At 68.9% G+C, this 112,227-nt stretch carries 101 protein-coding genes, 1 tRNA gene and 1 riboswitch (1 of these 103 only partly in view); of the genes, 63 read left to right on the forward strand and 39 right to left on the reverse strand.

What is annotated here, in order from left to right; translation table 11 throughout:
* The 6 genes from GGQ61_RS18625 to GGQ61_RS18650 form a co-directional block, all read left to right on the forward strand.
* Nucleotides 1-825, forward strand: an 825-nt coding sequence (locus tag GGQ61_RS18625) for a class I adenylate-forming enzyme family protein (protein WP_183776105.1), incomplete at its 5' end; no start/stop codon positions are given.
* Nucleotides 822-1,313 carry a ribonuclease E activity regulator RraA gene (gene rraA / locus GGQ61_RS18630; protein WP_183776107.1) on the forward strand — a complete coding sequence of 164 codons (492 nt, stop codon included), beginning with the start codon at nt 822-824 and terminating at the stop codon, nt 1,311-1,313. The genes GGQ61_RS18625 and rraA, both read left to right, overlap by 4 nt.
* Before the next feature lie 10 nt (nt 1,314-1,323).
* Nucleotides 1,324-1,764 (forward strand): PaaI family thioesterase, encoded by a 441-nt coding sequence (locus GGQ61_RS18635; protein WP_183776109.1) that lies wholly within the window; start codon nt 1,324-1,326, stop codon nt 1,762-1,764.
* A gap of 101 nt (nt 1,765-1,865) precedes the next feature.
* A tRNA-Ser gene (locus GGQ61_RS18640) sits at nt 1,866-1,955 on the forward strand.
* Nucleotides 1,956-2,088: 133 nt separating this feature from the next.
* Complete coding sequence (locus GGQ61_RS18645) at nt 2,089-2,727, forward strand: glutathione S-transferase family protein (protein ID WP_183776111.1); 639 nt, start codon at nt 2,089-2,091, stop codon at nt 2,725-2,727.
* A gap of 125 nt (nt 2,728-2,852) precedes the next feature.
* Nucleotides 2,853-3,479, forward strand: a complete 627-nt coding sequence (locus tag GGQ61_RS18650; RefSeq protein WP_183776113.1) for a YidH family protein — start codon at nt 2,853-2,855, stop codon at nt 3,477-3,479.
* On the opposite strand, the gene GGQ61_RS18655 is transcribed toward GGQ61_RS18650, so the two are convergent.
* Complete coding sequence (locus GGQ61_RS18655; RefSeq protein ID WP_183776115.1) at nt 3,480-3,656, reverse strand: hypothetical protein; 177 nt, start codon at nt 3,654-3,656, stop codon at nt 3,480-3,482. It lies immediately after the preceding gene.
* Nucleotides 3,657-3,734: 78 nt separating this feature from the next.
* On the opposite strand from GGQ61_RS18655, the gene pth2 reads away from it, so the two are divergent.
* From pth2 to GGQ61_RS18675, 4 genes are all read left to right on the forward strand, one after another.
* Nucleotides 3,735-4,076, forward strand: a complete 342-nt coding sequence (gene pth2, locus GGQ61_RS18660) for a peptidyl-tRNA hydrolase Pth2 (protein ID WP_183776117.1) — start codon at nt 3,735-3,737, stop codon at nt 4,074-4,076.
* A 4-nt stretch (nt 4,077-4,080) separates the two neighbouring features.
* The gene (locus tag GGQ61_RS18665) at nt 4,081-4,350 is read left to right on the forward strand and encodes a hypothetical protein (RefSeq protein WP_183776119.1); all 270 of its coding nucleotides are present in this window, start codon (nt 4,081-4,083) and stop codon (nt 4,348-4,350) included.
* Nucleotides 4,351-4,437: 87 nt separating this feature from the next.
* On the forward strand, nt 4,438-4,821 hold the full coding sequence (locus GGQ61_RS18670; protein WP_183776121.1) for a nuclear transport factor 2 family protein: 384 nt from the start codon (nt 4,438-4,440) through the stop codon (nt 4,819-4,821).
* Nucleotides 4,821-6,131: a serine hydrolase domain-containing protein gene (locus GGQ61_RS18675; protein ID WP_183776123.1), complete on the forward strand. Its 1,311-nt coding sequence runs from the start codon at nt 4,821-4,823 to the stop codon at nt 6,129-6,131. Before GGQ61_RS18670 ends, GGQ61_RS18675 begins: the two co-directional genes overlap by 1 nt.
* Nucleotides 6,132-6,154: 23 nt before the next feature.
* Here GGQ61_RS18675 and GGQ61_RS18680 read toward each other — a convergent pair whose 3' ends face one another.
* The 4 genes from GGQ61_RS18680 to GGQ61_RS18695 are packed head-to-tail and all read right to left on the reverse strand — an operon-like array spanning nt 6,155 to nt 12,125.
* Nucleotides 6,155-9,361: an efflux RND transporter permease subunit gene (locus GGQ61_RS18680; protein ID WP_183776125.1), complete on the reverse strand. Its 3,207-nt coding sequence runs from the start codon at nt 9,359-9,361 to the stop codon at nt 6,155-6,157.
* A gap of 10 nt (nt 9,362-9,371) precedes the next feature.
* On the reverse strand, nt 9,372-10,517 hold the full coding sequence (locus tag GGQ61_RS18685; RefSeq protein ID WP_246371092.1) for an efflux RND transporter periplasmic adaptor subunit: 1,146 nt from the start codon (nt 10,515-10,517) through the stop codon (nt 9,372-9,374).
* Nucleotides 10,518-10,519: 2 nt separating this feature from the next.
* Nucleotides 10,520-11,749 (reverse strand): TolC family protein, encoded by a 1,230-nt coding sequence (locus tag GGQ61_RS18690; RefSeq protein ID WP_183776129.1) that lies wholly within the window; start codon nt 11,747-11,749, stop codon nt 10,520-10,522.
* 52 nt (nt 11,750-11,801) lie between these two features.
* Nucleotides 11,802-12,125, reverse strand: a complete 324-nt coding sequence (locus GGQ61_RS18695; RefSeq protein WP_183776131.1) for a hypothetical protein — start codon at nt 12,123-12,125, stop codon at nt 11,802-11,804.
* 166 nt (nt 12,126-12,291) lie between these two features.
* Here GGQ61_RS18695 and GGQ61_RS18700 point away from each other — a divergent pair, with 166 nt between their 5' ends.
* Both GGQ61_RS18700 and GGQ61_RS18705 read left to right on the forward strand, forming a co-directional pair.
* Nucleotides 12,292-13,911 carry an amidohydrolase gene (locus GGQ61_RS18700; protein ID WP_183776133.1) on the forward strand — a complete coding sequence of 540 codons (1,620 nt, stop codon included), beginning with the start codon at nt 12,292-12,294 and terminating at the stop codon, nt 13,909-13,911.
* Nucleotides 13,912-13,980: 69 nt separating this feature from the next.
* A complete protein-coding gene (locus tag GGQ61_RS18705; RefSeq protein ID WP_183776135.1) occupies nt 13,981-14,235 on the forward strand; it encodes an EF-hand domain-containing protein in 255 nt (84 codons plus the stop codon).
* Here the strand turns inward: GGQ61_RS18705 and GGQ61_RS18710 are convergent.
* Nucleotides 14,232-15,410 (reverse strand): cystathionine gamma-synthase, encoded by a 1,179-nt coding sequence (locus GGQ61_RS18710; RefSeq protein ID WP_183776137.1) that lies wholly within the window; start codon nt 15,408-15,410, stop codon nt 14,232-14,234. The two genes, GGQ61_RS18705 and GGQ61_RS18710, sit on opposite strands and share 4 nt — an antisense overlap.
* Complete coding sequence (locus GGQ61_RS18715) at nt 15,407-16,801, reverse strand: pyridoxal-phosphate dependent enzyme (protein WP_183776139.1); 1,395 nt, start codon at nt 16,799-16,801, stop codon at nt 15,407-15,409. Before GGQ61_RS18715 ends, GGQ61_RS18710 begins: the two co-directional genes overlap by 4 nt.
* Nucleotides 16,802-17,004: 203 nt before the next feature.
* On the opposite strand from GGQ61_RS18715, the gene ybaK reads away from it, so the two are divergent.
* From ybaK to GGQ61_RS18735, 4 genes are all read left to right on the forward strand, one after another.
* Nucleotides 17,005-17,475 carry a Cys-tRNA(Pro) deacylase gene (ybaK, locus tag GGQ61_RS18720; RefSeq protein ID WP_183776147.1) on the forward strand — a complete coding sequence of 157 codons (471 nt, stop codon included), beginning with the start codon at nt 17,005-17,007 and terminating at the stop codon, nt 17,473-17,475.
* A gap of 120 nt (nt 17,476-17,595) precedes the next feature.
* The gene (locus GGQ61_RS18725) at nt 17,596-18,210 is read left to right on the forward strand and encodes a TetR/AcrR family transcriptional regulator (protein ID WP_183776149.1); all 615 of its coding nucleotides are present in this window, start codon (nt 17,596-17,598) and stop codon (nt 18,208-18,210) included.
* Between the two features lie 233 nt (nt 18,211-18,443).
* Entirely contained in the window at nt 18,444-20,975 is a 2,532-nt protein-coding gene (locus GGQ61_RS18730) for a TonB-dependent receptor (protein WP_183776152.1), read from the forward strand.
* A gap of 165 nt (nt 20,976-21,140) precedes the next feature.
* Nucleotides 21,141-21,860, forward strand: coding sequence for a GDSL-type esterase/lipase family protein (locus tag GGQ61_RS18735; protein ID WP_183776154.1), 720 nt, complete (start codon nt 21,141-21,143; stop codon nt 21,858-21,860).
* On the opposite strand, the gene GGQ61_RS18740 is transcribed toward GGQ61_RS18735, so the two are convergent.
* Both GGQ61_RS18740 and GGQ61_RS18745 read right to left on the reverse strand, forming a co-directional pair.
* On the reverse strand, nt 21,857-22,318 hold the full coding sequence (locus tag GGQ61_RS18740; protein WP_183776156.1) for a Dps family protein: 462 nt from the start codon (nt 22,316-22,318) through the stop codon (nt 21,857-21,859). The genes GGQ61_RS18735 and GGQ61_RS18740 overlap by 4 nt on opposite strands.
* Before the next feature lie 16 nt (nt 22,319-22,334).
* Nucleotides 22,335-22,538, reverse strand: coding sequence for a DUF2061 domain-containing protein (locus GGQ61_RS18745; protein ID WP_183776158.1), 204 nt, complete (start codon nt 22,536-22,538; stop codon nt 22,335-22,337).
* Nucleotides 22,539-22,710: 172 nt separating this feature from the next.
* Between GGQ61_RS18745 and GGQ61_RS18750 the strand changes: the two genes are divergently transcribed.
* Genes GGQ61_RS18750 through GGQ61_RS18760 form a run of 3 tightly spaced genes read left to right on the forward strand, consistent with a single transcriptional unit; the run spans nt 22,711 to nt 24,786 of the window.
* Complete coding sequence (locus tag GGQ61_RS18750; RefSeq protein ID WP_183776160.1) at nt 22,711-23,022, forward strand: GNAT family N-acetyltransferase; 312 nt, start codon at nt 22,711-22,713, stop codon at nt 23,020-23,022.
* A 22-nt stretch (nt 23,023-23,044) separates the two neighbouring features.
* Entirely contained in the window at nt 23,045-23,395 is a 351-nt protein-coding gene (locus tag GGQ61_RS18755) for a c-type cytochrome (protein WP_246371093.1), read from the forward strand.
* Nucleotides 23,392-24,786 carry a D-arabinono-1,4-lactone oxidase gene (locus GGQ61_RS18760; protein WP_183776162.1) on the forward strand — a complete coding sequence of 465 codons (1,395 nt, stop codon included), beginning with the start codon at nt 23,392-23,394 and terminating at the stop codon, nt 24,784-24,786. The genes GGQ61_RS18755 and GGQ61_RS18760 overlap by 4 nt, the downstream gene beginning before the upstream one ends.
* Here GGQ61_RS18760 and GGQ61_RS18765 read toward each other — a convergent pair.
* The 3 genes from GGQ61_RS18765 to GGQ61_RS18775 form a co-directional block, all read right to left on the reverse strand.
* On the reverse strand, nt 24,764-25,846 hold the full coding sequence (locus GGQ61_RS18765; protein ID WP_183776165.1) for a GDSL-type esterase/lipase family protein: 1,083 nt from the start codon (nt 25,844-25,846) through the stop codon (nt 24,764-24,766). The genes GGQ61_RS18760 and GGQ61_RS18765 overlap by 23 nt on opposite strands.
* 57 nt (nt 25,847-25,903) lie before the next feature.
* On the reverse strand, nt 25,904-26,932 hold the full coding sequence (locus GGQ61_RS22540; protein WP_183776169.1) for a hypothetical protein: 1,029 nt from the start codon (nt 26,930-26,932) through the stop codon (nt 25,904-25,906).
* Between the two features lie 74 nt (nt 26,933-27,006).
* Nucleotides 27,007-27,921, reverse strand: a complete 915-nt coding sequence (locus GGQ61_RS18775) for a hypothetical protein (protein ID WP_183776172.1) — start codon at nt 27,919-27,921, stop codon at nt 27,007-27,009.
* 170 nt (nt 27,922-28,091) lie between these two features.
* Here GGQ61_RS18775 and GGQ61_RS18780 point away from each other — a divergent pair, with 170 nt between their 5' ends.
* Nucleotides 28,092-29,477 carry an amidase family protein gene (locus GGQ61_RS18780; RefSeq protein ID WP_183776177.1) on the forward strand — a complete coding sequence of 462 codons (1,386 nt, stop codon included), beginning with the start codon at nt 28,092-28,094 and terminating at the stop codon, nt 29,475-29,477.
* On the opposite strand, the gene GGQ61_RS18785 is transcribed toward GGQ61_RS18780, so the two are convergent.
* From GGQ61_RS18785 to GGQ61_RS18795, 3 genes are all read right to left on the reverse strand, one after another.
* Nucleotides 29,474-30,802: a hemolysin family protein gene (locus GGQ61_RS18785; RefSeq protein WP_183776179.1), complete on the reverse strand. Its 1,329-nt coding sequence runs from the start codon at nt 30,800-30,802 to the stop codon at nt 29,474-29,476. The two genes, GGQ61_RS18780 and GGQ61_RS18785, sit on opposite strands and share 4 nt — an antisense overlap.
* Nucleotides 30,803-31,138: 336 nt before the next feature.
* On the reverse strand, nt 31,139-32,344 hold the full coding sequence (locus GGQ61_RS18790) for an acetyl-CoA C-acyltransferase (RefSeq protein WP_183776181.1): 1,206 nt from the start codon (nt 32,342-32,344) through the stop codon (nt 31,139-31,141).
* A gap of 82 nt (nt 32,345-32,426) precedes the next feature.
* Nucleotides 32,427-34,508, reverse strand: coding sequence for a 3-hydroxyacyl-CoA dehydrogenase NAD-binding domain-containing protein (locus tag GGQ61_RS18795; RefSeq protein ID WP_183776186.1), 2,082 nt, complete (start codon nt 34,506-34,508; stop codon nt 32,427-32,429).
* 173 nt (nt 34,509-34,681) lie between these two features.
* Between GGQ61_RS18795 and GGQ61_RS18800 the strand changes: the two genes are divergently transcribed.
* The 4 genes from GGQ61_RS18800 to GGQ61_RS18815 all read left to right on the forward strand — a co-directional run bounded on the left by GGQ61_RS18800 (nt 34,682) and on the right by GGQ61_RS18815 (nt 39,216).
* Nucleotides 34,682-35,461 (forward strand): SDR family oxidoreductase, encoded by a 780-nt coding sequence (locus GGQ61_RS18800; RefSeq protein WP_183776192.1) that lies wholly within the window; start codon nt 34,682-34,684, stop codon nt 35,459-35,461.
* A gap of 82 nt (nt 35,462-35,543) precedes the next feature.
* A complete protein-coding gene (locus tag GGQ61_RS18805) occupies nt 35,544-38,624 on the forward strand; it encodes an intermembrane phospholipid transport protein YdbH family protein (RefSeq protein ID WP_183776203.1) in 3,081 nt (1,026 codons plus the stop codon).
* Between the two features lie 32 nt (nt 38,625-38,656).
* Nucleotides 38,657-38,839, forward strand: a complete 183-nt coding sequence (locus GGQ61_RS18810; protein ID WP_183776208.1) for a YnbE family lipoprotein — start codon at nt 38,657-38,659, stop codon at nt 38,837-38,839.
* Nucleotides 38,840-38,850: 11 nt separating this feature from the next.
* The gene (locus GGQ61_RS18815) at nt 38,851-39,216 is read left to right on the forward strand and encodes a YdbL family probable chaperone protein (protein ID WP_183776211.1); all 366 of its coding nucleotides are present in this window, start codon (nt 38,851-38,853) and stop codon (nt 39,214-39,216) included.
* Between the two features lie 264 nt (nt 39,217-39,480).
* On the opposite strand, the gene GGQ61_RS18820 is transcribed toward GGQ61_RS18815, so the two are convergent.
* Nucleotides 39,481-39,687, reverse strand: a complete 207-nt coding sequence (locus GGQ61_RS18820; protein ID WP_183776214.1) for a DUF4170 domain-containing protein — start codon at nt 39,685-39,687, stop codon at nt 39,481-39,483.
* Nucleotides 39,688-39,880: 193 nt separating this feature from the next.
* Between GGQ61_RS18820 and GGQ61_RS18825 the strand changes: the two genes are divergently transcribed.
* Nucleotides 39,881-41,317, forward strand: a complete 1,437-nt coding sequence (locus GGQ61_RS18825) for a helix-turn-helix domain-containing protein (RefSeq protein WP_183776216.1) — start codon at nt 39,881-39,883, stop codon at nt 41,315-41,317.
* 67 nt (nt 41,318-41,384) lie between these two features.
* Entirely contained in the window at nt 41,385-42,614 is a 1,230-nt protein-coding gene (locus tag GGQ61_RS18830) for a TetR/AcrR family transcriptional regulator (RefSeq protein WP_183776220.1), read from the forward strand.
* Here GGQ61_RS18830 and GGQ61_RS18835 read toward each other — a convergent pair.
* On the reverse strand, nt 42,611-44,317 hold the full coding sequence (locus tag GGQ61_RS18835; protein WP_183776231.1) for a GAF domain-containing hybrid sensor histidine kinase/response regulator: 1,707 nt from the start codon (nt 44,315-44,317) through the stop codon (nt 42,611-42,613). The genes GGQ61_RS18830 and GGQ61_RS18835 overlap by 4 nt on opposite strands.
* Before the next feature lie 190 nt (nt 44,318-44,507).
* The gene (locus GGQ61_RS18840; RefSeq protein WP_183776236.1) at nt 44,508-45,443 is read right to left on the reverse strand and encodes an isopenicillin N synthase family oxygenase; all 936 of its coding nucleotides are present in this window, start codon (nt 45,441-45,443) and stop codon (nt 44,508-44,510) included.
* An 84-nt stretch (nt 45,444-45,527) separates the two neighbouring features.
* Here GGQ61_RS18840 and GGQ61_RS18845 point away from each other — a divergent pair, with 84 nt between their 5' ends.
* The 5 genes from GGQ61_RS18845 (at nt 45,528) to msrA (ending at nt 50,304) form a co-directional block, all read left to right on the forward strand.
* Nucleotides 45,528-46,202 (forward strand): YiaD family glycine zipper/OmpA-like lipoprotein, encoded by a 675-nt coding sequence (locus tag GGQ61_RS18845; protein ID WP_183776239.1) that lies wholly within the window; start codon nt 45,528-45,530, stop codon nt 46,200-46,202.
* A gap of 125 nt (nt 46,203-46,327) precedes the next feature.
* Nucleotides 46,328-48,196, forward strand: a complete 1,869-nt coding sequence (locus GGQ61_RS18850; protein WP_343056211.1) for a monovalent cation:proton antiporter-2 (CPA2) family protein — start codon at nt 46,328-46,330, stop codon at nt 48,194-48,196.
* A 72-nt stretch (nt 48,197-48,268) separates the two neighbouring features.
* A complete protein-coding gene (locus tag GGQ61_RS18855) occupies nt 48,269-49,003 on the forward strand; it encodes a CoA transferase subunit A (RefSeq protein ID WP_183776241.1) in 735 nt (244 codons plus the stop codon).
* Nucleotide 49,004: 1 nt separating this feature from the next.
* The gene (locus tag GGQ61_RS18860; protein ID WP_183776243.1) at nt 49,005-49,646 is read left to right on the forward strand and encodes a 3-oxoacid CoA-transferase subunit B; all 642 of its coding nucleotides are present in this window, start codon (nt 49,005-49,007) and stop codon (nt 49,644-49,646) included.
* 73 nt (nt 49,647-49,719) lie between these two features.
* Nucleotides 49,720-50,304 carry a peptide-methionine (S)-S-oxide reductase MsrA gene (gene msrA, locus GGQ61_RS18865; protein ID WP_183776245.1) on the forward strand — a complete coding sequence of 195 codons (585 nt, stop codon included), beginning with the start codon at nt 49,720-49,722 and terminating at the stop codon, nt 50,302-50,304.
* Here msrA and GGQ61_RS18870 read toward each other — a convergent pair.
* A complete protein-coding gene (locus GGQ61_RS18870) occupies nt 50,273-51,829 on the reverse strand; it encodes an ArnT family glycosyltransferase (RefSeq protein WP_246371095.1) in 1,557 nt (518 codons plus the stop codon). The two genes, msrA and GGQ61_RS18870, sit on opposite strands and share 32 nt — an antisense overlap.
* 221 nt (nt 51,830-52,050) lie before the next feature.
* Here GGQ61_RS18870 and GGQ61_RS18875 point away from each other — a divergent pair, with 221 nt between their 5' ends.
* The 5 genes from GGQ61_RS18875 to GGQ61_RS18895 all read left to right on the forward strand — a co-directional run bounded on the left by GGQ61_RS18875 (nt 52,051) and on the right by GGQ61_RS18895 (nt 58,459).
* Nucleotides 52,051-55,356, forward strand: coding sequence for a TonB-dependent receptor (locus GGQ61_RS18875; RefSeq protein WP_221221140.1), 3,306 nt, complete (start codon nt 52,051-52,053; stop codon nt 55,354-55,356).
* Nucleotides 55,357-55,478: 122 nt separating this feature from the next.
* A complete protein-coding gene (locus tag GGQ61_RS18880; protein WP_183776249.1) occupies nt 55,479-56,489 on the forward strand; it encodes an agmatine deiminase family protein in 1,011 nt (336 codons plus the stop codon).
* Nucleotides 56,489-57,364, forward strand: coding sequence for an N-carbamoylputrescine amidase (gene aguB, locus GGQ61_RS18885; protein WP_183776251.1), 876 nt, complete (start codon nt 56,489-56,491; stop codon nt 57,362-57,364). Before GGQ61_RS18880 ends, aguB begins: the two co-directional genes overlap by 1 nt.
* 34 nt (nt 57,365-57,398) lie before the next feature.
* The gene (locus tag GGQ61_RS18890) at nt 57,399-57,926 is read left to right on the forward strand and encodes a GNAT family N-acetyltransferase (RefSeq protein WP_183776252.1); all 528 of its coding nucleotides are present in this window, start codon (nt 57,399-57,401) and stop codon (nt 57,924-57,926) included.
* The gene (locus tag GGQ61_RS18895) at nt 57,923-58,459 is read left to right on the forward strand and encodes a GNAT family N-acetyltransferase (protein WP_183776254.1); all 537 of its coding nucleotides are present in this window, start codon (nt 57,923-57,925) and stop codon (nt 58,457-58,459) included. The genes GGQ61_RS18890 and GGQ61_RS18895 overlap by 4 nt, the downstream gene beginning before the upstream one ends.
* On the opposite strand, the gene GGQ61_RS18900 is transcribed toward GGQ61_RS18895, so the two are convergent.
* Both GGQ61_RS18900 and GGQ61_RS18905 read right to left on the reverse strand, forming a co-directional pair.
* Nucleotides 58,456-59,256, reverse strand: a complete 801-nt coding sequence (locus GGQ61_RS18900; protein WP_183776256.1) for an acid phosphatase — start codon at nt 59,254-59,256, stop codon at nt 58,456-58,458. The two genes, GGQ61_RS18895 and GGQ61_RS18900, sit on opposite strands and share 4 nt — an antisense overlap.
* A gap of 56 nt (nt 59,257-59,312) precedes the next feature.
* On the reverse strand, nt 59,313-60,194 hold the full coding sequence (locus GGQ61_RS18905; protein ID WP_183776258.1) for a MaoC/PaaZ C-terminal domain-containing protein: 882 nt from the start codon (nt 60,192-60,194) through the stop codon (nt 59,313-59,315).
* A gap of 206 nt (nt 60,195-60,400) precedes the next feature.
* On the opposite strand from GGQ61_RS18905, the gene GGQ61_RS18910 reads away from it, so the two are divergent.
* A complete protein-coding gene (locus GGQ61_RS18910; RefSeq protein WP_183776260.1) occupies nt 60,401-61,204 on the forward strand; it encodes a SapC family protein in 804 nt (267 codons plus the stop codon).
* Nucleotides 61,205-61,264: 60 nt separating this feature from the next.
* On the opposite strand, the gene GGQ61_RS18915 is transcribed toward GGQ61_RS18910, so the two are convergent.
* Complete coding sequence (locus tag GGQ61_RS18915; RefSeq protein ID WP_183776262.1) at nt 61,265-61,657, reverse strand: acyl dehydratase; 393 nt, start codon at nt 61,655-61,657, stop codon at nt 61,265-61,267.
* Nucleotides 61,658-61,760: 103 nt separating this feature from the next.
* On the opposite strand from GGQ61_RS18915, the gene GGQ61_RS18920 reads away from it, so the two are divergent.
* The 3 genes from GGQ61_RS18920 (at nt 61,761) to GGQ61_RS18930 (ending at nt 64,890) form a co-directional block, all read left to right on the forward strand.
* On the forward strand, nt 61,761-62,051 hold the full coding sequence (locus tag GGQ61_RS18920) for a hypothetical protein (protein WP_183776264.1): 291 nt from the start codon (nt 61,761-61,763) through the stop codon (nt 62,049-62,051).
* 80 nt (nt 62,052-62,131) lie between these two features.
* Nucleotides 62,132-64,264 carry a protein-disulfide reductase DsbD family protein gene (locus GGQ61_RS18925; RefSeq protein WP_183776271.1) on the forward strand — a complete coding sequence of 711 codons (2,133 nt, stop codon included), beginning with the start codon at nt 62,132-62,134 and terminating at the stop codon, nt 64,262-64,264.
* 17 nt (nt 64,265-64,281) lie between these two features.
* The gene (locus GGQ61_RS18930; protein WP_183776272.1) at nt 64,282-64,890 is read left to right on the forward strand and encodes a thioredoxin family protein; all 609 of its coding nucleotides are present in this window, start codon (nt 64,282-64,284) and stop codon (nt 64,888-64,890) included.
* 3 nt (nt 64,891-64,893) lie between these two features.
* On the opposite strand, the gene GGQ61_RS18935 is transcribed toward GGQ61_RS18930, so the two are convergent.
* The gene (locus tag GGQ61_RS18935; protein WP_183776273.1) at nt 64,894-65,331 is read right to left on the reverse strand and encodes a hypothetical protein; all 438 of its coding nucleotides are present in this window, start codon (nt 65,329-65,331) and stop codon (nt 64,894-64,896) included.
* A gap of 98 nt (nt 65,332-65,429) precedes the next feature.
* Between GGQ61_RS18935 and pgi the strand changes: the two genes are divergently transcribed.
* The 8 genes from pgi to hisG all read left to right on the forward strand — a co-directional run bounded on the left by pgi (nt 65,430) and on the right by hisG (nt 73,304).
* On the forward strand, nt 65,430-67,046 hold the full coding sequence (gene pgi / locus GGQ61_RS18940) for a glucose-6-phosphate isomerase (RefSeq protein ID WP_183776279.1): 1,617 nt from the start codon (nt 65,430-65,432) through the stop codon (nt 67,044-67,046).
* Between the two features lie 26 nt (nt 67,047-67,072).
* Nucleotides 67,073-67,927 (forward strand): SDR family NAD(P)-dependent oxidoreductase, encoded by an 855-nt coding sequence (locus GGQ61_RS18945; protein WP_183776286.1) that lies wholly within the window; start codon nt 67,073-67,075, stop codon nt 67,925-67,927.
* Between the two features lie 78 nt (nt 67,928-68,005).
* Complete coding sequence (locus GGQ61_RS18950) at nt 68,006-68,362, forward strand: ArsR/SmtB family transcription factor (RefSeq protein WP_183776288.1); 357 nt, start codon at nt 68,006-68,008, stop codon at nt 68,360-68,362.
* The gene (locus tag GGQ61_RS18955; RefSeq protein WP_183776290.1) at nt 68,349-68,819 is read left to right on the forward strand and encodes an SRPBCC family protein; all 471 of its coding nucleotides are present in this window, start codon (nt 68,349-68,351) and stop codon (nt 68,817-68,819) included. Before GGQ61_RS18950 ends, GGQ61_RS18955 begins: the two co-directional genes overlap by 14 nt.
* Nucleotides 68,816-69,466 (forward strand): glutathione S-transferase family protein, encoded by a 651-nt coding sequence (locus GGQ61_RS18960; protein ID WP_183776292.1) that lies wholly within the window; start codon nt 68,816-68,818, stop codon nt 69,464-69,466. The genes GGQ61_RS18955 and GGQ61_RS18960 overlap by 4 nt, the downstream gene beginning before the upstream one ends.
* Nucleotides 69,467-69,757: 291 nt before the next feature.
* A complete protein-coding gene (gene hisS / locus GGQ61_RS18965; RefSeq protein WP_183776294.1) occupies nt 69,758-71,227 on the forward strand; it encodes a histidine--tRNA ligase in 1,470 nt (489 codons plus the stop codon).
* Nucleotides 71,224-72,357 (forward strand): ATP phosphoribosyltransferase regulatory subunit, encoded by a 1,134-nt coding sequence (locus tag GGQ61_RS18970; RefSeq protein ID WP_183776296.1) that lies wholly within the window; start codon nt 71,224-71,226, stop codon nt 72,355-72,357. Before hisS ends, GGQ61_RS18970 begins: the two co-directional genes overlap by 4 nt.
* The gene (hisG, locus tag GGQ61_RS18975; protein WP_183776298.1) at nt 72,354-73,304 is read left to right on the forward strand and encodes an ATP phosphoribosyltransferase; all 951 of its coding nucleotides are present in this window, start codon (nt 72,354-72,356) and stop codon (nt 73,302-73,304) included. The genes GGQ61_RS18970 and hisG overlap by 4 nt, the downstream gene beginning before the upstream one ends.
* Before the next feature lie 357 nt (nt 73,305-73,661).
* Here hisG and GGQ61_RS18980 read toward each other — a convergent pair whose 3' ends face one another.
* The 6 genes from GGQ61_RS18980 to GGQ61_RS19005 all read right to left on the reverse strand — a co-directional run bounded on the left by GGQ61_RS18980 (nt 73,662) and on the right by GGQ61_RS19005 (nt 80,963).
* Nucleotides 73,662-75,707, reverse strand: a complete 2,046-nt coding sequence (locus GGQ61_RS18980; protein ID WP_183776300.1) for a M13 family metallopeptidase — start codon at nt 75,705-75,707, stop codon at nt 73,662-73,664.
* Between the two features lie 90 nt (nt 75,708-75,797).
* A complete protein-coding gene (locus GGQ61_RS18985; protein ID WP_183776302.1) occupies nt 75,798-77,429 on the reverse strand; it encodes an AMP-binding protein in 1,632 nt (543 codons plus the stop codon).
* A 102-nt stretch (nt 77,430-77,531) separates the two neighbouring features.
* A complete protein-coding gene (locus GGQ61_RS18990; RefSeq protein ID WP_183776304.1) occupies nt 77,532-78,029 on the reverse strand; it encodes a copper chaperone PCu(A)C in 498 nt (165 codons plus the stop codon).
* 10 nt (nt 78,030-78,039) lie between these two features.
* Nucleotides 78,040-78,525: a YcnI family copper-binding membrane protein gene (locus GGQ61_RS18995; protein ID WP_343056214.1), complete on the reverse strand. Its 486-nt coding sequence runs from the start codon at nt 78,523-78,525 to the stop codon at nt 78,040-78,042.
* Nucleotides 78,513-80,564 (reverse strand): TonB-dependent receptor family protein, encoded by a 2,052-nt coding sequence (locus tag GGQ61_RS19000; RefSeq protein ID WP_183776306.1) that lies wholly within the window; start codon nt 80,562-80,564, stop codon nt 78,513-78,515. The genes GGQ61_RS18995 and GGQ61_RS19000 overlap by 13 nt, the downstream gene beginning before the upstream one ends.
* 66 nt (nt 80,565-80,630) lie before the next feature.
* Nucleotides 80,631-80,963, reverse strand: a complete 333-nt coding sequence (locus GGQ61_RS19005) for a DUF2946 domain-containing protein (protein ID WP_343056215.1) — start codon at nt 80,961-80,963, stop codon at nt 80,631-80,633.
* Nucleotides 80,964-81,107: 144 nt separating this feature from the next.
* On the opposite strand from GGQ61_RS19005, the gene GGQ61_RS19010 reads away from it, so the two are divergent.
* The 3 genes from GGQ61_RS19010 (at nt 81,108) to GGQ61_RS19020 (ending at nt 86,509) form a co-directional block, all read left to right on the forward strand.
* Nucleotides 81,108-82,910: a cation:proton antiporter domain-containing protein gene (locus GGQ61_RS19010; protein ID WP_183776315.1), complete on the forward strand. Its 1,803-nt coding sequence runs from the start codon at nt 81,108-81,110 to the stop codon at nt 82,908-82,910.
* Between the two features lie 489 nt (nt 82,911-83,399).
* Nucleotides 83,400-84,590 (forward strand): OmpA family protein, encoded by a 1,191-nt coding sequence (locus tag GGQ61_RS19015; RefSeq protein WP_183776317.1) that lies wholly within the window; start codon nt 83,400-83,402, stop codon nt 84,588-84,590.
* Between the two features lie 134 nt (nt 84,591-84,724).
* Nucleotides 84,725-86,509, forward strand: coding sequence for an SLC13 family permease (locus tag GGQ61_RS19020; RefSeq protein WP_183776319.1), 1,785 nt, complete (start codon nt 84,725-84,727; stop codon nt 86,507-86,509).
* On the opposite strand, the gene GGQ61_RS19025 is transcribed toward GGQ61_RS19020, so the two are convergent.
* Entirely contained in the window at nt 86,506-87,063 is a 558-nt protein-coding gene (locus GGQ61_RS19025; protein ID WP_183776321.1) for a TMEM165/GDT1 family protein, read from the reverse strand. The genes GGQ61_RS19020 and GGQ61_RS19025 overlap by 4 nt on opposite strands.
* 17 nt (nt 87,064-87,080) lie before the next feature.
* Nucleotides 87,081-87,249: riboswitch (yybP-ykoY riboswitch) on the reverse strand.
* Nucleotides 87,250-87,573: 324 nt separating this feature from the next.
* On the opposite strand from GGQ61_RS19025, the gene GGQ61_RS19030 reads away from it, so the two are divergent.
* From GGQ61_RS19030 to GGQ61_RS19040, 3 genes are all read left to right on the forward strand, one after another.
* Nucleotides 87,574-89,439: a ribonucleoside-diphosphate reductase subunit alpha gene (locus GGQ61_RS19030; protein WP_183776323.1), complete on the forward strand. Its 1,866-nt coding sequence runs from the start codon at nt 87,574-87,576 to the stop codon at nt 89,437-89,439.
* Nucleotides 89,440-89,747: 308 nt separating this feature from the next.
* Nucleotides 89,748-90,584 carry a lipid A-modifier LpxR family protein gene (locus GGQ61_RS19035; protein ID WP_183776325.1) on the forward strand — a complete coding sequence of 279 codons (837 nt, stop codon included), beginning with the start codon at nt 89,748-89,750 and terminating at the stop codon, nt 90,582-90,584.
* A 149-nt stretch (nt 90,585-90,733) separates the two neighbouring features.
* Nucleotides 90,734-90,979: a DUF2798 domain-containing protein gene (locus tag GGQ61_RS19040; protein WP_183776327.1), complete on the forward strand. Its 246-nt coding sequence runs from the start codon at nt 90,734-90,736 to the stop codon at nt 90,977-90,979.
* Between the two features lie 16 nt (nt 90,980-90,995).
* Here GGQ61_RS19040 and GGQ61_RS19045 read toward each other — a convergent pair whose 3' ends face one another.
* Nucleotides 90,996-91,649, reverse strand: coding sequence for a glutathione S-transferase family protein (locus GGQ61_RS19045; RefSeq protein ID WP_183776543.1), 654 nt, complete (start codon nt 91,647-91,649; stop codon nt 90,996-90,998).
* A gap of 132 nt (nt 91,650-91,781) precedes the next feature.
* On the opposite strand from GGQ61_RS19045, the gene GGQ61_RS19050 reads away from it, so the two are divergent.
* Nucleotides 91,782-92,810, forward strand: coding sequence for a ribonucleotide-diphosphate reductase subunit beta (locus tag GGQ61_RS19050; protein ID WP_343056216.1), 1,029 nt, complete (start codon nt 91,782-91,784; stop codon nt 92,808-92,810).
* Nucleotides 92,811-92,929: 119 nt separating this feature from the next.
* On the opposite strand, the gene GGQ61_RS19055 is transcribed toward GGQ61_RS19050, so the two are convergent.
* Nucleotides 92,930-93,526 carry a class I SAM-dependent methyltransferase gene (locus GGQ61_RS19055; protein ID WP_183776328.1) on the reverse strand — a complete coding sequence of 199 codons (597 nt, stop codon included), beginning with the start codon at nt 93,524-93,526 and terminating at the stop codon, nt 92,930-92,932.
* A 79-nt stretch (nt 93,527-93,605) separates the two neighbouring features.
* On the opposite strand from GGQ61_RS19055, the gene GGQ61_RS19060 reads away from it, so the two are divergent.
* The gene (locus tag GGQ61_RS19060; RefSeq protein WP_183776329.1) at nt 93,606-94,400 is read left to right on the forward strand and encodes an enoyl-CoA hydratase/isomerase family protein; all 795 of its coding nucleotides are present in this window, start codon (nt 93,606-93,608) and stop codon (nt 94,398-94,400) included.
* 18 nt (nt 94,401-94,418) lie between these two features.
* Here GGQ61_RS19060 and htpX read toward each other — a convergent pair whose 3' ends face one another.
* The 4 genes from htpX to GGQ61_RS19080 all read right to left on the reverse strand — a co-directional run bounded on the left by htpX (nt 94,419) and on the right by GGQ61_RS19080 (nt 99,332).
* Nucleotides 94,419-95,393 carry a zinc metalloprotease HtpX gene (gene htpX, locus GGQ61_RS19065; RefSeq protein ID WP_183776330.1) on the reverse strand — a complete coding sequence of 325 codons (975 nt, stop codon included), beginning with the start codon at nt 95,391-95,393 and terminating at the stop codon, nt 94,419-94,421.
* 68 nt (nt 95,394-95,461) lie between these two features.
* Nucleotides 95,462-96,289 carry an alpha/beta fold hydrolase gene (locus GGQ61_RS19070; protein WP_183776331.1) on the reverse strand — a complete coding sequence of 276 codons (828 nt, stop codon included), beginning with the start codon at nt 96,287-96,289 and terminating at the stop codon, nt 95,462-95,464.
* 114 nt (nt 96,290-96,403) lie between these two features.
* Nucleotides 96,404-97,888 (reverse strand): EAL domain-containing protein, encoded by a 1,485-nt coding sequence (locus tag GGQ61_RS19075; RefSeq protein ID WP_183776332.1) that lies wholly within the window; start codon nt 97,886-97,888, stop codon nt 96,404-96,406.
* A gap of 193 nt (nt 97,889-98,081) precedes the next feature.
* Nucleotides 98,082-99,332, reverse strand: coding sequence for a dicarboxylate/amino acid:cation symporter (locus GGQ61_RS19080; RefSeq protein ID WP_183776334.1), 1,251 nt, complete (start codon nt 99,330-99,332; stop codon nt 98,082-98,084).
* Nucleotides 99,333-99,455: 123 nt separating this feature from the next.
* Here GGQ61_RS19080 and GGQ61_RS19085 point away from each other — a divergent pair, with 123 nt between their 5' ends.
* Complete coding sequence (locus GGQ61_RS19085; RefSeq protein WP_183776336.1) at nt 99,456-100,904, forward strand: AMP nucleosidase; 1,449 nt, start codon at nt 99,456-99,458, stop codon at nt 100,902-100,904.
* A 145-nt stretch (nt 100,905-101,049) separates the two neighbouring features.
* Here the strand turns inward: GGQ61_RS19085 and GGQ61_RS19090 are convergent, their stop codons facing one another.
* The gene (locus GGQ61_RS19090; RefSeq protein ID WP_183776338.1) at nt 101,050-103,080 is read right to left on the reverse strand and encodes a TonB-dependent receptor domain-containing protein; all 2,031 of its coding nucleotides are present in this window, start codon (nt 103,078-103,080) and stop codon (nt 101,050-101,052) included.
* Nucleotides 103,081-103,144: 64 nt separating this feature from the next.
* Between GGQ61_RS19090 and GGQ61_RS19095 the strand changes: the two genes are divergently transcribed.
* Complete coding sequence (locus GGQ61_RS19095) at nt 103,145-103,924, forward strand: class I SAM-dependent methyltransferase (protein ID WP_183776340.1); 780 nt, start codon at nt 103,145-103,147, stop codon at nt 103,922-103,924.
* A gap of 157 nt (nt 103,925-104,081) precedes the next feature.
* The gene (locus GGQ61_RS19100) at nt 104,082-104,753 is read left to right on the forward strand and encodes a CerR family C-terminal domain-containing protein (protein ID WP_183776342.1); all 672 of its coding nucleotides are present in this window, start codon (nt 104,082-104,084) and stop codon (nt 104,751-104,753) included.
* Here GGQ61_RS19100 and GGQ61_RS19105 read toward each other — a convergent pair.
* Nucleotides 104,750-105,622 (reverse strand): LysR substrate-binding domain-containing protein, encoded by an 873-nt coding sequence (locus GGQ61_RS19105; protein WP_183776344.1) that lies wholly within the window; start codon nt 105,620-105,622, stop codon nt 104,750-104,752. The genes GGQ61_RS19100 and GGQ61_RS19105 overlap by 4 nt on opposite strands.
* Nucleotides 105,623-105,701: 79 nt before the next feature.
* On the opposite strand from GGQ61_RS19105, the gene GGQ61_RS19110 reads away from it, so the two are divergent.
* The 3 genes from GGQ61_RS19110 to GGQ61_RS19120 all read left to right on the forward strand — a co-directional run bounded on the left by GGQ61_RS19110 (nt 105,702) and on the right by GGQ61_RS19120 (nt 108,786).
* Nucleotides 105,702-106,706, forward strand: a complete 1,005-nt coding sequence (locus tag GGQ61_RS19110; RefSeq protein WP_183776346.1) for a YeiH family protein — start codon at nt 105,702-105,704, stop codon at nt 106,704-106,706.
* Nucleotides 106,707-106,756: 50 nt separating this feature from the next.
* The gene (locus GGQ61_RS19115; RefSeq protein WP_183776348.1) at nt 106,757-107,530 is read left to right on the forward strand and encodes a tyrosine-protein phosphatase; all 774 of its coding nucleotides are present in this window, start codon (nt 106,757-106,759) and stop codon (nt 107,528-107,530) included.
* Between the two features lie 86 nt (nt 107,531-107,616).
* Nucleotides 107,617-108,786: a pyridoxal-phosphate-dependent aminotransferase family protein gene (locus tag GGQ61_RS19120; RefSeq protein WP_183776350.1), complete on the forward strand. Its 1,170-nt coding sequence runs from the start codon at nt 107,617-107,619 to the stop codon at nt 108,784-108,786.
* 124 nt (nt 108,787-108,910) lie between these two features.
* Here the strand turns inward: GGQ61_RS19120 and GGQ61_RS19125 are convergent, their stop codons facing one another.
* Entirely contained in the window at nt 108,911-110,734 is a 1,824-nt protein-coding gene (locus tag GGQ61_RS19125; RefSeq protein WP_183776352.1) for an ABC transporter ATP-binding protein, read from the reverse strand.
* Nucleotides 110,735-110,976: 242 nt separating this feature from the next.
* Here GGQ61_RS19125 and GGQ61_RS19130 point away from each other — a divergent pair, with 242 nt between their 5' ends.
* Nucleotides 110,977-112,227, forward strand: partial view of an MFS transporter gene (locus GGQ61_RS19130; protein ID WP_246371097.1) — the 5' portion only. 195 nt of this gene lie beyond the right edge of the window; the window shows 1,251 of its 1,446 coding nt (coding positions 1-1,251); it begins with the start codon at nt 110,977-110,979; its stop codon lies off the right edge, out of view.

A 112,227-nucleotide genomic window follows, 5' to 3' on the forward strand; every position in this document is an offset into this window, starting at 1 on the left:
CTGAAGCTGTCGGAAAAGCACCGCGCCACCCACGCCATGCTGGTGCCGGTGCAGTACCGCCGGCTGATGGAGCGGCCCGACTTCGACAGCTACGACCTGTCGTCCTACGTGATGAAGTTCTCGACCTCCGCGCCGTTCTCGCCGGAGATCAAGGCCGACGTGCTCAAGCGCTGGCCGGGCGGCTTGATAGAGTACTACGGCATGACCGAGGGCGGCGGCTCCTGCGGCCTGCTGGCCCATGAGCATCCGGACAAGCTGCACACGGTCGGCAAGCCGCTGCCGGGCCACGACATCCGGCTGATCGGCGAAGACGGGGTCGAGGTGCCGCAGGGCGAGATCGGCGAGGTCGTCGGCCGCTCGGGCGCGATGATGGTCGGCTACCACAACCAGCCAGGCAAGACGTCCGAGGCTGAGTGGTACAGCCCCGAGGGCCTGCGCTACATCCGCACCGGCGACGTCGGCCGGTTCGACGAGGACGGCTTCCTGACGCTCATGGACCGCAAGAAGGACATGATCATCTCGGGCGGCTTCAACATCTATCCCAGCGACCTCGAGGCCGAGATCGTCCAGCACGAGGCGGTGCTGGAAGCGGCCGTGGTCGGCGTGCTGTCGGACAAGTGGGGCGAAACCCCGGTGGCCTTCGTGGCCCTGAAGCCCGGCAAGAGCGTCGAGGCCGAGGCCCTGCGCGAGTGGGTCAACGCCAAGCTCGGCAAGACCCAGCGGCTGGCCGACCTGGTGTTCCTCGACAACCTGCCGCGCAGCCACATCGGCAAGGTGCTCAAGCGCGAACTGCGAGACGACTACAAGGGAAAGGCCACCGCATGAGCCAGATTTCGGTCGCCGACCTCTGCGACGAACATGAGGGGACCATCGAGGTCTGCGAGACCCAGTTCCGCGACCTCGGCGGCAAGACCGCCTTTTCCGGCCCGATCCGCACGGTGCGCTGCCACGAGGACAACTCGCTCGTGAAAGCCACACTCGCCGAGCCGGGCGAGGGCTGCGTGCTGGTGGTGGACGGCGGCGGCTCGCTGCACCGGGCGCTGGTCGGCGACATGCTGGCCGCCGACGGCGTGAAGAACGGCTGGGCCGGCGTGGTGGTGTTCGGCGCGGTGCGCGACGCCGTGGTGCTCGGCACGCTCGACATCGGCATCAAGGCGCTGGGGACCAACCCAATGCGCAGCGTCAAGCGCGGCGAGGGCGTCGTCGACACGCCGGTGGCGTTCGGCGGCGTTGTGTTCGTGCCTGGCGACATGCTCTACGCCGACGAAGACGGCGTCGCGGTGCTGCCGACCGCCGACGAGGACGACGAGTAGGGAGGTTTCCATGGCTGACGCCTTCACCCATCTTGGTGGGAATACGCCGGAAGACCTGAACGCCATGCAGCAGGGCTTCCTGCCGGGCGAACTGGGGCTGGAGGTGCTCGAGGCGCGGCAGGGCTATCTGCGCAGTCAGGTGGAGGTGGCGCAGAAGCACATGGCGCCGAACGGCTTCATGCATGCGGCCAGCGTCATCGCACTGCTGGATTCGGCCGCCGGTTACGGCTGCCGGATCTCGCTGCCGGAGGGCGCGGTCGGCTTCACGACCATTGAACTGCAAAGCAATTTCCTCGCCACGGCCCAGGCCGGCGAGGTGGTCGCCTGCGAGGCCAAGCTGGTCCACGGCGGGCGCATGACCCAGGTCTGGGACGCCACGGCGACCCATGCCGGGAGCGGCAAGGCGATCGCGCTTTTCCGCTGCACGCAGATGATTCTCTACCCGCGTTGAAAGATCGCAAAACGCCCGCTTGATCTCGCGGAGCCGGATGAGTAGGTTCCGCGCCTCGCGCTCAGCGGGTTCTCCTTATTCGAGGCCCGAACGACGTCTCCGGAGAGGTGGCTGAGTGGTCGAAAGCACCGCACTCGAAATGCGGCGTACCTTTACGGGTACCGTGGGTTCGAATCCCACCCTCTCCGCCATATCCATGAAAATCTGAGACGTCCGGCCTTCGCAGCGCGAAGGCTCACGCCGTTTTCGATGGCCGAAAGCTGCTGCTGACAAACCGCTGTCAGCAGCAGCGCGTTCTGTTGGCGCAAACCAATGGAGCCGACCATGTCCGACCTCGTTTTCTACACTAACCCCATGTCGCGCGGACGCATCATCCGCTGGATGCTAGAGGAGGTCGGCCAACCCTACGAGACCAAGGTCCTGCAGTGGGAGACCGGCGCGGCCAAGGGCGCCGACTATCTGGCGATCAATCCGATGGGCAAGGTGCCGGCCATCGTCCACGACGGGGTGGTGGTCACCGAGTGCGCCGCCATCTGCGCCTATCTCGCGGACGCGTTCCCGCAGGCCGGCCTGGCGCCGCCGCCGGGCAGCCGGCTGCGCGGTCCCTATTATCGCTGGCTGTTCTTCGGCGCAGGCCCGATCGAGCAGGCCGTGGCCGCCAAGATGATGAACCTGGAGCCGACGGTCGAGCAGCGCACCTCGCTGGGCTATGGCTGCATGGAGGACGTGTTGGCGGCCATCGAAGGCGCGGTCGAAGGCCGAACATATCTGGTGGGCGACAGTTTCACCGCCGCGGACCTCTATCTGGCCTCTCACCTGTCCTGGGGCATGAACTTCGGCACGCTCGAAAAGCGCCCGGCGTTCGAGACCTATGCCGAGCGTCACCTGCAGCGTCCGGCCGCCCTGCGGGCCGACGAGATCGACAACGCGCTGATCGCTGCGGCCGCGCAGCCGTCGGCCTGAACCGTGGCGGATGGCCCGGTTTCCGGGCCATCCGCCCATGCGCCCCCTGGGGATAACCCCGATAGACCGCTCAGGGGGCGGCCCGCACTCTCGCGTCTGACAGCCACCAGTCAGGGCGAACACAGATGGCGAAACTGCCGAACCCCGCGCCGAAGCGGCCCGACCGGGTGAAGAACCCGCCGCTGCCGCCGCTGCCGGACGTCAGCGGCCTGAACGCCGACGGCGTCTCGGTGACCTACTCCACCCATCGCACCAAGCTTTCGGCCCATCGGACCGATCTGTCGGAACACCGGACCGACCTGTCCGAGTTTCGAACCGACCTGTCGACCGAGCGCACCGAGATGTCGATGCGGCGGACCGGGATGTCGTTCCAGCGCACGCGGATGAGTGACGACCGTACGCTGATGTCGGTGATCCGCACGTCGCTGTCGCTGATCGGCTTTGGCTTTACGATCTACCAGGCGTTCCAGAAGCTGCGCGACGCCGGGGCCATCGCCAGCGCCGCCGCGCCGCGGAACTTCGGCATCGCGCTTGTGACGCTGGGCATTCTGATGCTGATCATCGGCATGGCGCGGCACGTGAAGTTCATGCGCGAACTTAACGCCACCCGCAGCGCCATGGCCAAGGAGGGGCTGATCTTCGCCGAGAGCACCTTCCCGGTGTCGTCGACCTTCTGGATCGCGGTGGCGCTGCTGGTGCTTGGCTTCGCCGCGATCATCAGCATGGTCTTCAGGATCGCGGTGTTCGGCTAGCTAGCGCGACATCCAGGGCTTGGACTTCGATGAGGAATGCGCGGCCGCGGCCTGCTCGCGCTGGAAGCGACCGCCCCGCGGCGGCTTGGGCCGCGCCTCGATGGCGGCGTTCTTCAGGCGCAGGGCCCGCTGGATCGGGGTCTCGTTCGGCGGCGGCTCGTCGGGCTTGTCGGTCATGATCCGATCCTAGCGGAACGCGCCTTTCAAGACCACGAACGCTTGCCTTCGTCGCCGTTCGGCGGGCACACACCGGCCATGAAGCAAGTCATCGTCGTCAACGAGGCGCTCGGCCTGCCGCCCGGCAAGATGGCCGCCCAGGTCGCCCACGCCGCGGTCGGGGGCCTGCTCAACGCCCCGCGCGAGCAGCAGACCAGCTGGCTGCAGGCGGGGATGCCCAAGGTGGTGCTGCGCTGCGGCTCGGAAGAGGAGCTGTTCGAGCTGGCGCGCCAGGCCGAGGAGGCCGGCTTGCCGGTGATGTTGATCCGCGACGCCGGCCGCACCGTCGTCGCCTCCGGCACGCCGACCTGCGTGGGCATCGGCCCCGACGAGATTTCCAAGATCGACGCCGTCACCGGCGCGCTCAAGCTGATGAGGTAGGACGATGGTCTATTCGACCAAGCAGGGCAGCGGGGTGCTGGGCACCCAGGAGCAGCCGCTGGAGGCGGTGACCTTCGAGGCCACCATCGAGCACGCCCAGAACTCGATCCTGTCGTTCATCGCCAAGATCCGCACCCGCAGCGGCCGCAGCCTGGCCGAACTGAAGGGCCAAAACCTGGTGCTGCAGATCGACGACGGCCCGGCCCTGGGCGTGATGATCGTCCACGTCGAGGGGAACGGCGACGAGGCGGTGCTCAACCTCTCTCCCAGATGATCTGAAGGCCGCAGGCGCGCCCTCTCCCTGACTGCGGCTTGATGACTTGCAAAAACGAACTTATGGTCCGGTCAGGGAGAGAAAATCATGCAGACCGAAGACGTCCTGGCCTTCGCTGATCGGTTCATCGGCGCCATCGAGCGCGGCGACGTGGAGGCGGTGCGGGCCTGCTATGCCCCTGACGCCAAGATCTGGCACAACAACGACCGGGTGGAGCAGACCGTCGAGCAGAACCTGAAGGTGCTGGGCTGGTTCATGCGCAAGATGAGCGACCGCAAGTACCGCGTCGTGCGGCGCGAGGCGCTCTCGGACGGCTTCCTGCAGCAGCACGTGCTGGAAGGGAAATTGCCGGACGGGCGGGACTTCTCGATGTCGGCCTGCTGCGTGATCCGGATGCGGGACGGGGTGATCACCCGGCTCGACGAGTACATCGACTCGGCCGAGGCCGCGGTGTTGAGCGAGGTCCGCTGATGACGTTCGTGCGGGGGGCGCTGGCCGGCATGGCGGCGCTGTTGCTGGGCGGGGCGGCGCAGGCCGCGCCGCCGTTTCCGGACGCCCAGGCCACCGATCCGGTGGCCCTGGGCTGGATGGTCGGATCGCCGCCGCCGGCCGAGCGGACCATCCGCTTCGAGGACGGCGGCTTCCTTAAGTTCCCGCAGCTGCGCTGGACGTTCTCGCACTGGCGCGAGCTGTTTCCGACCGCGGTGGTCTGGCGCGGGCCGGGTCCGGTCAGCGAACTGCCGCGGGCGCCGCGCGAGGATCTGGACGCGGTCAGCTTCACGCCGCTGGGCGGCGGCGCGGCGATGACCTGGGGCCAGTCGCTGGCCGCCAACTACACCGACGGCATCCTGGTGATGCACCGGGGCAAGGTGGTCTACGAGCGCTACTTCGGGGCGCTGAAGCCCGAGGGGACGCACATCGCCCACTCGGTGACCAAGTCGTTCGCCGGCACGATCGCGGCGATGCTGGTCGCCGAGGGCAAGCTCGATCCCGACGCCCTGGTGACCCGCTACATTCCCGAACTCGCCGGCAGCGCCTTCGGCGACGCCACCGTGCGCCAGGTCTTGGATATGACCACCGGGCTTGAGTACTCCGAGGTCTACACTGACCCGAAGTCGCCGGCCTGGGACTTCGTGCGGGCGGTGGGGCTGCTGCCGCGGCCGCCGGGCTACAGCGGTCCGACGGCCAGCTACGACTATTTGAAGACCCTGAAGAAGGCCGGCGAGCACGGCCAGGCCTTCTCCTACAAGTCGGTGAACACCGAGGTGGTCGGCTGGCTGGTGCAGCGCGCCGGCGGCAAGCCGCTGGCCCAGCAGCTCAGCGAGCGGTTCTGGACGCCGCTCGGCATGGAGCAGGACGCCTATCTGCAGGTCGATTCCGTGGGGTCGGGCTATGCGGCGGGAGGCCTGAATCTGTCGCTGCGCGACCTAGCGCGGTTCTGCGAGATGATGCGCCAGAACGGCCGCTTCAACGGCCGCCAAGTCGTGCCCGCGGCGGTGGTCGCCGAGATCTCCGGCGGGGCGAAGCGCGAGGACTTCGCCAAGGCCGGCTACGCGACCTTGCCGGGCTGGAGCTATCACGATCAGTGGTGGGTCTCGCACAACGACCACGGCGCCTACATGGCCCGCGGCGTCAACGGCCAGGCCTGCTACGTCGACCCAAAGGCCGAGATGGCGATCGTGCGGTTCGCCTCGCACCCGCAGTCGAGCAACGTCTATCTCGATCCGCTGTCGCTGCCGGCCTATCACGCGATCGCCCAGCACCTGATGCGGACGCCCTGAAACGGGCGTCCGCACCAAGCGAGCTAGATCAACGCTGGCTCGGCTTCGGTCGCGGGCTTGACGGACCTGCGGCCGATCACCCGGCTGGCGAAGGCCGGCAGCACCACCAGGGTCAGCAGGGTGGCGGTGATCAGGCCGCCGATCACCACGGTGGCCAGCGGCTTCTGCACCTCGGCCCCCGCCCCGCTGGCCAGCGCCATCGGCATGAAGCCGAGCACGGCGACCAGGGCGGTGGTCAGCACGGCGCGTAGGCGGGCCATGGAGCCCTCTACCGCCGCCACGCGCGGGTCCATGCCGGCCTCGATCCGCTCGCGGATCGCCTGGATCAGCACCAACCCGTTCAGGGTCGCGACCCCGGAGACGGCGATGAAGCCGACCGCGGCCGAGACCGAGAACGGCATGCCCCGCAGAAGCAGGGCCATCGCTCCGCCGACCAGGGCCAGCGGCACGCAGGCGAAGACCAGTCCCGCCTGAGCGGCCGAGCCGAACGCGAAGTAGAGCAGCACCGCGATGGTCGCGAAGACGATCGGTACGACGATCGCCAGCCGCGCCTCGGCACGCTGCAGGTTCTCGAACTGGCCGCCCCAGTCAATCCAGGCCCCGGCCGGCAGTTTGACTTCTTCGGCCACGGCGGCCCGGGCCTCAGTGACGAAGCCGCCCAGGTCGCGGCCGCGGACATTGGCCTGGACGACGATCCGCCGCTTGCCGTTCTCGCGGCTGATCTGGTTCGGACCCTCGCCCTCCTGGAACTGGATGACCGAGCCGAGCGGCGCCATCACTGCCCCGTCGTTCGCCGCCAGCGGCGTCTGGGCGACGACGGAGAGGTCGTTGCGCGCCTCCTCCGGCAGGCGGACCATCACGTCGAAGCGGCGGTCGCCCTCGTAGACCCGGCCGGCGGTGCGGCCGGCCAGGGCGATCTGGACCGCGTCGGCGGCGTCGGCGGCATGGACGCCGTGCAGGGCGGCGGCGGAGCGGTCGACCTGGGCGGTCATCATCGGCAGGCCGGACACCTGCTCGACCTTGACGTCGGCCGCGCCCTTTACGCCGCGCAGCACGGTGGCGATCTTCTCGGCCGTGGCCTCCATCTCGTTGAAGTCGTCGCCATAGACCTTGACCGCCACGTCCGAGCGGACGCCGGAGATCAGCTCGTTGAAGCGCATCTGGATCGGCTGGGTGAACTCGTAGGCGTTGCCGATCTGGCCGGCGGCGACCTTCTCGATCTTGGCGGCGACGTCGGCCTTGCTGAGGCTGCGGTCGGGCCAGTCCTTGCGGTCCTTGAGGATCACGAAGGTGTCGGAGATGCTTGGCGGCATCGGGTCGGTGGCGACCTCGGCGGTGCCGGTCTTGGAGAAGACGTTCTCGACCTCGGGGATCTTGATCAGCGCTTTCTCAAGCCGAGCCTGCATCTCCAGCGACTGTTCGAGCGAAGCGCTGGGTACGCGCAGGGCCTGGACCAGCACGTCCTTCTCGTCGAGCGTCGGGATGAACTCGCGGCCCAGCAGGCTGAACACCGCCAGCCCGACCAGCACCATCGCGCCGGCGCCGAGGGCGACCCGGCGCGGATAAGCGACGGCCTGGCGCACCAGCGGCTCCAGCCGGCCGCGGACGACCGCCTCGGCCCTGGACTGATGTTCGCGGTCGGGCGGCTTGATGAACAGCGCGGCCAGCGCCGGGACCAGGGTGAAGGTCAGGATGAAGGCCCCGGCCAGGGCCAGCATGACCGTCGCGGCCATTGGGTGGAACATCTTGCCCTCGATGCCTTCGAGCGCCAGCAGCGGGGCGTACACGAGCAGGATGATCGCCTGACCGTAGGCCGCAGGGCGGACCATCTGGCGGGCGGCGGCGACCGCTTCGCTCATCCGTTCGGACTTGGTCAGGTCGCGTCCCTCGGCCTGACGTCGCTCGGTCAACCGGCGAAGCGTGTTCTCGACCACGACGACCGCCCCGTCGACCAGCAGGCCGAAGTCGAGGGCGCCCAGGCTCATCAGGTTTCCGGAGACACCGAACCGGTTCATGCCGATGACGCCGAACAGGAAGGCCAGCGGGATGACCAGGGCGGTGATGATCGCCGCGCGCACGTTCCCGAGCAGCAGGAACAGCACGACGATGACCAGCAGCGCGCCCTCGGCCAGGCTGGTGCGGACGGTCGAGATCGTGCGGTCGACGAGCGCGGTGCGGTCGAGGACCGGCGTCGCCTCGACCCCCGGCGGCAGCGAGGCCTGGATCTGATCCAGCCGCTGGCCGACCGCGTGAGCGACGGTGCGGCTGTTCTCGCCGGCCAGCATCAGGGCGGTGCCGATCACCACCTCCTCGCCGTGCTGCTGGGCGGCGCCGAGGCGCGCGGCCTGACCGATCTCGACGGTGGCGACGTCGGAGACGCGGACCACCAAGCCGCCCCGGTTCTTGATCGGGGCGGCGGCCAGGTCCACGGCCGAGCGCACGCGGGCGTCGGCGCGGACCACGAAGGCCTCACCGCCGCGGGAAATGTAGCCCGCGCCGGCGACGGTGTTGGCGTGCTCGACCGCCTCGACCACTTCGTTGAGGCCGACGCCGTAGGCGGTCATGCGGGCGGGATCGGGCCGCACCGCGTACTTCTTGACGTAGCCGCCGATGACGTCGATCCCGGCGACGCCGGGAACGGTCTTCAGCTGTGGGGTGATGATCCAGTCCTGGACGGTGCGCAGGTAGGTCGCCTTGGCCATCTCGGTCGTCAGGCGCTCGCCCTCGGGAGTGAGATAGGACCCGTCCGGCTGTGGGCCCGGCTGGCCGGGCTTCACGCCCTTGGCCGGCGCCATCTTGACCGTCCACATCATCACTTCGCCCAGGCCCGTGGTGATCGGGGCCAGGGCCGGCTCGGCGCCCGGAGGCAGCTCGTCGCGCGCGCCCTGCAGGCGTTCGGTGACCTGGTTGCGGGCGAAGTAGACGTCGGTCTGGTCGGTGAAGACCGCGGTGATCTGCGAGAACCCGTTGCGGCTGATCGAGCGGGTCTCGACCAGGCCCGGGATGCCGGTCAGCGCGGTCTCCAGCGGATAGGTGACCCGCTGTTCGATCTCCTCGGGCGACAGGGCCGGAGCGACGGTGGTCACCTGCACCTGGCGGTTGGTGATGTCGGGCACCGCGTCGATCGGCAGCCGGAAGAGTTCGACCGCGCCGTAGGCGGCGATAGCCAGCGCGATCAGGATGACCGCGAAGCGGTGGCGCACGGACAGCGCCACGATCTTGTTCAGCATGGCGGCCCCCCTAGTGTCCGTGCTCTGCTTCGCCCTTGGCGAGCTCGGCCTTGAGGACGAAGGCGCCGCGGCCGGCGACGCGCTCGTCGCCTTTCAGCCCGGCGACGATCTGGGTCTGCCCGCCGCCGGAGCGGCCGGCGGTGACCGAGCGGGCGCGGAAGCCGTCCTTCTCGGCGACGAACACGACCTGGCGGCCCTCGACCGTCTGCACGGCCTCGGACGGCACGCTGGGCAGGCCCTTGCCGTCGGCGGGGACCTGGGCGCTGACCGCCGCGCCGGGCGTCAGTGCGCCGGAGGTGGGCCGGGCGCGGACGATGGCCGCGCCGGTCGCCAGCTGCGAGAGCGGGGCGATGCCGACGATCTGGGCGGAGGCCTCGCGGCCGTCTGGACCGATCAGCTTCAGCGGCGCGCCGACGGCGAGCTTGGCGGCCGAGTCGGCGGGCACGTTGAACACCACCTCCAGGCGCTCGGGGTTGGAGACCTCGGCGACCGTGGCCCCTTGGGCGACGAAGCCCCCCGGGGCGACCTGGACGCTGGTCACCAGTCCGGCGATGGGGCTGCGCAGGGTGGCCTGCCCGCCGGCGCCGGGCGAGCCGGAGGCGGCGGCGCGGGCCTGGGCGGCGGCGGCCTGAGCGCTGGCGCGGACCGATGCGGCGCGGACGGCCTCCCAGTCCTGCTGGGCGGTGACGCCGGCCTTCAGCAGCCGGTCCTCGCGGGCCAGGGCGGCGCGGGCGGCCTGCGCCTCGGCGGCTGCGGCGGCGGCTTCGGCGCGGACGCTGGCGCCGTCGGCGCTGCGGATCACCACCACCCCGCCGCCGGCGGCGACCTGGGCGCCGGGCGACAGCAGCACGCGCTCGACGACGCCGGAGACCGGGGCGGCGACCACGGCGCGGGCGTGGGGCGCGGCTTCGACCCGGCCGGTCAGGCGGATGTCGGAGCCTCCACCGCGGCCGACGGTGACGACGGCGACGCCGGCGGCGGCGGCCTGGTCGGCGGGCAGGGCGATGAAGCCTTCCTCGCCGTCCTTCTCTTCGTCATGGGTTTCCTCGCCGCGGGCGTCCGCCGGCGCGGCGCGGAACGTGGCCAGGCCGTAGCCGGCCGCCAGGGCGAGCGCGATCGCCCCGCCGGTGAGCAGGTTTCGTTTGTCGAGCAGCATCATTACGCTCCGAAGGGGGTCTTGCCGGCCAGGCGCGCGGCCTCGGCCAGGGCGCGGACGCGGGCCAGGCGGGCCTCCAGCGTCTGCAGGCGCGCGGCGGCCAGGGCGCGGCGCGCGGCGGTGAGTTCGAGCAGCGGCAGGCGGCCGGCCTCGTAGCCGATCCGCGCCAGCCGGTAGGCTTCGGCGGCGGCCGCTTCGCCGGCGGCTGCGGCGCTAGCCTGGGCGCTGGCGCTGCGCGCGTGGGAACGGGCGGCGGCCAGGTCGGCGACGGCGTCGAGCCTCGCTTGGGCCAGCCGCGCCTCGGCCGCGGCCAACTCGGCGCGGGCGGCGGCGGTGTTTCCGCGGTTGCGGTCGAACAGCGGCAACGGCAACGCGGCGCCGGCGACCATGGCGGTGGAGCCGTCCCCGGCGAAGCGGCGCACGCCGGCAGAGACGGTGAGGTCGGGGCGGGATTGAAGCTGCTCGACGCGAACCTTGGCCGCGGCGCTGTCGCGGTCGGCCTGGGCGGACAGCACCGCCGGAGTGTCCACGGGCTCGGCGTCGATGGCGGCGTCGGCCGACAGCAGGCTGGAGGTCAGGGAGTCGTAGGTGTCGCCCGATCCGGCCTGGGCTGACAGGCGGCCGAAGGCGGCGTCGCGGGCGGCCAGCGCCTGGTCGAGCCCGGCCTGGGCGGACTGGGCGTCGGCCTGCGCCTGCAGGCCGCGCAGGCGGGCTTCCTTGCCGGCCTCGACCAGAAGATCGGCGGCGCGGGCGTCGCTCTGGGCGGCCTCCAGCAGTTCGCGGGCCTGGTCGGCCCGCAGCTGCGCGGCCTCCGCCTCGGCGTAGCCGACCGCCAGGGCGGCGGCGTAGTCGGCCCTAGCCTGGGCGTCACGGGCGCGGGCCAGATCGACGTCCCTCCGCGCGCCGTCGATGCGCGCGCCGCGCTTGCCGCCCAGCTCGAGCGTCTGGCTGAGCGACAGCGTGGTCTCGGCGGAATCGAGGCCTTCCATCGGGCCCTTGCCCGCGAAGTTCTCGACGTCGAGCGACAGCTCGGGATTGCGCCAGGCGCCGGCCTGATCGAGGCGGCCTTGGGCGGCGGCGATCTGTGCCTGGCTTTCGGCGCGGCGAGGCGCCTGGGCGGACTGGGCCAGCAGGTCTTGGAATGAAGGGGCGGGCGCAGCCAGGACTGGATGGGCGCACGCCAGGCCGCCCGCGGCCAGCAAGGCCGCCAGACGGACGTGATGGGGAGGCATCGGGATCTCCGGAAACGGACAGGACGGGAGCGCGCGTCGGCGCGCGAAACCGTCAGGCCGCGGGAGGACGGGTCGGGGGCGCTGACCTCAGCGTCGCGTGGTCGGCGTCGTCCGCCGGGCGCTGGCGGCCGGCGGCGCCGGTGCGGGCGTCGATCTCGGTCATGGCCAGCAGCGGCGGGGCGTGGCCCGCGCAATGGGTGGCGCAGTGGGCGCCGGGCGCATGATGGGCCGCGTCGGGATCGCCGTCGCCGGCATGATGGGCGCTGGCCGCCGCCGGGGCGGCGAAGTCGATGAGCGGTTCGGCGTGGCTGGGCGCGGCCAGCATGACGAAGGTCGCGACGGCCAGCAGGGCGAGGATCGCCGCGATGCGCCGCATGCCGTCAATGAGCCCCTGCCCGACCATGCGGCAGGCTGTGCATCCTACAGCGGCTGTAGGAGCAAGTGCTATTTGCGAGGTGATCCATGACGCTTGGGGGGCTTCCCAGCGGGACCGTTCTGGCGCCTCTTTGTCCACGAACGGATGTGACGTTGGGGGGATATGTATGCGTGCGTTGATGACGGCGGCCGCCATGGCCGGCCTGCTGTGTTCGGTCGCGCCGGCGGCGCTGGCCCAGGGCGTTCCGGCCGGCAAGATCGCGGGCCTGAAGGCGCAGGCCGCAGCCGGGGTCGAGAGCCGGGCCAAGCTGGCCCAGCAGATGAACGACCAGATCTTCTCGTATGGCGAGCTCGCCTTCCAGGAGGTCGAAACCTCGAAGTACGTCACCGGCGTGCTGGAGAAGAACGGTTTCACCATCCAGCGCGGCGTCGCCGGCCTGCCGACCGGTTGGACCGCGACCTGGACGCATGGGACGGGCGGCCCAGTCATCGTGCTCGGCAGCGACATCGACGGCATCCCGAAGGCCTCGCAGAAGCCGGGCGTGCCCTGGCACGACCCGCTGGTCGAGGGCGCGCCGGGCCATGGCGAGGGCCACAACTCCGGCCAGGCGCTGAACGTGGTCGCCGCCCTGGCGGTCAAGGACCTGATGGAGAAGCAGAACATCGCCGGCACGCTGATGCTGTGGCCGGGCGTCGCCGAGGAACTGCTGGGCGGCAAGGCCTACATGGTCCGCGACGGGGTGTTCAAAGGCGCCGACGTGGCGATCTTCACCCATGTCGGCTCGAACCTGGCGACGGCCTGGGGCGCGACGTCGGGCACGGGCCTGGTGTCGGTCGAGTACAATTTCCACGGCGCGTCGGCCCACTCGGCCGGAGCGCCCTGGCGCGGGCGCAGCGCGCTGGACGCCGTCGAGCTGATGAACATGGGCTGGAACATGCGCCGCGAGCATCTGCGGCCAGAGCAGCGCTCGCACTACGTGATCACCGACGGCGGCGACCAGCCCAACGTCGTGCCGTCCAAGGCGACGGTCTGGTACTACTTCCGGGAGCAGACCTTCGACGGCATCAAGAAGAGCTTCGAGATCGGCGACACCATCGCCGAGGCCGCCGCCAAGATGACCGACACGACCATGGAGCGCCGGGTGCTCGGCACGGCCGCGCCGCGCCACTTCAACCGGCCGCTGGCCGAAGCCGCCAAGGCCAATATCGACAAGGTCGGGCTGCCGAAGTGGACGCCGGAGGAACAGACCTTCGCCAAGGCGGTCCAGAAGAACCTCGGCTCCAAGGAGAAGGGGCTGGCCACGGAGCTCGACAAGATGGCGCCGCCGGTCGAGAAGCCCGAGAGCGGCGGTTCGGACGACATCGGAGACATCTCCTGGACGCTGCCGACCATCACCGTGGTCTATCCGTCGAACATCCCCGACCTGCCCGGGCACCACTGGTCGAACGCGATCTCGATGGCCACGCCGATCGCCCACAAGGGCGTGGTCGCCGGTTCGAAGGTGGTGGCGATGACCATGGTCGATGTGCTGACCAAGCCGGAGCTGCGCCGCCAGGCCAAGGACTACTTCGTCAACGTCCAGACCAAGGATCAGAAGTACGTCCCGATGATCGGCCCGGACGACAAGCCGCCGATCGAGATCAACACCGAGGTCATGGCCAAGTTCAGGCCGCAGATGGCGCCCTTCTACTACGACGCCGAGCGCTACCCGACCTATCTCGACCAGCTTGGCATCAAGTGGCCGCCGACCGAACTCACCCCGCCGAAGGGGACGCGCGCCGATTGACGCCGCGGCCACGGCTCATTTTCGCCATGAGCCGTGGCCAGCCTCCGCCTCGGTAACAGGAGGACCCGTATGCGTCTGACCAGCCTCATCCTCGCCGCCGCCGCCCTCGCGGGCTCGACCGGCATGGCCTTCGCCGCCGAAGGCCGCTTCATCCACCCGGCCGACACCAGCAAGGACGACCGGATCGATAAGACCGAATGGGTGGCCTACAAGCTGCCCGCCGACGAGTTCGCCAAGGCGGACAAGGACAAGAACGGCAAGATCGACGGCCCCGAGTTCGTCGCCTGGGACACCGCCTACAAGGCCGCCCACCAGGGCCACTAGCCCGCCAGGGCCTGTTCCAGGTCGGCGATCAGGTCGCCGGCGTCCTCGATCCCGACCGACAGGCGGATCAGGCCGTCGGCGATGCCGATCCGGGCCCGCGTCTCGGCCGGGATCGAGGCGTGGGTCATGATCGCCGGATGCTCGATCAGGCTCTCCACGCCGCCGAGGCTCTCGGCGAGCGTGAACAGTCGGGTGCGCTCCAGCATCCGCACCGTGCCGGCCAGGTCGCGGTCGAGCACCACCGAGATCATACCCCCGAAGCCGCCGCTCATCTGCCGCCTGGCCAGGTCGTGCTGCGGGTGGCTCTCCAGCCCCGGATAGATGACCTGGGCGACGTCGCCCCGGCCTTCCAGCCATCGGGCGATGGCCATGCCGTTTTCGCAGTGGCGCTGCATGCGCAGGGCCAGGGTCTTCACGCCGCGCAGGGCGAGGAACGAGTCGAACGGCGAGGACACCGCGCCCACCGCGTTCTGCAGAAAGCCGACCTGGTCGGCGAGCTCCGTGTTCTGGCCGACCACCAGCGCGCCGCCGACGATGTCGGAGTGGCCCGAGACGTATTTGGTGGTGGAGTGCATGACCGCATCGAAGCCGAATTCCAGCGGCCGCTGCACATAGGGGCTGGCGAAGGTGTTGTCGGCGGCGGTCAGCAGGCCGCGGCGCTTGCCGAGCGCGGCGATCGCCTCCAGGTCCGCCAGCCGCAGCAGCGGGTTGGTCGGGGTCTCGACCCACAACAACCGGGTGTTGGGCCGGATCGCCGCCTCGATGGCGGCGACGTCGCTCATGTCGACGAAGCTGAACTCCAGGCCGGCGGTGCGCCGGCGAACCTTGTCGAACAGCCGGAACGAGCCGCCGTATAGATCCTCGCTGGCGATCACGTGCGAGCCGGCGTCGAGCACCTCCAGGAAGGTCGAGATCGCCGCCAGGCCCGAGGCGAAGGCGTAGCCGCGCGTTCCGCTCTCCAGGTCGGCGATGGCCCGCTCGAAGGCGAAGCGTGTCGGGTTCTGGCTGCGCGAGTACTCGAAGCCCTTGTGCTCGCCTGGGCTGGTCTGGGCGTAGGTCGACGTCGCGTAGATCGGCGGCATCACCGCCCCCGTCGTCGGATCGACCGACTGGCCGCCGTGGATCACCCGCGTGGAGAACTCCAGGCGGTTCTTTCTGGTGTTGTCTTGGGTCACGCAGCTCGCCGCAGATAGTTGATGAGGTCGATGCGGGTGATCAGCCCGAGGAATTCGCGGCCGTCGAGGACGATAGCCACCTGATCGCGTTCGAAGACCGGCAGCAGCGCATCGAGCGGCGCGTCGGCCTGCAGAGTGTCGAGCTTGGCGGTCATCGCAGCCGCCACCGGCTGGGAGAATCGCTTGTCGGGCTTGGAGTCCTCGATGGCCTCCAGGAGGTCGCTTTCGTCGATGAGCCCGATCAGGCGGCCGCCGTCGAGCACAGGAAGCTGGCTGACGTCGGCCTGGCGCATGCGGTTGTAGGCGGTCAGCAAGGTGTCCTGCGGGCCGACCACGATGGCCCCGCCGTTGGTGGCGGAGCGCACGATCAGGTCGCGCAGGTCGCCATGCAGGCGGCGCTCGGTGAGGCCCTGCTCGGCCAGCCAGCTGTCGTTGTAGACCTTGGACAGGTACTTGGCGCCGGTGTCGCAGACGAGGGTGACGACCCGCTGGGCTTCCGTCTGCTCGCGGCAATAGCGCAGGGCGGCGGCCAGCAGCGTGCCGGAGGAGGAGCCGCCCAGCACCCCGGCCTTGGCCAGCATCAGGCGCGCGGCGGCGATGCTCTCGGCGTCGGGAATGGTGTAGGCGCGCGAGACCAGCGAGAGGTCGCAGTTGTCGGGCACGAAGTCCTCGCCGATGCCCTCGACCACCCATGAGCCCGGTTCGACGGTCTCGCCGGTGTTGACCAGCGGCGCGAGGATCGAACCCTCCGGATCGGCCAGCACCATCTTGGTCTTCGGCGAGGCCGCGGCGAAGAAGCGGCCAAGGCCGGTCAGCGTGCCGCCTGAGCCGACGCCGACGACCATGGCGTCGAGGTCGCCCTCCATCTGCGCCAGGATCTCTGGGCCGGTGGTGGTCTCATGCGCCTTCGGATTGGCTGGGTTGGCGAACTGGTTGATGTAGATCGCGCCGGGAATGTCGGCCGCCAGCCGCTGGGCCATGTCCTGGTAGTATTCGGGGTGGCCCTTGCCGACATCGGATCGGGTGATGCGGACATCGACGCCGAGCGCGCGCAGGTGCTGGATCTTCTCGCGGCTCATCTTGTCGGGCACGAGCAGCAGGATCTTGTAGCCCTTCAAGACGCCGACCTGCGCGAGACCGAGGCCAGTGTTGCCGGCTGTGGCCTCGACGATCGTCCCGCCGGGCTTCAGCGAGCCGTCGGCTTCGGCCGCCTCGATCATCGAGCGGGCGATGCGGTCCTTGATCGAGCCGCCGGGATTGGCGCTCTCAAGCTTCACGAACAACCGGCAGGGGCCGGTGTCGAAGCCGGTCAGCTCGAGCATCGGCGTGTCGCCGATCAGTTCGAGGGCCGAGCTGGCGGGCGGCGCAAGCTTGCGCGGGTGTGCGGTCATGAACGGCTCCTGGAGGCCTTTCAGCAGAAACGCCCGGAGGTCGATTTCCGCGCAATCTCCTCGAGCATATGGGCGATTTTCCTGCGTCGCCTAGCTGCAAGAGCGGCGTTAGTCGCCTTGGCGCAGGGCGTTGGCGAAAAACGAACCTCGGGCGCGGCGAAGCTGGCGCTTCGCAGCGACCGCCGGCGGGGCTAAAGCGAGCCATGGCCAAGACCACGCCCGCGACGCTCGCCCTCGACAAGGCCAAGATCGCCTACGAGCTGCATTCCTACGACTACGACCCCGACGCGCCGCGGGTGGGGCTGCAGGCCGCCGAAAGCCTCGGCGTCAGCCCCGACCAGGTGCTCAAGACCCTGATGGCCCTGGTCGACGGCAAGCCGGTCTGCGCGGTGCTGGCCTCGGACCGGGAGGTGGCGATGAAGAAATTGGCCGCGGCGGCGGGCGGCAAGTCGGCGCAGATGATGAAGCCCGCCGACGCCGAGCGCGTCACCGGCTACCGGGTCGGCGGGGTCAGCCCGTTCGGCCAGAAACGGCAGGTCCAGACGCTGATCGACCAGGCCGCGCTCGACCATGAGAAGGTGTTCGTCAACGGCGGCCAGCGCGGGTTGCAGGTGCGGCTGGCGCCGACCGACCTTTTGGTCGCACTACCAGCCAAGGTAGCGATCCTGACTTGATTGTCGTTGCGTAACGGCGCGGATAGGGCCTTAACTTAGCGTCGATAACTTTGGTCGACGGGGAGTGCGGCCTTTCGTAGTGCGTCGGGCCGCCGCAGTGTTTGCGATGAGATGGGCGTCATGACGGCGGTGAGCCTCGAACGGCGGCGCACCTATCACGTGGGGAATGTCCGCGGACAACTTCTAGCGGCAGCGCGGGAGATTCTGCAGGAAAGCGGCCGCGCCGGTCTGTCGCTGCGGGCCATCGCCGACCGTGCCGGCGTGGCGCCTGGCACGGTCTACTATCACTATGCCGACAAGGCCGCCTTGCTGGCGGGTCTTGCGGTCGACGGCTTCCGGCAGCTCTCCGACGCCATGCGGGCCGCCTACGAGGCGCACGGACACGAGGGCGGGCTGCGCTCCACCGGCGGCGCCTACCTGACCTTCCTGCGCCAGAAGCCCGAGCTCTACATCCTGATGTACGAGGCGCTGGATTCCGGCCGCCGCGAGGACGTGGCCGCCGCCGAGGCGGAGGCCTGCGCCATTTCGCGCGCCGCCATCATCGCGGACTTCGAGAAGCAGCATTCGACCGATCTGGCCGGCAAGATCGCCGACGCCATCTGGGCGTGGGGCCGGGGCATCGCGGCGACGGCGCTGTCGCGCAGCTCGCCCGGCGAGGGTCCGGAAGACGAGACGATGGAATCGGCGGTGCGCGGGCTGGAAGCGCTGATTTCGGGTCCAGTCAGGGCGCCGTAGCGTCAGCTCGCCATAGAGGCGAGCCCAGTCCATGTATTTGAATAATCAGTATCTTTTTCCGCGTTGCACATTGCTTCGGCAGAGGCGGCGCGGCCCTTGCGCCACAAGGCCTGACGAAAGTTCGGCGGGGGCGCTTTTCCCTCTATTCGAACGCTGTTCGAGACCTCCAGCCTAGCAATATTAAGCACTCGCGACGGGCGGCTAAACGCCCGCGTCTGGCTGGGAGGTAACACATGTTTCAACCGCTGCGTCTGCGCAGTCTCTTCATCATGGGCGCGTCTGTCGCGGCCATGTCCGCCGCCACTCAGGCCGCGGCCCAAGACGCCTTCACCATCGAGGAACTGGTCGTCACCGCCGAAAAGCGGGAGCAGAGCCTGCAGGACGTGCCGGTCGCGGTGACCGCCTACACCTCGGAAAAGCGCGACCTGATGGGCGTTGCGACCGTCGAGGATCTGGCCCGCGTCACGCCGAGCGTCGCCTACACCAACAACGACCGTCTCTCGATCCGCGGCTTCGGCCGTCTGACCAACGCGATCGGCACCGACCCGTCGGTGGCGCTCTATTCGGACGGCATCTTCTCGAACTCGATGGCCGACTCTTCGACGCCGTCGCTGTTCATCGAGCGGACCGAAATCCTGCGCGGTCCCCAGGGCACCCTCTACGGCCGTAACTCGATCGGCGGCGCGCTGAACATCATCGGCAAGCGTCCGAGCGACGAGTTCCAAGGCGAAGTCCGCGGCGCGGTCGGCAACTACGGTTCGTGGCGCACCGACGCCCTGGTCACCGGTCCGATCACCGACGGCCTGCGCTTCCTGCTCGGCGGTTCGGTCGAGCGCCGCGACGAAGGCTTCATCGAGAACATCGGCCCCGGCGGCGACACCAGCGCCCTGAAGCGCTACCTGGTCGAAGCCCAGCTCGAAGCCGACCTTGGCGAGAATATCACCGCCCGTCTGCGCTATACGAAGTTCGACTGGGACGACAGCTACGGCGTCGGCAACATCCACGAAGCGGTGATCACGCCCTACGACACCCGCTCGCCGACCGGCCTGGAAAATAGCGCGCTCTACTACAACCCGACCTTCGGCTATACCGGGGTCAATCCGTCCATCAACGATCCCTACAAGATCAACATGGACCAGACGATGGAGGGCAAGCTCTCCAACCATAATCGTCTGCACTTCGACCTGACCTGGGATCTCGGCGGCGCGACGCTGAAGTACCTGGCCGGCTATCAGGCCTACACCTACAACACCAACGGCGACGAAGACCGTTCGTCCCGCCAAGGCCTGTTCAGCATCCCGACCGCGACCCCGTTCGGCGCCTACACCGCAACCAACGTCTCGCCGAACGAGCGCTTCTTCTACACCGAGAAGCAGAAGTGGTGGTCGAACGAGATCAACCTGTCGTCCAACTCGGACGGCCCGCTGCACTGGATCGTCGGACTCTATCAGTACCATCAAGAGTATTCGCAGCCGCAGGGCCTGCGCGTGCTCGGCGATCCGGCCATGCAGGCGCCGCTGAGCCTGGCCACCGGCCGTCCGGCCGCGCCGAACCCGAACGGCAACTACCTGTTCGTCGACGGCAGCCTGGAAGTGAACTCCTACGCGGCGTTCGGTCAGATCGACTACGAGTTCGCCGAGAACTGGACCCTGACCGCCGGCCTTCGCTACTCGGTCGACGAAAAGTCCGGCACCGACTTCGCGCGCTACGTCTCGCGTAGCCCCACCACCACGACTCTGCTCCAGCAGTTCGCCGGCATCCCCGCGGCCATCGGCCAGGGCGTCGCGCTCGACTTCACCACCTTCGTGGTCTGCGGCGGGGCGACGCTCGCCTCCTGCACCGCGCAGCCGCAATACGCCAACCTGCGTGAAGCGGCCGGCGGCGGTCTGATCCGCGATCTGAAGGCCGACTACGACGCCTGGACCGGTACGCTGGGCGTCCAGTGGCAGCCGGACGGCGACACCAACGCCTACGCCCGCTACAGCCGCGGCTACAAGTCGGGCGGCTGGCTCGCCTCGAACGGCCTGACCCCGGTGCCGTACGCCGATCCGGAGTACGTCAACAACTACGAGGTCGGTCTGAAGAAGACCTTCGGCGGCCGCTTCCAGCTCAACTCGGCGATCTTCTACGCCGACTATCAGGGCTTCCAGGCGCCGCTGCGGGTCGTGATCAGCGGCTCGACCACCGGCACCCAGTTCCTGAACCTCGACGCCCGCAACTGGGGCGTCGAACTGGAAGGCCAGTGGGCGCCGATCGACAACCTGATGCTGTTCGCCAGCTACGCGTACATCAACGCGGAAGTGACCAACGGCTGCTGCTTCGTCGACGTCAACGACCCGACCGCCTCGAAAGCCGGCGCCAAGCCGATCGGCGGTACGGCTACGGCCCGGACCCAGAACCTGGAAGGCAACCGCCTCCCGATGACGCCGGAAAACAAGCTCAACCTCGGCGCCAACTACACCTTCGACTTCGACGCCGGCAGCCTGACCATCGGCGGCACCTACACCTATACCGACGACATGCAGACCGCGGTCTTCAGCCAGGCGAACTACACCGCCCCGGCGAACGAGATCGTCGACTTCCGCGCCCTGTGGAAGGACGGCCAGGACCGCTTCACGATCATCGGCTACGTGAAGAACGCCTTCGACGAGGTGGCTTATCAGAGCTCCACCCCGACCAGCCTGACCTCGCTCGGCGACTATCGCCGGACGGTGAAGCTGAACTTCCCGCGCACGTACGGCGTGGAATTCCAGTACCGCTTCTAGGAGCCACCAGGCTTCGGAACGGAAAGGCGCTGCGGGAGACCGCAGCGCCTTTGTCGTTTTCGAGCGTGGCCGTCGCCTTGAATCGGCGCCACTCTCGCAGCAATAGCCATTTGGCCCCGCTCGCAGAAACGACGGCCGGCGGGGCTCCTCGGGGGAGTGAGCGCCATGCTGGTTCGGTTGATCGCCTTGTCCGCCGCCGCGGTTCTCGTCGCGGGCTCTTCGGGCGCCGCCGCCGCGGCCGGCCGCTTCTCCGCGGAGATGCAGGCCTTCGCCGCACAGGATAAGGCCGCGCCCCCGACGCCCTGCAAGATCGTGTTCACGGGCTCCTCGACGATCCGGTTCTGGACCAGCCTGAGCCAGGACATGGCTCCCATCCCGGTGCTCAACCGGGGTTTCGGCGGCGCGGAGATCTCGGACGTCAATGCGAACTTCGACCAGGTCGTCGGGCGCTATAGGCCGCGGGCCGTGGTGTTTTACGCCGGCGAGAACGATCTCAACGCCGGGGAGTCAAAGGACTCGGTGGCCGAGGACTTCGGACGCTTCATGAAGCTCAAAAGCGAGAAGCTCGGCGCGGCGACGCCGGTCTATTTCATCTCGCTTAAGCCCTCGCAGGCCCGCGAGCGCCAGATTCCAGATCAAAGCGCAGTGAACGCCAAGATCAAGGCGCAGATGAAGGGCCGCAAGGACTTCGTCTACATCGACGTCGTGCCGCAGATGATGGGCGCCGACGGACATCCCAAGGACCTGTTCGTCGCCGACGGCCTGCACATGAACAGCGCCGGCTACGCGATCTGGACCAAGGTGGTGCGTCCGGTGATGGAAAAGGAAATGAAGGCGGACCGGCCTGCGTGCCGCAGTTCCGCGTCCGCCTCCGCCAAGCCCTAGAGCGAGGAGCGCAGCATCCAGACGTGCTTCTCGTGCGCGGTCAGCCGGTCCGAGATCAGGCTGGCGCTGACCTCGTCGCCCGCTTCCTGGGCGGCCGGCAGGATCGCGTAGAGCGTGCCGATCAGGGTCTCCTGGCTGGCGATCAGGTCCTTGAGCATCTCTTCTGCGTTCCTGGACGGATCGCCGTCCTTGATCGAGGAGAGGTTGCCGAACGCGCCATAGCCCTGCGGAGCCAGTTCGCCCAGCGCGCGGATGCGTTCGGCGACCTCGTCGATGGCGGTCCACATCTCGGTGTACTGGGCCATGAACAGCGTGTGTAGCTGCGAGAAATTCGGGCCCCGGACGTTCCAGTGGTAGCCGTGGGTCTTCAGGTAGACGGCGTAGGTGTCCGCCAGCAGCTTGGCGAGGCCTTCGGCGACCGCCTTGCGGTCCTTGGCGGTGGGTCCGGTGTTGGTCATTGGTGGTTCCTCTCCTCTAGGCTTCGACGCTCGTCGGGCTTGGCGCGCCGAGCCGCGCCCAGACGCGCTCGTGGATCGCGAAGGCGATCGTCTGGAAGACCGGTTCGATCATCCCGATCGCCAGCGCCGCCCGCCAGTCGCGGGTCAGAACATAGGCGACGGTGATCGCCACCGTCAGGTGCATCACGCTGTAGCTCAGTGTCTTCTTGGCGGTGCGCATCAGAAATGCCTTATTGCGAATTATTCGCAATATAGCGCGCGACGGACTTATTGAAAGACCTTTGATCATCATAAAAACTTATCTCAACCGCGGGCTTCTTATGGCCCCGCGGGCCGCGTTGCCACCAGCGACAGGGCGTGGTGTGCTGGCCGCCAGTCACTAGGGGTGCGGTATGAGCGGCGATGACCTGAAGGTCGTGAACAACGAGGAGAAGGGTCGCTTCGAGGTGCGGCTAGGCGACGAGGTCGCCTATGCGGAGTATCGGCTGCTGGCCACCGGGGTGCTGTTCCCCCACACTGAGGTTCCGCCGGCTTTCGAGGGCCAGGGCGTGGGCGGCAAGCTGGTCCGCACGGCGATGGAGTTCGTGCGCCAGCGGGGCGAGCTGGTGATCCCGGTCTGCCCGTTCGTGTCGGCATACATCCAGCGCCATCCCGAGTATCACGATCTCGTGCACCCGGGGTATCGGGCCGCGCTCAAGATCTGAAAGTCGCCTTGGGGGGAGACGCTTGAAGTCCATCGCCTACCTGGCCGCCGCCGGCGGCCTGATGCTGGCCGCGTGCGCGCCGCCCGCCGGTCCGCCTTCCGATCCGGCCAGCCTGGCCCCCGCCGATCCGCGCCTGGCCCAGCTCTATGCCGACAGCTGCAAGGCCTGCCACGTGGTCGCCGATTCCGGCGCGCCGCTTGTGCACGACGCCAAGGCCTGGGCGCCGCGCTGGAAGCAGGGCGAGGACGTGCTGCTCGACCACGTCGTGCAGGGCTACAAGGCGATGCCGGCGCTGGGCCAATGCGCAGCCTGCACGCCTGACGACTTCAAGGCCCTGACCCGCTTCATGGCCGGCAAGGAGGGCAAGTCGTGATCTCGCGCCGCACTGCGCTGCTGGCGGGTTCGGGCGGCGTGCTCGCCGCCGCCGGGGGCGGGGTCTATCTCGCCGCTCGCGACAAGCCCGAGCCGCCCGCCCCGCCCAGCGTGGACGCGAACAAGCATCTGCTGTGGCGCAACTGGTCAGGGACTGAGCACGCCTATCCGGCCGTGCGCAGCGCGCCGAAGACCGAGGCCGAGGTCGCCCAGGCGCTGAAGACCTCGACCGCGCCCGTGCGGGTGGTCGGCGCCGGGCACTCGTTCACCGGGCTGGTGCCGACGTCCGGCACCCTGATGACCCTCGACGGCCTGGCCGGTATCGAGCGTTGGGAGGGCGACCAGCCGGTGGTCCGCGCAGGCATGCGGCTCGGCGCCCTCGGTCCCGCCCTGGCCGAGCGCGGCCGGGCGATGGCCAACCTGCCCGACATCAACAAGCAGTCGCTGGGCGGCTGCCTGGGCACCGCCACCCACGGCACCGGCGCGACGATCAAGGCCATCCATGGCGACGTCACGGCCCTGCGGCTGGCGACCGCGACCGGCGAGATGATCGACTGCGACGCGACGCAGAACGCCGACGTCTTCAATGCGGCGCGGGTGTCGCTGGGCGCGTTGGGGGTGATCACCCAGGTCCGGCTGGCGACCACCGCCAATCGCCGGCTGCACCGCAAGGTGTTCGTCGAGCCGTTCGAGCAGACCCTGGCCAAGGCTGAAGAGCGCTGGGCGCAGCATCGCAACTACGAGTTCTTCGCCGTCCCGTTCACCGACCTGGCGGCCAATGTCACCCACGACGAGACCGACGCCCCGGCGGCGGCGCGCGGGCCGGACACCGACACCGCCCTGCTCGAGGTGCTCAAGCAGCTGCGCAACCTGACCCGCTTCTCGACCCCGCTGCGCAAGGCCGCCGCCAAGGCGCTGCTGGGCTCGGCCAAGCCGGAGGAGGCGATCGACGAGGGCTGGAAGCTGCTCTCCACCGAGCGGCCGGTACGCTTCAACGAGATGGAGTTCCACATCCCGGTGGAGAACCATCTGACCGCGCTGAAAGAGGTTATGGCGACGATCGAGGCCGAGCGGCCGGATGTCTTCTTCCCGATCGAGGTGCGCCGCATCGCCGCCGACGACGCTTGGCTCTCGCCCTTCCAGGGCGGCCCGCGCGGCTCGATCGCCGTGCACTGCCACTACAAGGACGCCTACGACTTCCTGTTCGACCTGATCCAGCCGATCTTCCTGAAGTATGGCGGGCGGCCGCACTGGGGCAAGCTGCACAGCCTGAAGGCCCGCGAACTGGCGCTGCTCTATCCGAACTGGAACGACTTCCTGGCGGTGCGCGCGCGGCTCGACCCGGAGGGCCGCCTGCTGAACCCCTATCTCAGGTCGCTGCTGGGGGTGTGACGAGCGCGTCGGGACCGCTAAGGGCCAGTGCATGGAAGCGCTCGCCGATCAGGCGGTAGCCCTCGGTGTTGGGGTGCAGGTCGTCGGGCAGCAGGTGGGCGTCGGCGGCGCCGAACAGCTTCAGGCCGTCGAGATAGGCGATTTGGCTGTCGCCCGCCGCAACGCGGGCGGCGACCACCTCGCTCAGCAACTGGCGCATGCGGGTCAGCGGCAGACCGCCGCCTGAGGCTTCGTCCTCGCGCCCCGGCGAGTAGATCGGCGAGACGACCAGGATCGGCGTCGTCGCATGCTTCTCTCGGATGATCGAGATCATCGCGTGGGCGGAATCGAGGAAGGTGCGCTCCTTGAGCTGGCCGTCGGTGTGGACGTTGATCCCGAGCTTAAGGACGATGGCGTCGGCGCGGGCGTCGCGGATGATCCGTGCAGCCTGGCCCGACAGCAGGCAGGAGCCGGCCCAGCCGAGGTTCTGGTGGTCGACATTCGCCAGACCCGCGGCCACGGCGGGCCAGCCGGCGCTGGCCCCTTCAGCCTCCAGGCAGTGGGTGATCGAGCTGCCGTGGAAAAGCACGCGCGGGCGACCGTCGGCGACGGGAGCGGCGTCCGCGCCGTCGTCCAGCTCAAGGCCGGTGATCGAGACGGTGGCGGCCTGGGGCAGCCAGAGTTCTAGGACTTTTTCGCCGGGCGGCAGGCCGTCGAACGTCAGGTTAAAGGCCTCGTCGCCCACAAAGGCGCCGTTCTGCAGATCGATGGCCGCGCCGCCCTGCGCCCAGACGCGGGCGTTGAAGACGCCGTCGACATAGAGATCGTAGGCGCCGCGCCGCTCCCCGCCGACCGACTGGTCCAGCAGCCGCTGGGCGCCCGAGAGGCCGATGCGGGTCGAGGCGGTCCGCAGGCGGATGCGGCAGGCCGTGGCGCAGGAGCCGACCCAGCGGTTGAACGCGTCGTAGAAGCCGAGTTCGGCGACCGGCAGGCGCAGCGGCTGCAGCGAGTCCTTGCGGCGGCGCAGATCCACGTGGCCGTCCAGCAGCGGCGCGATCTCGCCTAGTCCCAGCGTCTTCATGCGCGTTCCCCCTGTTGCCTCCTGCTTAGGCTGGATGGCGCCGGGGCGAAAGCACCGTCAATTGCGGTTCAGCGTCAGCGGCGCGTCGGGATCGGTCGGGATCGGCGTCCCCGGCCGCGGGGTGATCGGCGGCTCGGCCGGGGCGGGCGAGAGCGGGGTCAGCACCAGCGGCGCCGGCGCGGGGGCTGGAGCCGGCACGTTGAGCACCGGGGCGGGCGCTTCGGCGGCCGGCTTCGGGGCGGCGGTCTTCGGCGCAGGCGCCTTCGGGGCCGGGGCTTTGGGCGCAGCAGTCGGCGCGGCGGCCTTCGGGGCCGGGGCCGGGGCAGCGGCGGCCGGCGGTTGGGCCCCGACCGGCGCGGGCGCGGCGGCTTCTACGGTGGACGGCGTCGGGGCGGCTTCCGGAACGGGCGGCGTCGCCGCTTCCACCGGCGGCGCAGGCGCGGGGGCCGGCGGCTCGTCCTGACGCATCAGCAGGAAGGCGACGGCGCTGGCGGCGGCGACCGCCACGACGCCACCGACGATCAGCGGCAGCGGCGAGCGCTTGGGCACCGATGTCCGCGGCGGCGCGGCGAGGGTGAGATCGGGTTCCGCCTGCGGGGCGGGAGCGGGGGCGGGACGCGGCGCCGCGGCCGTTGCAGCGGGGGCCGGTGTCGGACGCGGGGGCGACTGCGGCGGACGGGCGGTGCTGGAGCCGCTGGCGAGCGGGCCTGCGGCGACCGGCCCGCGAACGGGCGGCGCCTGGGGAACCGGTGCGCGGACCGGCGGCTGGCCGATCGGCGTCACGAAGGCGGGACGCGGGCCCTGGACCGGCTGCTGTCCGGCGGCGGGTTGGCTCGGGGCGCGCTGAACCAGCGAGCCGCCGGCCAGAATGCCGCCCTGTGGGGCGACGCTGGGCCGGGCGGTCGGCGCCTGCACCGCCGGACGCGGGGCCGGGCGGGGCTCGGGCGCCGGCGCTGGCTGCGGAGCGGCCGGCTCTCCGGCCGATTGGCCTGGCGTCAGCGCATAGCCGAACGGCGCCGCTCCCTTCGCCCGGCCCCAGGGGCTGGATCGGATGAACGGGTTGTCGTTCTGGTCGCGCTCGGACATCTGGCTCTCCCGCGCCGCTGCGGCGCGCGCGGTAATTTAGCTCGGACTTCGACAGATGTGGGGCGGGAAATCGCTCAACGCTGCGCCGTGCGGATCGGCCGCACGGAGTCCGTCGCACACCCGGCCGGCTCCAGCATGGCGTGCTGGGCCAGGCAGTAGATGTCCTCGTAATACGGGCCGGCAGCGGCCAGGCACTGATAAAGGTTGAGCTTGGCCACCCGCACGCACATGCCGCTGCGAGGTTCGCTCATCAGCGCTCCGGCGCGACCACTCTCGCCCAACACGGTCAGGGCTGCGACGGCGAGCCCGCGCGAGACCATCGGACTGGGCGGTCCGCCGCGTTTCCCGCCCTGCGACAGCGTGGAATAGAGCTGGGCCTGGTCGCCGCCGGCCGGCCGGTAGCCGGCGCTGGAGATCTGCTTGACCCGGGTCAGCCGCGCCTTGGCGTCGGGGACGAAGACCTTAGCCCAGGCCTGGCGCTGGACGTCGTAGGAGGCCTTCTTCACGCGCTTGCCGCTGGCCTCGAGGGCCTCGCCCTGGCGATAGAGCGCGGCGCTGGCGCGCGCCGCGCCGGCGTCGGCGCCGGGCAGGCTGGCCGCGAGATCGGGGCGAGCGGCGAGGCGAGCGGCCAGTCCCTTGCCCGACTTGTCCTGGGCGGCTTTGCGCACCCCGGCCACGAACTTCGGCTCCTGCAGGGCGGCGAGCGCGGCGTAGGCGACCATGCCGGCCTCCAGCTGCCTTGGCTCGTAGCCCGAGCCGATGCGCAGGCCCTCGGCCACCGCCGCCGGATTGGCGAATGACGCGTCGATGCCGCGGGCGTTGCGCATGAAGCTCTCGAAGGCCGCGGCCTGGCTCTCCAGCCGACGGTCGGCCTGGGCGCCGGGCGCCGGTCCCTTGCCGCCGCCCTTGGGCGCAGGCGTGCTCGCGCACGCGGCCAGCACCAGCAACGCCCCGGCGGCCGTCAGGCCGCGCTTCAATCCCTTGTCCATATCGGACCCCTCCAAACCAAAGAGGCCCCCCCGTGTCCGGAACTCCACGCCGTTAGGGTTGAGGAAGGGTTGCTGAGCTTGACCGTCAGCCTGCGTCCGGAGGCCGCAGCGCGCCTGGACTCCGCCGGACGTCCAGAGCAGGCTGGCGAAAACACTAAGGGAGCGCCGCCATGTCCGAGACCCTCGCCGAAGATCTGTCGGAGGCCTCGGCCGGCGCGCTCGCTGCAGCCGTGGCGGCCGGCCGGGCCAGCGCGCTGGAACTGTGCGAGGCGGCGATCGCCCGCATCGAGGCGCGCGACGGGCCGATCAACGCCGTGGTGGTCCGCGACTTCGACCGCGCTCGCGCCGCCGCCCGCGCCGCCGACGCGGCGCTGGCTCGCGGCGAACGCGGCTCGCTGCTGGGCGTGCCGATGACGGTCAAGGAATCCCACAACGTCGCCGGCCTGCCGACCACCTGGGGGTTCGAGGCGGCCAAGGGCTGGATCGCGCCTGCGGACTCGGTCGGCGTGGCGCGGCTGAAGGCCGCCGGCGCGATCATCCTCGGCAAGACCAACATTCCGGTCAGCCTGGCCGACTGGCAGAGCGTCAATCCGATCTATGGGCGCACGCGCAATCCCTGGGACCTGGAGCGCACGGCCGGCGGATCGTCCGGCGGCGCCGCCGCGGCGGTGGCCGCCGGGATGGTCCCGCTGGAGATGGGCACGGACATCGGCGGTTCGATCCGCGTGCCGGCCGCCTTCTGCGGAATCTTCGGTCACAAGCCGAGCTACGGGATCATTCCGCAGCGCGGCCACGCCCCGCCCGGCCTGGACGGCCTCGACGTGCCGCTGGCCGTGGTCGGCCCGCTGGCGCGCACGGCCGCGGACCTGGAGCTTGCACTCGACGTGCTGGCCGGGCCGCTGGACGAGGAAGCGTTCGGCTATCGTCTCGACCTGCCGCCGGCGCGACATGCACGGTTGGGCGACTATCGCGTGCTGGTGCTGGACGCCCATCCCGCCGCCGTCACCGACGCGGCGATCGTCGCGGCGCTGGGCGAGCTGGCCGGCAAGCTGGAACGGGCCGGCGCGAGCATCGCGCGCAGCAGCGAGCTGCTGCCGGACCTCGCCCAGGGCCACGAGGTCTATCGCGGCCTGCTGACTACGGCGATGTCGCGGGGAGGCCCTCCGCAGGCTCAGCCGATGAGCGCGCACGACTGGATGAACCTGCAGGACGCGCAGCTGGCCGTCCGCCGGGCCTGGGCGCGGTTGTTCGAGGCCTTCGACGTGGTGCTGGCGCCGGCGCACGGGTCGCTGGCCTATCCGCATGACGACAGCGACCCGGGATCCCGGACGCTGCTGTTGAACGGCGCGGCGACGCCCTATTTCGACCAGCTGGCCTGGCCGGGCATCGCCACGCTGGCGCACCTGCCGGCCACCGCCGCGCCGGTGGGAATCAGCGCGGGCGGCTTGCCGATCGGCGTGCAGATCATCGGGCCGTACCTCGAAGATCGCACGCCGATCGCGTTCGCCGGCCTGCTCGAGCAGGCCTTCGGGGGCTTTCGCGCCCCGCCAGGCTAGGACGAGAGCATATCGCCCAGGCTGGGGGCCTCCGGATCGACCTGCGGCGTGAACAGCAGCTTGTCGATACGGCGGTCGTCCATGTCGATGACTTCGACCCGGAAGCCAGCGATCTCGAAGACGTCGCCTTCGCTCGGCAGGCGGCCGATCTCGTGCAGCACCAGGCCGGCGGCGGTGTGGAACTGGCTGGTCTCGGTGAAGTCGGCGCCCAGCGCCTTGGCGAGGTCGTCGACCTCGGCGCGGCCGTCGACCAGATAGCTGCCGTCCTCGCGCTTGATGATCGCTTCGGACGTGTCCGAGTCGTGCTCCTCGTCGAAGTCGCCCGCGATCATCTCCAGCAGGTCGGTCGGGGTGACCACGCCTTCCAGGGCGCCGAACTCGTCGACCACCAGGGCCATGTGCAGCGGCGTCTGCTTGAGCAGTTCCAGCGCCCGCAGCAGAGAGGTGGTCTCGACCAGGTAGATCGGGGTGGCCATCAGCGCCGCGACGTCCGGCTTCTTGCCGTCCAGCATGGCGTCGAGGACATCCTTCTTGTGGATCACGCCGACCGGCTCTTCCACATCGGCGCCTTGGGTGACCACGATGCGCGAATAGGGGCAGGCGCGGATGTCCGCCATCTGCTGCTCGTGCGGATCGGACAGCGAGATCCAGTAGATGTCCCGGCGCGGGGTCATGGCCACCCGCACCTGGCGGTCGCCGAGGCGCAGCACTTCGCCGATCATCGCCTGTTCCTCAGGCTCGATCAGGCCGGCGCTGGCGCCTTCGGCCAGAACGGTCTCGACTTCTTCGTGGGTGATCTGTTCGCCCTTCTCGTCCTTTATGCCCAGCAGGCGCAGCACGCCGACGGTGGACGCGGTCAGCAGCGAGACGAACGGGCCCATGAGCTTGGCCATCAGCGACAGCGGCCGGGCGACCAGCGAGGCGATGGTCTCGGGGAACACCATGGCGAAGCGCTTGGGCACCAGTTCGCCGACGATCAGCGACAGATAGGTGATGACCACGACCACCACGGCGGTCGAGATCAGCTCTGAATACTCATGCAGCGCCGGAATGGTCTCCAGCATGTGGTCGAGCTCGCCGGCGATGGTGGCCTGGCCGTAGGCGCCCGACAGAATGCCGATCAGGGTGATGCCGACCTGAACGGCGGCGAGGAAGCGCGTGGGGTTCTCCGAGAGCCGGAGGGCCGCAGCGGCCCCCTTGTCGCCGCGCTCGGCGCGGGCCTGCAGTTTAGCTCGGCGGGAGGAAACGACCGCCAATTCGGACATGGCGAAAAGGCCGTTGAGCACCAGCAATAGGAGCACGACGGCCGAGGCGAAAAGGATCATTTAAAGGTTGGTCCAGGCGAGGCCCTCTGGGAGCCCCGCCGCACCCTATCTTGAATGGGCCGTCCGCGCGATATTCCCGCCACGGGATGACACGTCCGTGTCCTGCCGTGGCGGCTTTGGCGTCAGTCCGGGTTGAGGCCGCGGCGGCGGCCAGGCGGCGGGCCGACCAGCGAAGGCCAACACCTCGCTTACGGAAAAGGGCCGCCCTCGCGGACGGCCCTTCCCGATAGTCGGTTGTCTTCGACGTCTGGAAGATCTCGAAGAAGCCGCCGCGCCCACCGAAATCGCCGAAGCGATTTCGGCGACTCCTTATGATGGGCGCGGCCTTCGGTCCTCTTAGAAGATCTCGAAGAGGCCCGCGGCTCCCATACCGCCGCCGACGCACATGGTGACGACGCCCCACTTGGCGCCGCGACGCTTGCCTTCGTGCAGGACGTGGCCGGTGCAGCGGGCGCCGGTCATGCCGTAGGGGTGGCCGATCGAGATCGAGCCGCCCGAGACGTTGAGCTTCTCGTTCGGGATGCCCAGCTTGTCACGGCAGTACAGGACCTGGCTGGCGAAGGCTTCGTTCAACTCCCACAGGTCAATGTCGTCGATGGTCAGGCCGTTGCGCTCCAGCAGCTTCGGGATCGCGAAGACCGGGCCGATGCCCATTTCTTCCGGACCGCAGCCGGCCACGGCCATGCCGCGGTAGGCGCCGAGCGGGGTCAGGCCGCGCTTCTCGGCTTCCTTGCGCTCCATCATCAGCACGGCGGCCGAGCCGTCCGACAGCTGGCTGGCGTTGCCGGCGGTGATGAACTTGCCTTCCGGCGCGTAGCGGCCGCCCTTGAACACCGGCTGCAGCTTCTGCAGGTCGGCCAGGGTGGTCTGCGGGCGATTGCCCTCGTCCATGGAGATGGTGATCTCCTTGTCCGCGGTCTCGCCGGTTTCCTTGTTCACCAGCACCTTCATGACCGTGGTCATCGGGGCGATTTCAGCGGTGAACCGGCCTTCCGACTGGGCCTGGGCGGTGCGCTGCTGCGATTGCAGGGCGTACTCGTCCTGGGCCTCGCGGCTGACGCCGTAACGCTCGGCGACGACTTCGGCGGTCTCGATCATCGAGGTGGCCAGGGCCGGGACGTTCTGGGCCAGCCAGGGGTCGCCGGTCATGAAGCGGTTCATCTTGTCGTTCTGGACGAGCGAGATCGACTCCACGCCGCCGCCGATGGCGATCGGGGCGCCGTCGTTGATGATGTACTTGGCGGCGGTGGCGATCGCCATCAGGCCCGACGAGCACTGGCGGTCGAGGGTCATGCCCGACACGGTCACCGGCAGGCCGGCGCGCAGGGCGGCCTGGCGAGCGATGTTGTTGCCGGTGGTGCCTTGCTCCAGCGCGCAGCCGAACACCACGTCGTCGATCTCGGCCGGGTCGACGCCCGCGCGTTCGACGACGGCGGCGATCGAGTGGCCGGCGAGGGTCGCGCCGTAGGTGTTGTTGAAGGCGCCGCGATAGGCCTTGCCGATCGGGGTGCGGGCGGTGGAGACGATTACGGCTTCACGCATTGAAGAGCATCCTAACGAGTTGGGAGGGTAGTCCTGCTCACCCCCGGCGCGGACGCCGGGGGCGGTCTTGGTCGGCGTCGCCTTACAGGTCGGCGAACTTCTTGTTTTCCGCGACAAGCTTTTCCAGGAGCGCGGCCGGCTTGAACTGGTCGCCCATGGTGGCTTGGAATTCCTTCATCTTGGCGAGCACCTTGGCCGGACCGACCTGGTCGCCGTAGTGCATCGGGCCGCCGCGATAGACCGGCCAGCCGTAGCCGTTCTGCCAGACCACATCGATGTCGCTGGCGCGGATGGCCTTGCCTTCTTCGAGGATCTTCACGCCCTCGTTGATCATCGGGAAGATGCAGCGCTCAAGGATCTCCTCGTCGCTGATCTTGCGCGGGTTGGCGCCGGATTTGACGATGAAGTCGTTGATCACCTTCTCGGTGAACGGGCTCGGCTTGGCGACGCGGTTCTCGTCGTAGTCGTAGTAGCCGGCGCCGGTCTTCTGGCCGCGGCGGTCGGCTTCGCAGAGCACGTCGCGGATGCTTTCGCCCTTCGACTTCTCCTTCACCCAGCCGATGTCCAGGCCGGCCAGGTCGCTCATCGCAAACGGGCCCATCGGGAAGCCGAAGTCGTAGAGCACACGGTCGATATCCCAGGGCATCGCCCCTTCCATGACCAGCTTCTGGGCCTCGCGCTGGCGCGCGCCGAGGATGCGGTTGCCGACGAAGCCGGGGCAGACGCCCACCAGCACGGCGACCTTGCCGATCTGCTTGGCCAGCTTCATCGAGGTGGCGATCACCTCGTTGGAGGTGTGGTCGGCGCGGACGATCTCCAGCAGCTTCATCACGTTGGCCGGCGAGAAGAAGTGCAGGCCGATGACGCTTTCCGGACGCTTGGTGACCGAAGCGATCTCGTCGATGTCCAGGCCCGAGGTGTTGGTCGCCAGGATCGCGCCGGGCTTACAGATGGCGTCGAGCTTGGCGAAGATGTCCTTCTTGATGTCCATCCGCTCGAAGACGGCTTCGATCACCAGATCGACGTCGGCGAACGAGTCTTCCATCGACAGCGAGCCGGTGATCAGCGCGCAGCGCTCTTCGACCTGGGCCGCGGTGATGCCGCCGCGCGAGGCGGTGCGCTCGTAGTTCTTGCGGATGGTGGCCAGGCCGCGGTCCAGCGGCTCCTGCTTCTGCTCGACGATCACCACCGGGATGCCGGCGTTGGCGAAGTTCATGGCGATGCCGCCGCCCATGGTGCCGGCGCCGATGACGCCGACCTTCTTGATCGGGATCAGCGGGGTATCGTCCGGCACGTCCGGGATCTTCTGGGCGGTGCGCTCGGCGAAGAACGAATAGCGCTGGGCGGCCGACTGCGGGCCGCTCATCAGTTCCAGGAACAGCTTGCGTTCGACGGCCAGCCCCTCGTCGAAGGGGAGGTTCACCGCCGCTTCGATGGTCTGGATGTTGTATTCCGGGGCCAGGAAGCCGCGGAACTTGCGGGCGTTGGCCTTGCGGAAGTCGGCGAAGATCTCGGGCTTGCCGCGCGCGGCCTCGACCTTCTCGTTCTGGTCGCGGATCTTGCGCAGCGGGCGGCCTTCGGCGACCACCTTCCTGGCGAAGGCGACGGCGCCTTCCTTCAGCTTGCCTTCCTCGACCAGTTCGTCGACGAGGCCGCCGGCCAGGGCTTCCTTGGCGGGCACGTGGCGGCCGCTGGTCATCATTTCCAGGGCGCGTTCGGGACCGACCACCCGGGGCAGGCGCTGGGTGCCGCCGGCGCCCGGCAGCAGGCCGAGGGCGACTTCCGGCAGGCCGAGCTTGGCAGACGGGACGGCGACGCGGTAGTGCGCGCAAAGAGCCACTTCCAGCCCGCCGCCGAGGCAGGTGCCGTGGATCGCGGCGACCACCGGCTTGGGCGAGTCTTCGATCTGGGCCTGGACCTCGGGCAGACCCGGGCCAGCCATGGCGCCGCCGAACTCGGTGATGTCGGCGCCGGCGATGAAGGTGCGGCCTTCGCAGATCAGCACGATCGACTTGGCGGCGTCGTTGGCGTTGGCCGCCTTGAAGGCCTCGAACAGGCCTTCGCGGACCTTGGCCGACAGGGCGTTGACCGGCGGAGAGTTGAGCGTGATCACCGCGACGTCGCCGTCGAGCGTAAGGTCGGTCACCGAATTGATCTCGGCCATGTGGCGCATCCTCGATTGTTGGAGAGGGACGGCTCGTGGCGTGGCCGCCCTTGGATTCAAACGGTTGTTTACAGGCCTCGCCGGACGCGCGCGAGTCAAAAATCCTTAGGGTTTGCGAGCGTCCGACGGCGGGTCATAACGCCTACCAATCATCACCCTAGGGGAAGCAAGGCATGGCTCAGGGACTGTTTTCGCTGGAGGGCCGCGTCGCCCTCGTCACCGGCGGTTCGCGCGGCATCGGCAAGATGATCGCCAAGGGTTTCCTCGATGCGGGCGCGGCCCGCGTCTACATCTCCTCGCGCAAGCCGGCCGCCTGCGACGAGACCGCCGCCGAGCTGGGCGAGCGCTGCATCTCGCTGCCGCAGGACGTCTCGACGGTCGAGGGCTGCCAGACCCTGGCCAAGCGCCTGACCGACGCCGAGCCGAAGCTCGACATCCTGGTCAACAACGCCGGCGCCGCCTGGGGCGCGCCCTTCGACGAGTTCCCGGAAAGCGGCTGGGACAAGGTCGTCGACCTGAACCTGAAGTCGCCGTTCTTCCTGACCCAGGCGCTGCACGGTGCGCTCAAGGCCGCCGCCAGCCATGAACAGCCGGCCAAGGTCATCAACATCTGCTCGATCGACGGCATCCGCCTGAACCCGCAGGAGACCTATTCCTATCATGCGAGCAAGTCGGGCCTGATCTACCTGACCCGCCGCATCGCCGCCGAGCTGATCAAGGACTCGATCAACGTCACCGGCATCGCGCCGGGCGCCTTCGCCTCGGAGATGAACCGCGTGGCTCGCGACCAGGGCGACGAGATCGCCAAGCGCATCCCCTCGCGCCGCATCGGCCGCGACGAGGATATGGCCGCCGCCGCGATCTACCTGGCCAGCCGCGCCGGCGACTACGTGGTCGGCGAGACCATCGCCGTCGACGGCGGCGTGGCCCTGGCGACCACCGGCGGCCTCTAGGCTTTGGTGTAAACTTCCAACGGACGGCCACGCTTTCGACGGTTTTGCGTTATGACCTGCTGGAGAGCAGCAGGCGTCACGTTTGACCGAGTCAGAAACGAACCCGCCGTCACGGGCGGCCCGGCGTCGATGGCGCCGGGTCCATACCGCCGTGGCCGCCGGGGTGATCGTGGCCGTCGTGGTGGGCGGCACGGTCTATCTTACCCGCAGGGCGATCGCCCGCGAGTTGCTGGTCGGCTGGCTGGAATCGCGCGGCGTGCCGGCCGACGTCGAGTTCCGCGAATTCGAGTTCGGGGGCTTCACCGCGCGGGTCCGCGCCGGGCCGGAGAAGGACCCCGACGTCTCGGTCGAGCGGGTCGAGGTCCGCTACGGCTTCACCGGCTTCTGGTCGGGCGAGGCGCCGGGCGTGCGGGTGACCTCGGTCAAGCTCTACCGGCCGGTGGTCAAGGGCGCTTTCAAGGGCGGCAAGCTGAAGCTCGGGACGCTCGATCCGCTGATCGAGGAGTTCACCAGCCGCCCGCCGCAGCCGCAGGGCCCGCAGCCGCGGGTCGAAGTTCATCGCGGGGTGCTGCGGCTCGACACCGACTACGGCCTGCTGAAGGCCCGCGCCGACGCCAAGCTGGCCGACGGAAGGCTGATGTTGCTGGATGCGCGGCTCGACCCCGTGGCGCTGAAGGGGCGGAGCGTCGCTGCGAGGCTGGGCGAGGTCAGCCTCAAGATGGCGACCACTCGCGGTCGCGTGGACGTGCTGCTGCTGGCGCCGGTCGAGGATTTGGAGGCGCAGGGCCTGAAAGCGCAGGATGGCCGCGTGCGGCTGTCCGTCCAGGGGCCCTATCCCGACACCGTCCGCAAGCGTGGCGAAGGCCGGCTGATGGCGCGGCTCGAGGCCTCCGCCGCACAGGCGGCGCTCGGCCAGGACAATTTGGATGAGCTGCGGCTGGTCGCCAATTTCGACGGCGCAACGCGAGGCTGGATCGAAACCCTGGTGCTGGAGGGCGACGGCGACCTGCAAGTGGGCGCTCGCGGCGGCAAGGCCGCCGGCTTCACTTTGGTGGGCCTCAAGGGCGAGGCCTCGCTCGGCGACGTGCGCTGGACGCGGTCGGCCGGCGACGTGGTCTCCGGCGAGATCAGCAGCCGCTTCTCGGCCGACCAGGCCCGCGGCGGCGACCTTCGTCTCTTCGACGCCCGCGGCGAGCTCGGCGGACTGGCCGCTTTCGACGGCAAGCGCGTGGATCTGGCCCTGCGCGGGGCGCTCGCTTCGCGCGGCGGCTGGTCGGGCCTGGGGCCGGTGACCGCGGGCGATCAGGCCGAGACCGCGGCGCTCAAGCGGGCCCTGGCCGACTTCCAGCTGACCGCGAGTTCGATCGCGCTCGACGCCTCTCGCGAAGGGGTGTCGGTGGGCCTCGGACAACCGGCTGTGGTGCGTACCGCCAGCGGCGGAGAGCTCAAGCTCCATCGGGCCTCGGGCGGACCGATCTATGTGAACGGCGGCGGCGGCTTCGACGTGTTGGTCCGCGGCGGCGGCTTGCCGGAGGCGACGCTCGCGGTGCCGCGCTATCGCCTGACCGACGACGGCGTCGTCGCCACCGCGGCGCTGCAGGCCAAGGGCGGCTTCGCCCCGGTCAGCGCCGCCAGCATCGACGCGGCCGGCGAGGTGCGCATGGCGGGCGGCGCCGTCGACTTCGTCGCGGCCCGCTGCGTCGCCCTGGTCGCCGGTCACGTGGAACTCGGCGACAGCGACCTCGAACGAGCGAGCGGCGAGCTGTGCCCCCGGGCCGGCGCGCCGCTGGTCAGCCTCAAGGGCGGAACCTGGCGGCTGCGCGGCCAGGCCAAGAGCGTCGCGGCCGAACTGCCGTTCCTTGAGGCGCGCGTCTCACAGGGCGCCGGCGCTATCGACCTCTCCGGCTCTGGCGCCTTGATCAACGGCCAGCTCGAGATCGCGGCCGCCCGCCTGGACGACACCGCCGCCGAGACCCGCTTCCATCCGGTGCGGGCGAGCGGACGGGCCAGCGCCCGCAAAAGCGGTTGGCTGGCCGACTTCGCGCTGACCGATCTGGCCGGCCGGCGGCTGGCGACCGGCGACCTGCGGCACGCCGCCGATGGACGCGGCGCGCTGACCTTCGACACTGGCATGCTGACCTTCGAGGACGGCGGGTTGCAGCCGATCGGGCTCTCGCCGCTGGCCGCGATCGTCGCCTCGCCGGCCAGCGGCCGGGCGCAGTTCGATGGCGAGATCGCCTGGTCGCCGGGCGCCTCGACCAGCCACGGAACGCTGAACGTCGAGCGCATGGACTTCGTCAGCCCGATGGGGCCGGTGCAGGGTCTGGCCGGGCGCGCAGAGTTCAGCAGCCTGATCCCGCTGACCGCTGCGCCGGGCCAGGTGCTCAAGGCGCAGTCGATCAACAGCCTCGTGCCGTTGACCGACGTCGACGTGGTGTTCGGGCTGGAGCCGGACGCCGTCACCGTGGGGGGCGCGCGGCTGGCGATGGGCGGGGGGCTGCTCTCGTTCGAGCCGTTCCGCGTGCCATTCGACCTTAGTCAGCCGTGGAGCGGGGTTCTCGATATCGAGGGCGTCCAGATCAAGGACCTGGTCGAGGCCTCGCCGTTCGGCGACCGCGTCGATCTGGAGGCGAAGCTTACCGGCAAGGTTCCGTTCGAGGTGCGGCCCGAAGGCGTGCGGGTCAAGGCCGGGCGGCTGCGGGCCATCGAGCCGGGCCGGCTGTCCATCCTGCGCGAGGCGCTGGTGCCGGTGGCGGCGCAGGGCGGCGAGGTGATCGGGGCGGCGGTCGAAGGCGCCCCCACGGTGCCGGTCGCGCCGCCCGCTACGGAGACGGGCGAGATCAACGCCTTCAGCGAATTCGCCTACCAGGCCATGGAACATCTGGCGTTCGACACCCTCGATGCCGAGGTCAACAGCCTGGAGAACGGGCGACTGGGCGTGCTCATGCATCTGAAGGGCGAGCACAAGCCGCCGCAGAAGCAGGAGATCCGCTTGACCCTGATGGACCTGATCCGCCGCGACTTCCTGAACCGGTCGTTGCCGCTGCCGTCGGGGACCAAGGTCGACTTGACCCTCGACACCAGCCTGAACCTCGATCAGATCCTCAAGGACTTCGGCGAGTATCAGGCGCTTCGCGGTTCACAAGCCGTTCAGCCGGAATAATCCACCTTGGCCGTGAATTTGGAGACGACCATATGATGAGAACCTTGCCAGCCGTGGCGGTCCTGGCCGGAGCGGCCCTTACCAGCGCCTGCACGCCGACTGTGCGGGTGGAGGTGGCGCCGATCTCGATCTACGCCAAGCTGGACGCCGACGTCCGGCTGCGCCTGGACGACGACGTCAAGGCGCTGATCAAGCAGAACCCGAACCTGTTCTAAGGGGATTGAGCATGACCTATCGCAATCTGATGGCGCCTGTCGCCGCCGTGGTCGCCACCCTCGCCCTGGCCGGCGCGGCCCACGCCGACCCGGCCGCCGCCAAGGCCGCCGTCGATGCAGCCAAGGCCCAAGGCGTTGTGGGCGAGCAGGCCGACGGCTTCCTCGGCTTCGTGAACGCGGGCGCGGCCAGCGCCGAGGTCCGCGCCGCCGTGGCTGAGATCAACGCCGGCCGCCGCCAGCTTTACGCCCAGGCCGCCACCCAGAACGGCGTCAGCCCGGCCGCGGCCGGGGCCTCGGCCTTCCGCACCGTGGTCCAGGCCAAGCTGCGCCCGGGCGACTTCTACCAGGACGCCGGAGGCGCCTGGGTCAAGAAGTAGGCGCTACGCCCACCCCAACGCGAAAGGGCGTCCCGCGAGGGACGCCCTTTTCATTTGCGCGATCGGTCGAATGCGGTGATCGGGGCAGGGAAGCGACCGAATACAAGCTTCCCCGCCCGTCACCCTATCCGCCCCCCTTTCGGAGGTCCCGGATGCTGTATCCGCGGAGCGTCAGCGCCGCGGCAAGAACTCAAAAAAGTGAGCCCGCCCCACCCCGAAAGATCGGGCGGGCTCAAGGAGAGACAACTGGAAGCCCCCTGACCCTTAAGCCGGCAGTACGAGTTGTTCGGACGCGATGGCGAAGCGCATGGTGGCCTGGCTGCGGGTCTCTTCGGACACCTTCGCCCAAGCCTGTTTGGCTTCGTCGCGGCTCTCGTACGGACCCAGCACCTGGGGCGCGCCGTTCTTCAGCTTGGTGAAGGCGAGGCAGCTGTACTCCCCGCCGACAACCCAGAACCGTTCCTTGGTCATGGTCTCTTGCTCCCCCGGCTGGCGCCGGAACTGAGTCTTGTGAAAACCGATTTCGCCGGCCCGTCGCTTTGACAAGCCGTCGATCAAATCTAGCCGTCGGCCGGGCGGGGGCGAAGGGGCAGGCTTGTGCAACAAGGCTCACTTGTCACAGAGACACCTTGTAAAGGCTGTAAATCTGTGACAACCCGACAACATGGCCGTGACCACCACCGACCGGAAGCTGTTCCTGGGCGCGCGCCTCAAGCGCCTGCGCCGCGACCTGGGCCTCACCCAGACCCGCATGGCGGAGGATCTCGGCGTCTCGCCCAGCTACCTGAACCTGCTCGAACGCAACCAGCGGCCGGTCACCGCCCAGGTGCTGCTGCGCCTGGCCGAGGCTTACGACCTCGATCTCAAGAGCCTGGCGACCGATCCCGAGGACGGCGGCGCCACTGGGCTGTCGGAGGTGTTCTCCGACCAGATGTTCCGAGACCTCGGCGTCGCCCGCCATGAGATCGCCGAGGTGGCCGAGAGCGCGCCGGGCGTGTCCGAGGCGATCGTCCGCCTCTACCGCGCCTATCTCGACCAGCGCCGGCTCACCGACCTGGGGGCCATCGGCCGCCCGGAAGAGGGTTCGAGCGGTCCGGCGGTGCTGCCCTCCGACTGGGTGCGCGACTTCTTCCAGGCCCAGAAGAACTACTTCGCCGAGCTGGAGGAGGCGGCCGACGCGCTCACCGCCGATCTTGCCTGCGAACCGCTCGACTTCGCGATCTCCGCACGCGAGCGGCTGGCGGGGCGGCACGGCATCTCTGTGCGGGTGGTGCCGGTCGAGGTGCTGCCGGAGTCGGTCCGCCGCTACGACCATCACCGCAAGCGCCTGTTCCTGTCCGAGGCGCTGACCGCCGAGGGCCGCGCCTTCGCCCAGGCCTACCAACTGGCGATCCTCGAATACGGGCCGTTGCTCGATGCGCTGGTCGAGCGCTCGGGCCCGCCCGACCGCTCGACCCGCGGCCTGCTGAAGGTGTCGCTGACCAACTACCTGGCCGCGGCGGTGATGATGCCCTACGCGGCCTTCCACGAGGCGGCCGAGCGCAGCGCCTACGACATCGAGCTGATCCGCGCCCGCTTCGGGGTCTCGTTCGAGCAGGCCTGCCACCGGCTGACCACCCTGGCGCGGCCAGGCGCCCGGGGCGTGCCGTTCTTCATGCTGCGGGTGGATTCTGCCGGCAACATCTCCAAGCGCTTCGCCGGCTCGACCTTCCCGTTCTCGCGCTTCGGCGGCACGTGTCCGCGCTGGAACATCCACGCCAGCTTCCGCAGCCCCGGCCGCATCGCCACCCAGATCGTCGAGACCCCGGACGGGCAGCGATACTTCACCCTGTCGCGCACGGTCAGCCGCTTCGCCACGCCCTTTGCGGCGGGCGACACGGAACTCGCCATCGGCATGGGCTGCGAGCTGAAGTTCGCCGAGCGGCTGGTCTATTCGCGCGGCATCGACCTGCGCGATCCGGTCGCCACGGCCATCGGGCCCGCGTGCCGGATCTGCGAGCGGCCGGCCTGTCCGCAGCGCGCGGCCGAGCCGATCAACCGTACGCTGATGGTCGACGACTTCACCAAGTCGATCTCGCCTTATCCGTTTGCGTCAGGCTGACGCCTTGCGCGGCAAGGGGCTTGCGATAGAGAAGGGCAGGGCGGTTCAAGGCGTGCCAGGGGCTCGGATGGCGGAACGTAAGGGCGTGCGGGCGACGGACCGCTTCCGAAAGAAGCGCGATGCGATCCTTGACGCCTCCACCGTCCTCTTGAACCAGCGCGGGGTGAAGGGCTTGACCCTGGCCGACGCCGCGGCTGCGGTCGGCCTGTCGACCACCAGCGTCACCTACTATTTCAAGCGCAAGGACGACCTGGCCGCCGCCTGCATGATGCGCGGGATCGCCTGGTTGCAGGAGGCGGCGGAGACCGCGGTGGCCGAGCCGACCCCGGCCGACCGGCTGCACAAGCTGCTGGAGCTCTATTTCGAGCGCGTGCGGCTGATGGCGATCGGCGAGGGGCCCCCCATGCCGACCTTGGCCGATGTCCGGGCGCTGAAGGATCCGCACCGCGCCCAGGTGATCGAGGCGTTCGCCAAGGTGTTCCGCAAGGTCCGCACCCTGTTCGAGGCGCCGGAGCTGGCGTGGCTCAACCGTGGTCGCCGCACCGCCCGCACCCACATGCTGCTCGCCCAGCTGTTCTGGTCGGGAGCCTGGCTGCACAAGTACGATCCCGAGGACTACGGCCGGGTGCGCGAGCGGGTGTTCGACATCCTGGTCGGCGGCCTGGCGGTCGAGGGCGCGAGCTGGGCGCCGGCTCCGGTGCCGCTGGCCGAGCTGGCGGCGAGCGAGGGCGCGGAGATGAGCCGCGAGACCTTCCTGCTGGCGGCGACGCGGCTGATCAATTCGCGCGGTTATCGCGGCGCCTCGGTCAATAAGATCTCCGAGGCGCTGAACGTCACCAAGGGCTCGTTCTATCACCACAACGACGCCAAGGACGACCTGGTGGTCGCCTGTTTCGACCGCACCTTCGAGGTCATGCGCCGGGTCCAGCGGCTGGCCATGGCGCTGGAAGGCGACCAGTGGCTGCGCATTTCCAGCGCCTCGGCGGCGCTGGCCGAATTCCAGCTGTCGCAGTACGGCCCGCTGCTGCGGGTCTCGGCGCTGTCGGCCCTGCCTGAGGAGATCCGAATCGAGCAGGTCGCGCACTCTGACCGGGTGTCGGACCGCTTCGCCTCGATGATCTCGGACGGAATCGTCGAGGGCTCGATCCGGCCCGTTGACGCGGCCATCGCCGCCCAGATGCTGAACGCCACCCTGAACGCCGGATCGGAGCTGACCTTCTGGCTGCCCGACGTCACTCAGAAGGCGGCGCCGGCGGTGTTCGCCCGCCCGCAGCTGATGGGGATCTTCGCCCGCTAGGCGCGCAGTGCGACGACGTTGGAGCCCTGCGCCGCGCGCGCGGCCTTCTCGGCCCAGACCTGCTCGACCACATGCAGCAGCCGTTCGGCCGTGATCGGCTTAGTCACGTGGCCGTCGGCGCCGGCCCGGGTGGAGGCTTCGGCGTGCTCGGGCATCGCATTGGCGGTCAGGGTGTAGATCGGCGTGCGGCGGCCCTCGCGCTCCTCGCGCCGGCGGATCGCCGAGATCGCGGTCAGCCCGTCCATCACCGGCATCTGCATGTCCATCAGGATCAGATCGAACGTCCCGCGCGCGGCCTCGTCGACCGCTTCGGCGCCGTTTTCGACCGAGATCAGCTCGACGCCCGCTGCGCCCAGGATCAGTTCCACCACCCGGCGGTTGGTCGGATGATCCTCGGCCAGCAGCACCCGCATGGCGTCGAGATCGGCCGCATCGGCGATCGCGTCTTCGTGCTCGCCCCACATCTCGACCGCGCCGTGGCGGCGCGGGAGCTCCAGGGTCAGGACGAAGGTCGCGCCCTTGCCGGCCACGGCGCTGGCGCTGAGCTCGCCGCCCATCGCCTCGGCCAGCGAGCGCGAGATGGCCAGGCCCAGGCCGGTTCCGCCGTACTCGCGGGTGATCGAGCCGTCGGCCTGCTGGAAGCGGCCGAACAGGCGCTGGCGGGTGGCCTCGTCGAAGCCGATGCCGGTGTCGGCGACGGTGAAGACCAAATGGGTGGTGGTCTCATCGCGGCGGCCGGCGACGGTCAGCTTGACCTCGCCCTGAGCTGTGAACTTGATGGCGTTGCCCAGGAGGTTGGTCAGGATCTGGCGGATGCGCGGCCCGTCGCCTTCGAATGCGCCCTGGGCGTAGGGCTCGATCTCGACCTTCAGCTCCAGCCCCTTGGCCTGGGCGGTGGCCTGGAACAGCGCCGCGCAGGCGCTCACGGAGGTGGCCATGTCGAACGGCTCGAGCCGGATCTCCATGCGGCCGGCCTCGATCCTGGCCAGGTCGAGGATGTCGGTCAAAAGGGCTTCCAGCGTCTGGGCCGAGGTCTCTATCAGTTCGACCATGTCGGCCTGGTGCTGATTGAGGTCGGTCTTGGCCAGGGCCCCGGCGATGCCCATCACCCCATTCAGCGGGGTGCGGATCTCGTGGCTCATATTGGCGAGGAACTCGCTCTTGGCCTTGTTGGCGGCCTGCGCCTCGCCGGCGTACTTCACGAGATCGCGCTGGGCGTGGTGGCGCGAGCATTCGTTCGAGGCGATGGCCGCCAGATCGATTAGATAGCTGGCCAGGTCGCGGTCGTAGGCGTGCGGCGCGCGGCTGGCGACGCAGACCACGCCGATCGGTTGGCCGTCCGCCAGCCGGATCGGCGCCCCGGCGTAGAAGCGAACCGCCTCCGCTCCGACCACGTGCGGGTGGGTGCAAAACCGCGCGTCGGTCAGGGCGTCGGCGACCCAAAGCAGTTGGTCCTCGCCCACCACGATCTCGGAAAAGGACTGGTCCTGGCAGAGCTGCTCGTCGGTCCATCTGGGACCGACGCTGGCGTGCCAGGTGCGCTCGGCGCCGACCATCACCACGTCGCCCAGGTCCAGCCGGGCGAAGGCGCGCGCCAGGCGGCCGATCCGCTCGAAGGTCGGCTTCAGTTCGTCGAGATCAAGCGTGGCGATGGCGGCCAGCCGCGCGGCCTCGGCCCGTGAGGCCGATACAGGCTTGGACATGATGATCCCCCGGGCCGCGTCCTTGCGCCCACGATGGGGTGGCGCGGTTAAGTTTCCGTCTTTTTCCGAACGCCGTTCGGCAACCTTCGGTCGATCAGTTGTGGAAAACTGTCAAGCTTGGGGATTTTTTGCGGCGATGGCGTCGGGCGTGGCGAAAACCGACCCTCCGGCGCGGCGGGTCGGCTTCCGTCTATAGAAGCTTGATCTCGCGCAAACGTTCCTTGAGGAACTCGTCGGCGGTGATCGGGGCCAGGCCGCGGTCGGGATGCTCAGGGGTGATGCAACCTGGCAGGGTGCGGATCTCGTAGTCCGGATTGAAGTGCAGGAAGAACGGCGTGGAGTAGCGCGCGAAGCCGCGGCGTTCCGGCGCCGGATTGACCACCCGGTGGGTCGTCGAGGGCAGCACGTGGTTGGACAGCCGCTGCAGCATGTCGCCGATGTTGCAGACCACCGAGCCGGGCGGCGGGTTGATCGCCAGCCACTGGCCGTCGCGGTCGAGCACTTCCAGGCCGGCCTCCTCCGCCCCCAGCAGCAGGGTGATGACATTGATGTCCTCATGCGCGCCGGCGCGGATGTTGGGCCCGTCCTTGGGCACCGGCGGATAGTGCAGCAGGCGCAGGATCGAGTTGCCCAAGTTCACGGTCGGATGGAAGAACCCGCGGTCCAGCTTCAGATAGACGGCGATGGCTTCCAGAACCTGGCGCCCCATGCCGTCCAGGGCGTTAAACAGCCAGGCGATCTCGGAGTGGAACGCCGGAACTTCGGCCGGCCAGACATTGTCAGGCATGAAGTCGCGGAACGGGTGGCCGGCCGGCAGATCGCGGCCCATGTGCCAGAATTCCTTGAGGTCGAAGTGCTGGGCGTCCTTCGCGGTCTCGATGCCGAACGGCGTGTAGCCGCGCTGGCCGCCGACTCCGACCACATAGCCGCGCTTGATCTCCTCGGGCAGGGCGAAGAAGGCTTTGGTGGCGGCCAGCGCCGCCTCGATCCGGGCCTGCGGCAGGTCGTGGTCGGAGATCACCGCGAAGCCGAAACGGGCGAACGATCCGCCAAGATCGCGCGAGAAGCCGTCGAAGTCGGCGCCGAAGCGCTTGAACGAAACCGGCTTGATCGTCTCTGTCGTCACGTCTGAACCTTCGTCCCAGCTTGCGGGAACCTTGACCGTAGCGCTCGCGTTCGCACCAGAGTTTCACGATCGAGGAGATCGCTTATGCGCAAACTGACCGCCCTCGGGGCCTGCATCCTCGGGGCAGGGGCTCTGGCCGCCTGCACCACCACCGACCCCTACACCGGACAGGTCGTCCGCAACAACACCGGCACCGGCGCGATCGCCGGGGCGCTGGGCGGCGCCGCGCTCGGCTATCTGACCAACACCAACCGCAGCGAGCAGGGCCGCAAGAACGCGCTGATCGGAGCGGGCATCGGGGCGCTCGCCGGCGCTGGCGTCGGCAACTACATGGACCGCCAGCAGGCCGAGCTGCGCCGCGAACTGGCCGGCAGCGGCGTCGAGGTCCAACGCCAGGGCGACAACATCGTCCTGCAGATGCCCAGCGACGTGACCTTCGGGTTCGACCGGTCGGACATCCAGCCGCAGTTCTACGGCGCGCTCGACGATGTGGCGCGCAGCCTGAACAACTACCCGCAGACGCTGGTCGACGTGATCGGCCACGCCGACTCCACCGGCCGGGCCGACTACAACCAGACGCTCTCGGAACGCCGAGCGCTGTCGGTCGCCGACTACCTGACCGGCCGCGGCGGCGTGCTGCGCGACCGGCTCTATGTCGAGGGGCGCGGTTCGACCCAGCCCATCGCCGACAACTCGACCGACGCCGGCCGGGCCAAGAACCGCCGCGTCGAGATCGTGCTGCGGCCCTACACGGGCTGACGGGCGCCGGCCTGCCCCATCGGCGGGCAGGCCGGCCTCCCTCGCGGCTCAGGCGGCCGCCCCCGTTGCGCCGCGGCGCCTTTTGACACCACATACGCGCGAGAGCCGCCCCGCTCGGAGGGGCGGTGAAGCGTATTGGAACGTCGATGGCGGCAGAGGCTGCGGGGATGAATCTTGGGCACGCCGTCGCCCTGCTGGCCGCCGGCGTCGTGGCCGTGCCCCTGTTCCGCAAGCTGGGATTGGGCTCGGTGCTCGGCTACCTGGCCGCTGGTCTAGTCATCGGCCCGTTCGGGCTCAAGCTGTTCGCCGATCCCGAGGCGATCCTTCACGTCGCCGAACTGGGCGTGGTGCTCTTCCTCTTCATCATCGGCCTTGAGATGCGGCCCAGTAAGCTGTGGAGCCTGCGGGGGGAGATCTTCGGGCTCGGCGCGGCGCAAGTACTGGTCTGCTGCGCCCTGCTTTCGGGGGTGGCTATCCTCGGCGGCCTGCCGCCGGCGGCGGCGGTGATCGGGGCCAGCGGCTTCGTGCTGTCCTCGACGGCCGTCATCATGAAGATGCTCGACGAGCGCGGCGAGACCTCGACCGAGGCGGGTCAGCGCGCGGTCTCGATCCTGCTGCTCGAAGACCTGGCCGTGGTGCCGCTGCTGGCGCTGGTGGTCGTTCTCGGCTCGATGAGCGGCGGGGCGGTCGACGAGGGCCGTCCGGTCTGGCTCGGCCTGCTGATCGGTCTTGGCTGCATCGCCGTGGTGATCGCCGCCGGCCGCTGGCTGCTGAACCCGTTCTTCCAGATCCTGGCCCGCACCGGCGCGCGCGAGATCATGACCGCCGCCGCCTTGCTGGTGGTGCTGGGCACCGCGCTCTTCATGCAGTGGGGCGGACTGTCGATGGCCATGGGTGCGTTCCTGGCCGGGGTGCTGCTGTCGGAATCGACCTTCCGCTTCCAGCTTGAGGCCGACATCGAGCCGTTCCGCGGCATCCTGCTGGGCCTGTTCTTCCTCAGCGTCGGCATGTCGCTCGACCTGTCGGTGGTGGCGGCCGAATGGGGCCTGATCGTGCTCGGCGTGCTGGCCTTCATGATCGTGAAGGCGGCGGGCATCTACGGCGTCGCGCGGCTGTTCAAAGCCGGTAACACCGAGGCGATCCAGCGCGCGGCGCTGTTCGCCCAGGGCGGCGAATTCGCCTTCGTGCTCTATGCCGCGGCCGTTGCGGCAGGGGTCATGGACGGGCGCACCAGCGCGGCGATGACCGCCATCGTCATCATGTCCATGGCGCTGACCCCGCTGGTGGTGATCGTGCTGAACCGGGTGCTGCCGCCGCCGAAGGAGTCGATGGACGGGGTCGAACTAGCCGCCAACCTCGAAGGCCGCGTGCTTATGATCGGCTTCGGTCGGTTCGCCCAGGTGGTCAGCCAGCCGCTGCTGGCCCGCGGCATGGAGGTCTCGCTGATCGAGACCGACGTCGAGATGATCCGCGCCGCCGGGACCTTCGGCTTCAAGGTTTATTACGGCGACGGCACCCGGCTCGACGTTCTGCGCGCCTCGGGCGCGACCAACGCCGAGGCGATCCTGGTCTGCGTCGACAAGCCCGAGGTCGCCGACAAGATCGTCGAACTGATCAAGGCCGAGTTCCCCCTGGCCAAGCTGTTCGTCCGCGCATTCGACCGCGGCCATTCGCTGCGGCTGATCAAGGCCGGCGTCGACTACCAGATCCGCGAGACCTTCGAGTCCGCCCTGGCGTTCGGCAAGAACGTCCTCATCGAAATGGGGGTCGACGAGGTCGAGGCCGCCGAGATCACCCGCGACGTCCGCCGCCGCGACACCGAGCGGCTGGAGCTGCAAGTGGCCGGCGGGATTGAGGAGGGGCGCTGGCTGATGCGCGGCAACATGCAGACCCCGACGCCCGAGCCGTTCTCCGTCCCCAGGAAGGAGGGCGAGGCGGGCAACAAAGAGGCGGCCGACGTCCTGAAGACGTCGCCCAAGGCTCTGGCGGAGTAGTTCTTCGCCATTTGATGAATTTTTTCGCCCGACCCTGTTCTCAACAACGCGTTGGCAGCTTAAAGGGGCCTCATGGCTGGAAAGACCCGCAACGACGCCGTGGACGCCCTCGCCGGGCTGCTGTTCGACGGCATGACGATCATGGCCGGGGGCTTCGGCCTCTGCGGCATCCCCGAGAACCTGATCGGCGCGATCAAGGAATCCGGCGTCAAGAACCTGACGGTGGTGTCCAACAATTGCGGGATTGACGGCTTCGGTCTCGGGATCCTGCTCGAGAGCGGCCAGATCAGGAAGATGATCTCGTCCTATGTCGGCGAGAACAAGCTGTTCGAGCAGTTGTATCTGTCGGGCGCGCTGGAGCTCGAGTTCAATCCGCAGGGCACCCTGGCCGAGCGCATCCGCGCCGGCGGCGCCGGCATCCCGGCCTTCTTCACCAAGACCGGCGTCGGCACCCTGGTGGCTGAGGGCAAGGAGGTCCGCGACTTCGACGGCGAGACCTATGTCATGGAGCGCGGCCTCACCGCTGACCTCGCCATCGTCAAGGCCCACACCGGCGACGCCGAGGGCAACCTCGTCTATCGAAAGACCGCGCGGAACTTCAATCCGATGATGGCCACGGCCGGCAAGGTCACCGTCGCCGAGGTGGAGAACCTCGTGGCGATCGGCTCGATCGACAAGGACCATATCCACACCCCCGGCATCTTCGTCGACCGCATCATCAAGGGCGCGGTCTACGAGAAGCGCATCGAGCGGGTGACCACCCGTCCCAAAGAAACGAAGACGGGCGAAGAGAAGGCGAGCGCGTAAGATGGCCTGGACCCGTGACGAGATGGCTGCCCGCGCCGCCAAGGAACTGCGCGACGGCTTCTATGTGAACCTGGGCATCGGCATCCCGACCCTGGTCGCCAACTATATTCCCGATGGCATGCACGTGACGTTGCAGAGCGAGAACGGCATGCTGGGCATGGGTCCCTTCCCCTATGAGGGCGAAGAGGACGCCGATCTGATCAACGCGGGCAAGCAGACCATCACCGAACTGCCGAGCTCGTCCTACTTCTCCAGCGCCGACTCCTTCGCGATGATCCGCGGCGGCCACATCGCCCTGTCGATCCTGGGGGGCATGCAGGTGGCCCAGAACGGCGACCTGGCCAACTGGATGGTGCCAGGCAAGATGGTCAAGGGCATGGGCGGGGCCATGGACCTGGTGGCGGGGGTCAAGCGCGTCGTCGTGGTCATGGACCACTGCGAGAAGTCGGGCGCGCCTAAGCTGCTCAAGGAATGCAGCCTGCCGCTGACCGGCGCCGGCGTCGTCGATCTGCTGATCACCGAACTGGGCGTCTTTGAGATCAACCGCGGCAAGACCGCGGTGAAGCTCATCGAACTGGCGCCGGGCGTCACGGTCGATGAAGTGAAGGCCAAGACCGAAGCGGCGTTCGAGGTGGCGGTTTAGGGCGCATCCCTCCGCGGGTTCGGCGCGTATCCTTCCTGTCTGCGGCCCTTCGGCCGCGCCAGGATGGAATGCGATGAAGCTGTTTCGCGCCGCCGCCGTGGCGGCGATCGCCACCCTTTCCCTCGCCCAAGCCTCCGAGGCCGCGGCCTTGAAGACAGCCGTCTTCGCCGGCGGCTGCTTCTGGTCGACAGAGAAAGCGATGGAGAGCCTGCCCGGCGTGACCAGCGCCGTCTCCGGCTACGCCGGCGGCGCGCTCCAGAACCCTACCTACCAGAACCATCGAGGCCATCTGGAGGCGGTGAAGGTCACCTACGATCCGGCCAAGATCAGCTACGCCAAGCTGGTCGACGGCTTCTTCCATCACATCGACCCGACCGACGCCGGCGGCCAGATCTGTGACCGAGGCCCGTCCTACACGACCGCGGTGTTCGTGGCCGACAACGCCGAGACTGCAACGGCCCAGGCGGTGAAGGCGCAGGTCTCCAAGGCTCTCGGGAAGCCGGTCGCCACCCGGATCCTGACCGGCGGCAAGTTCTGGCCGGCCGAGGCCTATCACCAGGACTACGCCAAGAAGAACCCGGCCAACTACGAGGCCTATCGCATCGGCTGCGGCCGCGACCGGGCGCTCAAGGCTGTTTGGGGATCGGCTTACCGGTGACGGGGTCGCGGGGGGCCGGCGCAAAGCCTTCGGCGACGAACAGCTCAGCCCGGCGTTTGCGCTTGCGGTCAAGCCAGACGCTGACGATCTCCTCGTCCGAGGCGGCGCGGAAATCGGCCTTCATCTCATCGAGGAACACCTGCTCCAGGCTGACCGCCAGCACACGCTTGCCGTCGGCCGCGGTCAGCGGGGCGACGGTTTCGGCCTGGTTCTGCGGATGGGCCTCCCGCACCCACATCTTCAACGGCGGCTCGCCGTTCTGTCCGAAGAACTCACGGCCGTAATAGGCCGCGGCGTTGAACAGGAATCGGTCATTGACCGCGACGGCGCTCAGCGAACCGGGCGGCTCGCGCATCGCCCGGTTGGCGATGGACTCGGTCATCTGCTCCCAGCCCTTGGCGCGCTTGAAGGCGTTCGACAGGCCGATGCGGTCGGCGAAGCCGGTGTTGAGCACGCAGGCCAGGAACACCGCGGCCACCACCCCTTGCAGGGCCAGGGCGGCGATCAGCCACCAGCGGGCGCGCCAGCGCACCAGCCAGGCCGCGACCAGAATCACGCCGGGGACGTAGCCGGCTCCCGACCAGTTGGCGTTGGCGCGGCTGATGAACGCCTGGCCGGTGACGATCAGGATCGCCGGCAGGGCGAAGCAGATCAGCAGCACGTCGGCCGGCTGTAGGCGTCGGCGGAAAGCCAGCACCGCCGCGCCGCCCAGCAGCACCGCGAAGGGGATCGGCCCGAACACGCCGAATTGCGAGGCCAGGAAGTCGCCGAGCTCGCCGAGATTGAACAGCTGGCGTCCGCTCCAGTTGGCGTTCGCCGCCGTATGCTGGACGGTCGAAAAGCCGTGCGCGGCGTTCCAGATCAGGTTAGGCGCCAGGATCGCCAGCAGGGCGGCCAGCGCAGCTAAAGCCGACTTCAGGTTCCAGACACGGCGGGCGTCGGGCGAGAGCGCCAGGTGCAGGGCCAGGCCGATCAGTCCGTACACCGCCGCGTACTTCGACAGGAACGCCATGCCGAGCGCCACGCCGAAGCCGGCCGCCAGCCAGAGCCGGCGTCGCGCGTCGCCAGCCGGCATCTCGACATAGGTCAGCAGCGCCATGGCCAGGAACATCAGCAGCGGCGCGTCAGTGGCCGCGACCAGCGATGACAGCTGCACCGCCGGCATCAGCAGGTAGAGCGCCGCGGCGGCGAACCCGGTGCTCGAATCGTAGAGCCGCCGCCCGATCGCGAACACGCAGAAGGTGGTCACCGCATGCAGCAACGGCGCCGAGAAGCGGACCCAAGGCTCGGCGTCGCCGCCGATCGAGGTCGTCGCCCAGATCAGCCACGCCACCATCGGTGGTTTGGAATAGTAGCCCCAGTCGAGCGTGCGCGACCAAAGCCAGTACTGGGCTTCGTCGGGATAGAGCTCCAGCGGGGTGGCGAACAACGCGACCATGCGGACGGCGGTGAGCGCCAGGGTGATCATCAGCACCGCGCGCCAATGGCGTTCGATTCCGTGCGCTGACAGTGGTTTGCTGGGCAAGGCCGCCTCGTTGGGTCGCGATTGGCCGGAAAGTTGCGCGGGGCAGCGTGTCTGTAAAGCGACAGGCGCCGGGTTATTTGGCGTCGGTCACGTCAAGTGACTAAGCCGTCACGATTCCGTCACCCACGGACGAATTTTCCAAGCTATAGGGACCACCAGGAGTGGGGGGCCTGGACCCTGCGTTCATCCCATTCCCGACGGATTAGGGGATCTCAATGCGAATGATGAATAGGCTCGCCGGCGGCGCGGCGCTGACCGCGCTCGTGTGCGCCATGTCCAGCGCGGTGTACGCGCAGGAAACCACCGGCTCGGTGCGTGGTCAGGTTACGGACGAAAACGGCGCGGGCGTGGCCGGCGCGACGGTCACGGTGACTCATGTCCCGACCGGCGCGACCTCGACGTCGGTCACCGGCGCGGATGGCTATTTCTCGGCCCGCGGCCTGCGCGTCGGCGGCCCGTACCGCATCGTCGCCACCGCGACGGACTTCGAGCGGACCCAGGCGACCCTGCAGAACGTCGGCGTCGGCGATCCCGCCAACGTCCGCCTCGACATGTTCCGCGCGGGTTCCGCTGCGGTCGAAGAACTGGTGGTCACCGGCGCGCTGGCCGCGCCGAGCCAGGGCGGCCCGTCGACGAACTTCTCGGCCGCCGCGATCGAATCGCTGCCGTCGATCAGCCGCGACATCAAGGACTTCGCGCGTCTCGACCCGTTCGCGACCATCGATGTCTCGAACCAGGACGCGCTGTCGTTCGCCGGCACCAACACCCGCTTCAATCAGCTGACGGTCAACGGCGTCCGCCAGAACGACGACTTCGGCCTGAACAACAACGGCTATCCGACCCAGCGCTCGCCCTTCCCGCTGGACGCGGTCGGCGCGGTCAACGTCTCCATCGCCCCCTACAGCCCCATCAACAACGGCTTCACCGGCGGCCAGATCAACGCCGTCCTGAAGTCGGGCGGCAACGACTTCTCGGGCTCGCTGTTCGGTGAAAAGTCCGGCCGCGATTTCCAAGGCGACACCGTGCGCGGCCAGCCGGCCGGCTCGGCCTTCGAGGAAAAGACCTGGGGCTTCACCCTGGGCGGTCCGATCATCAAGGACACCCTGTTCTTCTTCGCCGCCTACGAGAAGTTCGACGGCGAGCTGGGCTTCGACGAGGGCCCGACCGGCTCGGGCGCCTCGGTGATCATTCCGCGCATCACCACTCAGGCCGTCGACCAGTTCCAGGCCGACACCAAGCGCATCTACGGCTACGATCCGGGCAACTTCCTGTCGGGCGCCTTCCCGGTCGAGGACGAGAAGAAGCTCGTCAAGCTGGACTGGAACATCACCGACAACCACCGCGCCGAATTCACCTGGCAGAACACCGTCGGCAACTCGCTGAACGGTTCGGTCACCTCGACCTTCGCCCAGGGCAACAGCGTCACCCAGCCGCGGATCGGCCTGGAGACCAACGACTACAACAAGATCGAGGAGCTGACGGTCTACACCGCCCAACTGAACTCGCAGTGGACGGACGCCTTCTCAACCGAGCTGCGTTACTCGCGCAAGGAAACCGACACCCAGCAGCTGCCGCTCGGCGGCCTGAGCGTCGGCCAGGTCGACGTCACCGTGAACGACATGCCGGGCGTGCTGCAAGGCGCGGGCAACGCCCAGTTCCGCTATGGCGCCGACATCAACCGTCACGACAACTATCTGAACGTGAAGGTCGACACCTTCGAGGCGATCGCCCGCTACCACTACGGCATCCATGACTTCATGGTCGGTCTGCGGACCGAGCAGGACGACGTGTTCAACGTCTTCGTGTCGAACTCGCTCGGTTCGTACACCTTCTCCAGCTACGCCAACTACCTGAACAAGATCGCCTCTGGCTTCACCCTGACGGGCGGCGTCGATCCGAACGGCGGCACGGTGCCGGCCGCCCTGGGCACCGCGCGCCTCGGCGCGGCTACCTTCGGCTATCGCCTGACCAGCGCCTACGCTGAGGATCGCATCCAGATCCTGCCGAACCTCGACGTGCTGGCCGGCTTCCGCATCGACTCGTACTCGATGGACGACATGCCGACCTACAACTCGGCGTTCGCTTCGCGGAACGGCTTCTCGAACCAGCAGAACCTCGACGGCAAGTACGTCGTGCTGCCGCGGGTGTCGTTCAACTGGGCCCCGACCGACCGCCTGCGGGTGTCGGGCGGTTTCGGCGGCTTCTCGTCGACCGGTCTGAACGTCTGGGTGTCGAACGCCTTCTCGAACAACGGCGTCAACCAGACCAACGCCAACTGCGCTGGCGCGGTGCTGACCAACGTCGACATCACGAAAGCCCCGGCCGGCTGTACGTTCACGCCGCGCGGCGGCAACACCAACGTCGTCAGCCCGTCGTTCCAGATCCCGGTGACCTGGAAGGGCAACCTGTCGGTCGGCTACGAGTTCGATCTCGGCCGCTTCGGCGACGGCTGGCTGGTCCAGGCCGACTACGTGCGGATGTCGAACCAGAACGCCCTGTACTGGACTGACCTGCGCGCTCAGCAGATCGGCGTCGCGCCGGACGGCCGTCCGGTCTACGGCCGTACGACCACGGGCGACCTGACCGGCAACTCGTACGACATGATGCTGGCCAACACCGACAAGGGCGGCTCGGAATCCTACGCGATCACCATCGCCAAGGCGTGGAACGAAGGCTTCCTGGAAGGTCTGGGCGGCAAGTTCATCTACACCCACACCGAAGCCACCGACGCGAACCCGATGACCAGTTCGATCGCCCAGTCGAGCTACACGCGGTTCGCCTCGTCCAATGTCCAGAACCCGCCGGCGGCGACGTCGGACTACGAGATCCGCGAGCGCTTTGCGTTCGATGTCTCCTACGCCCGCAAGTTCTTCGGCGACTATGAGACTTCGTTCCGCATGTTCGCGCAAAGCCGCACCGGGCTGCCGTTCAGCTACACCTTCGCCAACAGCGCCACGAGCGGCTTCGACAACGACTTCGGCAACTCGGTTTCGAGCTTCTCGGGCCGCCAGGCTTCGTCGAACGCTCTGCTCTACGTGCCGGCGGCGGTGGGCGGCAACGTCACTGCGACCTCGGACCCGCGCGTCCGCTATGCGGCCGGCTTCGACGTGGCGGCGTTCAACGCCTTCCTGCAGCAGTCCGGCTTGATCGGCTATGCGGGCAAGATCGTGCCGCGGAACTCGTTCACCAACCCGGACGTGACCACGGTCGACCTGCGCATCAGCCAGGAACTGCCGGCCTTCTTCCCGAACGGCGCCAAGCTCGAGGTCTACATGGACATCGAGAACCTTGGGAACCTGCTCAACGACGAGTGGGGCATCGTCGAGCAGTACGACTTCTACCGCGGCGTGCCGGTGGTGAACGTCCAGTGCGGCACGGGCGCGGTCGGCGCCTGCGCGGCTCCGGGCGCGACCTACACCTACTCGGGCACGGGCGTTAACGGCGCCTTCCAGCAGCCGGTGAAGCCGTTCCTGCGCAGCGAGAACTCGCTGTGGCAGATCAAGATCGGCGCGAAGTACAAGTTCTAAGCCCTCGGGCTCAGAGTCAGATCGGAAGGGGCGGCTCGGCGACGGGCCGCCTTTTTCTATGCGACGCTTGACGGGGGGGCCGCGTCCGCCCATCTGCGCGCGTTCACTAGATGAAGGCAGCCATGACCGCTCTCGTTCCCGCCGAATGGGCTCCGCACCGCGCCATGTGGCTGGGCTTTCCCAGCCATGACGAGGGCCTCTGGGAGGAATACCTCGCCGACGCCCAGCAGGAGGTCGCCGCGCTCGCCCGCGCCCTGGCCGGCCCGGGCGGCGAACGCGTGCGCTTGATGACCGGCAGCGACGAGGGCGAGGCCGCCGCCCGCCGGATGCTCGGCGACGTCGCCGGGATCGAGATCGTGCCCGGCCGCTTCGGCGACGTCTGGCTGCGCGACACCGGGCCGATCTTCGCCAAGAAGGACGGCGCCGACGTCGCCCAGGGTTTCCGCTTCAACGGCTGGGGCGGCAAGTACGACTTCCCGTACGACGACGAGGTCGCCGGCCAGATCGCCGCGGCGGCGGGCGTGATGCTGAACCAGCACGAGTTCATCCTCGAAGGCGGCGCAGTCGATCACGACGGCGCCGGCACGGTGCTGACCACCGGCCAGTGCGTGCTCAATCCCAACCGCAACCCCGGCTGGACGCAGTCTGCGGCCGAGGCGGCGTTCGCCACGGCCTTTGGTGCGACCAAGACCATCTGGCTGGGCGAGGGCCTGGCCAACGACCACACCGACGGCCACGTCGACAATCTCGCGCGCTTCGTCGCCCCCGGCGTCGCGGTCTGCCCGATCGGCTTCGGCCGCGGCGACGTGAACCTTGAGGCCTATGACGACGCCGCCCGCCGCCTGGCGGAGGCTGCCGACGCCCAGGGCCGCAAGCTGAAGGTCGTCCGCGTTCCTTCGCCCGGCTGGATCGAGGGCGTCGATGGCAGGGCCGCGCCGGCCAGCCACATGAACTTCATCATCGCCAACAGCGCGGTGATCATGCCGACCTACGGCGAGGGCCAGGCCGCCGACCTGGCGCTGCAGGCGCTGGAAAGCGTCTTCCCCGACCGAAAGGTCATCGGCCTGCCGTCCACGGCCGTCCTCACGGGCGGCGGTTCCTTCCACTGCATCACCCAACAGGAGCCCGCCTGATGGCCCGCACGATCAACGTCGCCGCGATCCAGACCAGCTACGGCATGGACATGGCGGCCAACATCAAGAAGACCGAGGCCTTCATTCGTGAAGCGGCGGCCAAGGGCGCCCAGGCGATCCTGCCCTCGGAGCTGTTCCAGGGGCCGTACTTCTGCGTCACCCAGGAGGAGCACTGGTTCGCCCAGGCCTATCCGTGGCGCGAGCATCCGGCCGTGCTGGCCCTGGCGCCGCTGGCGGCCGAACTGGGCGTGGTGATCCCGATCTCGATCTTCGAGCGCGAAGGGCCGCACTACTTCAACAGCCTGGTGATGGTCGACGCCGACGGCTCGCTGATGGGGCTCTATCGCAAGAGCCACATCCCCGACGGTCCCGGCTACCAAGAGAAGTACTACTTCCGCCCCGGCGACACCGGCTTCAAGGTCTGGGACACCAAGTTCGGCCGCCTGGGCGTCGGCATCTGCTGGGACCAGTGGTACCCTGAATGTGCCCGCGCCATGGCCCTGCTGGGCGCCGAGATCCTGCTCTATCCGACGGCCATCGGCTCAGAGCCGCATGATCCCACCCTCGACACTGCGCTGCCCTGGCGGCGGGCGATGCAGGGCCATGCCGTTTCCAACGTGATCCCGGTGGTCGGCGCCAACCGCATCGGCTTCGAGCCCTGGGACGGCTATCCGACCGGCGGCCAGGCCTTCTACGGCTCGTCCTTCATCGCCGATCATCGCGGCGACCTGGTCTCGGAGCTGGGCTCGGAGGAAGGGATCGTCCAGGCGACATTCGACCTGGACTTCCTGGCCACCCACCGCGCCGCCTGGGGCTTCTTCCGCGACCGCCGCACCGATCTCTACGGCGCCCTGACCGGCCAGCGCCCCGTCTAGCTAAGCCAAGCCTGGATCATGTAACCTCGTTCGCATGATCCAGACCGACCGCCTGATCCTTCGGGACTACCGCGAAGAGGACCGATCGGATTTCGCCGCCCTGAACGGCGATCCGCAGGTCGGCGCGTGGCTGGGCGGCACGCTCGACCGGGCCGGCAGCGACGTCCTGCTCGACCGGTTCAACGCCCACATCGCCGAGCACGGCTGGGGCCCCTGGGCGGTGGAGCGCAGGTCCGACGGCCGGCTGATCGGCATGACCGGTCTGGCGAGCGTCAACGAGGCGCTGCCGGTCGGCCCGGCCATCGAGGTCGAGTGGCGTTTCATCCCGCAGGCCTGGGGGCAGGGCTACGGCAGCGAGGCGGCGAAGGCGGCTCTGGCCTGGGGGTTCGCCAACCTCGACCGGGACGAGTTTCTGGCCTTCACCGCCGACACCAACCTGGCCTCGCAGGGGGTCATGCGGAAGATCGGCATGGTCGCCGATCCGGCCCGCGACTTCGATCACCCGAACCTGGCGCCCGACCATCCGCTGAACCGTCACGTCGTTTACGTGGCGCGCCGGTGAGGCTGGAGACCGAACGCCTGATCCTGCGCCAGTGGCGCCAGGAGGACCTCGAGCCGTTCGCGGCGATGTCGCGCGACGAGGAGGTTATGCGCTGGCTGGGCGGGGCCCTCACCCGCGAGCGGGCTCGCGCCTACATGGACCGCGCCCACGACGCCTTCGCCCGGCTCGGCATGGGCCGCTACGCCATCGAGCGGCGCTCGGACGGGGCCTTCATCGGATCCTGCGGATTGATGCCCTCGTTGGAGGAACTGCCGGTCCCGCCTTTCATCGACATGGGCTGGCGGCTCAGCCGCCAGGCGTGGGGCCACGGCTACGCGACCGAGGCCGCCCGCGCGGTCCTCGATGACGGCTTCACGCGCCTGGATCTGCCGGAGATCGACGCCATCACCGCGGCCATCAACCTGCGCTCACGCGCGGTGATGGAGCGGCTCGGCATGGCCTACGACGCGCAGCTGAGCGGCTTCCCCGGTCCGGGCCATGCCGAGGACGACCCCATGCGTCCGACCGTCCTCTACCGGGCGGTGCGCCCCTAGGCGGCGCAGCCGCTCGGCGCGGTCTTGGCGCGGGCGATCTCGCTGCGGGCCTTCTTCATGTCGGCCTGGAACTGCGGGTCGCCGTGCAGCCGCGCGACCATGGCGCTGGCCAGGGTGCGGCCGGCCTCGATGTCGCTGGCGTAGTGCACGCCGCAGATGATCCGGCTCTCGCCGATCTGCTTGCCGACGCCCAGCATGTCGTCGGCCTTGGCCGGGGCCAGCTCGGCCAGGATCAGCCCCCAGGCCCAGCCGGTCATCGAGTGGCCCGACGGATAGGAGGCGTTGGTCTTCATCCAGTCCTCGCGCGGGATGCAGATTGGCTTGTCGTCGCCGATCATCGGGCGCGGGCGATCGTAGTGGTCCTTGGCCGGCTTGCCGATGGTGCGCACGTCGAGCTCGACGCGGTGCATGATCTTCAGCGCGGTCGGGGTCTGCTTTTCGTCGATCGACACGCCCAGCTTGCAGGCGTACTGCTTCAGAGCGCCGCCGCCCCACAGGTCGTTCTCGACAACCGCCTGCTTCCAGCGCGGGGAGCCGGCCAGGGCGCGGGTCTCTTCGTAGCGGGCGCGGTCCGCCTGGCCGATCAGGCTCTCCGGCGCCGGCGGCGGGCCGAGCAGGGCCGCGCCATCGAGGTCGCTCTGGGCGAGATAGCCGGTCAGATCGGTGGGCAGCGGATTGAGCGGGGCCGGCGCCAGGCTTTCGCCCGCGGGCGGCGCCTCAAGCGGCGTGGTGGCTGCGCAGGCAGCGAGGCCGGCGGCCATGGCTATGCCGGCGACAATGCTGAAGCTACGGATCATAGGCGCCTCTCTAGAACGGCTCCCAAGCCTTGGGAACCGTTCCGGAGGCGGACGGGCTACCGCAGGACGGTCAGGCCGTTCTTGATGACGGTGGCGTTACGCGCCTTCACACGCGCCTCGAACGAGATGTTCTTGCCGTCCTTCCAGATGTCCACGGTGATGGTGTCGCCGGGGATGACCGGGGCCGAGAAGCGGGCCTGGTGCGAATAGATCTGGTCGGGGTCGAAGTTGACGACCTCCTGCAGGATCGCGCGGCAGGTGATTCCGTAGGTGCACAGGCCATGCAGGATCGGCTTGTCGAAGCCGGCTTTCTTGGCGACTTCCGGATCGGAGTGCAGCGGGTTGCGGTCGCCGTTCAGACGATAGAGCAGGGCCTGGTCGTCGCGGGTGTCGAAGTCGACCGAGATGTCCGGCGCGCGGGTCGGCACCACGTGCGGCTCGGGGGCGCCTTCCGACGGGCCGCCGAAGCCGCCGTCGCCGCGGGCGAAGGTGGAGCTGGTCAGGGTGGCGACCTTCTCGCCCTTTTCGTCGGTCCAGACGGTCTCGTTGATGATCACAGCGCCCTTGCCGGGGCCCTTGTCATAGGCGCCGACGGTGCGGCCCTGGGCCGTGTAGGTGCCCGAAGCGCTGAGCGGCTTGTGCAGTTCGACCTTCTGCTCGCCGTGCACGACCATCAGGAAGTTGATCTGGCTGGGGCGGTGGCCGGCCGGCATCTCGGGAGCCGGGCCCGCCGTGCCGCGCATGCTGGAGGCCAGCACGGTCGCGGCGGTCGGAATCACCTTGAGGTTCTTTTCATAGACGAAGGCCAGCTCCGTCTCGTTCATCTGGTCGCGGCCCATGCCGACGCCCAGGGCGTAGAGCATGACGTCCTTGTCGCCGTAGGAAAAAGTCCGCGGCGCAGTCTTCTGGTCGAGAATGTCGGGATAAAAGATCGGCAAAATATATCCTCCGGTATGTGGCCTTGGCGGCCTTATCGAATGAGGCGAATTGAAGCGGTTCGCCTCGGCGGAGGCAAGCAGGCTGCGTGCACGTTTGCGGGCGCCTGCCCGATCAGGTAGAAGCGGCGACTTCGCTCGAGACGGCGCATCAAGAAACCGTCCGCTCGCGCAGCCCTATCATCGCCCAGGATCATCGAAGGTATTTCATGGCGAACGAAACCCCGACCGGCATGGGTCAGATCACCGGCAACGTGCTTTTCTATTCGAAGCCGGAACCGCTCTCCATCGACCTGCACAGCGGTCTGGGCGTGAAGAGCCTGCCGGGCCCGTTCAACTTCGCCAAGGAAGGCCATGCGGTTCCGCTGACAGTGACCGAGTTCGGCGTCTCGTCGCTGTGCGGTCCGATCATCTTCGTCGGCGACGACAAGATCCCGCTGGCGGTCATGGGCCTGAACCTCGGCCAGAACATGTTCCTGCAGGAAAACGGCCTGTTCGAGCCGGGCGTCTACGTCCCGGCCTACATCCGCCGCTATCCCTTCGTGTTCGCCACCGACAACAACGCCGGCCAGATGGTGCTCTGCATCGACCGCTCGGCCGAGTTCATCGTCGATAAGGCCGAAGCCGACATGCTGTTCTTCGACGCCGACGGCAAGCCCACCGAGTACACGCAGAACTGCATCAACTTCTGCAACGACTACGAGATGGAGCGCCAGCGCACCCAGAGCTTTGTCGAACTGCTCAAGGGCCTGGACCTGTTCGAGACCAAGAAGGCGGTGTTCACCCCGACCAACCCGGACGGCAGCGCCGGCGAGCCCCAGACCATCGCCGAGTACTTCGGCGTTTCGGAAGAGAAGCTGAACGCCCTGCCGCACGACAAGTTCATCGAGCTGCGTGACAACGGCGCCCTGGCCCAGATCTACGCTCACCTGGTCTCGCTGGCCGGTTGGGACCGCCTGATCGCACTGGCCATGGCCCGCGCGCCGCAGGTTCCGGCGCCCGCCAACGCCTAAGGCGCAGGCGAAGGGAAATTTCGGGACGGCGGGTCGCGAGGCCCGCCGTTTTTCGTTTGCCTAGCGGGCGAAGACGCTGCGGGTCAGGCAGGAGAAGACCAGCCGCCCAGCTTCGTCGAGCAGGTCGTGCTGAGCGATGATGATGCCTTTGCCTTCGCCGACCGGGTCCTTGCCCATGACCGTCATGCGACCGCGCAGCACCTCGCCCGCCGGCGGATTGCGCGCCCAACGCAGGGCGTCGACGCCCAGGCGCTTGGTCTGCGGCCACTCCAGGACCGAGGCGGCGTCGAGCCGGCACCACAGCGCATAGACCATGGCGTCCGGCGCGCCGCGTTCAGTCGGCCAGCCCGGCGCGAAGGCGGCGATGAAGGCTTCGAGCGCGGCGGGCTCGACCGGGATCTCTCCCAACGAAACCACCTGACCCATTTCGATGTCATCGAACGACGCAGGCACGGTACGCACTCCAATTCAGGAAAAACGCTGATTCGCCGATCATCGCGCCTGACGATGACAAGTCGAGCTTTTGTGAGCGGGCGCGGGAGCCTATGAGGCGGACATGTCGAACGGGTGGCTGATCGGAGTGATGATCGAACTGGCGGGGGAGGCTGCGCCCGTGCGCCACTTCTTCGCGGTCGGCCACGAGGATCGCAACAAGGCCGAATGGACCGCGATCGACCGCGCCATGCTGATCGGCGGCGTCGCCGCCAGCCCGGTGAAGGGGCTGGAGCCGGTGCATGTCATCGGCCCGCTCGCCCCACGCACGGTCAAGTCGCTTGCGCTGAAACCAGGCGAAGTGCGGCCGCTCGGCTGGAAATGGCCGCGCCGCTGGCTGGCCCTAGCCGAATAGGCCGGTCGCGACGTCAGCGTCGCTTTGCGCGCGCGCCTTGGCGGGCCATATAGCGGAACGTACCTGAGCGGGATGACCGGATGATGCGCCTTCTTGCGAAGCTCCTGGCGGCTTTCACCCTCGTCTGGGCGCTTCCTGCGGTCGCCCAGCCGGTGGACACCGGCCATCTGGTCGCTGAACTGGTGGCCCGCGACCAGTCGATCGCGCCGGGCGCGACGACCTACGTCGCCTTGCGCCAGAAGATCGACAAGGGCTGGCACACATACTGGCGCAATTCCGGCGACAGCGGCGAGGCGACCCGCATCGCCTGGTCCCTGCCCAGCGGCTGGACCGCCGGCGAGATCGTCTGGCCGGCGCCGACGCGCCAGCCGACCGGGCCGCTGATGAACTACGGCTACAAGGACGAGGTGCTGCTGCCGGTGCCGATCACCGCGCCGGCGACCGCCAAGCCGGGCGAGACGGTCACCCTCAAGGCCCAGGCCACGTTCCTCGTCTGCGAAGAGATCTGCGTTCCTGAGGACGCCGAGCTGACCCTGTCGCTGCCCGTCGCCGAAGGCCTGGCCGAGCCGAACCCGGAGTGGAGCGGACTGATCGCCAAGACGCTCGCTAATGCGCCGGCCCCCGCCGGCCTCAACGCCGTCTTCGCCAAGCAGGGGCCGATGCTGGCCCTGGCGATCACCGGTGAAGCGTTGAAGGGCGCGGATCTTTCGGACGCCTACTTCTTCCCGTTCGACTCCACGGCCATCGACCACGCCAAGCCGCAGGGGATCGAGCGCGGCCCTGACGGACTGACCCTGACCCTGACGCCGGGCTACGCCTTCCAGCAGCCGCAGACCCCGACCGCCATGGCCGGGGTGCTGACCGTGGGCGACAAATCCTACGAGGTCTCGGCCGCCGAGGGCGCGCTGCCGGCCGGCGCCTCGGGTCTCGGCCCGCCGGCCAAGGCGAGCGGCGGCGCATCGGGTTCGCTCGGCCTGCCGCTGGCCGCGGCTTTCGCCTTCCTGGGCGGGCTTATCCTCAACCTGATGCCCTGCGTCTTCCCCATCCTGGCGATGAAGGCCGCCTCGCTGGCCGGCCACGCGCACGAACGCAAAGCCGCCCAGGGCCAGGGCCTGGCTTTCCTGGTCGGCGTGCTGGCGACCTTCCTGGCCCTGGCGCTGGTGCTGATCGCCGTGCGCGCCGGCGGCGCCGCGGTCGGCTGGGGCTTCCAGTTGCAGTCGCCGCCGGTGGTGGCGGGGCTGGCCCTGCTGATGCTGGCCGTGGCCCTGAACCTCTCGGGCGTGTTCGAGGTCGGCTCGTCGCTGCAGGGCGTCGGCACAGGGCTGGCCGGCAAGCGCGGCCTGGCCGGCGCCTTCTTCACCGGAGCCCTCGCCGTCGTCGTCGCCGCCCCGTGTACGGCGCCGTTCATGGCCCCCGCGCTCGGCTGGGCGCTGACCCAGAGCGCGCCGGCCGCCCTGACCGTGTTCCTTGCGCTCGGCCTCGGCTTCGCCGCGCCATTCGCCCTGGCCGCCTTCACGCCTGGCCTGCTGGCCCGACTGCCCAAGCCCGGCCCGTGGATGGACGGCTTCAAGAAGCTGCTGGCCTTCCCGATGTACGGCGCGGCCGCCTGGCTGGTCTGGGTGCTGACCCTGCAGGCCGGCGACACCGCCCTGGCGCGGATCTTCATGGCTGCGATCGTGCTGGCGCTGGGCGCCTGGCTGCTCGGCGTGGCCCAGCGCCGCCATGCCAGCGGCGCCTCGGTGGTGGCGCCCGCGGCCGTCGGCGGGGTGTTGGCGCTGGCTGCGGCGCTGGCGGCCGTCTGGCCGAACTACGGCGAGCCCGGCGCCGCGGTCGCCTCGTCCGGCGGCGGCGGTAAGGCCGACGTTCCCTATGAAGCCTATTCGCCCGAGAAGCTCGCCGCCGCCCAGGCGGCCGGCAAGCCGGTGTTCGTCAACTTCACCGCCGCCTGGTGTGTGACCTGTCAGGTCAACGAGCGCGTCGCCCTGACCAGCCAAGCGGTCGCCGACGCCTTCAAGGACACCGGGGCAGTCTATCTCAAGGCGGACTGGACGCGAAAAGATGCAGCAATCGAGGCTGAACTCGCCAAGCACGGGCGCGCCGGGGTTCCGCTCTACCTCGTGTATGGCGCCAAGGGCGGGGAGGGCGTTATCCTGCCGCAGATCCTCACCGAAGGCCTCGTCGTCCGGGCTCTGAAGGACGCGCAAGGCCGCTGACCTGCAAGGAGGCGCCCATGCTCAGCCGTTCGATCCTCTTGGCCGCCGCTATTGCGCTCGCGGCGCCCGCCGCTCACGCTGCGCCGGTCGTCGGCCAGGCGGCTCCGGCCTTCACCGCCAAGGACGCCGACGGCAAGACCCGCTCGCTCTCCGAGTTCAATGGCAAGACCGTGGTCCTCGAATGGACCAACGACGGCTGTCCCTACGTCCAGAAGCACTACAAGTCGGGCGCCATGCAGGGCCTGCAGAAGTCGGCCGCCAAGGACGGCGTGGTCTGGCTCACCCTGATCTCCTCGGCGCCCGGCAAGCAGGGCTACCTCGAGGGCGCCCAGGCCAGGGGCTGGAAGGCGACCAACGGCGCCGGCTCCACCGCCCTGCTGTTGGACCCAACGGGCCAGGTGGGCCACGCCTACGAGGCCAAGACCACGCCGCACATGTACATCGTCGATAAGACCGGCAAGCTCGTCTACATGGGTGGCATCGACGACAAGCCGACCGCCGATCCGGCCAGCCTCAAGGGAGCGAACAACTACGTTTCGGCGGCGCTGTCGGACATCAAGGCAGGCCGCGCGGTGTCGACCCCGGTCAGCAAGCCCTACGGCTGTACGATCAAGTACTCGGGGTAGGCGCTAAACCGGCGCCTGCGGCGGCGCGGTGATCACCTCGACATTGTCGTTGAGCAGATAGCCCATGTCGGCGATCGCCGTGTCGCGCTCGGTCGTGCTCTTGGCCTCTTCGAGCGCCTTGAGCTTCAGCGGCAGGTCCTCGGAAATGCCGCGCAGGATGCACTTCAGGTCGCCGTCCAGATTGCGCTCGGCCAGGCTGCGGTGCGCCTGCATGTCCAGCGCCGCCAGTTCGCCGACCTTCGTCTTGAACGCCTCGCCGATCGGCGCGTTGCTTCCCTTGAACGCCTCGACTTCGGCCTTCAGGGCGCCGGCCCGCTTCACGATGTCGGCGAACAGCGGCTCGGTCGCGATCACCGGCGGCGGCGTCGCGCCTGCGCCTGCGCCGGCCGGGGCGGCGGCGAGCCAGAGGGCCGAAAGCATGGCGGCGGCGCTGCAGGACATCGGACGGGACCTTCCTCGAAACGGCCAAGACAGGCCGGGCGCCTTTTGCTAACGGCGATACGGTAAACGCCCCGCTACCGTCTAACGAAGGGTACCGCATGACCGATCTCGCCGCCGCCTGGACCACGCTGGAAACCGCCGCCCAGGACGCCCGCGAGCGTCGCATCGCCGACCTGTTCAAAGCCGAGCCCGACCGCCTGGACAAACTCAGCGTCGAGGCGCCGCAACTGCTGCTCGATCTCTCCAAGCAGCCCTGGTCTCGGGCGGAGGCGCAGGCCGCGCTGGCTCTCGCCCGCGCTGGCGGGATCGAGGCGGCCCGCGACCGCCAGTTCGCCGGCCAGGCCGTGAATCCCTCCGAGGACCGCGCGGCCCTGCACATGGCCCTGCGGGCCGCCAAGGGCGCGGACTTCCAGGCCAAGGGCGAGCCGGTCTCGGCCGAGGTCGACGCCACCCGTGAGGCGATGGCCGCGATCGCTCGCGCGGTCCGCTCGGGCGAAAAGCGCGGCGCGACCGGCCAGCCCTTTAGCGCCATCGTCCACATCGGCATCGGCGGCTCGGACTTCGGCCCGCGCCTAGTCTGGGAAGCGCTGCGCCCGCTTTCGCCCCAGATCGAGCTGCGCTTCGCCGCCAACGTCGATCCGGCCGACATGGCCTTGGCGCTCGCCGGCCTCGACCCGGCCCGCACCCTGGTGGTCGTGGTCTCCAAGACCTTCACCACCCAGGAGACCATCGCCAACGCCACGGTCGCCCGCGCCTGGCTGCGCGCCGCGCTCGGTCAGGCCGGCGACGCGCACCTGCTCGCCGTCTCCGCCGCGCCCTCCGCGGCCCAGGCCTTCGGCGTCCCGGCCGACCAGATCTTCGGTTTCCGCGACTGGGTCGGCGGCCGTTACTCGGTGTGGTCGGCGGTCGGGCTGTCCTGCGTGATCGCGCTCGGTCCCGAGGCGTTCGAGGAACTGCTGGCCGGCGCGCGGGCCATGGACGACCACTTCCGCACCGCGCCGCTGGCCGCCAACGCCCCGGTGCTGCTGGCGCTCGCCCACATCTTCAACCGCAATGGCCTTGGCCGTCCGATCCGCGCGGTCGTGCCCTACGCCCAGCGCCTGCGGCTGCTGCCGAACTTCCTCCAGCAGCTGGAGATGGAGTCCAACGGCAAGCAGGCTGGGGTCGACGGCAGGCCGGTCCCCCGCGGCACCGCCGCGGCGGTGTTCGGCGACGCCGGCACCAACGTCCAGCACGCCTTTTTCCAGCTGATGCACCAGGGGACCGACATCATCCCGCTGGACATCATCGCCGTCGCCCAGGCGAGCGAGGGCGAGCCCTCCAACCAGACCAAGCTGCTCGCCAACGCCATCGCGCAGGCCGAAGCCTTGATGGTCGGCAAGCCCGAGAGCGAGGTCCGCGCCGAACTGACCGCCCAGGGCATGGCCCCGGCCGCCATCGATGTGCTGGCCCCGCAGAAGACCTTCCACGGGAACCGGCCGTCCAGCTTCATCTTGCTCGACCGGCTGACGCCCCAGGCGCTCGGCGCGTTGATCGCGCTCTACGAACACAAGACCTTCGTCGAGGGCGTGCTCTGGGAGATCAACAGCTTCGACCAATGGGGGGTGGAGCTGGGCAAGACGCTGGCGACCCGGATCCTCGGCGAACTGGAAGGCGGCGCGCGCGGCGTGCATGATCCGTCCACCGAGCGGCTGGTGAGCCGCCTCAAGGGCTAAAACAACAACACAAGGGGGAGGCCCGAATGCGCGACCTGAGCGGGAAGACGGCGTTCATCACCGGCGGGGCCAGCGGCCTGGGCCTAGCCATGGCGCACGCCTTCGGCGGCGCGGGCATGAACGTCATGCTGGCCGACATCGAGGAGGCGCCGCTGAAGGCGGCCGTCGCCGATCTTGAAGCCCGCCAGGTCCGCACCTCCAGCGTGCTCTGCGACGTCGGCGATCGGGCCGCCGTGGCCGCCGCCGCCCAGGCGACGATCGACGCCTTCGGTAAGGTGCATGTGGTCTGCAACAACGCCGGCGTCGGCGTCGGCGGTCCGATCGGCGAGGTGAAGCCCGCCGACTGGGACTGGATCGTCGCGATCAACCTGATGGGCGTGGTGTACGGCATGGAGGCGTTCCTGCCGCACGTCCGGGCGCACGGCGAAGGCGGCTGCTTCGTCAACACCGCCTCGATGGCCGGGATGATCTCGGTGCCGGGTATGGAGCCCTACACCGCCACCAAGTACGCCGTGGTCGGCATGTCCGAGGGCTGGGCCGGCCAACTGGCGCCCGAGAACATCAATGTCGCCGTGCTCTGCCCCGGCTTTGTGAAGACCAGGATCAACCAGTCGGGCCGCACCCGCCAGACGCAGTACGGCGGGCCTGTCCCGAACAACCCGGTGGTCGGCCAGTCCAACGTCGACAACGGCATCGACCCGGAGTTCGTCGGTCGCCGGGTTCTCGAGGCTGTCCAGAACGACGAGCGCTACATCTTCACCCATCCGGATATGCGCGGCCTGGTGCAGGGGCGTTTCGCGCGGATCATGGCCGGCTTCGACGCCGCCGACGCCAGTCCGGCGCTCGACGGCCTGGAGTACGTCACCCCCACGCTCGGCTAGTCGGATCGAGAGCGCCTTTCAGAGGCCCCCGATTCACCTCTTGCATTTAACCCATCGGTTAATTAACTTGTCGGTTAAATGAAGACAGCATCCGACCCGCTCAGCACCACCTTCCAGGCACTGGCCGACCCGACCCGGCGCGCGATCCTGGCGCGCCTCGCGCTGGGCGAGGCGTCCGTCTCCGATCTCGCCGAGCCGTTCGCAATCAGCCTGCCGGCCGTCTCCCGTCATCTGAAGGTGCTGGAACAGGCCGGCCTCGTCTCACGGACGCGCGAAGCCCAATGGCGGCCCTGCCAGTTGAATGCGGGACCGCTCAAGGACGCCGCCGGCTGGATCGACCATTACCGGCGGTTCTGGGACGCCAGCTTCGAGCGGATGGACGTGTACCTCGCCGAGCTCCAGGCCAAGGAGGCACAGGACAATGACCGCGACTGACGCCACGGTCCTTCAGGACGACGAACTGCTGATCGAGCGCATCTTCGACGCGCCGCCGGACCTGGTCTTCAAGGTCTGGACCACTCCCGAACACCTGATGCGCTGGTGGGGCCCCAAGGACTTCACCACGGTCGCGTTTGACCAGGATTTCCGGGTTGGCGGCGGCTATCGGGCCGGCATCCGCGAGGCGTCGGGGGCCGAGCACTGGATGGCTGGGACCTATAGCGAGATCGTCGACGGGGAGAAGATCGTCATGAGCTTCCGCTGGGAAGACGGCGCCTTCGACGTCGACAACACCATCACGGTCACGTTCGCCCGATTGGCCGGCGGACGTACCCTGTTCCGCTTCCACCAGGCGCCCTTCGCCACGGTCGAAGCCCGCGATTCCCACACCGGCGGCTGGACGTCCCTGGTCGACAAGCTTGTCGCCTATCTCGCTACGGAGGATGCACGATGATCGAAGTTTCCGCCTTCAAGTGGGTTCCGCCCTTCGCCCGCGGCCTGGTCCGCGACCTGCGCGTCCGCTGGGCGCTGGAGGAGGCCGGCGTGCCTTATCGCGTTCGATTGATCGACTTTGACGACCGGGAGACCGCCGCCTATCGCGCGCTGCAACCGTTCGGCCAGGTCCCCGCCTATCACGACGGCGAGTTGTCGATGTTCGAGAGCGGGGCGATCGTGTTGCACATCGCCGCCGGCGCGCCGGCTCTGATGCCCACCGATGCAGGCGGCCAAGCCCGGGCGACCACGTGGCTGTTCGCCGCCCTCAACTCGATCGAGCCGCCGATCCAGAACCTGGCCGAGCTCGACCTTTTCAACGCCGATCAGGAGTGGGCGCGCCTGCGGCGGCCAGGTCTCGTCGCCTTCGTCGAGCAGCGGCTGGGCGAACTGGCATCTAACCTCGGCGATAAGGACTATCTGGAGGCGGACGGCTTCACCGCCGGCGACCTGATGATGGTCACGGTGCTGCGCAACCTGCGCCACACGGACCTGATGGCGAAGTTTCCCAACCTGGCCGCCTACCAGGCCCGGTGCGAGGCGCGGCCGGCCTTCCAGGCGGCGCTGGCCGCCCAGCTGGGCGACTTCGTCGAGCTCGAACCGGCCTGAGTCGTCCGGACTCGCCATCTTCACACTTTGCGTCTAAGACCCGCGTCGCAATGATCCGGGTTTCGCACCATCACGGCCATCACCATCCGACCGCGCACGCGGGATCGGCCTGGGATCGCATGGCCTAAAGCGACCCCCGCCCGAGCCTCCCGCACCAGCGGATGGGGCTTAAGGGCATCCCGGCTCCATCCGTCGAACATCTCCTTCCCAAGGACCCGACGAATGGACATCTCCGCTTCCCAAACCCAGCCGCGCCTTGCCGCGCGCGCTGCGACCCGCTAGGCGAGCGCCATGACCGACGCTCCCCGCCCCGAGGCCCGCGCCCCGCGCGGTTTCAACGACCGCCGCGCCCGTGACCTGGCCGCCGAGCGCCAGATCCTGGCCAAGGTCTCCGCCGTCTATGAACGCTACGGCTTCGAGGCCTTCGACACCGGGGCCTTCGAGTACGCTGATGCCCTGGGCAAGTTCCTGCCTGACGCCGACCGTCCGAACGAGGGCGTCTTCGCCCTGCAGGATGACGACGAGCAGTGGATGGCTTTGCGCTACGACCTGACGGCGCCGCTGGCGCGGTTCGTGGCCGAAACGAAGGAAGGCCTGCCCAAGCCGTTCCGCCGCTATGCCTACGGTCCGGTCTGGCGGAACGAGAAGCCCGGCCCCGGCCGCTTCCGCGAATTCATTCAGTGCGACGCAGACACCGTCGGCTCGGCTCGGCCGGAAGCCGACGCCGAGATCATCGCCATGGCGGTCGAGGGCCTGGAGGCCGCCGGCCTGCCCGCCGGCTCGGCGGTCATCAAGATCAACAACCGCAAGCTCCTCAACGGCCTGCTGACCACGGCCGGCGTCCAGAACGACGTCCAGAAGCTGGCCGTGCTGCGCGCCGTCGACAAGCTCGACCGCCTGGGTCCGGAAGGCGTGCGCCTGCTGTTGGGCGAAGGCCGCAAGGACGAGTCCGGCGACTTCACCAAGGGCGCGGGCCTTAACGCCGCCGGCGCCGAAGCGGTTCTGGCCTTCGTCGGCGCGGGGCTGAGCGGCCGGTCCGATACCCTCGACCAGATCGCGAACATCATCGGTGGCTCGGCCGAGGGCGACGCCGGCCTCGCCGAACTCGCCGCCATCGATAAGGCGCTGACCAGCCTAGGTGTCGGCGTCGAGCGCGCGGCCTTCGATCCGTCGATCGTCCGCGGGCTGGAGTACTACACCGGCGCGGTGTTCGAGGCCGAGCTGCTGCTCAAGACCAAGGACGAGAAAGGCCGCGGCGTGCGCTTCGGCTCGATCGGCGGCGGCGGCCGCTACGACGACCTCGTCGCCCGCTTCACCGGCGAACAGGTGCCGGCCACAGGCTTCTCGTTCGGCGTCTCGCGTCTGGTCTCGGCGTTGCGCGCCGCCGGCCGTGACCTGGGCGACCAAGTCCGCGGCCCGGTGGTGGTGATCGCCTTCACACCCGACGACATGGCCCACTACTTCTCGGTGGTCGGCGAGCTGCGCAGCGCCGGCATCCCGGCCGAGGTCTATCTCGGCTCGGCCGGCATGAAGGCCCAGATGAAGTACGCCGACCGCCGCATGGCGCCGGCGGCGATCATGCTGGGCGGCGACGAGATCGCCGCCGGCAAGGTCACCATCAAGGATCTCGACCTCGGCCGCGCCCTGTCCTCGGGCGTCGCCGACAACGCCGAATGGCGCGAACAACGCCCGGGTCAGCAGACCATCGACCGTTCCGAACTGGTCGCGGCGGTGCGCAAGATCATCGAGGCCGGCCAGTGAGCGCCGAACCCGCCGTTCCCGCCGAACCGCTCGCCGCGATCCGCGCGCCGTTTCTGGACCAGGCCGCCGAGGTCGTCGACGCGCCGATCCTGCAGCCGCTCGGCCTGCTGCTGGAGCTGGCTGGCGAGGCTATGCGTCCGCGGCTGTTCGTCGTGCAGTCGGAAGGCGGGCAGGAGACCTGCCTGCGTCCCGACTTCACCGTTCCGGTGGTGCGCCAGCACCTCGAAAGCGGCCGCTCCTCGGGCCGCTATTTTTATGAAGGCAAGGCCTTCCGCGCCTCGCCCGAGCCCGGCCGCCCCGACGAGTTCCGACAGATCGGCCTGGAAAGCTTCGACGGGGCCGAGGCCTCGGTGGTTCAGGCGGACGCCGAGATCGCCGCCCTGGCCTGGCGCTCGGCCCTGGCCGGCGGACGCAGCGACCTGTCGCTGTGGCTCGGCGACATCGCGCTCTTCGCCGCCTTCGTCGACACCCTGGGCCTCGCCGCCCCGCTGGCGGCGCGCGTGAAGCGCGTCGCCGCCCGCCCGCGGCTGCTGGCCGCCGAACTGGCCCGCGCCGACGGCGCGGCCGCCGCCCCGGCCGACGACGGCAAGCTGGCCGGTCTGCTGTCGGGCCTGTCGGAGGCCGAGGCCGCCACCGTGCTGGAAGAGGTCTGGGCCCTGGCCGGGATCGATCCGGTCGGCGGCCGCGGCCCGGCCGAGATCGCCCAGCGACTGATCCGCCGCGCGCAGGCCGCCCAGGCCCCGGCTCTGACGGGCGACCAGGCCGACCGCATCCGCCGCTTCCTGGCCATCGAGGACGCGCCCTCTGCGGCGTTCGATGCAGTGGCCGACATCGCCGGCAAGGGCGCCCTTGATGCGCAGTTGGCGGCCTGGGCCGAGCGGTTGGCGCTCCTCCATGCAGCGGGCGTGCCGACCGAGGCGATCCGCTTCTCCACCGCGCTCGGTCACGCCTTCGACTACTACGACGGCCTGACCTTCGAGATCCGCTCGGCGTCGTTGGACCCCGAGCGCAGCGTCGCCGTCGGCGGACGCTATGACAGCCTGCCCTCGCGGCTGGGCGGAACGGCCGACGTGCGGGCCGTCGGATGCGTAGTCCGGCCCTGGCGGGCCTGGGCGGGAGGCGAGTCGTGAGCGAACCCCTTATCCTCGCCGTCCCCTCGAAGGGGCGCCTGAAGGAACAGGTCGAGGCCTGGCTCGGCGACTGCGGACTGAAACTGTCCGTGGCCGGCGGATCGCGCGGCTACATGGCCGAACTCAAGGGCGTGCCCGGCATCCAGGTCCGGCTGCTGTCGGCCGGCGACATCGCCGAAGCCCTGGACCTCGGGGAGGTGCATCTGGGCGTCACCGGCGAGGACCTGTTGCGCGAGCGCGGCGGCGACGTCGACGCCCGCGTGCTGCTGCTGCGCGCGCTCGGCTTCGGCCGCGCCGACCTGGTCGTCGCCGTGCCCAAGAGCTGGATCGACGTCGAGACCATGGCCGACCTGGAGGAGGTGGGCCATGACCTGCTCGCCCGCTCCGGGCGGCGCATGCGGGTGGCTACGAAGTATCTGGTCCAGACCCGCGCCTTCTTCGCGCGGCACGGCGTCGCCGACTACCGGATCACCGAATCCGGCGGCGCGACCGAGGGGGCCCCGGCCGCCGGCTCGGCCGAGCTGGTGGTCGACATCACCACCACCGGCGCGACCCTGGTCGCCAACGGCCTCAAGGTGCTGGGCGACGGGGTGATCCTGAAGAGCCAGGCCCAGCTGACCGCATCGCTGCGTGCATCCTGGAGCCAAGATCAACTTGCGGCGGCCGAGCGGCTGTTGCGTGTGATCGAGGCCCGTGCCGCCGCCCACGACAGCGCCACCCTGATCTGGCCGTCCGACCCGCGTGAGACCCCGGTGGTCGAAGCCCTCGTAAAAAGCGGCGCCAGCCGCCGCCCGAACGGCTTGCTGGTTCCGGCCGGCAAGGTGGCGGAGGCTTCGTTGGCGCTGGCGGGCGCCGGAATCGGCCCCGTCACCGCTTCGCGTCCGGACTTTGTCTATGACGTGGGTTGTGTGTCGAGTGAGGAACTACGCAGACGAGTGCATTTTTGACGGTACCGTCAAAAATAATCCCTCAAATCGCCCAAAAAGTCCCGCTCGCGCAAATCTGATCGATAATTCCCCAGGACTTCGATTTCGGCGCATTGACTCGGGTCAGAAATTACCGTTTTCTCAGTCCTGCGAGAGACATGACGGCCACCAAGTCCGACAGTCTCCGGCGTTTCGGGGAGGAAACGCCCGCTCTATAAGAGCGACTGCTCAAAATAAGGCCCGCTGCGATTATCCCCCGCAGCGGGCCAAATTTTTGCCCGACAGAAATTTTGACAATATCGTCAAAAATGTTCGAGGCCAAAGAAAAGGCGACGTCCGACGCGGAGCGCCGCCCTTCCGGGTCGAACTAGCTGGCGACTACCAGATCCGCACCCGGTCGCCCGGCGCCAGGTACATGCCGTCGCCGGCCTTGACGCCGAACGCCTCGTAGAAGGCGTCGATGTTCTTCACCGGCACGTCGACGCGGTACTTCGGCGGCGAATGCGGGTCCGAGACCAGCTGCTGACGCATCATGTCGTCACGGTACTTGCCGCGCCATACCTGCGCCCAACCCAGGAACACCCGCTGGTCGCCGGTCACGCCGTCGAGCACAGGCGAGGGCTGGCCGTTCAGCGACAGGCGATAGGCGTCCAGCGCCACCAGCAGGCCGCCCAGGTCGGCGATGTTCTCGCCCATGGTCAGCTCGCCGTTGATGCGTGCGCCGGGCAGAACCTCGACCGCCGAGTACTGAGCGCCGAACTTCTTGGCCTGGGCGTCGAACTTGGCGGCGTCCTCGGCGGTCCACCAGTCGGTGAGCTTGCCGTCGCCGTCCGACTTGCGGCCCTGGTCGTCGAAGCCGTGGGTGATCTCGTGGCCGATCACGCCGCCGATGGCGCCGTAGTTGACCGCCGGGTCGCCGTCGGGATCGAAGAACGGCGGCTGCAGGATGGCGGCCGGGAAGGCGATCTCGTTCTTGGTCGACAGGTAGTAGGCGTTGATCGTGGCCGGGGTCATCAGCCACTCGTCCTTGTCGACCGGACCGCCCAGGCGCGCGACGCGGTAGTCCCAGTCGAAGGCGCTGGCCCGCTTGACGTTGCCGTAGAGGTCGCCGTCCTTGACCTCCAGCGCCGAATAGTCGCGCCACTTGTCCGGATAGCCGATCTTGGCCCCGAACTTCGAAAGCTTCTCCAGGGCCTTGGCCTTGGTGTCCGGGCCCATCCACTCGAGCTTCTCGATCCGGCCCTTCATGGCGACTTTGACGTTGGCGACCAGCGCTTCCATCTTCGCCTTGCTCTCAGGCGGGAAATAGGCCGCGACATAGAGCTTGCCCAGCGGGTCGCCGACATTGCTGTCGGTGGCCGCCACCGCGCGCTTCCAACGCGGACGCTGCTCGGGCTGGCCCGACAGGGTCTTGTTGCGAAACTCGAAGCTGGCCTGGACGAAGTCCTTGGACAGGTACGGCGCGGCCTGGTCGACCAGGTGGAACGCCGACCACGCCTTCAGGGTGTCCATCGGGGCGTCGGCGAAGATCTTGGCGATCTTCGGGAAGGCGGTGTTCTGGGCGACGATCACCCGGTCGACCTTGTCGAGTTTGGCGCCCTTGAGGTACGCGGCCCAGTCGAAGCCGGGGGCGTACTTTGAAAGCTCGGCGACGGTGTAGGGGTTGTAGGTCTTGTCGTCGTCGCGGCTCTCGGCCCGGGTCCACGACGCCTCGGCGATCTGCGTCTCCAGGGCGACGATCGCGGCGGCGTGCTCGGCGGGCTTGTCCCAGCCGGCCAGGGTCAGCTGCTTGGCGACATAAGCCTGGTAAGCAGCCTTCTGGGTCTTGAAGCGGTCGGCCAGATAGTAGTCGCGGTCGGGCATGCCGAGGCCGCCCTGGTTCACATAGACCGTGTAGCGATCAGGCGCCTTGGCGTCGTCGTGGATATAGGTCCCGAAGAACGCGCCGCCGAACTGGCGCATCGTCGCGCCCATCAGTTCGGAGAGCTCGGACTTTGTCTTGATCTTGCGGATGACGGCCAGGTCGCCGGCCAGCGGCTTGGCGCCCAGGGCCTCCACCGCGGCCTCGTCCATGTAGCTGCGGTAGAAGGCGCCGACCTGGGCTTCCTCGCCGGTCGCGTCCTTGTTGGCGGCGGCTTTCTCGGCTACCGCGCGCATGCGCTGCTGCGACAGGTCCTGCAGGGCGTCGAAGGCGCCGAATCGCGAGCGGTCGGCGGGGATTTCGAGCTTCTTCAGGTATGTGCCGTTGGCGTATTCGAAGAAGTCGTGCGACGGCGCGACCGAGGTGTCGCGTCCCGCCATGTCGAAGCCCCAGGGCCCCATCCGGGGCGCCTTGGAAAGGTCGGGCAGGTTGTCCGCCAGCGCCGGGGCCGACACGCAAAGAAGGGCCGCGGCGGAAGCCGCGCCCAGCCACAGGGTCTTCATCGGTGTTTTCGAGCCTTCTGAGGGTCTTACGAAAGAGGGCGCGACCGTGGACCGGCCGCGCCCTCTGAAGCACGTTACTTTTTTGTTACGTTAGGCGTCCGTCGCCAGGGCGGCGATCGCCTGGGCCTTCAGCGCCTTGTAGTCGAGCTTGCCGTTCGGAGCGCGGGCCACGGGGGCCAGCACCAGCTCGCGCGGGGCCTTGTAGTCGGCAAGCAGGCTCTTCACGTGGGCCGACAGGTCGGCGAGGGTCGGCAGGTTGTCGCCGCCGAAGTCCACGATCGCGCCGATACGCTCGCCGAAGCGCGGGTCGGGCAGGCCGACCACGGCCGCGTCGCGCACGCCCGGGAAGCGCTTCAGGGCTTCCTCGACCTCTTCCGGGAAGACCTTCTCGCCGCCGGTGTTGATCACTTGCGAGCCGCGGCCCAGCAGGGTGATCGAACCGTCAGCCTCGACGGTGGCCCAGTCGCCTGGCACGCTCCAGCGGCGGCCTTCGAAGGTGCGGAAGGTCTTGGCCGACTTTTCTTCGTCCTTGTAGTAGCCGATCGGCGTGTGGCCGCCGACGGCCACCAGACCGCGGACGCCCGAACCGGGCTCGACGCGCACGCCGTCCTCGGTGAACACCGCCGCGTTGGGGCCGGTGACGAACTTGGCGGTGCCGGTGGCCTGGCCCGCACCCGAGGTCGAGGACGCGAGACCGAGCGCTTCGGACGAGCCCAGGCTGTCCATCAGCATCACGTTCGGCAGGTGCTTCAGCAGGCCCTGCTTGTTCTCCAGGCCCCACATCGCGCCCGACGAAGCGATGCGCTTCAGCGACGGCATGGTCCAGCGGCCCGGATTGGCGTCCAGGGTCTCCAGCATCGGCGCGGCGAAGGCCGGTCCGACGATGATCAGGCCGGACGCTTCCAGGCGCTCGACTTCGTCGAACAGCACCGCCGGGTCGAACTTGCGGCCGGTCAGGGTGGCGACAGCGCCGCCGCCGATCAGGGTGCCGAACGAGATGAACTGGCCGGTGGCGTGCATCAGCGGGGCGACCGGGATGGTGATGTTCAGCGGCGCGCCCGAGGCGCCGACCGCCTTGGCCCGCTGGCCGGCTTCGGCGACGGTCTCCAGCGGCGGCAGGCCGAGCAGCAGATTGGCTCCGCCGCCGAGCGCCTTGAACAGGTCCTCCTGGCGCCACATCACGCCCTTGGGCATGCCGGTGGTCCCGCCGGTGTACATGATCAGCAGGTCGTCGGCGGTGCGGCCCCAGGGCGCTTCGAAGCGGTCGGCGCCCTGCGCGACGATGACGTCGTAGTCGGCGGCCCATTCGGGGACGGGATGGCCGGCTTCCGGCACCGCGATCCAGATCTTCACCTTGGGCAAGCGGCCGCGGACCTTGTCGGCCATCTCGGCGAACGAGGCGTGGAACACCACGGCCTCGGCGTCGGCGTTGTCGAACAGGTAGGTCAGTTCGTCGCCGCCGTAGCGATAGTTGGTGTTGAATGGGGCCAGGCCGGCCTTGAAGGCGGCGTAATAGCTCTCAAGATACTCCGGCCCATTATAAAGATAGGCCGCAACCTTCGACTGCTGCGAAAGGCCTGCGTCGACCATGGCCTTGGCCAGGGCGTTGGCGCGGCGGTCGAAGTCACGCCAGCTCAGGCGGCGCTCGCCATGGATAAGGGCGGGGCGGTCAGGGGTCGCGTCGGCGACGGACTCCCAGAGGTTGGCGTAATTCCAAACCAAGGACGATCCTCCATTCTTAAAATATGGAGGGCATAGACGACGCGGGGGGCGGCGCTGTCAACGCCGCCCATGGGTCATCGTTCGGCCTTGCTGCGTAACGCCTCAGTGATGGTGGCGGGCGTCGGCGGCCGGGGCCTTGGCGCCAGCTGCGCCGGGCGCGCCCGCCGCCACCTGGAACTCGACCTTCAGCTTCGCGCCGCTCTTGAACACCAGGGTCGCCGGGACCTTGTCGCCAAGCTTGGTCGCCTTGGTCAGGCCCAGGAACATCACGTGGTAGCCGCCGGGCGCGAAGGCTACCTGCTTGCCGGCCGGGATGGCGACCCCCGCGTCCTGGCGCTCCATCTTCATGACGCCGCCGGCGGTCGAGGTGCGGTGCACCTCGGTCTTGCGCGCTGCGGCGGTTTCAACGGCGACCAGCGTGTCGGCGGCCGCGCCGCGGTTGACGATGGTCAGGAAGCCGCCGCCGTTGCCGTTCGCGGCGGCCGGCCGGCTCCACGGATCGACGACTTCCAGCGTCCCAAGGCGATAGGTCGCCGCCTGGGCGGCGGTGGAAAGACTGAGGGCGGCAGTGGCCGCGGCGATGATCGCAAGGTGTCGCATGAGGCGTCCTCTAGTGCTGATGGGTTTCGGCCGCAGCGGCCTTGGGGGTGACGACGAGCGCGGGCGCCGGATGGCTGGCCCGTTCGCCCGCTGACGGAATCTCCGTCCATTGGCTCTCGTCGGCGCCGCAGGACTGCACGGTCGGGAAATAGAGAGTCGCGGGCTGGTCGGGCAGTTTGAACAGCATCGCGAACTCGTCGAACTGGTCGTCCGGCAGCTCGCCCCGCCAGGTGACGGCGGTGACCTTGCCGTCCTGGCGCTCGATCTCCAGCGTCCAGCCCGGCTTGGGCTGCGGCCGGGCCGAGGCCATTTCGGTCGGAAGCTCGATGCGCAGCGCCGTGGTCGCCGCCTCGCCGCAGCCGTGCCCGACGCGGAACACCACGGCCTGATAGGCGCCGGCCTGCGCGCGGCCCGGATCGGCGGCCACATGCGCGGTCGCCAGGCCGGGCAGGGCGGCGAAGGCGGCAGCCATCAACCAGGGTTTCAGAACGCCCACGTCACGCCTCCGAACACCGAGCGGCCTTCGCCGGGGAAGAACACCGCCTTGGAGACGCTTGGCAGACGCGCGTCGGTGATCGCGCTGAAGTTCGACACATAGCGCTCGTCGGCCAGGTTGCGGGCCTCGACGAAGACGCTGACCCCGTTGGGACCGCGCCAGCCGCCGCCCAGCGACCAGACCGCGTAGGAGGGCGCCTTCAATGTATTGGCGTAGTCGACATAGGTGTCGGTGATCGACCATTCGACCGAGGGGGCGATGAACCAGCCGCTGGGGTGATCGTAGCGCAGTTCAGCCCGGTAGAGATGCTCGGGCACGACCGGCAGCCGGTTCTCGCCATAGACGCTGTCGCCGTCGAAGCGGAAGTCGGACCAGGCGTAGGTCTGGCGCAGCCGCGCCGAACCGATGCGCCAGTCGAGTCCGGCCTCCAGGCCCTGGTGGATCGTCGGCCCGGCGTTGAAGGTTGCGGCCGGAATGCTGGGCGAAACCACGAAGTTCAGCAGCTCGTTCTCCAACTCGGCCCGATAGAGCGCCACGTCCCAGGAAATCGCGCCGCGCCGGCCGCGGGTCCCGACCTCGGCGGTCCAGGCCTCCTGCGCCTTGAGCGGCGCGAAGCCGACGAACGGCCCGGTCTGGACCAGGGCGCTGAAGTTCGGCGGCTCCACCGACTTGGTCAGGTTGGCGAAGGCCTGGGCGCCGTCGTCCGCCTGCCAAAGCAGCCCGACGCGCGGCGCGAACCACTCGTAGGTGATCGAACGATCGGCGCTGCGGTTCAGGTTGTTGCGGAACTGGCGATTGGCCGAGCCCAGCGAACCGCCCCCGATCAGCGCCAGTTGGTCGGTGACGAACAGCCGGCCTTCGGCGAACACGTCCAGGGCGCGGGCGTTTTGGCGGCTGTCGGCCCGCTTCTCGCCCTTCGACGACTTCAGGTTCACCCATTGCAGGGCGTCCAGGTCGCCCAGCCGCGCCGAGGCGCCGACGAACAGATCGGCGCGGCGGCCGGCCAGCTCGCCCTCGACGTCCAGCCGCCCGAAAGCGCCCCAGTTGCGGCTCTCCTGGTCGATGACCTGGAAGATCGGGTGGTCGAGATCCTTCCAGCTGGCATAGACCCCGCCCTCGAACACGGCGTTGTCGGCCACCCGCCAGCGGGTCTGCAGCGTGCCGCGGACGCTGCGCATGTTGCGCTGGTACTCGTTGGCCAGGTTGCCGGCTGCGGCCTTGCGCGGGTTGTTCAGCGCCTGGCTCAGGTCGACGGCGCCCGGGATCTCCTGATCGACGTTGTGTCCCGACAGGATGAAGCGCAGCTCGCGATCCTCGCCGAAGCTGCGGCCGATGTTCAGCGAGACATGCTGGGCGGTCTGGTCGCTTTGCTCGCGCCAGCCGTTGGCCGAGATGGCGGTGGCGGCGGCGAACATGTCCCACTCGCCCCACTGGCGGGCGACCTCGCCGTGGCCGCGGATCGTGCGGTACGAGCCGCCGTCCAGCCGCAGCAGGTTTTGCGCCCCCGCGTCCTTGCCGGTCGGGGTCACCATGTTGATCGCCCCGCCCAGCAGCGCGCCGCCGAAGCGCAGGGCGTTGCCGCCCTTATAGACCTCGGTGAAGCGGGCGATCAGCGGGTCGATCTGCTGGAAGTCCCCATAGCCGTCGGCCTCGTTGAACGGCACCCCGTCCTGGGCCAGCAGCGTGCCGCGGTTGTGGTTGGGGTTGCCGATCCCCGAGCCGCGGATCGACAGCCGGGTGTCGTCGCCCCACTTCTTCTGTGCGTAGACGCCGGGCACGTCGCGCAGCGTCTCGGCCAGCCCCTGAGCGTAGCGGTCGCGATAGGCCTCGGCGGAAATCACCGCCACGGCGCCGGGGGTTTCGGACAGCCGGCGGCGGGCGTCGGCGACGACTGGCGGGTCTTCAGGATCGGGATTGGCGGTGACGATCACCGCGTCCACCAGGGGCCCGGCTTCGTCGGCATGGGCGAAGGCGGGCAGTGAAAGGGCGGTGGCGGCGAGCAGCAGCGCGCGCGGCGAGGCGCGCAGAAAAGCGAACATGGTCGATGGTGTCCCTGGATGTACGAGAAAAGCCGCAGACGCGCGGGCGCTGCGGGCGGTTTCGACTCAGACGTTCAGGGAAGGGGGGCCTTGGCCCGGCGGCCGCGGCGGCGCGCGGGCGCGGGGCTGCAGCGGCCGCGCCGGCGCGGCGTGGCGCACCACGACAGCGGCGTAGGCGACTGGCGCGACCGCCAGTTCGGGGGTGACGACGACCGCCATGCTGGCGGCGAGGCAGTCGTGACAGGGCAGGCCGGCGAAGCCGCTTTTGCGCTCCTGGCCGTCGGCGCCGATGACCACCGTCTTGGCCCCGGTCTCGGTGCAGAGCTCGACGCGGACGGTGGACAGCGATTCGGCCGCCATGGCCGCGCCCGGCAGCAAAGCCTGGGCAAGCAGCGCCACGAGGGCCGCCAGGACCCCCAGGCTCGCCCGCCCTGCGCGCTTTTTTCGGCCGAAGTGCATGGGCCGGCGTCTTAAGGGCAGCCCGACGGGTTACGCAAGAGGCGTCGAAACCCCATAGTGGCGCTCATCACAGAAGGGGAGCGCATGGAAGGTCACGTTTCGCCGGGCGAATACAAGGACGTCGTCCTCTTTCTCGCTACCGCCGGCGTGATCGTGCCCTTGTTCCGCCGCTGGCGGATCAGCCCCATCCTCGGATTCCTTGGCGCGGGAGTCGTCCTTGGTCCTTTCGGGCTGGGCGCCCTCAGCGGCGCGTTTCCCTGGCTTGGCTACTTCACCATCGCCAACCCGGGCGAGATCGCCCAACTCGCCGAATTCGGGGTGGTCTTCCTGCTGTTCATGATCGGGCTGGAGCTGTCGTGGGAGCGCCTGCGGCTGATGCGACGGTGGGTGTTCGGCATGGGCGCGCTGCAGGTGACGCTCTGCCTGGCGGCCATCGCCCTGGCCGGCATGACGTTGGGCCTCGACATCGCGCCGGCCGTCGCCATCGGCGCCGCGCTGGCCCTGTCTTCCACCGCTGTGGTCATGCAGATCCTGACTGAGCACAAGCGCCAGCACTCGCCCGCGGGCCGGGCGACCTTCTCGGTGCTGTTGTTCCAGGATCTGGCGGTGGCCCCGATCCTCGTCACCCTGGCGATCCTCGGCCGCGGCGGAGACGGCGAGGCGTTCTCGCCGCGGCTGCTGCTCGCCTTCGCGCCGGCGGCGCTGGGGGTGATGATCCTCGTGGCGTTCGGCCGGCTGCTGCTGCGCCCGATGCTCAAGTCCGTGGCCCGAGCCAAGAGCGAAGAGCTGTTCATGGCCGCCTGTCTGCTGGTGGTCATCGGCGCGGGGCTGGTCAGCGCGCTCACCGGCCTGTCCATGGCGCTCGGCGCCTTCATCGCCGGCCTGTTGCTGGCCGAGACCGAGTACCGGCACGAGGTCGAGGTCACCATCGAACCGTTCAAGGGCCTGCTGCTCGGGCTGTTCTTCCTCTCGGTGGGCATTGGGCTCGACCTGTCGCTGCTCGCCGCCCAGCCCTGGGCGATACTCGGCATGTCGGTCGGCGTCGTCGTCCTCAACGCGACGGTGGTTTTTGGGCTCGGACGGTTGTTCGGCCTGCCCTGGCGCGGAGCGCTGGAGGCCGGTCTGCTCCTCGCCGGCGGCGGCGAGTTCGCCTACGTCATCCTCTCGGCGGCGATGGGCGACGGCATCGTCCCGCGGCCGCTGGGCCAGATGGTGCTGGTCTCGTCGACCATCTCGATGATGTGCATCCCGTTGCTGGCCGCACTGGGCTTGAAGCTCGGCGGCCGCAGAACCGGCGGCCAGGGGCTGGCGGCCGAGCCGGCCGTTCCGCCGGCCGCCGATCCGGCCGAAGCCGAAGCGCCCAAGGTGCTGGTCGTCGGCTACGGGCGCGTAGGCAAGCTGGTCGGCGACATGCTGCACCGGCACGACATCGCCTGGGTGGCGGCCGAGCGCGATCCAAAGCTGGTCGAGGCCGCGCGCCACGCCGGCGAGGCGATCTATTTCGGCGACGCCTCGCGCCAGGAGTTCCTGCGCCGCTGCGGGCTGGAGACCGCCCCGGCCCTGGTCGTGACCATGGATTCGCCCGAAGGCGTCGAAGCGATCGTCGCCACCGCCCGGGCCATGCGCCCTGACCTGACCATCGTCGCGCGGGCCCGCGATGCGCGCCAGGCTCAGAGACTCTACGAGCTCGGCGCCACCGACGCGGTGCCCGAGACGGTGGAAGCTAGTTTACAATTGTCCGAGGCGGTTCTGGTTGAGATCGGCGTGCCAATGGGACTAATCATCGCATCGATCCATGAGCGGCGGGACGAGTTCCGAAAGGCGCTCAACCGACCCGAGGCCCTGGGGGGAAGAGTCAGACGCTACCGGCGCGCGCAAGAAAATTGACAGCGGCGGTGGAACTAAGCCGTAAGGGGAACGTTGTCCGCTCGAACCAGAGACGGAATTCGCGTCTTAGGCGAAGGGGGAGTGACCAGCTAGACAGTTGAGCTTTTGTCAGCAGTGCGCGGGTGTTCGCGCGCGGCCTGGACTTTACGGTCCCGCTGACTGCGCTCATAGTTCAAGAGAATCAATCGGCTTCGGTCGGACGGCGCATGCGCTTCTGGCGCGGTCGCATTTTCCGCACTGGACCCGAAAACAAGAATTCGGCGTTGCGATGTTGCCCAGGGCGCGTCGTTGGCGACCGAACGAGGGATGTGTCTCTCGCCCCGAAGTTGATCGCCGAGGGGAAGAACGTGTAACGTCCTGGGGTTGGATTTGAGAGGCGCTTCGAATTGGCGAAGGTGTTGCTCTGGCGACACTTTCGTAATGGTTGGGCCTTGATATAACAGCGCTGGGTCATTTGGCCGCAGCAGAGGGCAAGAGAGGGCTCTGAATATGAAATTCAAACTCCTAGCGGGGGCCGCCCTGGCTGCGGTCTTCGCCGCGTCGGGAGCTTCGGCGCAAGAAGTTGGTTGGTACGGCGCTGTCGACCTCGGCTACCACTGGCCGGACGGCATCGACGGTGAATCGTCGAACAACTCGGCTGGCGGCTCGCCCTACAACTGGACCTTCAACCAGGAAGAGGATTGGACCGGCTTCGCCCGTCTCGGCTACCAGCTGAACGAGCATTGGCGCGTCGAACTCGAAGGCGGCTACCGTCCGGGCGACATCGAGTCGATCCGCGGTGGCTCGAACAACGCGATCCTCGGCCTGTGCACCCCGGGCGTGGTCCGCTCGGCCGCCGCTCCTAACTGCGGTTCGGCCTCGGGCGACATCACCTCGTGGACCCTGATGGGTAACGTGATCTATGACATCGCCCCGGGCGCGGTCATTAATCCGTTCGTCGGCGCCGGCATCGGTATCAACCACGTGAAGGTCGATACCGTCGGCCAGTTCTCGTCGGTGACCGGTGCGTTCAGCGCGACCAACCCGTCGATCCAGAACCTGACCATCGACGACGACGACACCGCCCTGGCCTGGCAGCTGATCGCTGGTCTGGCCTGGCGCGCGACCGACCGTCTGAACGTGGACCTGACCTACCGCTACCTGGGCGGCACGGACCTCGACTTCGCGTCGACCGGTTCGCACGCTCTGCAGCCGGGCGTCTTCACGGGCGAATACACGGACCAATCGGTGACCGTCGGCCTGCGCTACTCGTTCGCTGCGCCGCCGCCGCCGCCGCCGCCCCCGCCGCCCCCGCCGCCGCCTCCCCCGCCGCCTCCGCCTCCCCCGCCGCCTCCGCCGGCGTATGAGGCGAAGCAATTCATCGTCTACTTCCCGTTCGATCAGTACGTGCTGACTCCGGAAGCCCAGACGGTGATCCAGGAAGCTGCGACCTACGCGACCAGCGGCAACGCGACCCGCGTGATCGTGGTCGGCCACACCGACACCTCGGGTTCGGCCGCGTACAACGTCCGCCTGTCGGAACGTCGTGCTAAGGCCACCGCCGACGCCCTCGTGGGCCTGGGCGTGAACCAAGGCGCGCTGCAAGTGGATTGGAAGGGCGAAACCCAACTCGCCGTCCCGACCGCCGACGGCGTGAAGGAACCGCTGAACCGCCGCTCGACGATCGACATCAACTTCTAAGTCGATCTCGGCGATCAGCCGAACTAGCGGAGAGCCCGGCCGAAAGGCCGGGCTCTTTTGCTTTTGGGGCGCAGCCTTCGCCGCGGTGCGGCGTTGTGCAAGCTCCACCGCGGCGGGTGGGGCAGGTGGCGACGATGACGCTCGACCAGGGACTGGCCTTCGGGCTCATCGCGCTGACCATCGGCGCCTTCATCTGGGGGCGTTTCCGGTATGACGTCGTGGCCGTCTGCGCCTTGCTGGCCGGCGTTGCGATCGGCGTGGTGCCGGCCAAGAACGCCTTCGACGGCTTCTCCAACGACATCACCGTGATCATCGCCGCGGCCCTGGTGGTCAGCGCCGCCTTCGCCAAGTCCGGGATCGTCGAGGCGGTCTTGCGCCCGCTGATCCCGAAACTGAAGACCGAACGCAGCCAGGTCCCGGTGCTGACCGCGGCGGTGACCGTGCTGTCCACCGCCACCAAGAACGTCGGGGCCCTGGCGATCCTGATGCCGGTTGCGCTGCAGCTCTCACGCCGCACCGGCTCCTCGCCTTCGCGGCTGCTGATGCCTATGGCCTTCGGCGCCATGCTCGGCGGCATCGTCACCCTGGTCGGCACCGCCCCGAACATCATCGTCTCGCAGGTGCGCGAGGAACTGCTCGGCAAGCCGTTCGCCATGTACGACTACACCCCGGTCGGCCTGGCGCTGGCGGCGATCGGCTTCGTGTTCCTGACCTTCGCCTACCGCATCCTGCCCAAGGATCGCGCCCCGGCCGTGAACATCGAGGAGGCGCTGGCCGCCAACGCCTACATCACCGAGGTGGAGGCCCCGGAAGACTGGGCCCTGGCCGGGACCCGCATCGGCGAACTGCACGAACTGGCCGGCGGCGAGGCCCAGGTGATGATGCTGCTCAGCGGCGGGCGCCGCCGCCCGCGACCGCATCCGAACACCAAGGTCCGCCCCGGCGACGTGTTGCTGCTGCAGGGCGAACCCCAGGCCCTCGACGAATTGATCAACCGCGGCAAGTTGCGGCTGACCCGCTCGGACCGTCCCGTCGCCATGGAGGAGCCGACCGACGAGGTGCGGGTGGTCGAGGCGGTGGTCGGCGGCGAATCGGAGCTGATCGGCCGCTCGGCCCAGCAGTCGGATCTCTATGGCCAGTATGGCGTGAACCTGCTGGCGGTCAGCCGTTCGGGCTTCGACCTCAAGCAGAGCCCCAGCCGCATCCGCCTGCGCGCCGGCGACATCGTCGTGTTGCAGGGCGCTGAACGCACCCTGCCCACGGCCCTGGCCGCCCTCGGCCTCTTGCCGCTGGCCGAGCGCGAGGTGCGGCTCGGCGGCATCCGCCACGCGGTCGCCCCGGCGGTGATTCTGGCTGCGGCCATGGTGCTGGTCGCATTGAAGGTCGTGCCGGTCGCCATCGCTTTCTTCGGCGCGGCCGTGGCGATGATCGTCGTGGGGGCGCTGCGCATGCGCGAGGCCTACGCCGCCGTCGATGGGCCGCTGATCGTGCTGATCGCCGCGATGATTCCGGTGTCCGAAGCAATCTCGACCACCGGCGGGGCGGAGCTGATCGGCGGCTGGCTGTCGAGCGTCTTCCGCGGCCAGTCCCCGATGATCGCGCTGGTGTCGATCATGGCCGTGGCCATGGCCGCCACGCCGTTCCTCAACAACGCGGCGACCGTGCTGATCGTCGCGCCGGTGGGGGCGAGCATGGCCCGGCAGCTCGGCCTCAACCCCGACCCGTTCCTGATGGCCGTCGCGGTCGGGGCGGCGTCCGACTTCCTCACCCCCATCGGCCACCAGTGCAATACGCTGGTGATGGGGCCCGGCGGCTACCGATTCGCCGACTATCCGCGGCTGGGCGCGCCCCTGACCCTGCTGGTGCTGGTCCTGGGCGCGCCGCTGATCGCCTGGTTCTGGCCGCTGACCGCGGCCTAGCTTGCGACCAGGATCCAGACGCCGATCGCCGCGAAGCACGCCGCCGCGGCCCAGCGGATGTACTTGAGCGGCAGGCGCGTGGCCGCGGCCTCGCCGATCAGCACCGCCGGGACGTTGGCGATCATCATGCCGAGCGTGGTGCCGGCCGCGACCAGCAGCACCTGATGGAACTTCGCCGCCAGGGCGACGGTCGCAACCTGCGTCTTGTCGCCCATCTCCACGAAGAAGAACGCCACCAGGGTGGTCAGGAACACCCCGGCCCGATCCTTGGGTTTGTCGCTTTCCTCGAACTTGTCGGGAATCAGCGCCCAGACGCCGAAGCCGATGAAGGCCAGGCCCAGGACCCACTTCATCCACGGGCCGTTCAGCAGCGAGGCCGCGGCGACGCCGACCCAGGCGGCCAGGGCGTGGTTGGCGATGGTGGCGACGAGGATGCCGAGAATGATTGGAGCGGGCTTGCGGAACCGCGCCGCCAGCAACAAGGCCAGCAGCTGGGTCTTGTCGCCAATTTCGGCGACGGCCACGAGACCGGTGGAGACGAGGAAGGCTTCCATGGAGAACAGGCGTCCGGGCGGGGTCGAGACATACCAATGGCCTTCCGCGCCGCCGACCCCGCATGGACCGACGCACGAAAGCCAAAGGTCTCGCCAAGCAATTGCCGGATGCGCCATGCCTTGCGGCAAGTTTGTTGACGCGTCCCCCGCTGGAGTTACGGGCGGCTACTCCCCAGTGACGCGGTGTGGATAGGGTGGTGGCTGACGGTGGGCAAGTGCGAACGACTCGCGATTGAATCGCCCCCAGTTTTCACAGTCTCGTGAGCGGAGGCTTTGTCGCGGCCGGGAGCGCCTGTGGAAAACTCAAGCCCGCCAAGCCCTGGCTGCAAAGGTAAATGCGGCGTTAACGAAATTCTCGTGGGGATGACCGCTCCAGACCGTTGACGAGTCATTAGCCTTCATGGCCCCATATGGAGCGTATCGGGGGCGGGGCAGCCACTAGATATAGCGGTGAATACGGCCGGGCGGTGTCCCGGAGGCAAAGCGTCTGATAGTTATGGGTTTTGGGGCATGAGCAGCGGCGAAGCGGTGATGCGAACGGTTTCGGAAGCGACCCAGACGGCGCCGGATCGGGCTGAACGGCCCGCGCTTCAGCTCGTCCGGAAGGTCGAGGTCGATCGCTCGCGCGACGCGCTGTTGACCGAGTTCGGCAAGACGACCCTCGAAGACCGCTACCTGCTGGCGGGCGAGAGCTACCAGGACATGTTCGCCCGCGTCGCGACGGCCTATGCCGACGACGCCGAGCACGCCCAGCGGGTCTACGACTACATCTCGAACCTCTGGTTCATGCCGGCCACCCCGGTGCTCTCGAACGGCGGCGCCGGTCGCGGCCTGCCGATCTCCTGCTTCCTGAACGCGGTCGGCGATTCGCTCGACGGCATTCAGAGCGTCTGGAACGAGAACGTGGCCCTGGCCTCCAACGGCGGCGGCATCGGCACCTACTGGGGCGGCGTCCGTTCGATCGGCGAGAAGGTCAAGGGCGCCGGCCAGACCAGCGGCATCATCCCCTTCATCCGGGTGATGGACTCGCTGACCCTGGCGATTTCGCAGGGCTCGCTGCGCCGCGGTTCGGCCGCGGTCTATCTCGACATCCACCACCCGGAGATCGAGGAGTTCCTCGAGATCCGCAAGCCGTCGGGCGACTTCAACCGCAAGTCCCTGAACCTGCACCACGGCATCAACATCACCGACGAGTTCATGGAGGCTGTCCGCGACGGCGCCATGTTCGGGCTGCGGTCGCCGAAGAACCAGGAAGTCCTGCGTGAGGTCGACGCCCGTTCGCTGTGGCAGAAGATCCTCGAGATCCGCCTGCAGACTGGCGAGCCCTACCTGATCTTCTCCGACACCGTGAACCGCTCGATGCCGCAGCATCAGCGCGACCTCGGCCTCAGCGTCCGCCAGTCGAACCTGTGCTCGGAGATCATGCTCCACACCGGAACGGACCACCTGGGCCACGAGCGCACCGCGGTCTGCTGTCTCTCGTCGGTCAACGCCGAGAAGTTCATGGAATGGCGCGACCACCCGACCTTCGTCGAGGACGTCATGCGGTTCCTCGACAACGTGCTGGAGGACTTCATCCGCAGCGCGCCGCCGGAAATGAAGAACGCGGTCTACGCCGCCCAGCGCGAACGCTCGGTGGGGCTGGGCCTGATGGGCTTCCACTCCTTCCTGCAGATGCAGAACGTGCCGTTCGAGAGCGCCCTGGCCAAGAGCTGGAACATGCGCCTGTTCAAGCACCTGCGCCGTCAGTGCGACGCGGCCTCGCGCAAGCTAGCCGCCGAGCGCGGCGCCTGCCCGGACGCGGCCGAGAAGGGCGTGATGGAGCGCTTCAGCCACAAGCTGGCCATCGCCCCGACCGCCTCGATCTCGATCATCTGCGGCGGCACCAGCGCCGGCATCGAGCCGATCCCGGCCAACATCTACACCCACAAGACCCTGTCGGGTTCGTTCGCGGTGAAGAATCCCTACCTGGAGCGCCTGCTCGACGAGAAGGGCAAGAACACCTCGCAGGTCTGGGACTCGATCCTGGAGAACGAAGGCTCGGTCCAGCATCTCGACTTCCTCAGCCAGGACGAGAAAGACGTCTACAAGACCGCCTTCGAACTCGACCAGCGTTGGGTGATCGAACTGGCCGCCGACCGCACCCCGGACATCTGCCAGTCGCAGTCGGTCAACGTCTTCCTGCCGGGCGACGTCGACAAGTGGGACCTGCACATGCTGCACTGGCAGGCCTGGGAACGCGGCTGCAAGTCGCTCTACTATCTACGCTCCAAGTCGGTGCAGCGCGCCGCTCACGCCGGCGGCGAGGGCGTGGCCATGGTCATCGACGCGCCGTCCGAGCGCACCGACTACGAAGAGTGCTTGGCCTGCCAGTAGGCGCCGTCTTCTAACCGCCGTCCTCCAGCGGCGGCCGACAGGAACGACCTGGATCGAGGGGCTGCGGGCCCCTCGATTGCTGTCTGGACGGCCGGAGGCCGGCCCGGCCCCGGCGCGCACGAATTGCGCGCATATCCCTTGTTCTGTCCCAGTTTGATCCGGTTCCGCGCCCGCGGACACGCCGCCTCAGGTGTAAACCCGATGTGACGCAGGGCTGAGGAACGGATTTCCCGTTGGCGTCATTCCACCATCATGGAAGGGTGCTTGTTGAGCCGCACGCTCAACGATGCGGTACGGGAGAATTGCTGATGAGGCTGTTGGCTGGGCTGGCCATCGCCTTGAGTTTTGGCGCTGCGACGGGGGTCGACGCCCAAATACCGAGGCCTGTAGGCGCCACGGACCTGAAGGACGCGGCTTTCGCGCCGGACAAGGCGCCGAAGATCCGACAGGACGACTTTTCCAACATGGTCGAGCGCGAGCAGTTCGCGCCCGACGGCGCCCCCGTCCGCTGGACCACCAACAACTTCCAGATCGGCAAGACCGAGCGCGGCTCGGTCGACAACCTGCGGCTCAGCGTCGGCGGCGCGGTGCGCTCGCCCAGCGGCCTGCCGGCCAATATCGACCCGCGCGCGGCCCAGTTCGACGCCGACGCCTATGAGGTGGCCGTCACCCGCGACTGGGCGCCGGTGCGTATGCGGGCCGGAGAGCTCGATGTCGCCGTCACCCCGCACACGGGCGTCGGCCTCTCCAACAGCGGCGGCCAGGCCGAGGCCGGCGCCACCCTGACGGTCGCCCAGAAGCGCGACGATGCGGTCGAGGACCGCCTCAACGACCTCGGGGTCCGTGACGGCAAGGCTTATGGCGACCAGGGCCGCTGGTACCTGTTCGCCGCCGCCAGCGGCCGGGCGGTCGGGCTCAACGTCCTGCGCACCGGCAACAGCTGGGACGGCCAGGGCTGGACCACCGATCCGTCCAGCGCCCTGGTGGGCGACGCCCATGTCGGGGTCGCCTACCGCAAGGGGGCCCTGCAGACCTCGTTCGGCTACATCCACCGCGAAGTGAAGGGCGAACACATGGTCTTCGGGCAGGAGACCAAGGAGGATTCGGTCCTGGCCTTCACCTTCTCGATCAAGCCGCAGAAGTGACGCAGCCGATCGGACTTGAGATATATCGGAATGTCGCTATGACGGGCCCTGCAGCGCGTCCCGTGCTTCCGTAAGCGTTTACGTCAGCCAACGCATCCACCTTGCCCGCCGGGCGCCGGATGCATCGCGCGGCGCTTACGGAGTTCCATATGCCTGCACTTCCCCGCCGGCTGCCTGCGCGTTTCGCCGGCGTCGTCATGCCTTTCGTGCTTTCGATCCTGATGACCTTCATCGTCTCGGGGATTTCGACCCTCAAGAGCGTCGGCGCGACGCCGGCCATGCCCGCCGCCTGGATGGGCGCCTGGGCGGTTTCCTGGCTGGTCGCCTTTCCGGCTTTGCTGGTGCTGCTGCCGGTCGTCCGGCGCATCGTCGCCCTGATCGTCGAGCCGGCCTGAGTCGCGGGGAGGGCGCCTAGCCCTCCCATGCCCCTTCGAACGGCATCCGATCAGCCCAAAACGCGGCCAGCCGCGGCTCGGCGTCCACCCGGCGCACGACGGCGCTCATCTTCGGGGCGGCCCGGTAGAAGACCTTGCGGCGTGGCGTCCAGCGCGACATCACCGCCACATAGAGGTCGAGCACGCTGAAGGCGTCGCCCAGGATGTAGTCGCCGGGCTCGATCTGTTCGTCCATCATCCGCCAGCAGTCGGCGATACGCTGGGCGGTGCGCTCGCTGATCACCTTCTCGGCCGCCCGGTCGGCGGCCAGCCGGCTCGGATCGTCGCGCACCCAGAACATCGAATAGACCTGCGCCGGCAGATAGATCATCCAGCGCAGGAACTGCGCGCGCTCCGCCGCATCGATCGCCGGCGCCAGCCTCGCCTCCGGGTGGCGGTCGGCCAGGTGGATCAGGATCGCCGCGCTCTCGGTCAGCAACTCCCCCTCGGGCGTGATCACTGCTGGAACTTGGCGCAGGCGGTTGACCTCGCCGACCGCGTCGGCCGCCGCCTGGCTGGCCCAGGGCGCGTTCTCCACCACCCGATAGGGCAAGCCCAGCAAGGTCAGTGTCGCTTCGACCGGGACCGAACCCGATCCGGCCGCCCCGTGGACGACATATTCAGAGCTCATCATTCATCCCCGTGTTTCACAACATCTTGCGTGTGATGTGATGACCCAACCACAAGATATGCCCTTCCGCTGGCGCCCGAACGGCGCCTAGATACGCTCCAACACCAGCCGTCAGATTCGAAAGCCGCACCCGTGACCGCGACGTCCGCTCAGCCCGGCCTGCTCACTCCGTCCTTCGCCTACAAGCCGTTCCGCTACCCTTGGGCCTATGACTTCTGGAAGAAGCAGCAGCAGGTCCACTGGATGCCGGAAGAGGTGCCGCTGGGCGAAGACCTCAAGGACTGGGCGGCCAAGCTCAACGACAAGGAGCGCAACCTCCTCACCCAGATCTTCCGGTTCTTCACTCAATCGGACGTCGAGGTGAACGACAACTACATGGAACGCTACAGCCGCGTCTTCAAACCCACCGAGGTGAAGATGATGCTGTCGGCCTTCTCCAACATGGAGACGATCCACATCGCCGCCTACGCTCTGCTGCTCGAAACCATCGGCATGCCCGACAGCGAGTTCACGGCGTTCCTCGACTACCAGGCGATGCGCGACAAGCACGACTACATGCAGAAGTTCGGCGTCGACTCGAACGCCGACATCGCCCGCACGCTGGCCATGTTCGGCGGCTTCACCGAGGGCCTGCAGCTGTTCGCCAGCTTCGCGATGCTGATGAACTTCCCGCGCCACAACAAGATGAAGGGCATGGGCCAGATCGTCTCGTGGTCGGTGCGCGACGAGAGCCTGCACTGCGAAGGCATCATCAAGCTCTACCACGCGTTCAACAAGGAGACCGGCGCGGTCACCAAGAGCGTCGGCGACGACATCGTCGACTGCTGCAAGACCGTGGTCGGCCTGGAAGACAAGTTCATCGACCTGGCCTTCGAGGCCGGCGAGATCCAGGGCATGACCCCGGACGACATCAAGGCCTACATCCGCTTCATCGCCGACTGGCGCCTCCGCCAGCTGCATCTGCCGGAAGTCTACGGCGTGAAGGAAAACCCGCTGCCCTGGCTGCAGTCGATGCTCTCGGGCGTCGAGCACGCCAACTTCTTCGAGGCCCGCTCGACCGAGTACTCGAAGGCCGCGACCAAGGGCCAATGGCACGGCGCCGACGGCGTCTGGTCGTCCTTCGACAACATGCTGGCCAAGCGCGCCGAAGCCGCGGAGTAGACGCCTCCAAATCCTCCCCCGCTGGAGGAGGTGGCGCGCGTAGCGACGGAGGGGGACTGCGGCTCAACAAGCCCCCTCAGTCAGCCTGTCGGCTGACCGTTCCCCCAGCGGGGGAGCAACTACTTCACCGCATCCACGAACCACCACTCGCGCATCACCCCGTCGAAGCCGCCGCCCTGGCCGGCGGTGAGCTCCAGCGCCGCCCAGTCGCCGGCCGCGCCATAGGCCTTGCGCAGGCTCTCCTCGGTCGGGAAATTGTAGTAGCGGCCCAGGCTGTCGCGCCCGCCGCCGTCGCCGGCCTTGAACCCGGCGTTGAACCGCCCGCCCGGCTTCAGCGCCCGATGGATGCGGGTCAGCACGTCGGCCAGGCCGTTCTCGGGCACATGCAGCAGGCAGGCGTTGGCCCAGACGCCGTCATAGGCGCCGACCTCGTCCAGTTCCTCGAACCGCATCACCCGCACCGGCCGTCCCAGGCGAGCCTGCGCCTGCGCCGCCAGTCCGGCCGAGCCGTCGGTCGGCGTGACGTCGAACCCGGCGGCGTCCATCAGTTCGGCGTCCTGCCCGCCGCCGCAGCCCAGCTCCAGGATCCGCGCCCGCGGCCGCAGCTGTTCCAGGAAACGGTGCAGCCGCGTCGGCTCGCCCCGCTTGCGCGCCGCATAGGCGGCCGCTTCGCGGTCGTAGAAGGCCAGGGTGTCCTCGTCGTGCATCTGCGCCATGGCCGTCCTCCCCTAAGGTCTGGCCTCCACCTCCCACCGCGTTCATTGTCGCGTCAACGCAAGAACGAGGGGAAACGCCATGTCCAAGCTTGTTGAGACGTCCGACGCCGGCCACGTCCGCTCCATCCGGCTGAACCGCCCGGAGAAGAAGAACGCGCTCTCCCAGCAGTTGGCCTGGGGCGTGATCGAGGCGGTCGACGCGGCCGCCCGCGACGACAACGTCTGGGTCGTGGCGCTGACCGGCTCGGGCAACGCCTTCTGCGCCGGCCTCGATCTGACGGGCTCCGAGCCCTACCATCCGGATTCGGCGATGACCGCCCAGCTCGACGACATCAGCTGGGTCGGCCAGTTCGTGCTCGCCCTGCGCAAGCGCTGCGACAAGCCGGTGGTCGGCGGAATCAACGGCGTGGCGGTCGGTGCGGGCCTCGGCCTGGCGATGGCCACCGACGTGCGGCTGGTCGCCTCGAGCGCGCGGCTGATGGCCGGCTACACCCGCATCGGCGGCTCCCCGGACGCCGGCCTCACCATCACCCTGCCGCAGGTCATGGGCTACGAGCGGGCCATGCGCTTCATGATGGAGAACCGCACCGTCGTCGGCGCCGAGGCGCTGGCCTGGGGCATGGCCGGCGAGGCGGTCGACGATGCGAACTTCCACGCTCGGCTGGCCGAGTACTGCGCCCAGCTTTGCGAGTGGTCGCCGATCACCCTGCGCCTGCTCAAGCGCGGCATCGTCAAGTCCTACGAGTCCATCGATATGGAGCAGCAGCTCCGCTACGAGGTCTCCAATATCGGCCGCGCCTTCCGCAGCGAGGACGGCCAGGAAGCCCGGCGCGCCTTCCTCGAAAAGCGCAAGCCGGTGTTCCAGGGTCGCTGACCAGCTTCCAAGGAAGCGCTAGCTGTTCCAGGGGCCGCCGTTCGGCCTGCGGGGCTCGGTGGTCGGCACCGCGGTCGCCCCGCCGCCCCAGCGGCCGCCGCCGCTGACGATCGGGTCCTGCTGGCGCGGGGGCGCTCCGCGGCCGCCGACCATCTTCATCAGCGCGGCGACGCGGTTGCCGGTGGCCGGGTGCGTCGAGAACAGGTTGTCCGCGCCGCGCCCCGCCAGCGGGTTGATGATGAACATCTGACCGGTGGCCGGATTGCGCTCGGCGGTGACGTTGACGATGCCGTGGGCGTAGGCCTCGATCTTCTGCAGCGCGCTGGCCAGAGCCTGCGGGTCGCCGCTGATCTCGGCGCCGTGTTTGTCGGCCTCGTATTCGCGGCCGCGGCTGATCGCCATCTGCACCAGGGCCGCGGCCATTGGGGCAAGAACCATCAGCGCGATGGTGCCGATGATTCCGCCCGGACGCTCGCGGTCGTTGCCGCCGAAGAACAGCGCGAAATTGGCCAGCGACGAGATCGCCCCGGCCAGGGTCGCGGTGATGGTCATGGTCAGGGTGTCGCGGTTCTTCACGTGCGCCAGTTCGTGCGCCATCACCCCGCGGATCTCGCGGCGGTCCAGCATGCGCAGCAGGCCGACGGTGGCGGCCACGGCGGCATGTTCGGGATCGCGGCCGGTCGCAAAGGCGTTCGGCTGCTCGGTCTCCATCACATAGACCTTCGGGCGCGGCATGTTGGCCCGGTCGGCCAGTTCGTAGACGTCGTTGACGTAGTTGCGCAGCAGCGGCTCGGAAGTGCCCGGATCGACCTCGCGCGCGCCGTACATGCGCAGCACGATCTTGTCGGAGTTCCAGTAGCTGAAGAAGTTCATCGCCACGCCGAGGGCGAGCGCGATGGCCATGCCGGTGGCCCCGCCGATCAGGTAGCCGACGCCGACGAACAGGGCGGTCATGCCCGCCAGCAACATGAAGGTGCGAAGGTGGTTGTGCATGGGCGCGGATATGGGGGTGCAAAGGGCGGCTGCGCAAGGCGCAGCCGCCCTCCCGCCGTCCGATTTCGTCAGGCCTGGATGAACGCCAGCAGGTCCGGATTGACGATCTCCGGATGGGTCGTGCACATGCCGTGCGGCAGGCCGGGATAGACCTTGAGCTCGCCCTTCTTCAGCAGCTTGATCGCCAGCAGGGCGGAGTCGGCGATCGGCACGATCTGGTCGTCGTCGCCGTGCATGACCAGGACCGGAACCTCGATCGCGCGCAGGTCGTCGGTGAAGTCGGTTTCCGAGAACGCCTTGATGCACTCGTAGTGGGCGTTGGCCGCGCCCATCATCCCCTGGCGCCACCAGTTGTCGATGGCGCCCTCGGAGACCTTCGCTCCCGGGCGGTTGAAGCCGTAGAACGGCCCGGCCGGCACGTCGCGGAAGAACTGCGCGCGATTGGCGACCAGGGCGGCGCGGAAGCCGTCGAACACCTCGATCGGCAGGCCCCCCGGGTTCTTGTCCGACTTGACCATGATCGGCGGCACCGCCCCAATCAGCACCGCCTTGCCGACCCGGCCGCCGCCGCCGTGGCGGGCGACATAGCGGGCCACCTCGCCGCCGCCGGTCGAGTGGCCGATGTGCACGGCGTCCTTCAGGTCAAGGTGCGCGGCCAGCGCCGCTACGTCGGCGGCGTAGGTGTCCATCTCGTGCCCGCCGGAGGTCTGGGTCGAGCGCCCGTGGCCGCGGCGGTCGTGGGCGATCACCCGGAAGCCCTTGGAGAGGAAGAACATCATCTGGGCGTCCCAGTCGTCGGCGCTCAGCGGCCAGCCGTGGTGGAACACGATGGGGCGTCCCGAGCCCCAGTCCTTGTAGAAGATTTCGGCGCCGTCGGTGGTGGTGATGGTGGGCATCGTCCTGCTCCTGTTGATGGCCGTCGCGCCGGGCGCGGCGCCTGGCATCTCGCGGGGCGGGGAGAGGATTGTCGAGTCGGGCCGGCGCCCTAGCCGGCGGCGCGCGCCGATCGCCTAAAATGCGGCCGTGCGCAGGGTGGCGGCGGCGGCCATGATGCGGTCGGTGGGCGCCTCGGCGCCGGCGGCCTGCTCGCGCATCAGCGCCTCGCAGGCGTCGCCCGGCATCGGGCGGGCGAACAGGTAGCCCTGCATGCGGTCGGCGCCGGCGGCGCGCAGGAAGATGGCCTGGGCCTCGTCCTCGACCCCCTCGGCGACGATGCGGGCGTCCAACGACTTGGCGGCGCTGAGCATGGCGCGGACCAGCTTGGAGACGCGCGGGTCGCGGCCGACGCCGCCGATCAGCGACTGGTCCAGCTTCACGGTGTGAATGGGCAGCTGCAGCAACGCCCGCAGGTTCGAATAGCCGGTGCCGAAGTCGTCTAACGCGATGCGCACGCCGCGTGAGGCCAACCGCTCGATGTGGCGGCGCGCCAGGCTCAGGTCGTGCACCAGGAAGGTTTCGGTGATCTCGACGGTCAGCGCCGTGGCCGGCAGGTCGGTGTCGGCCAGCCGGGCGATCAGCTTGCGCGAGAAGGCCGGGTCCAGCAGCTCGCGCTGCGAGACGTTGCACGAAATCGTGTCGATCATGCCCTCGGAAACCCAAGGGGCGGCGCGCTGGCAGGCGGACTGGAAGATCGCCCCGTCCAGCTCGCCGATCAGGCCCAACTCCTCGGCCAGCGGCACGAACACGCCTGGCGGGATCATGCCGCGCTCGGCGTGGTTCCAGCGGGCCAGCACCTCGGCGGCGATGATGCGGCCGTCGGCGGCGTTCACCACCGGCTGGAACCAGGGAACGATATCGCCCGCCGGGATCGCGCGGCGCAGCTCGGTCTCCAGACTGTTGCGCGCCTCGGTGGCCTTGCGGAGGTCCTCGTCGAAGGCCGCCCAGCGGCTGCCCCCGGCGGTCTTGGCGCGGTAGAGCGCAATGTCGGCGAACCGCTGCAGGTCGGCGGCGTCGGCGGCGTCGGTCGGGTAGACCGCCAGTCCGACCGAGGCGCCTGGCGCGATCGCCCGGCCATAGATGGTGTGGGTCTGGGTCAGGGCCGAGGTCAGCTCGGCGGCCCGCGCCGGGGCGTCGGCGCCGGCGGCGATGACCGCGAACTCGTCGCCGCCCAGGCGCGAGACGACGTCGCCCTCGCGCGCGTCGGCCTTCAGCCGGCGGCCGATCTCGACCAGCAGCTGGTCGCCGGCGTCATGGCCGAGGCTGTCGTTGAGGTTTTTGAAGCGGTCGAGGTCGATGACGAACAGCGCCACGCGCGCGCCGCTGCGCTGGGCGTCCTCAAGCCGTCCGATCAGGGCGGCGGTGAAGGCCCCGCGGTTCAACAGCCCCGTCAGGCTGTCGGTCCGCGCCAGGTGCATGGTCAGGGCGCGCTCGGTCTCCAGCTCCTCGATGCGCGCGGCCAGGCTCGCCGAGACCTGGCGCAGCTCCTGCCGCGCCTCGATCAGCAGCGCCTCGGCGTCGCGCGCCGCGGGTGCGGTGGGTTGACCAAAGAGGCTCACGGCCGATCAGGCCCCCGGACGCCGTCCGGCCGGGCCCGTGGAATCCGTCTTGGATCCCAGGAACTCCGTCAAGACGATGCCCTTCATGCCGCCCCCTTCCGCGTCCTCTGAAAAATCAGGGTTACGCGTAATATGCGGCAATCCCGGAATCGTCCGTTAACGGGCGCCCGAAACGAGCGCCCGTCGGGGGACTTCAGGCGCGGGCGGTCTCGCTCCCGCCGGGCTCCTCGATCTGGTTCTCCCACTTGGCGACCACCGCCGCGGCCACCGAATTGCCGACCACGTTGGTGGCGCTGCGGCCCATGTCGAGCAGGTGATCGACGCCGAGGATCAGCAGCAGGCCGGCTTCCGGCAGGTCGAAGTAGGTGAGGGTGGCGGCGATCACCACCAGCGAGGCGCGCGGCACGCCGGCCATGCCCTTCGACGTCACCATCAGCAGCAGCAGCATGGTGATCTGCTGGCCGATCGTCAGTTCGATGCCGTAGGCCTGGGCGATGAACAGCACCGCGAAGGTGCAGTACATCATCGAGCCGTCGAGGTTGAACGAGTAGCCGAGCGGCAGCACGAAGCTGGAGATCCGGCGCGACAGGCCGAACTTCTGCAGCTCCTCCAGCGTCCGCGGATAGGCCGCTTCCGACGAGGCGGTGGCGAAGGCCAGCAGCGCCGGCTGCCGGATCGCGCCCAGCAGCTGCAGCGCGCGCTTGCCGACGATCAGGATGGCCGCCAGACTCAACAGGCCCCACAGCACGCCGAGCGAGGCGTAGAAGCCCAGCACGAACTTGGCGTAGTCGACCAGCACGCCCAGGCCTTGGGTCGAGATGGTCGCCGCGAGCGCCGCGAAGATCGCCAGCGGCGCGGTCTTCATGACGTAGCCGGTGACCTTCAGCATGATGTTGGCGATCTGGTCGACCAGGGCGGTGACGGCCGGGGCCTTGTCGTCCAGGGCCGCAACGGCGGTGCCGACGAACACCGAGAACACCACGATCTGCAGGATCTCGTTGTTGGCCATCGCCTCGACGATCGACTTCGGCACCAGGTGGGTGACGAATTCCTTGAGGGTCAGCTTGCTGGCGTCCACCGCGCCGGCGGCGTGACCGGCGCTGTCGACCAGGCCCATGCCGACGCCCGGCTGGATCAGGTGCACCATCAAAAGGCCGATGGTCAGCGAGACGATCGAGGCGGTGATGAACCAGGCCATGGTCTTGACGCCGACCCGGCCGATGGAGGCGGCGTCTTCCATGTGGGCGATGCCGGCGACCAGGGTCGAGAAGACCAGCGGGGCGATAATCATCTTGATCAGCCGCAGGAAGACGTCGGTGATGATGGTCAGGTTGTCGGCGACGGACTTGGCCTGTTCGGGGCTCAGCCCCTGGTTCACGCCCCAGCCGACGAGGACCCCGAGCACCATCGCCCCAACAATGAAGGCGGTGAAAAGTCTGTTCATGGCGGGTCCCCCAACGTCACTAGAGCAGGCCTTGTGGCCGACAATGGGGGCTTTCGTCCATAGCTTTGCAGAAGCGTGAAAGAGACGTCTCGCAACCTGCACAAGAGCAGGCTAAACTGACCCATGTTCAACGACGAGAAAGCAGCCGCCATCGTCGAGCGGCTCAATACCGAATATCAGACGACCGTCGAAGCTCTGCGGAGCGCCTTGAAGACCTTCCTGGCCGGCGGTTCTCCGCCCAGCGCAGCCGCCCGCGCCGAAGGAATTTTCGCCTATCCGGAACTGCGGCTGACCTGGCCTCCGGGTCACAGCTACCCGCGTCTGTCCCGCGCCTACGCCCGTCTCTCCCAGCCGGGTGAGTACTCGGTCACAGTTACGCGACCGGACCTGTTCCGCGACTATTTGACCGAGCAGATCAGCCTGCTGATGGCCGACTTCGACGTCGTCATCGAGGTCGGGCGCTCGCGCCAGGAGATGCCGTTCCCCTACGTGCTGGACGGCGCCGTCGATCTGGCCATGGCCGACATCGGCTCGGCCCAGATCGCCCGCCATTTTCCGACCACGGAGCTCGCCCACATCGGCGACGAGATCGCCGACGGCTTCTGGGACGCCAGCCTGGAGCCGACCCGGCCGCTGGCGCTGTTCGACGGCCTGCGCACCGACTTCTCGCTGGCCCGGCTGGCGCACTACACCGGCACCCCGGCCGAACACGTGCAGCCCTACATCCTGTTCACCAACTACCATCGCTACGTCGATGAGTTCGTGCGCTGGGGCTGCCAGCAGATCCGCGAGGGCCATTACGACGCGCTCAGCGCCGCCGGCCGCGTGCTGGTCACCGCCGAGACGCAGAACCCCGAGCAGGTGGTCGCCGACGGGGCCTGGCGCCGCCACCAGATGCCGGCCTATCACCTGATGGCCAAGGGCAAGCGCGGCCTGACCCTGGTCAACATCGGCGTCGGCCCGTCCAACGCCAAGACCATCACCGATCACCTGGCGGTGCTGCGGCCCCAGGCCTGGCTGATGATCGGCCACTGCGGCGGGCTGCGCGGCTCGCAGACCATCGGCGACTACGTCCTGGCCCACGCCTACCTGCGCGACGATCATGTGCTCGACGACGTGCTGCCGCCGGAGATACCGATCCCGCCGATCGCCGAGATCCAGGTGGCCATGAACCGCGCCGCCGAGAACGTCACCGGCGAGAGCGGCGAGATGCTCAAGCGCCGCCTGCGCACGGGCACGGTGGTGACCACCGACGACCGCAACTGGGAGCTCCGCTTCTCGTCCTCGTCGCTGCGGTTCAATCAATCGCGGGCGGTGGCCATCGACATGGAAAGCGCCACCATCGCGGCCCAGGGCTATCGCTTCCGGGTGCCTTACGGGACGCTGCTCTGCGTGTCGGACAAGCCGCTGCACGGCGAGATCAAGCTGCCGGGCCAGGCCAACGCCTTCTACGAACGCGCCATCGGCCAGCATCTGCAGATCGGCATCGCCACCATGGACCTGCTGCGCGACGAGGGCTCGCGCGTCCACTCGCGCAAGCTGCGCAGCTTCGACGAGCCGCCGTTTAGGTAAGGACGCACCACCACCAGCATCGTCATCCCCGGCCGCGCATGCGTGCCGGGGATCCATACGCCCATGCGCGTCCTGGTCAGGCTCTTTGTCTATGAATGGCCAGGGCCTATCGGCCCGGCCATGACGACCTGAGTGGGACCAACTCCTAGAACCTCGTCCGCAGGCCGACCGCGAAGCTGCGGCCGCGCAGCGGCGCGACGTCGGTGATGAACGAGGCGTGGTTCAGCGCGTGCTCGTCCAGCAGGTTGGTGCCGCGCACGAACGCCTGGCTGGCGAAGCCGCCGGCCGCGAAGTCGTAGGCCACCGTGCCGTTGACCATGTCGTAGCCGGGGGTCTTGGTCTCGAACTGCGCGATGCGGTCCTGCTCGAAGACCCGCACGTATTCCAGGTTCCCCGACCAGTCGCCCCGGGCGAAGTCGCCCCGCACGCCCAGCCGCCCGGCCGGAATGCGCGGCAGGTCGCCGCCGTCGTCGTCGAACTCGGCGCGCACATAGTCGCCGAACACCGCCGCCGACAGCCCCGGCGCCAAGGCGTGGCGGACCTCGCCCTCAACACCGGTGAAGGTCGCGTCGGCCTGGCTGTAGCGGATCAGCCGGAAGTCCTCGAACTGGTCGAGGGTGCGGGCGAAGATGTAGCCGTCATAGGCGTAGCGATAGGCGCTGGCCGAGAAGGTCGTCGCCCCGCCGGTCTTCTTCAGGCCCAGTTCCACCGAGCTGGCGGTCTCGACGTCCAGCGTCGCGGTCCCGATCTCGTAGGTGTTGGTCGCCAGGTGGACGCCGCGGGCATAGAGCTCCTGGGCGCTCGGCGCGCGCTGCGAGCGGGCCACCGACAGGCTGAGCGCATAGTCGGACGCAAACCGCCAGGTCGCCGCCGCCGAGGCCGAGAACGGGCTGTGGTCGGTGTCGACGCGACCCTGGGCGCGGGCGTCCTGCCACTCCTGGCGCAGCGCGCCTTCGAACCGCCAGGCGCCGAGCTCCAGCTCCTCAAGCAGGAAGATCGCCGAGTTGATGGTGCGGCTCTTGGGGATGAACGACTCGGCCCCGACCGCGGCGAAGTCGCTGCGGGCGGTCTGCACACCGATCACCCCGCGCAGGGCGCCTATCTGCGCGTGCTGCGCTTCGATCCGCGCGTCATAGCCCTTGTTGGTGAAGGTGGTCGCCACCACGCCGTCGTCGATCTCGTCGTGAGCGTAGTCGGTGTAGCCGCCGCGCAGGCGGATGCGCTCGACGCCGGCGATCGGGTCGCGCAGCTCGCCGCGCACGTCGACCCGCTTGCTCTTCAGCTCGACGATCGGCGCGCCGTGCTCGTCGCCCTCGCCATGTTCGTGCTCGTGGTCATGGTCGTGGCCGCCGCAGTGCAGGCTCGAGCCATGCGGGTGGCAATCCTCGTACTCGTGGCTGTGTCCGGGCAGGCCGTAGGTGCTGCGCTGGTCGGTATAGGCCGCGCCCAGATAGCCCCGGCTGCCGACCCACGAGAGGCCCAGCGTCGCCGTGCGGCTGCGGTTGAACGAACCGTCCAGGGTGTCCTCCGGCCACTCCGGAACCTCGTAGTCGTCGGCCCGGCGGCCCGCCGCCTCCAGGCGGATCGCGACGTTTCCGGTCCCGCCGGTCACCCCGACCACGCCCGCGCGCTCGTTGTCGGCCGAGCCGAGCCGCACCTCGGCGACGCCCTCGAACCCTTTGTCAGGGATCGCGGTGGGAATCTTCTTGTCGATCAGGTTGACCGCTCCGCCGATCGCCCCGCCGCCATAGAGCAGGGCGCTCGGGCCGCGCAGGATCTCGATGCCGTCCAGCAGCAGCGGCTCGCCCGACACGGCGTGGTCCGGCGACACCTCCGAAGCGTCCATCAGCGCCGAGCCGTCGGTCAGCACCTTCACCCGCGGCGCGGTCTGGCCGCGGATCACCGGCCGGCTGGCTCCGCCGCCGAAGGTGTCGGAGTTCACGCCCGGCAGGCCGGTCAGGGTCTCGCCCAGCGTCGACTGGCGGCGATGGGCCAGGTCCTGGCCGCGCACCACCGCCACGCTGGAGATCACGTCCTTGTCGGAGCGGCCTAACGGGTCGCCGGTGACGACGATCTCTCCGATCTCGGTTCCGGGGCCGGACTGGTCGGCCCAGGCCGCTGTGGCGCTCACCGCCGACAGGCTTGCGGCGGCGAGGAGGACGGTTCGAAGTTGCATTTTACGGGACCCCGGCTCATGACTGAAGGGTCGCTCATTATGTTATAACGTAACACTCATCAAGATGCTCTCAGGCCCGCCCCTCAAGACCTCCGCGCTTTTCCGCCATATCGAGCAGCTGCAGGGCGAGGCTCCCTGGGGCGCGTTCCTCGACGCGGGGACCGGTGTGAACTCCGCGCTGTGGTCGACCGCATTGCCGACCGAGCGCTGGTGCGCGGTCACCGGCTCGCCCGGCCATGCCGCCCAGGTCCAGGACCGGGCCGGCGGCCGTTTCCGCTCGCAGGACCGGCTGATCGTCGGCAACTGGACCGACCCGGACATGCTGGCGGGAGAGGGGTTCGACACCGTGCTGGCCGACTACCTGGTCGGCGCGATCGAGGGCTTCTCGCCCTACTTCCAGTCGCAGCTGTTCGCGCGGCTGCGGCCGCTGGTGAAGCGGCGGATCTATGTCGTCGGGCTCGATCCCTACGTCGTCGGCGAAGCCGAAACCCCGGCCGCCCGCGCCGTCCGCGACATCGGCCGGCTGCGCGACGCCGTACTGCTCCTCTCTGGGGAAACGCCTTACCGCGAGTATCCGGCCGAGTGGGTGGTCAACGCCCTCCAGGCGTCCGGCTACCGTGTGCTGTCGGCGCGCCGGTTCGCCAATCGCTACCGGGAAACCTGGGTGAACGGGCAGCTCGACATGGCGAAGCGTCGCCTCGTCAAGCTGCCCGACTCCGCCCTAGCCGCAGCCATGGGGCTGATGATCGAGACAATGCGGGGGAGCAGCCTCGATCTATGCCTGCGGCACGGCGGGCTCGCCCACGGCCATGATTATGTGATTGCGGCCGAGGCGTCCGCCTGAGGGCGGGAGTTTCTCCGAACGGGTTCTCCCGTCGCGACATGCATCTGTCAGCGAAATCAGCGTTTCACGAAAATCTATCGGACTATAGCTTTTTGTCTGACGTGCGGCAGGCATTCACCCCATTTTGAGGCGCGCCGCTTCTGGGGGAGAATGGACGATGACTTCGGCCAGACCAGACCCGCGACCCGCCGGCTACCGCAAGGGCGACGAGACCCGCGCCCGCATGCTCGACGTCGCCGCCAAGCTGTTCGGCCAGCACGGCTTCGCGGCGGTCACCACCCGCCAGATCGTCGAGGACGCCGAGGCCAGCCTGCCGACTTTGAACTACTATTTCGGCGACAAGAACGGGCTCTACATGGCCTGCGCCGAGGAGATCGCCCTGCGCTATGAGGCCGCCCTCGGCGAGGTCGGCCGCCAGGCCCTGGCGGCGATGCAGGCGCCGATGACGCCGCAGGACGCTCGCGCCGCGCTGAACGGATTCTACCGCAGACTGATCGACTTCATGCTGGCCGACGAGGACAGCAGCAGCTGGGCCCTGTTCATCCACCGCGAGATCGCGGTGCCGGGACCGGCGCACGAACTGCTCTACTCGCGCCTCTGGGCGCCGGGGATGGAGCTCTCGGCCGCGCTGATCGCGCGCGCCCTCGGCCAGCCGCGGACCAACACCGAATCCAAGGTCCGCGCCATCCTGCTGTCGTCCAGCCTCACCGCCTTCCAGGCCGGCCGCGGCGTCTATGCCCGCATGCTCGGCGAGGGGCTTTCCCTGCGGCAGCAGTCCGACGTCGTCGCCCGGGTGATCGAGGAAGAGATCGAGCGCCTCGGCGCTTAAAGCGTCTGCAACAGCGCCGCGGCCGCGCGGCTCGGCCTGCGGTCGGGGTGACGGACCAGATCGAACGGTCGCGGCGGCAGCTCCGGCCCAATGGCGGCCAGCGCGCCGCTGACGATCAGCGGCTGCGCCGCCAGCTCCGACACCGCCGCCAGCAGGCCCCCCTGCGCCACCGCCGCCACGATCGCCTCGTTCGAGGCCAGCACCAGGGCGCAGGGCAGGGCGTCCGGATCGACCCCCAGCCCGCGCAGCGCCTGCTCGAACTCCGAGCGCGTTCCAGATCCGGCTTCGCGTCGCGCCCAGCGATGTTCGGTCAGCTGCGCGACGTCGAAGGTCTTGGCGTGCGCCAGCGGGTGATCGGGCGTCGCCACCATCGCCAGCCGGTCGGCCCCGACCTGCCGCCGCTCCAGCAGCGGCGCCTCGACGGCGCCCTCGACGAAGCCCAGCTCGACCGCTCCGCTCAGCACCGCCTCGGTGACCTGGGCGGTGTTGCCGATCGCCAGGTGCAGCTCGATGCCGGGGTGGTCGCGCCCGAACGCCGCCAACCGCGGCGGCAGCCAGTACGCCCCGACCGTCTGGCTGGCGAAGATGTCGATGCGCCCGCGCCTCAGGCCGGCCAGGTCGTCCAGCAGCCGCCCGGCGTCGGCGGCGCGGGCCAGCACCGCCCGGGCCTCGGGCAGGAAGGCGCGGCCCGCCTCGCTGAGCGCCAGCCCGCGTCCGACCCGGTCGAACAGCCGGGTGTCGTGCCGCGCCTCCATCGCCGCGATCGCAGCAGAGGCTGCCGACTGGGTGATGTTCAGCGCCTGCGCCGCTCGCGTCATGTGCTGGCGCTCGGCTACCGCCACGAAGATCCGAAGCTGCTCCAATGTCATGCCGAATGATCGGATTTGGCGATTGAAATGGCAATAACAATGCGTTGGATCGATTGAATGGTTGGGCGGACAAGACGGCATGTCGATCGCCGCCATCCTCCGCGCCCGTCTCCCAGGCGTCCTCCTCTGCGCGCTGCTCGGCCTCGCCGCCGTCGGCCTGCAGGGCCTTGAGGTGCAGTTGACCGGCCGCGCCTGGCTCGAGGCGCTGGTCCTCGCCATCCTGCTCGGCGCCGCGGTTCGCACCGTCTGGGCCCCGGGGCCGCTGTGGACCGGCGGCGTCGAGTTCAGCGCCCGAACCCTGCTCGAACTCGCCGTCGCCCTGCTCGGCCTCGGCGTCAGCGCCGCCAGCCTCGCCGCCGTCGGTCCCGCAATGTTGGCCGGTATCGCCCTGGTCGTGGCGCTTTCCGTGGCCGGCGGCTACGCCATCGCCCGGACCTTCGGCCTGCCGCGCCGCATGGCGGTGCTGATCTCCGCCGGGAACTCGATTTGCGGCAACTCGGCCATCGCCGCCGTCGCCCCGGTGATCGGCGCCGAGCCGGACGACGTCGCCTCCGCCATCGCCTTCACCGCCGTGCTCGGGGTCGGGGTGGTCCTGGCTGCGCCGGCGCTGGCGGCGCTGCTCGGGCTCTCGCCGCTGGCGGCCGGCGCCTTCGCCGGCCTCACCGTCTACGCCGTACCCCAGGTGCTGGCCGCCGCAGCGCCGGCCGGGGCCGCGGCCGTGCAGGTCGGGGCGCTGGTCAAGCTGACCCGGGTGGTGACCCTCGGCCCGGTGTGCCTGGCGCTCGGCCTATTGTCGCGCGGCGGCGAGCGCGCCGACCTGCGCCGCCTGGTCCCCTGGTTCGTGGTCGCCTTCCTGGGGCTCGCCGCGCTGCGAGCCGCCGGTCTCGCTCCGCCGGCCGCGATCCACGCCGCCGGCCAGGTCTCCATCTGGCTGACCGTCGCCGCCATGGCCGCGCTCGGCCTCGGGACCGACGTCCGCGCGCTGCTGCGGGCCGGGCCGCGGGTCATCGCCGCGGCCAGTCTGTCGCTGCTGCTGCTCGGCGTCCTGGCGCTCGGCCTGCTGGCGCTGCTCGGCTGGGCCTGAGGCGCCGCGCCCTCTCGAAATCGTCACCTGGAAGCGCTAAATCCGCGGCCATGACGACGATCAAGTTCGAAGCCATCGACAACTTCCGCGACTTCGGCGGCTACGGCACGGCCTGCGGCCGCGGCCTGAAGGCGGGGCGCCTGTTCCGCTCGGCCAACCACGCCTACGCCACCGACGGCGACCTCGCCGCCCTGCGCGACCTCGGGGTCGGGGTGATCGTCGACCTGCGCCGCCGTCGCGAGCGCGAGCGTGAGCCGTCCCGCCGCTGGGAAGGCTTCGCCGGCGCAGTGATCGAGAACGACATCGACGGACCCGAGCACGACTGGGCCGACGCCCTGAAGGCCGCCTCCAGCGTCAACGCCGACTGGTTCTTCCAGGACAGCCTCGACTTCTATCGCGCCGCGCCGCACGCCGAGCGGATGGTGGACCTGTTCAGCCGCTACTTCCGGACCCTGGCCGAGACCGAGGGCGCGGTCGTCGTGCACTGCGCGGCGGGCAAGGACCGCACCGGCATGATCTGCGCCCTGACCCACCACATCGCCGGGGTGCATCGCGACGACACCATGGCCGACTATCTGGCCACCAACGACGCGGCCGCCATCGACAAGCGTGTCGAGTTCCTCGGTCCCTGGATCCGCGACCTGACCGGCGTCACCGTCGACGACGCCGGCCTGCGTCAGGCGGTCAGCGTCCACGAGGCGTTCCTCGCCGAAGCCTTCGCGGTGATGACCGAGCGTCACGGCTCGGTCGACAACTACCTGGCCGAAGTCCTCGGCGTCGACGCGGCCCTGCGCGACGCCATCGCCGCCCGCATCCTGCGCTAGTCCAGACGCATGGTGTCATCCCCGGGCTGACATCGGCCGTCCGATCCCCTAAGCGTCCCCGCAACCAACAAAGACGGGGACCAGTCATGCAGAGCTTCCAGCCGCCGCGGCGCATCCTGATGGGGCCCGGCCCCTCCGACGTCAGCCCCCGCGTACTGTCGGCCCTGGCCCGTCCAACCATCGGTCACCTGGACCCGCAGTTCCAGGAACTGATGGAAGAGATCAAGGGCGCGCTGGCCCGGCTGTTCAACGCCCCCGACCACGCCTGCGTCCCGCTGCCCGCGCCCGGCACCGCCGGCATGGAAGCGGCGATCATGAACCTGCTGGAGCCGGGCGACCGCGCCGTCATCGCCATCAACGGCGCCTTCGGCGGCCGCATGGCCGACATGGCCGACCGCGCCGGCGCCGAGGTCGTGAAGGTCGAGTTCGAGTGGGGCAAGCCGGTCGATCCGGCCGCGGTCGAGGAAGCCCTCAAGGCCGCCCCGACCAAGGTCTTCGCCTTTGTTCACGCCGAAACCTCGACCGGCGCGCGTTCGGACGCCGCCACGCTCTGCGGCCTGGCCCGCAAGTACGGCGCGCTCTCCATCGTCGACTGCGTGACCTCGCTCGGCGGGATCACCGTCGACGTCGCCGCCTGGGACGCCGACGCGGTCTATTCGGGCACCCAGAAGTGCCTATCGGCCCCTCCGGGCCTCTCGCCCATCGCGCTCTCCAAGCGCGCGCAGGAAGCCATCGCCGGCCGCAAGACCAAGGTCCGCAACTGGCTCTGCGACTTCAATCTGCTGATGAGCTACTGGGGCGGCGACGGCGGGCGCACCTATCACCACACCGCGCCGATCAACGCGCTCTACGGCCTGCACGAAAGCCTCGTCGCGCTGTTCGAGGAAGGCCAGCAGGCCGTTCTCGTCCGCCACGCCCGCACCCACGAAGCGCTCGCCGCCGGTATCGAAGCGATGGGCCTGAAGTTCCTGGTTGCAGAAAAGGACCGCCTGCCGCAGCTCAACGCGGTGATCGTCCCGGACGGCGTCGACGAGGCCGCCGTGCGCGCCTACGTGCTCGACAAGTGGGACCTGGAAATCGGCGCCGGCCTCGGCCCGCTGAAGGGCAAGGTCTGGCGCATCGGCCTGATGGGCGCTTCGGCGACCCCGTGGCACGTCCGCCTGTGCCTGAACGCGCTCTCCGAAGCCCTCGCCGCCCAGGGTTTCAAGGCCGACGGCCCGGCCGGCCTCGCCGCCGCGGAAGCCAAGCTGGCCTGATCCAACCCGCTCGTCATGGCCGGGCCGTCAGGTCCCGGCCATCCATAGCCGCGCGCCTCTCAGGACGGACTTGCGACTGTGGATCCCCGGTACGCTCGCGCGACCGGGGATGACGATTTGAGCCCTAGATGCTCGCCTGCATCCGGTAGAGCCCCTCATAGGCGCCTCCGGCGGCGATCAGCTGGTCGTGGCTGCCCTGCTCAGCCACCCCCTGGTCGGTCAGCACCAGGATGCGGTCGGCGTTCCGCACCGTCGACAGCCGGTGGGCGATGACCAGGGTCGTGCGGTTCCTGGCCAGCTCGCCCAGCGCCTGCTGCACGGCCCTTTCGCTTTCATTGTCGAGCGCGCTGGTCGCCTCGTCGAAGATCAGGATCGGGGCGTCCTTCAGAAACGCGCGGGCGATGGTCAGCCGCTGCTTCTGCCCGCCTGACAGCTTCACCCCGCGCTGGCCGATGTAGGTGTCGTAACCGTTCGGCAGCGCGCTGATGAAGTCGTGGGCGTTGGCCCGCCGGGCGGCTTCGACAATCTCCTCGTCGCTGGCGTCCGGCCGCCCGTATCGCAGGTTCTCGGCCACGCTGCCGGCGAACAAGTTGACGTCCTGCTGCACCACGGCGACGTTGCGGCGGAGCGAGCTCAGCGTCAGGTCGCGCACGTCGATCCCGTCCACCTCGACCGCCCCGGCGCTGGGCTCGTAGAACCGCGGGATCAACGAGCACAGCGTCGTCTTGCCGACCCCCGAGGTCCCGACCAGCGCGACGAACTCCCCCGGCCGCACATCGAGCGTGACGTTGCGCAGCACGTGCTGGCCGTCCTCCTCGTAGCGGAAGCTGACATCCCGGAACGCGATGGCCCCGCGCGGCCTATCCAGCACGATCGCGCCGGGCCGGTCGGCGACCTCCGGCGTGGTCTCCAGGATCTCCATCATCCGGGTGAAGCCCGTGTAGCCCTGCTGCCAGAGCCGCACGAAGTTCGCCAGCCGCTGCACCGGGTCGATCAGCACCGCCACGCAGAGCAGGAAGGTCAGCATATCGGCGATGCTGAGCTGGGCCTGCTGCACCCGGATCGCCCCCACCACGATGACCACCACCGTGATCAGCTGGGCGAAGGTGGTGGTCCCGACAGAGAAGTAGGCCTCGCTCTTGTAGCCGGCCCGCCGGGTGTCGAGGAACTTCTGGTTCTCCGCCTCGAAGCGCCGGTTCTCCACCGCCTCGCCCACGAACGACTTCACCACCCGGATGCCGGCCAGCGCGTCCTCGACCCGTTCGTTGATCGCCCCGACTTGCCGTTTTGACTGGGTCAGGGCGACGTTCATCCGCCCGCTGAAGTGCAGGGCGTACATCACCGCGAACGGGATGATCGCCACGATCATCAAGGTCAGCGGCAGGTCGAGATAGGCCAGGATCGCGATCGCCCCGGCGAACTTCAGCACCGCGATCGCCAGGTCTTCGGGACCGTGATGATAGAGCTCGCCCAGCATGAACAGGTCGTTGGTGATCCGGCTCATCAGCTGCCCGACCCGCGTCTGGTCGTAGAAGCGGAAGGGCAGGGTCTGGCAGTGTTCGAACAGCTCCTTGCGGAGCGCGCTCTCCATCTTCGCGCCCATCACATGGCCCTGGTAGTCGACGAACAGCGTCGCCAGCACCTGCACCGCCAGCAGGCCCAGCATGAGCCCGCCGACCGCGTAGATCTGGTTCAGCGCCAGCGGCGCGTCGCCGGCCGCGCCAAGCTGGCGGGCGACGTAGTTGGCGCACAGCGGCAGGAACAGCGCCGTCGCCGAGACGATCACTGCGCAGGCAAGATCCGCCACAAGCAGCGGAATGTGCGGCCGATAGTAGGAAACGAATTTCAGCGCCCGGGCGCGGGCCTGGGCCGAAAGTCCGGCGCTCGGCCGGAAGGCGAGGGGGTTATGCCGCGCGTCTGCGTGCGCCCTCGGGGTTCGTGATTGCATGAACCGTCATGTCCTGTTGCGAGGAATTTCCTTTCTGGCTGGACACGAACGTTCTCATTTCACTCTCCCTGCGCCGGCCCGTTGCGTGGGCCGTTGTCGACGTCGCGGACTATGCCGCCGCCGCGCTGATCGGGCAACGGCGTTATCTGTGCGCCATGCCGCTTTTTCGATTCCCAAGCCCCCGGCGAGGCGTAACGTGCCGGCCAAGTCCGCCGCCATGAGCGGGCGACCGGGAGACGGCCTTGAGCACAGTTGAAGCCAGCGGGTCCGGCGCGGTCGCCGATCTGCCGATCGACGCCGAAGTCATGGGCGACGGCCGCCTGAACCGCGGCGGGGTCGCCTGGTCGCTGTTCGAAGGGGCCCGCAACCCCTACGTCATCCTGATCACCATCTACATCTTCATGCCCTATGTCGCGGGCGTGATGGTCGGCGATCCTGTGCGCGGCCAGGAGGTGATCTCGCAATGGAGCCAGTACGCCGGCTGGGCGGTGATGCTGACCGCGCCGCTGCTCGGCGCCTCGATCGACCAGCTCGGTCCCCGCAAGGGCTGGCTGGCCCTGATCGTCGGCCTCATGGTCCCGATGATGATCGCGCTCTGGTGGGCCAGGCCGGACCAGAGCGGCCTGACCGTCACCATGGTCATGCTGCTGACCACGGCCATCGGCCTGCTCTTCGCGTTCAGCGAGGTGCTGCACAATTCGCTGCTGGTGCGCGCCGCCGGCCTCAACGGCGCCCACAAGGCCTCGGGCCTGGCCCTGGCGCTCGGCAACTTCACCTCGGTGGTGGCGCTGGCCTTCACCGCCTGGGCCTTCGCCCTGCCGGGCAAGGTCGACTGGGCCTGGGTGCCCCAGGCGCCGCTGTTCGGTCTCGACCCCGCCAGCCACGAGCCGGAACGGGTGGTGGCGCTGATGGCCGCCGCCATCTTCGCGTTCGGCGCCCTGCCGCTGTTCCTGTTCACGCCCGACGCGCCGAAGACCGGCGTCCCGATGCTGACCGCCTTCCGGAACGGCGCGGTCCAACTGGTGCGGATGGTCGCCACCGTCCGCCGCTACAAGGACGCGGCGATCTATCTGGTCAGCCGGATGTTCTACGTCGACGGCATGAACGCCATCCTCATCTACGCCGGGCTTTACGCCATCGGGGTGATGAAGTGGGGGGCGCTGGAGATGCTGATGTACGGCATCGTGCTGTCGATCCTGGCGGTGTTCGGCGGCTTCGTCGGCCGCTGGCTCGACGCCGGCCTCGGGCCCAAGGGCGCGGTGCGGGTCGAGATCTTCATGTCGCTGCTGGGCATCATCGCCATGCTCGGCATGGCGCCCGACAAGATCCTCTACTTCTGGGCCTTCGACGCCGCCGCCCATGCCCCGATGTGGGACGGGCCGGTGTTCCGCACCCTGCCGGAGTGGATCTTCATCCTGATCGGCTTCTCCAACGCAGTGTTCATCACCGCCCAGTACGCCTCCAGCCGCACCATGCTGACGCGGATCACCCCG

It is taken from the genome of Phenylobacterium haematophilum (genome assembly GCF_014196295.1).
Classification (GTDB): Bacteria; Pseudomonadota; Alphaproteobacteria; order Caulobacterales; family Caulobacteraceae; genus Phenylobacterium; species Phenylobacterium haematophilum.

Coding starts and splice junctions, on each gene's coding strand:
- GGQ61_RS18920 (WP_183776264.1), top strand. CDS start 61,761: ATGTCGAACGGGTGGCTGATCGGAGTGATGATCGAACTGGCGGGGGAG.
- GGQ61_RS18735 (WP_183776154.1), top strand. CDS start 21,141: ATGCTGGTTCGGTTGATCGCCTTGTCCGCCGCCGCGGTTCTCGTCGCG.
- GGQ61_RS18745 (WP_183776158.1), bottom strand. CDS start 22,538: ATGCGCACCGCCAAGAAGACACTGAGCTACAGCGTGATGCACCTGACG.
- aguB (WP_183776251.1), top strand. CDS start 56,489: ATGGCCCGCACGATCAACGTCGCCGCGATCCAGACCAGCTACGGCATG.
- GGQ61_RS18845 (WP_183776239.1), top strand. CDS start 45,528: ATGCGCAAACTGACCGCCCTCGGGGCCTGCATCCTCGGGGCAGGGGCT.
- GGQ61_RS18750 (WP_183776160.1), top strand. CDS start 22,711: ATGAGCGGCGATGACCTGAAGGTCGTGAACAACGAGGAGAAGGGTCGC.
- GGQ61_RS19085 (WP_183776336.1), top strand. CDS start 99,456: ATGTTCAACGACGAGAAAGCAGCCGCCATCGTCGAGCGGCTCAATACC.
- GGQ61_RS18725 (WP_183776149.1), top strand. CDS start 17,596: ATGACGGCGGTGAGCCTCGAACGGCGGCGCACCTATCACGTGGGGAAT.
- GGQ61_RS19020 (WP_183776319.1), top strand. CDS start 84,725: ATGACGCTCGACCAGGGACTGGCCTTCGGGCTCATCGCGCTGACCATC.
- GGQ61_RS19080 (WP_183776334.1), bottom strand. CDS start 99,332: ATGAACAGACTTTTCACCGCCTTCATTGTTGGGGCGATGGTGCTCGGG.
- GGQ61_RS18715 (WP_183776139.1), bottom strand. CDS start 16,801: ATGACCGCACACCCGCGCAAGCTTGCGCCGCCCGCCAGCTCGGCCCTC.
- GGQ61_RS18740 (WP_183776156.1), bottom strand. CDS start 22,318: ATGACCAACACCGGACCCACCGCCAAGGACCGCAAGGCGGTCGCCGAA.
- GGQ61_RS18665 (WP_183776119.1), top strand. CDS start 4,081: ATGGTCTATTCGACCAAGCAGGGCAGCGGGGTGCTGGGCACCCAGGAG.
- GGQ61_RS18695 (WP_183776131.1), bottom strand. CDS start 12,125: ATGCGGCGCATCGCGGCGATCCTCGCCCTGCTGGCCGTCGCGACCTTC.
- GGQ61_RS18785 (WP_183776179.1), bottom strand. CDS start 30,802: ATGATCCTTTTCGCCTCGGCCGTCGTGCTCCTATTGCTGGTGCTCAAC.
- pth2 (WP_183776117.1), top strand. CDS start 3,735: ATGAAGCAAGTCATCGTCGTCAACGAGGCGCTCGGCCTGCCGCCCGGC.
- GGQ61_RS18655 (WP_183776115.1), bottom strand. CDS start 3,656: ATGACCGACAAGCCCGACGAGCCGCCGCCGAACGAGACCCCGATCCAG.
- GGQ61_RS19070 (WP_183776331.1), bottom strand. CDS start 96,289: ATGCCCACCATCACCACCACCGACGGCGCCGAAATCTTCTACAAGGAC.
- GGQ61_RS18780 (WP_183776177.1), top strand. CDS start 28,092: ATGTCCGAGACCCTCGCCGAAGATCTGTCGGAGGCCTCGGCCGGCGCG.
- GGQ61_RS19120 (WP_183776350.1), top strand. CDS start 107,617: ATGCAGAGCTTCCAGCCGCCGCGGCGCATCCTGATGGGGCCCGGCCCC.
- GGQ61_RS18880 (WP_183776249.1), top strand. CDS start 55,479: ATGACCGCTCTCGTTCCCGCCGAATGGGCTCCGCACCGCGCCATGTGG.
- GGQ61_RS18775 (WP_183776172.1), bottom strand. CDS start 27,921: ATGGACAAGGGATTGAAGCGCGGCCTGACGGCCGCCGGGGCGTTGCTG.
- GGQ61_RS18635 (WP_183776109.1), top strand. CDS start 1,324: ATGGCTGACGCCTTCACCCATCTTGGTGGGAATACGCCGGAAGACCTG.
- GGQ61_RS19035 (WP_183776325.1), top strand. CDS start 89,748: ATGAGGCTGTTGGCTGGGCTGGCCATCGCCTTGAGTTTTGGCGCTGCG.
- GGQ61_RS19055 (WP_183776328.1), bottom strand. CDS start 93,526: ATGGCGCAGATGCACGACGAGGACACCCTGGCCTTCTACGACCGCGAA.
- GGQ61_RS18955 (WP_183776290.1), top strand. CDS start 68,349: ATGACCGCGACTGACGCCACGGTCCTTCAGGACGACGAACTGCTGATC.
- rraA (WP_183776107.1), top strand. CDS start 822: ATGAGCCAGATTTCGGTCGCCGACCTCTGCGACGAACATGAGGGGACC.
- GGQ61_RS18650 (WP_183776113.1), top strand. CDS start 2,853: ATGGCGAAACTGCCGAACCCCGCGCCGAAGCGGCCCGACCGGGTGAAG.
- GGQ61_RS19025 (WP_183776321.1), bottom strand. CDS start 87,063: ATGGAAGCCTTCCTCGTCTCCACCGGTCTCGTGGCCGTCGCCGAAATT.
- GGQ61_RS18935 (WP_183776273.1), bottom strand. CDS start 65,331: ATGTCCTGCAGCGCCGCCGCCATGCTTTCGGCCCTCTGGCTCGCCGCC.
- GGQ61_RS18990 (WP_183776304.1), bottom strand. CDS start 78,029: ATGCGACACCTTGCGATCATCGCCGCGGCCACTGCCGCCCTCAGTCTT.
- GGQ61_RS18945 (WP_183776286.1), top strand. CDS start 67,073: ATGCGCGACCTGAGCGGGAAGACGGCGTTCATCACCGGCGGGGCCAGC.
- ybaK (WP_183776147.1), top strand. CDS start 17,005: ATGGCCAAGACCACGCCCGCGACGCTCGCCCTCGACAAGGCCAAGATC.
- GGQ61_RS18670 (WP_183776121.1), top strand. CDS start 4,438: ATGCAGACCGAAGACGTCCTGGCCTTCGCTGATCGGTTCATCGGCGCC.
- GGQ61_RS18705 (WP_183776135.1), top strand. CDS start 13,981: ATGCGTCTGACCAGCCTCATCCTCGCCGCCGCCGCCCTCGCGGGCTCG.
- GGQ61_RS18925 (WP_183776271.1), top strand. CDS start 62,132: ATGATGCGCCTTCTTGCGAAGCTCCTGGCGGCTTTCACCCTCGTCTGG.
- GGQ61_RS18875 (WP_221221140.1), top strand. CDS start 52,051: ATGATGAATAGGCTCGCCGGCGGCGCGGCGCTGACCGCGCTCGTGTGC.
- GGQ61_RS18680 (WP_183776125.1), bottom strand. CDS start 9,361: ATGCTGAACAAGATCGTGGCGCTGTCCGTGCGCCACCGCTTCGCGGTC.
- GGQ61_RS18685 (WP_246371092.1), bottom strand. CDS start 10,517: ATGCTGCTCGACAAACGAAACCTGCTCACCGGCGGGGCGATCGCGCTC.
- GGQ61_RS18860 (WP_183776243.1), top strand. CDS start 49,005: ATGGCCTGGACCCGTGACGAGATGGCTGCCCGCGCCGCCAAGGAACTG.
- GGQ61_RS18675 (WP_183776123.1), top strand. CDS start 4,821: ATGACGTTCGTGCGGGGGGCGCTGGCCGGCATGGCGGCGCTGTTGCTG.
- GGQ61_RS19015 (WP_183776317.1), top strand. CDS start 83,400: ATGAAATTCAAACTCCTAGCGGGGGCCGCCCTGGCTGCGGTCTTCGCC.
- GGQ61_RS18700 (WP_183776133.1), top strand. CDS start 12,292: ATGCGTGCGTTGATGACGGCGGCCGCCATGGCCGGCCTGCTGTGTTCG.
- GGQ61_RS18890 (WP_183776252.1), top strand. CDS start 57,399: ATGATCCAGACCGACCGCCTGATCCTTCGGGACTACCGCGAAGAGGAC.
- GGQ61_RS18800 (WP_183776192.1), top strand. CDS start 34,682: ATGGCTCAGGGACTGTTTTCGCTGGAGGGCCGCGTCGCCCTCGTCACC.
- GGQ61_RS19105 (WP_183776344.1), bottom strand. CDS start 105,622: ATGACATTGGAGCAGCTTCGGATCTTCGTGGCGGTAGCCGAGCGCCAG.
- GGQ61_RS18830 (WP_183776220.1), top strand. CDS start 41,385: ATGGCGGAACGTAAGGGCGTGCGGGCGACGGACCGCTTCCGAAAGAAG.
- GGQ61_RS18900 (WP_183776256.1), bottom strand. CDS start 59,256: ATGATCCGTAGCTTCAGCATTGTCGCCGGCATAGCCATGGCCGCCGGC.
- GGQ61_RS18910 (WP_183776260.1), top strand. CDS start 60,401: ATGGCGAACGAAACCCCGACCGGCATGGGTCAGATCACCGGCAACGTG.
- GGQ61_RS19010 (WP_183776315.1), top strand. CDS start 81,108: ATGGAAGGTCACGTTTCGCCGGGCGAATACAAGGACGTCGTCCTCTTT.
- GGQ61_RS19115 (WP_183776348.1), top strand. CDS start 106,757: ATGACGACGATCAAGTTCGAAGCCATCGACAACTTCCGCGACTTCGGC.
- GGQ61_RS18795 (WP_183776186.1), bottom strand. CDS start 34,508: ATGGCCGAGATCAATTCGGTGACCGACCTTACGCTCGACGGCGACGTC.
- GGQ61_RS18645 (WP_183776111.1), top strand. CDS start 2,089: ATGTCCGACCTCGTTTTCTACACTAACCCCATGTCGCGCGGACGCATC.
- GGQ61_RS19060 (WP_183776329.1), top strand. CDS start 93,606: ATGTCCAAGCTTGTTGAGACGTCCGACGCCGGCCACGTCCGCTCCATC.
- GGQ61_RS18960 (WP_183776292.1), top strand. CDS start 68,816: ATGATCGAAGTTTCCGCCTTCAAGTGGGTTCCGCCCTTCGCCCGCGGC.
- GGQ61_RS18810 (WP_183776208.1), top strand. CDS start 38,657: ATGATGAGAACCTTGCCAGCCGTGGCGGTCCTGGCCGGAGCGGCCCTT.
- GGQ61_RS22540 (WP_183776169.1), bottom strand. CDS start 26,932: ATGTCCGAGCGCGACCAGAACGACAACCCGTTCATCCGATCCAGCCCC.
- GGQ61_RS18930 (WP_183776272.1), top strand. CDS start 64,282: ATGCTCAGCCGTTCGATCCTCTTGGCCGCCGCTATTGCGCTCGCGGCG.
- GGQ61_RS19040 (WP_183776327.1), top strand. CDS start 90,734: ATGCCTGCACTTCCCCGCCGGCTGCCTGCGCGTTTCGCCGGCGTCGTC.
- GGQ61_RS18950 (WP_183776288.1), top strand. CDS start 68,006: ATGAAGACAGCATCCGACCCGCTCAGCACCACCTTCCAGGCACTGGCC.
- GGQ61_RS19000 (WP_183776306.1), bottom strand. CDS start 80,564: ATGTTCGCTTTTCTGCGCGCCTCGCCGCGCGCGCTGCTGCTCGCCGCC.
- GGQ61_RS19095 (WP_183776340.1), top strand. CDS start 103,145: ATGCTCTCAGGCCCGCCCCTCAAGACCTCCGCGCTTTTCCGCCATATC.
- GGQ61_RS19110 (WP_183776346.1), top strand. CDS start 105,702: ATGTCGATCGCCGCCATCCTCCGCGCCCGTCTCCCAGGCGTCCTCCTC.
- GGQ61_RS19045 (WP_183776543.1), bottom strand. CDS start 91,649: ATGAGCTCTGAATATGTCGTCCACGGGGCGGCCGGATCGGGTTCGGTC.
- GGQ61_RS19100 (WP_183776342.1), top strand. CDS start 104,082: ATGACTTCGGCCAGACCAGACCCGCGACCCGCCGGCTACCGCAAGGGC.
- GGQ61_RS18820 (WP_183776214.1), bottom strand. CDS start 39,687: ATGACCAAGGAACGGTTCTGGGTTGTCGGCGGGGAGTACAGCTGCCTC.
- GGQ61_RS19090 (WP_183776338.1), bottom strand. CDS start 103,080: ATGCAACTTCGAACCGTCCTCCTCGCCGCCGCAAGCCTGTCGGCGGTG.
- GGQ61_RS18825 (WP_183776216.1), top strand. CDS start 39,881: ATGGCCGTGACCACCACCGACCGGAAGCTGTTCCTGGGCGCGCGCCTC.
- msrA (WP_183776245.1), top strand. CDS start 49,720: ATGAAGCTGTTTCGCGCCGCCGCCGTGGCGGCGATCGCCACCCTTTCC.
- pgi (WP_183776279.1), top strand. CDS start 65,430: ATGACCGATCTCGCCGCCGCCTGGACCACGCTGGAAACCGCCGCCCAG.
- GGQ61_RS18815 (WP_183776211.1), top strand. CDS start 38,851: ATGACCTATCGCAATCTGATGGCGCCTGTCGCCGCCGTGGTCGCCACC.
- htpX (WP_183776330.1), bottom strand. CDS start 95,393: ATGCACAACCACCTTCGCACCTTCATGTTGCTGGCGGGCATGACCGCC.
- GGQ61_RS18730 (WP_183776152.1), top strand. CDS start 18,444: ATGTTTCAACCGCTGCGTCTGCGCAGTCTCTTCATCATGGGCGCGTCT.
- GGQ61_RS18835 (WP_183776231.1), bottom strand. CDS start 44,317: ATGTCCAAGCCTGTATCGGCCTCACGGGCCGAGGCCGCGCGGCTGGCC.
- GGQ61_RS18765 (WP_183776165.1), bottom strand. CDS start 25,846: ATGAAGACGCTGGGACTAGGCGAGATCGCGCCGCTGCTGGACGGCCAC.
- GGQ61_RS18855 (WP_183776241.1), top strand. CDS start 48,269: ATGGCTGGAAAGACCCGCAACGACGCCGTGGACGCCCTCGCCGGGCTG.
- GGQ61_RS18980 (WP_183776300.1), bottom strand. CDS start 75,707: ATGAAGACCCTGTGGCTGGGCGCGGCTTCCGCCGCGGCCCTTCTTTGC.
- GGQ61_RS18690 (WP_183776129.1), bottom strand. CDS start 11,749: ATGCCTCCCCATCACGTCCGTCTGGCGGCCTTGCTGGCCGCGGGCGGC.
- GGQ61_RS18790 (WP_183776181.1), bottom strand. CDS start 32,344: ATGCGTGAAGCCGTAATCGTCTCCACCGCCCGCACCCCGATCGGCAAG.
- GGQ61_RS19125 (WP_183776352.1), bottom strand. CDS start 110,734: ATGCAATCACGAACCCCGAGGGCGCACGCAGACGCGCGGCATAACCCC.
- hisS (WP_183776294.1), top strand. CDS start 69,758: ATGACCGACGCTCCCCGCCCCGAGGCCCGCGCCCCGCGCGGTTTCAAC.
- GGQ61_RS19030 (WP_183776323.1), top strand. CDS start 87,574: ATGAGCAGCGGCGAAGCGGTGATGCGAACGGTTTCGGAAGCGACCCAG.